The sequence below is a fragment of the Corynebacterium sp. ACRPH genome (assembly GCF_022347285.1).
Lineage (GTDB): Bacteria > Actinomycetota > Actinomycetes > Mycobacteriales > Mycobacteriaceae > Corynebacterium.
In genome coordinates this window covers 57,380-172,722 of record NZ_JAKRND010000002.1, presented here as the reverse complement: position 1 = coordinate 172,722, position 115,343 = coordinate 57,380, and the positions used below count along the sequence as shown (strand labels likewise).

97 protein-coding genes and 4 tRNA genes (2 of these 101 running past the window's edge) are annotated in these 115,343 nt (G+C 62.9%); 78 read left to right on the top strand and 23 right to left on the bottom strand.

Annotated features, from left to right (window positions below; all coding sequences use genetic code 11):
- The 3 genes in view from MHX66_RS01780 to MHX66_RS01770 are tightly spaced (each overlapping or abutting the next) and all read left to right on the top strand, a layout consistent with a single transcriptional unit that may run on beyond the window.
- Window positions 1-561, top strand: the 3' portion of a protein-coding gene (locus tag MHX66_RS01780; protein ID WP_239198991.1) for an ATP-binding cassette domain-containing protein. Its footprint begins 435 nt before the window's first position; the window shows 561 of its 996 coding nt (coding positions 436-996); its start codon lies beyond the left edge, outside the window; its stop codon occupies window positions 559-561.
- Complete coding sequence (locus MHX66_RS01775) at window positions 558-1,448, top strand: ABC transporter permease (RefSeq protein WP_239198988.1); 891 nt, start codon at window positions 558-560, stop codon at window positions 1,446-1,448. Before MHX66_RS01780 ends, MHX66_RS01775 begins: the two co-directional genes overlap by 4 nt.
- On the top strand, window positions 1,445-4,540 hold the full coding sequence (locus MHX66_RS01770) for a DUF4135 domain-containing protein (protein ID WP_239198985.1): 3,096 nt from the start codon (window positions 1,445-1,447) through the stop codon (window positions 4,538-4,540). Before MHX66_RS01775 ends, MHX66_RS01770 begins: the two co-directional genes overlap by 4 nt.
- A gap of 10 nt (window positions 4,541-4,550) precedes the next feature.
- On the opposite strand, the gene MHX66_RS01765 is transcribed toward MHX66_RS01770, so the two are convergent.
- On the bottom strand, window positions 4,551-6,728 hold the full coding sequence (locus tag MHX66_RS01765; RefSeq protein WP_239198982.1) for an acyl-CoA dehydrogenase family protein: 2,178 nt from the start codon (window positions 6,726-6,728) through the stop codon (window positions 4,551-4,553).
- A 135-nt stretch (window positions 6,729-6,863) separates the two neighbouring features.
- On the opposite strand from MHX66_RS01765, the gene MHX66_RS01760 reads away from it, so the two are divergent.
- Window positions 6,864-8,204, top strand: coding sequence for an MFS transporter (locus tag MHX66_RS01760; protein ID WP_239198979.1), 1,341 nt, complete (start codon window positions 6,864-6,866; stop codon window positions 8,202-8,204).
- Here the strand turns inward: MHX66_RS01760 and MHX66_RS01755 are convergent.
- The 3 genes from MHX66_RS01755 to MHX66_RS01745 form a co-directional block, all read right to left on the bottom strand.
- Window positions 8,201-9,493, bottom strand: a complete 1,293-nt coding sequence (locus MHX66_RS01755) for a hypothetical protein (protein WP_239198976.1) — start codon at window positions 9,491-9,493, stop codon at window positions 8,201-8,203. The genes MHX66_RS01760 and MHX66_RS01755 overlap by 4 nt on opposite strands.
- 30 nt (window positions 9,494-9,523) lie before the next feature.
- Window positions 9,524-11,104, bottom strand: a complete 1,581-nt coding sequence (locus tag MHX66_RS01750) for a M1 family metallopeptidase (RefSeq protein ID WP_239198973.1) — start codon at window positions 11,102-11,104, stop codon at window positions 9,524-9,526.
- 118 nt (window positions 11,105-11,222) lie between these two features.
- A complete protein-coding gene (locus MHX66_RS01745; protein ID WP_239198970.1) occupies window positions 11,223-12,455 on the bottom strand; it encodes an alpha/beta hydrolase family protein in 1,233 nt (410 codons plus the stop codon).
- Between the two features lie 357 nt (window positions 12,456-12,812).
- Here MHX66_RS01745 and lpdA point away from each other — a divergent pair, with 357 nt between their 5' ends.
- Together lpdA and MHX66_RS01735 are read left to right on the top strand one after the other, a co-directional pair.
- Window positions 12,813-14,243 carry a dihydrolipoyl dehydrogenase gene (lpdA, locus tag MHX66_RS01740; RefSeq protein WP_239198967.1) on the top strand — a complete coding sequence of 477 codons (1,431 nt, stop codon included), beginning with the start codon at window positions 12,813-12,815 and terminating at the stop codon, window positions 14,241-14,243.
- Between the two features lie 173 nt (window positions 14,244-14,416).
- Window positions 14,417-15,520, top strand: a complete 1,104-nt coding sequence (locus MHX66_RS01735) for a hypothetical protein (RefSeq protein ID WP_239198964.1) — start codon at window positions 14,417-14,419, stop codon at window positions 15,518-15,520.
- A 15-nt stretch (window positions 15,521-15,535) separates the two neighbouring features.
- Here MHX66_RS01735 and ramB read toward each other — a convergent pair whose 3' ends face one another.
- A complete protein-coding gene (gene ramB, locus MHX66_RS01730; protein ID WP_239198961.1) occupies window positions 15,536-17,053 on the bottom strand; it encodes an acetate metabolism transcriptional regulator RamB in 1,518 nt (505 codons plus the stop codon).
- Window positions 17,054-17,231: 178 nt separating this feature from the next.
- Window positions 17,232-18,527: an isocitrate lyase gene (aceA, locus tag MHX66_RS01725; protein ID WP_239199092.1), complete on the bottom strand. Its 1,296-nt coding sequence runs from the start codon at window positions 18,525-18,527 to the stop codon at window positions 17,232-17,234.
- 515 nt (window positions 18,528-19,042) lie between these two features.
- On the opposite strand from aceA, the gene MHX66_RS01720 reads away from it, so the two are divergent.
- The 10 genes from MHX66_RS01720 (at window position 19,043) to deoC (ending at window position 32,219) form a co-directional block, all read left to right on the top strand.
- Window positions 19,043-21,238, top strand: a complete 2,196-nt coding sequence (locus tag MHX66_RS01720; protein WP_239198958.1) for a malate synthase G — start codon at window positions 19,043-19,045, stop codon at window positions 21,236-21,238.
- A gap of 216 nt (window positions 21,239-21,454) precedes the next feature.
- A complete protein-coding gene (locus MHX66_RS01715) occupies window positions 21,455-22,213 on the top strand; it encodes an HAD family phosphatase (RefSeq protein WP_239198955.1) in 759 nt (252 codons plus the stop codon).
- A 138-nt stretch (window positions 22,214-22,351) separates the two neighbouring features.
- A complete protein-coding gene (locus MHX66_RS01710) occupies window positions 22,352-25,030 on the top strand; it encodes a glycoside hydrolase family 65 protein (protein ID WP_239198952.1) in 2,679 nt (892 codons plus the stop codon).
- A gap of 332 nt (window positions 25,031-25,362) precedes the next feature.
- A complete protein-coding gene (locus tag MHX66_RS01705; RefSeq protein WP_239198949.1) occupies window positions 25,363-26,148 on the top strand; it encodes a succinate dehydrogenase cytochrome b subunit in 786 nt (261 codons plus the stop codon).
- A gap of 33 nt (window positions 26,149-26,181) precedes the next feature.
- The gene (locus tag MHX66_RS01700; RefSeq protein ID WP_034985208.1) at window positions 26,182-28,215 is read left to right on the top strand and encodes a fumarate reductase/succinate dehydrogenase flavoprotein subunit; all 2,034 of its coding nucleotides are present in this window, start codon (window positions 26,182-26,184) and stop codon (window positions 28,213-28,215) included.
- Window positions 28,215-28,964 carry a succinate dehydrogenase/fumarate reductase iron-sulfur subunit gene (locus MHX66_RS01695; protein WP_239198946.1) on the top strand — a complete coding sequence of 250 codons (750 nt, stop codon included), beginning with the start codon at window positions 28,215-28,217 and terminating at the stop codon, window positions 28,962-28,964. Before MHX66_RS01700 ends, MHX66_RS01695 begins: the two co-directional genes overlap by 1 nt.
- A gap of 40 nt (window positions 28,965-29,004) precedes the next feature.
- On the top strand, window positions 29,005-29,325 hold the full coding sequence (locus MHX66_RS01690; protein WP_239198943.1) for a hypothetical protein: 321 nt from the start codon (window positions 29,005-29,007) through the stop codon (window positions 29,323-29,325).
- 457 nt (window positions 29,326-29,782) lie between these two features.
- Window positions 29,783-31,153, top strand: a complete 1,371-nt coding sequence (locus tag MHX66_RS01685; protein ID WP_255717074.1) for a DUF445 domain-containing protein — start codon at window positions 29,783-29,785, stop codon at window positions 31,151-31,153.
- 5 nt (window positions 31,154-31,158) lie between these two features.
- Window positions 31,159-31,473, top strand: a complete 315-nt coding sequence (locus MHX66_RS01680) for a DUF2516 family protein (protein WP_239198940.1) — start codon at window positions 31,159-31,161, stop codon at window positions 31,471-31,473.
- On the top strand, window positions 31,470-32,219 hold the full coding sequence (gene deoC, locus MHX66_RS01675; protein WP_239198937.1) for a deoxyribose-phosphate aldolase: 750 nt from the start codon (window positions 31,470-31,472) through the stop codon (window positions 32,217-32,219). Before MHX66_RS01680 ends, deoC begins: the two co-directional genes overlap by 4 nt.
- 73 nt (window positions 32,220-32,292) lie before the next feature.
- Here the strand turns inward: deoC and MHX66_RS01670 are convergent, their stop codons facing one another.
- The 3 genes from MHX66_RS01670 to MHX66_RS01660 all read right to left on the bottom strand — a co-directional run bounded on the left by MHX66_RS01670 (window position 32,293) and on the right by MHX66_RS01660 (window position 35,014).
- Entirely contained in the window at window positions 32,293-33,489 is a 1,197-nt protein-coding gene (locus MHX66_RS01670) for a DUF2993 domain-containing protein (protein ID WP_239198934.1), read from the bottom strand.
- Window positions 33,490-33,592: 103 nt separating this feature from the next.
- On the bottom strand, window positions 33,593-34,444 hold the full coding sequence (locus MHX66_RS01665; RefSeq protein WP_239198931.1) for a class I SAM-dependent methyltransferase: 852 nt from the start codon (window positions 34,442-34,444) through the stop codon (window positions 33,593-33,595).
- 72 nt (window positions 34,445-34,516) lie between these two features.
- On the bottom strand, window positions 34,517-35,014 hold the full coding sequence (locus tag MHX66_RS01660; RefSeq protein WP_005292171.1) for a DUF2505 domain-containing protein: 498 nt from the start codon (window positions 35,012-35,014) through the stop codon (window positions 34,517-34,519).
- Between the two features lie 23 nt (window positions 35,015-35,037).
- On the opposite strand from MHX66_RS01660, the gene MHX66_RS01655 reads away from it, so the two are divergent.
- Window positions 35,038-36,396, top strand: coding sequence for a UDP-N-acetylmuramate dehydrogenase (locus MHX66_RS01655; RefSeq protein WP_239198928.1), 1,359 nt, complete (start codon window positions 35,038-35,040; stop codon window positions 36,394-36,396).
- Between the two features lie 62 nt (window positions 36,397-36,458).
- Here the strand turns inward: MHX66_RS01655 and MHX66_RS01650 are convergent, their stop codons facing one another.
- The 4 genes from MHX66_RS01650 to MHX66_RS01635 form a co-directional block, all read right to left on the bottom strand.
- A complete protein-coding gene (locus tag MHX66_RS01650; RefSeq protein ID WP_239198925.1) occupies window positions 36,459-36,623 on the bottom strand; it encodes a rubredoxin in 165 nt (54 codons plus the stop codon).
- Window positions 36,624-36,690: 67 nt separating this feature from the next.
- The gene (locus MHX66_RS01645; protein WP_239198922.1) at window positions 36,691-36,993 is read right to left on the bottom strand and encodes a hypothetical protein; all 303 of its coding nucleotides are present in this window, start codon (window positions 36,991-36,993) and stop codon (window positions 36,691-36,693) included.
- Entirely contained in the window at window positions 36,990-38,234 is a 1,245-nt protein-coding gene (locus MHX66_RS01640; RefSeq protein WP_239198919.1) for an alkane 1-monooxygenase, read from the bottom strand. Before MHX66_RS01640 ends, MHX66_RS01645 begins: the two co-directional genes overlap by 4 nt.
- A gap of 263 nt (window positions 38,235-38,497) precedes the next feature.
- Window positions 38,498-40,231, bottom strand: a complete 1,734-nt coding sequence (locus MHX66_RS01635; protein WP_239198916.1) for a long-chain-fatty-acid--CoA ligase — start codon at window positions 40,229-40,231, stop codon at window positions 38,498-38,500.
- 157 nt (window positions 40,232-40,388) lie between these two features.
- Between MHX66_RS01635 and mshA the strand changes: the two genes are divergently transcribed.
- The 5 genes from mshA (at window position 40,389) to MHX66_RS01610 (ending at window position 45,368) form a co-directional block, all read left to right on the top strand.
- Window positions 40,389-41,648 (top strand): D-inositol-3-phosphate glycosyltransferase, encoded by a 1,260-nt coding sequence (mshA, locus tag MHX66_RS01630; RefSeq protein ID WP_239198913.1) that lies wholly within the window; start codon window positions 40,389-40,391, stop codon window positions 41,646-41,648.
- A 57-nt stretch (window positions 41,649-41,705) separates the two neighbouring features.
- Window positions 41,706-42,362, top strand: a complete 657-nt coding sequence (locus tag MHX66_RS01625; protein ID WP_239198910.1) for a YbjN domain-containing protein — start codon at window positions 41,706-41,708, stop codon at window positions 42,360-42,362.
- Window positions 42,363-42,429: 67 nt separating this feature from the next.
- Window positions 42,430-43,194 carry a phosphoglyceromutase gene (locus MHX66_RS01620; protein WP_239198907.1) on the top strand — a complete coding sequence of 255 codons (765 nt, stop codon included), beginning with the start codon at window positions 42,430-42,432 and terminating at the stop codon, window positions 43,192-43,194.
- 35 nt (window positions 43,195-43,229) lie between these two features.
- Window positions 43,230-44,528 (top strand): cell wall metabolism sensor histidine kinase WalK, encoded by a 1,299-nt coding sequence (locus MHX66_RS01615; RefSeq protein ID WP_239198904.1) that lies wholly within the window; start codon window positions 43,230-43,232, stop codon window positions 44,526-44,528.
- 147 nt (window positions 44,529-44,675) lie between these two features.
- Complete coding sequence (locus MHX66_RS01610) at window positions 44,676-45,368, top strand: response regulator transcription factor (RefSeq protein WP_239198901.1); 693 nt, start codon at window positions 44,676-44,678, stop codon at window positions 45,366-45,368.
- A 6-nt stretch (window positions 45,369-45,374) separates the two neighbouring features.
- Here MHX66_RS01610 and MHX66_RS01605 read toward each other — a convergent pair whose 3' ends face one another.
- Window positions 45,375-46,331, bottom strand: a complete 957-nt coding sequence (locus tag MHX66_RS01605) for a hypothetical protein (RefSeq protein ID WP_239198898.1) — start codon at window positions 46,329-46,331, stop codon at window positions 45,375-45,377.
- A gap of 33 nt (window positions 46,332-46,364) precedes the next feature.
- Between MHX66_RS01605 and MHX66_RS01600 the strand changes: the two genes are divergently transcribed.
- The 5 genes from MHX66_RS01600 (at window position 46,365) to MHX66_RS01580 (ending at window position 50,408) form a co-directional block, all read left to right on the top strand.
- On the top strand, window positions 46,365-47,300 hold the full coding sequence (locus MHX66_RS01600) for a Ppx/GppA phosphatase family protein (protein ID WP_239198895.1): 936 nt from the start codon (window positions 46,365-46,367) through the stop codon (window positions 47,298-47,300).
- 125 nt (window positions 47,301-47,425) lie between these two features.
- Entirely contained in the window at window positions 47,426-48,478 is a 1,053-nt protein-coding gene (locus tag MHX66_RS01595) for a DUF2157 domain-containing protein (RefSeq protein ID WP_239198892.1), read from the top strand.
- Window positions 48,479-48,630: 152 nt separating this feature from the next.
- Window positions 48,631-49,497 (top strand): pyrroline-5-carboxylate reductase, encoded by an 867-nt coding sequence (proC, locus tag MHX66_RS01590; protein WP_239198889.1) that lies wholly within the window; start codon window positions 48,631-48,633, stop codon window positions 49,495-49,497.
- Between the two features lie 323 nt (window positions 49,498-49,820).
- Window positions 49,821-50,021 carry a helix-turn-helix domain-containing protein gene (locus MHX66_RS01585; RefSeq protein WP_005292138.1) on the top strand — a complete coding sequence of 67 codons (201 nt, stop codon included), beginning with the start codon at window positions 49,821-49,823 and terminating at the stop codon, window positions 50,019-50,021.
- Between the two features lie 285 nt (window positions 50,022-50,306).
- Window positions 50,307-50,408: a 30S ribosomal protein bS22 gene (locus MHX66_RS01580; RefSeq protein WP_003855542.1), complete on the top strand. Its 102-nt coding sequence runs from the start codon at window positions 50,307-50,309 to the stop codon at window positions 50,406-50,408.
- Window positions 50,409-50,519: 111 nt separating this feature from the next.
- Here MHX66_RS01580 and MHX66_RS01575 read toward each other — a convergent pair whose 3' ends face one another.
- Window positions 50,520-51,776 (bottom strand): HAD-IB family hydrolase, encoded by a 1,257-nt coding sequence (locus MHX66_RS01575; protein ID WP_239198886.1) that lies wholly within the window; start codon window positions 51,774-51,776, stop codon window positions 50,520-50,522.
- An 85-nt stretch (window positions 51,777-51,861) separates the two neighbouring features.
- On the opposite strand from MHX66_RS01575, the gene MHX66_RS01570 reads away from it, so the two are divergent.
- The 23 genes from MHX66_RS01570 to MHX66_RS01460 all read left to right on the top strand — a co-directional run bounded on the left by MHX66_RS01570 (window position 51,862) and on the right by MHX66_RS01460 (window position 76,908).
- The gene (locus MHX66_RS01570) at window positions 51,862-52,149 is read left to right on the top strand and encodes a glutaredoxin family protein (RefSeq protein ID WP_239198883.1); all 288 of its coding nucleotides are present in this window, start codon (window positions 51,862-51,864) and stop codon (window positions 52,147-52,149) included.
- Between the two features lie 151 nt (window positions 52,150-52,300).
- Window positions 52,301-53,764 (top strand): glutamyl-tRNA reductase, encoded by a 1,464-nt coding sequence (locus tag MHX66_RS01565; protein WP_239198880.1) that lies wholly within the window; start codon window positions 52,301-52,303, stop codon window positions 53,762-53,764.
- An 8-nt stretch (window positions 53,765-53,772) separates the two neighbouring features.
- Window positions 53,773-54,858 (top strand): hydroxymethylbilane synthase, encoded by a 1,086-nt coding sequence (gene hemC, locus MHX66_RS01560; RefSeq protein ID WP_239198877.1) that lies wholly within the window; start codon window positions 53,773-53,775, stop codon window positions 54,856-54,858.
- A 146-nt stretch (window positions 54,859-55,004) separates the two neighbouring features.
- Window positions 55,005-56,879: a uroporphyrinogen-III synthase gene (locus MHX66_RS01555; RefSeq protein ID WP_239198874.1), complete on the top strand. Its 1,875-nt coding sequence runs from the start codon at window positions 55,005-55,007 to the stop codon at window positions 56,877-56,879.
- 35 nt (window positions 56,880-56,914) lie between these two features.
- Window positions 56,915-57,919, top strand: a complete 1,005-nt coding sequence (gene hemB, locus MHX66_RS01550; protein ID WP_239198871.1) for a porphobilinogen synthase — start codon at window positions 56,915-56,917, stop codon at window positions 57,917-57,919.
- A 68-nt stretch (window positions 57,920-57,987) separates the two neighbouring features.
- On the top strand, window positions 57,988-58,854 hold the full coding sequence (locus MHX66_RS01545) for a hypothetical protein (protein WP_239198868.1): 867 nt from the start codon (window positions 57,988-57,990) through the stop codon (window positions 58,852-58,854).
- A gap of 2 nt (window positions 58,855-58,856) precedes the next feature.
- Entirely contained in the window at window positions 58,857-59,402 is a 546-nt protein-coding gene (locus tag MHX66_RS01540; RefSeq protein ID WP_239198865.1) for a hypothetical protein, read from the top strand.
- Window positions 59,403-59,407: 5 nt separating this feature from the next.
- The gene (locus tag MHX66_RS01535; RefSeq protein WP_239198862.1) at window positions 59,408-62,179 is read left to right on the top strand and encodes a cation-translocating P-type ATPase; all 2,772 of its coding nucleotides are present in this window, start codon (window positions 59,408-59,410) and stop codon (window positions 62,177-62,179) included.
- Window positions 62,180-62,242: 63 nt separating this feature from the next.
- A complete protein-coding gene (hemL, locus tag MHX66_RS01530) occupies window positions 62,243-63,574 on the top strand; it encodes a glutamate-1-semialdehyde 2,1-aminomutase (protein ID WP_239198859.1) in 1,332 nt (443 codons plus the stop codon).
- A gap of 109 nt (window positions 63,575-63,683) precedes the next feature.
- The gene (locus MHX66_RS01525; RefSeq protein ID WP_034985255.1) at window positions 63,684-64,289 is read left to right on the top strand and encodes a histidine phosphatase family protein; all 606 of its coding nucleotides are present in this window, start codon (window positions 63,684-63,686) and stop codon (window positions 64,287-64,289) included.
- A gap of 1 nt (window position 64,290) precedes the next feature.
- Window positions 64,291-64,899, top strand: coding sequence for a TlpA disulfide reductase family protein (locus MHX66_RS01520; RefSeq protein WP_239198856.1), 609 nt, complete (start codon window positions 64,291-64,293; stop codon window positions 64,897-64,899).
- Window positions 64,900-65,697 (top strand): cytochrome c biogenesis CcdA family protein, encoded by a 798-nt coding sequence (locus tag MHX66_RS01515; RefSeq protein WP_239198853.1) that lies wholly within the window; start codon window positions 64,900-64,902, stop codon window positions 65,695-65,697.
- A gap of 92 nt (window positions 65,698-65,789) precedes the next feature.
- Window positions 65,790-67,448 (top strand): cytochrome c biogenesis protein ResB, encoded by a 1,659-nt coding sequence (locus MHX66_RS01510; protein WP_239198850.1) that lies wholly within the window; start codon window positions 65,790-65,792, stop codon window positions 67,446-67,448.
- Window positions 67,449-67,539: 91 nt separating this feature from the next.
- Window positions 67,540-68,652, top strand: a complete 1,113-nt coding sequence (gene ccsB / locus MHX66_RS01505; protein ID WP_239198847.1) for a c-type cytochrome biogenesis protein CcsB — start codon at window positions 67,540-67,542, stop codon at window positions 68,650-68,652.
- Window positions 68,653-68,700: 48 nt separating this feature from the next.
- Window positions 68,701-69,072, top strand: a complete 372-nt coding sequence (locus tag MHX66_RS01500) for a hypothetical protein (RefSeq protein WP_239198844.1) — start codon at window positions 68,701-68,703, stop codon at window positions 69,070-69,072.
- A 1-nt stretch (window position 69,073) separates the two neighbouring features.
- Window positions 69,074-70,195 carry a dTDP-glucose 4,6-dehydratase gene (gene rfbB, locus MHX66_RS01495; RefSeq protein WP_239198841.1) on the top strand — a complete coding sequence of 374 codons (1,122 nt, stop codon included), beginning with the start codon at window positions 69,074-69,076 and terminating at the stop codon, window positions 70,193-70,195.
- A gap of 114 nt (window positions 70,196-70,309) precedes the next feature.
- Window positions 70,310-71,302, top strand: a complete 993-nt coding sequence (locus tag MHX66_RS01490; RefSeq protein ID WP_239198838.1) for a siderophore ABC transporter substrate-binding protein — start codon at window positions 70,310-70,312, stop codon at window positions 71,300-71,302.
- A gap of 90 nt (window positions 71,303-71,392) precedes the next feature.
- Window positions 71,393-72,394 (top strand): ABC transporter permease, encoded by a 1,002-nt coding sequence (locus MHX66_RS01485; RefSeq protein ID WP_239198835.1) that lies wholly within the window; start codon window positions 71,393-71,395, stop codon window positions 72,392-72,394.
- Window positions 72,394-73,452 carry an iron chelate uptake ABC transporter family permease subunit gene (locus MHX66_RS01480; RefSeq protein WP_239198832.1) on the top strand — a complete coding sequence of 353 codons (1,059 nt, stop codon included), beginning with the start codon at window positions 72,394-72,396 and terminating at the stop codon, window positions 73,450-73,452. Before MHX66_RS01485 ends, MHX66_RS01480 begins: the two co-directional genes overlap by 1 nt.
- Window positions 73,449-74,216 carry an ABC transporter ATP-binding protein gene (locus tag MHX66_RS01475; RefSeq protein WP_370646246.1) on the top strand — a complete coding sequence of 256 codons (768 nt, stop codon included), beginning with the start codon at window positions 73,449-73,451 and terminating at the stop codon, window positions 74,214-74,216. Before MHX66_RS01480 ends, MHX66_RS01475 begins: the two co-directional genes overlap by 4 nt.
- A gap of 55 nt (window positions 74,217-74,271) precedes the next feature.
- The gene (locus MHX66_RS01470; RefSeq protein WP_239198829.1) at window positions 74,272-74,967 is read left to right on the top strand and encodes a dTDP-4-dehydrorhamnose 3,5-epimerase family protein; all 696 of its coding nucleotides are present in this window, start codon (window positions 74,272-74,274) and stop codon (window positions 74,965-74,967) included.
- The gene (gene rfbA / locus MHX66_RS01465; protein WP_239198826.1) at window positions 74,967-75,842 is read left to right on the top strand and encodes a glucose-1-phosphate thymidylyltransferase RfbA; all 876 of its coding nucleotides are present in this window, start codon (window positions 74,967-74,969) and stop codon (window positions 75,840-75,842) included. Before MHX66_RS01470 ends, rfbA begins: the two co-directional genes overlap by 1 nt.
- A 4-nt stretch (window positions 75,843-75,846) precedes the next feature.
- Entirely contained in the window at window positions 75,847-76,908 is a 1,062-nt protein-coding gene (locus MHX66_RS01460; protein ID WP_239198823.1) for an aminoglycoside phosphotransferase family protein, read from the top strand.
- On the opposite strand, the gene MHX66_RS01455 is transcribed toward MHX66_RS01460, so the two are convergent.
- Window positions 76,909-77,286 carry a hypothetical protein gene (locus MHX66_RS01455; RefSeq protein WP_239198820.1) on the bottom strand — a complete coding sequence of 126 codons (378 nt, stop codon included), beginning with the start codon at window positions 77,284-77,286 and terminating at the stop codon, window positions 76,909-76,911.
- Window positions 77,287-77,370: 84 nt separating this feature from the next.
- Between MHX66_RS01455 and MHX66_RS01450 the strand changes: the two genes are divergently transcribed.
- The gene (locus MHX66_RS01450; protein ID WP_239198817.1) at window positions 77,371-77,718 is read left to right on the top strand and encodes a DUF4229 domain-containing protein; all 348 of its coding nucleotides are present in this window, start codon (window positions 77,371-77,373) and stop codon (window positions 77,716-77,718) included.
- Between the two features lie 19 nt (window positions 77,719-77,737).
- Entirely contained in the window at window positions 77,738-78,448 is a 711-nt protein-coding gene (locus MHX66_RS01445) for a hypothetical protein (RefSeq protein WP_239198814.1), read from the top strand.
- Between the two features lie 59 nt (window positions 78,449-78,507).
- Here MHX66_RS01445 and MHX66_RS01440 read toward each other — a convergent pair whose 3' ends face one another.
- The 5 genes from MHX66_RS01440 to MHX66_RS01420 all read right to left on the bottom strand — a co-directional run bounded on the left by MHX66_RS01440 (window position 78,508) and on the right by MHX66_RS01420 (window position 83,538).
- Window positions 78,508-79,404, bottom strand: coding sequence for a 1,4-dihydroxy-2-naphthoate polyprenyltransferase (locus tag MHX66_RS01440; protein WP_239198811.1), 897 nt, complete (start codon window positions 79,402-79,404; stop codon window positions 78,508-78,510).
- Between the two features lie 132 nt (window positions 79,405-79,536).
- On the bottom strand, window positions 79,537-80,886 hold the full coding sequence (locus MHX66_RS01435) for an AMP-binding protein (protein ID WP_239198808.1): 1,350 nt from the start codon (window positions 80,884-80,886) through the stop codon (window positions 79,537-79,539).
- A gap of 71 nt (window positions 80,887-80,957) precedes the next feature.
- Window positions 80,958-81,314, bottom strand: coding sequence for a hypothetical protein (locus MHX66_RS01430; protein ID WP_239198805.1), 357 nt, complete (start codon window positions 81,312-81,314; stop codon window positions 80,958-80,960).
- Between the two features lie 222 nt (window positions 81,315-81,536).
- On the bottom strand, window positions 81,537-82,481 hold the full coding sequence (locus tag MHX66_RS01425; RefSeq protein WP_239198802.1) for a DoxX family protein: 945 nt from the start codon (window positions 82,479-82,481) through the stop codon (window positions 81,537-81,539).
- A 94-nt stretch (window positions 82,482-82,575) separates the two neighbouring features.
- Window positions 82,576-83,538 (bottom strand): 1,4-dihydroxy-2-naphthoyl-CoA synthase, encoded by a 963-nt coding sequence (locus MHX66_RS01420; protein WP_239198799.1) that lies wholly within the window; start codon window positions 83,536-83,538, stop codon window positions 82,576-82,578.
- Window positions 83,539-83,582: 44 nt separating this feature from the next.
- Between MHX66_RS01420 and MHX66_RS01415 the strand changes: the two genes are divergently transcribed.
- From MHX66_RS01415 to MHX66_RS01395, 5 genes are all read left to right on the top strand, one after another.
- On the top strand, window positions 83,583-84,701 hold the full coding sequence (locus MHX66_RS01415; RefSeq protein WP_239198796.1) for an o-succinylbenzoate synthase: 1,119 nt from the start codon (window positions 83,583-83,585) through the stop codon (window positions 84,699-84,701).
- An 11-nt stretch (window positions 84,702-84,712) separates the two neighbouring features.
- Window positions 84,713-86,575 (top strand): 2-succinyl-5-enolpyruvyl-6-hydroxy-3-cyclohexene-1-carboxylic-acid synthase, encoded by a 1,863-nt coding sequence (menD, locus tag MHX66_RS01410; RefSeq protein WP_239198793.1) that lies wholly within the window; start codon window positions 84,713-84,715, stop codon window positions 86,573-86,575.
- On the top strand, window positions 86,572-87,048 hold the full coding sequence (locus MHX66_RS01405) for a DUF3592 domain-containing protein (protein WP_239198790.1): 477 nt from the start codon (window positions 86,572-86,574) through the stop codon (window positions 87,046-87,048). The genes menD and MHX66_RS01405 overlap by 4 nt, the downstream gene beginning before the upstream one ends.
- Window positions 87,049-87,140: 92 nt before the next feature.
- Window positions 87,141-88,487: a glycosyltransferase family 1 protein gene (locus tag MHX66_RS01400; RefSeq protein WP_239198787.1), complete on the top strand. Its 1,347-nt coding sequence runs from the start codon at window positions 87,141-87,143 to the stop codon at window positions 88,485-88,487.
- Window positions 88,488-88,515: 28 nt separating this feature from the next.
- Window positions 88,516-89,202: a demethylmenaquinone methyltransferase gene (locus MHX66_RS01395; protein WP_070488079.1), complete on the top strand. Its 687-nt coding sequence runs from the start codon at window positions 88,516-88,518 to the stop codon at window positions 89,200-89,202.
- Between the two features lie 34 nt (window positions 89,203-89,236).
- Here the strand turns inward: MHX66_RS01395 and MHX66_RS01390 are convergent, their stop codons facing one another.
- Entirely contained in the window at window positions 89,237-90,700 is a 1,464-nt protein-coding gene (locus tag MHX66_RS01390) for an FAD-dependent oxidoreductase (RefSeq protein ID WP_239198784.1), read from the bottom strand.
- Window positions 90,701-90,876: 176 nt separating this feature from the next.
- Between MHX66_RS01390 and MHX66_RS01385 the strand changes: the two genes are divergently transcribed.
- The 16 genes from MHX66_RS01385 (at window position 90,877) to MHX66_RS01310 (ending at window position 105,253) form a co-directional block, all read left to right on the top strand.
- Entirely contained in the window at window positions 90,877-91,887 is a 1,011-nt protein-coding gene (locus MHX66_RS01385; protein ID WP_239198781.1) for a polyprenyl synthetase family protein, read from the top strand.
- Between the two features lie 123 nt (window positions 91,888-92,010).
- Window positions 92,011-92,092 (top strand) — tRNA-Tyr (locus MHX66_RS01380).
- A gap of 180 nt (window positions 92,093-92,272) precedes the next feature.
- The gene (locus tag MHX66_RS01375) at window positions 92,273-92,806 is read left to right on the top strand and encodes a type 1 glutamine amidotransferase domain-containing protein (protein ID WP_239198778.1); all 534 of its coding nucleotides are present in this window, start codon (window positions 92,273-92,275) and stop codon (window positions 92,804-92,806) included.
- Window positions 92,807-93,007: 201 nt separating this feature from the next.
- A tRNA-Thr gene (locus tag MHX66_RS01370) sits at window positions 93,008-93,080 on the top strand.
- 73 nt (window positions 93,081-93,153) lie between these two features.
- Window positions 93,154-93,230, top strand: a tRNA-Met gene (locus tag MHX66_RS01365).
- A 252-nt stretch (window positions 93,231-93,482) separates the two neighbouring features.
- Window positions 93,483-93,555: transfer RNA gene (locus MHX66_RS01360), tRNA-Trp, on the top strand.
- Window positions 93,556-93,595: 40 nt separating this feature from the next.
- On the top strand, window positions 93,596-93,940 hold the full coding sequence (gene secE / locus MHX66_RS01355; protein ID WP_034986243.1) for a preprotein translocase subunit SecE: 345 nt from the start codon (window positions 93,596-93,598) through the stop codon (window positions 93,938-93,940).
- An 85-nt stretch (window positions 93,941-94,025) separates the two neighbouring features.
- Window positions 94,026-94,976 carry a transcription termination/antitermination protein NusG gene (gene nusG, locus MHX66_RS01350; protein ID WP_239198775.1) on the top strand — a complete coding sequence of 317 codons (951 nt, stop codon included), beginning with the start codon at window positions 94,026-94,028 and terminating at the stop codon, window positions 94,974-94,976.
- A gap of 155 nt (window positions 94,977-95,131) precedes the next feature.
- Window positions 95,132-95,572, top strand: coding sequence for a 50S ribosomal protein L11 (gene rplK, locus MHX66_RS01345; protein WP_034986238.1), 441 nt, complete (start codon window positions 95,132-95,134; stop codon window positions 95,570-95,572).
- An 85-nt stretch (window positions 95,573-95,657) separates the two neighbouring features.
- A complete protein-coding gene (gene rplA / locus MHX66_RS01340) occupies window positions 95,658-96,368 on the top strand; it encodes a 50S ribosomal protein L1 (RefSeq protein WP_239198772.1) in 711 nt (236 codons plus the stop codon).
- Window positions 96,369-96,573: 205 nt separating this feature from the next.
- A complete protein-coding gene (locus tag MHX66_RS01335; protein WP_239198769.1) occupies window positions 96,574-98,346 on the top strand; it encodes a TIGR03773 family transporter-associated surface protein in 1,773 nt (590 codons plus the stop codon).
- 62 nt (window positions 98,347-98,408) lie between these two features.
- Window positions 98,409-99,914 (top strand): anchored repeat ABC transporter, substrate-binding protein, encoded by a 1,506-nt coding sequence (locus tag MHX66_RS01330; RefSeq protein ID WP_239198766.1) that lies wholly within the window; start codon window positions 98,409-98,411, stop codon window positions 99,912-99,914.
- 90 nt (window positions 99,915-100,004) lie between these two features.
- Window positions 100,005-101,060 carry a choice-of-anchor M domain-containing protein gene (locus MHX66_RS01325; RefSeq protein WP_239198763.1) on the top strand — a complete coding sequence of 352 codons (1,056 nt, stop codon included), beginning with the start codon at window positions 100,005-100,007 and terminating at the stop codon, window positions 101,058-101,060.
- A complete protein-coding gene (locus tag MHX66_RS01320; protein WP_239198760.1) occupies window positions 101,057-101,776 on the top strand; it encodes an anchored repeat-type ABC transporter ATP-binding subunit in 720 nt (239 codons plus the stop codon). Before MHX66_RS01325 ends, MHX66_RS01320 begins: the two co-directional genes overlap by 4 nt.
- Window positions 101,773-102,651: an anchored repeat-type ABC transporter permease subunit gene (locus MHX66_RS01315; protein WP_035012112.1), complete on the top strand. Its 879-nt coding sequence runs from the start codon at window positions 101,773-101,775 to the stop codon at window positions 102,649-102,651. The genes MHX66_RS01320 and MHX66_RS01315 overlap by 4 nt, the downstream gene beginning before the upstream one ends.
- A gap of 94 nt (window positions 102,652-102,745) precedes the next feature.
- On the top strand, window positions 102,746-105,253 hold the full coding sequence (locus tag MHX66_RS01310) for a choice-of-anchor M domain-containing protein (protein WP_239198757.1): 2,508 nt from the start codon (window positions 102,746-102,748) through the stop codon (window positions 105,251-105,253).
- Here the strand turns inward: MHX66_RS01310 and MHX66_RS01305 are convergent.
- Window positions 105,250-106,170 (bottom strand): triacylglycerol lipase, encoded by a 921-nt coding sequence (locus MHX66_RS01305; RefSeq protein ID WP_239198754.1) that lies wholly within the window; start codon window positions 106,168-106,170, stop codon window positions 105,250-105,252. The two genes, MHX66_RS01310 and MHX66_RS01305, sit on opposite strands and share 4 nt — an antisense overlap.
- A gap of 468 nt (window positions 106,171-106,638) precedes the next feature.
- On the opposite strand from MHX66_RS01305, the gene rplJ reads away from it, so the two are divergent.
- From rplJ to MHX66_RS01280, 5 genes are all read left to right on the top strand, one after another.
- The gene (rplJ, locus tag MHX66_RS01300; RefSeq protein WP_005292022.1) at window positions 106,639-107,154 is read left to right on the top strand and encodes a 50S ribosomal protein L10; all 516 of its coding nucleotides are present in this window, start codon (window positions 106,639-106,641) and stop codon (window positions 107,152-107,154) included.
- A 94-nt stretch (window positions 107,155-107,248) separates the two neighbouring features.
- Window positions 107,249-107,635, top strand: coding sequence for a 50S ribosomal protein L7/L12 (gene rplL, locus MHX66_RS01295; protein ID WP_011274179.1), 387 nt, complete (start codon window positions 107,249-107,251; stop codon window positions 107,633-107,635).
- A gap of 195 nt (window positions 107,636-107,830) precedes the next feature.
- Window positions 107,831-108,886 carry a DUF3068 domain-containing protein gene (locus MHX66_RS01290; RefSeq protein WP_239198751.1) on the top strand — a complete coding sequence of 352 codons (1,056 nt, stop codon included), beginning with the start codon at window positions 107,831-107,833 and terminating at the stop codon, window positions 108,884-108,886.
- A 289-nt stretch (window positions 108,887-109,175) separates the two neighbouring features.
- Window positions 109,176-112,688 (top strand): DNA-directed RNA polymerase subunit beta, encoded by a 3,513-nt coding sequence (locus MHX66_RS01285; RefSeq protein WP_239198748.1) that lies wholly within the window; start codon window positions 109,176-109,178, stop codon window positions 112,686-112,688.
- A gap of 134 nt (window positions 112,689-112,822) precedes the next feature.
- On the top strand, window positions 112,823-115,343 hold the 5' portion of the coding sequence (locus MHX66_RS01280; RefSeq protein WP_239198745.1) for a DNA-directed RNA polymerase subunit beta'. 1,451 nt of this gene lie beyond the right edge of the window; the window shows 2,521 of its 3,972 coding nt (coding positions 1-2,521); its start codon is at window positions 112,823-112,825; its stop codon lies off the right edge, out of view.

The following is a 115,343-nucleotide window of genomic DNA, read 5'->3' as shown; positions in this document are numbered from 1 at the left end:
GCTGACCAAAAGGTCGGGGAGTTCTCTCTCGGCATGCGTCAACGTTGCGGCATCGCCGTAGCAATGCTTCACGATCCTAAGGTGTTGATTCTCGACGAGCCGGTAAACGGCCTGGATCCGAACGGAATGACATGGTTGCGCGGATTTATTCGCGAGCACACCGAAAATGGCGGCACCACCCTGCTGTCCAGCCACTTCCTCTCTGATTCTGAGCGGCTCGCCGAGCACCTCGTCATTATGGGCAAAGGGGAAACCCTTTGGGAGGGGGAGCTCGATGAACTAACGCATCGGGGTACCGCGTGCACGCTGTTTCGCTCCACCGATGATGAGGCGGTTGTCGCTGAGTTGTGGCGTCACCACCAAAAACAACAAAACAAACAATCGCAGCAGTGGCTAGACCCCGTCACCGTCAACCGCGCCATTCGTGTAGCGGCGACACCGCTGGAGGTATCGGCCGCAGCCCGCTCGGTAGGAGTCGACCTGCTGCATCTCGAGGAAAACAGTGGTTCTCTCGAAGAAGAGTTCCACCGCATCACAGAAGGAGCTGTGGAATTCAAATGAGCACCCCAACGATTGATCGCACAAAACAGCAGACCAGTGGAACAAAGGCGGGAGCACCGCGCCAAACCGAACAACCAAGCGTCGTTACACGCTTCAAGCGGGCACTGCGCGCCGAACTTACCCAACTCAAGGAAGGGCGAACTGGCCATACGATCATGGCACTCGTGGCCGTTGCTTCCGTAGCCTGGTCGTGTTTCTTTACTTTCCTGATCCTGAAGTACGGCGATGGCGGGCAAACGGTGCCTTCCGCCCGGATGCCCGTAGCAGGAGTTTTCCAGGTGGGTGTCTACGGACTCCTAGTGTGGACCTGCTGGCAGTTCCTGCGGGAGGAATCCACTCGACAGTCCAAACTCAAGGCTCTGATGATGCCCACTAGGGCCTTGACCTGGGGTGCGAAGTTGTGTTGGACGATGCTGACAGCCGTGGTCGCTTTCCTAGTTACCGGAGTTCTATCGACTGTCGTCACCCTGGCCGTAACAAAGCTGATGGGGCTTGAGATTTCCGAAGTTATCGGTGCGCCCGTCGAATATGCAGCATTGGCCGCTCAGACTGTTTTGCTGGCTGTAGGCACAGTCTTCTTCGCCGCAGCGCTGTCCATTGCGATCCGCGCCATGGGCTACGCCATTGCCGTCACCCTGGGCTGGCTCATGCTTTTCGAAGGAATGATTGATGGCTCTGATCCGGCCCAGCGCGTGATGCATTCGCTGCTTCCCTTCGCCAATGGCACCCGTTCCTACGAACAGGTCGACCCCAGCCAGTTCCTATGGAGCCCTGCGTTCAGCGTGGTGTACTTCCTCGGGGTAACAGCAGGGTTGTTTATCCTGACGCTCGCCTATGCCAGCCGAAGGTCGGGTGCAGGTGCGCGTTCTAAGGAGGCGACGCCATGAGTATCGCTTTAACTAAGTCCGCAGCTATTCGGGACAAGCTCCGCAAACGCATTGTCCAGCACAGCTGGATTAGTGAAGACGAAGTGAACGTGGCTGTGCAGGCGGCACACCATGCGCTTCTTAATCGCTACCCGCGGGAGATGGTGCTGGAGCTTTCGCAGAATATCTGTGATGCCGTTGCTGACCTGCAGGATCTTCGATTTTCCGGGGAAGCCGTAGACGTCACGCAATTCTCGCAGTACATCTTCCCGGCGTTCCGCCGACTGGTTGGGATGCCTTCTGAGACCAGTTGGCCGTGCTCAGAACCCTTCAAAGATGCGGTAGTCGAACAGTGGACCCAGGAGGCCGCACGGATCGCTGGCCGCTGGCTGCAGGAACAACTCATCAGCGGTGAACGGTTGAAAGCCAACCCTGAATCCGCCGTGGCGATTCGCCTAGCCTGGGCGCTTAAGCGCACCGCGATTGCGTTCGCTGAGGCGGAGCAGCACCTGCGAGAAGACGAACTCAAGCTCCTGGCTGCGGGAGTTGTGCGTGCAAGCCACGCCGTAAAACCAAGCACCGAGCGGTTGTCGGAAGCAGTGACAGAAGTGATAGGTGGCCTTGGTGATCCCCACTGCGGGCACCACACGGTGTTGCGCATCGACTTCACAGAAGGCCGCCGCGTAATCTACCGACCTCGCGCCATGGATAGTGATGCTGCGATGATGCAGATCACCGACCGGCTGGGGTTCCCTCGTGCACCACGGTGCATAACCTCTGCAGATCACGGCTGGTCGGAGTACATCACGGACGTGGAAGAAAGCGAACGTCCGGCAGTAGCGTACTGGCACGCGGCTGGTCAGTGGCTAGCCCTTGGGCATGTCTTGGCCGGTACGGACTTCCATTTCGGCAACTTCCTGGCTGCTGAAGGGCTGCCCACCCTGATCGATATGGAAACGCTGTTTCAGCCCGAGTTGGGTCTGTGGGAAACACAGAACGAGCAGCGCTTCAACCAGACAGTCCTGCGCGTCGGGTTGCTGCCGCACCGCATCGGAAAAGGAGCGGACTCGGTGGAAACCGGGTTGATCCGCCAGCGCACGGCTAAAGGAGCGAAGTTCCCCTTTCCGGTTCCCCGCGTAACCGTAGGGAAGGATGGCAAGCGACGTTTTGAAATGGTCTCCACGATGCCTGAAGAGGATCCGGCGGGGTTGTACATGGATCGCGATGACGCCACGGTCGACGAGGTGCGGTTGGCTGTTCGCCAGGGTTTTGACGCCGGCATTCGAGCCCTCGCAGACTCCAGCGACACTGTGGAGCGGATTGTGGCCGAGCACTCCCAAATCCGGAGCCGTGTGATCCTCACTCCGACTTATCGCTACGCACATGTGCGTAACGTTGCGACGAACCCACACATTGTTGATGATCCGGAACTGGTTGCGTGGGCGAATGCCCAGATTCTCTTGTGGGGCGATAAGCAGCTGTGGGAAGCGGAGATGCGCGCATTGGCGGAAGATGATTACCCAGCCTTTAGCGTTGCCCGCGATTCCATGGAGATCAGGAGCCTGGATGGCAGTGCCCTGGGGAGCGCCCCTCTGGGCGTTGGGGACAAGGCGGAAGCCGATTCGGCGCATGCCAAAATCGTGCGCAGTCCTGCTGCGGTGGTTCAGTACAACCTGCGAGCTTTGCGAGCCAAGAGCGAAGGAGAACTAGAGCAGGCGGTGGCCGACCAGCTGAAGTGGATCGATGCTAGCTTTATCGGCCGTTACCAGCAGAATCGTTTCAACGCGCCAGAGGAATACGCAAGCACAATCGGAACTCCACTCGAGTTGCTTGAGCAGGTTGCCGACTTCCTTGTGCAGCGGGCAGGCTACAACCCGGAATCGATTTTCGGCACCGACTTCCTCGCTTCGACGGTTGGGGAGGACTTCGACCGCAATTGGCAGCCAGGTGCCAGTTCTGACCAGTTTTATGGCGGGGCAGCGGGCAGCCTTTACTTCCTTGCTTGCCTGGTCAGCGCTGCAGATCAGGGAAGAATCCCTGCCGAGACGTGCGACGTTACAGCGGTTCGAGAACTTCTGGAGCGCGCTGTGTCCAGCCTCGGTGAACAATTTGGTGGGACCGGAGGCATGCCTTTGGTCGTACCCTGGGAGCACACGCCTTCCGGATGGAGCTCGGGGACTATGGGGCAGTTGCTGGCTCTGGCGCAGTGCCGTGCCAGTGCCACGCCGCCCAGCGACGAAGCTATTCCCAACCTCATCTCCCAAGCAGCAAGAGACCTGCGAGACAACTGGGCGGGGTTGAGCGAAGAGGAGATCGCCGAGCTTACTGTGAGCGACCTGGAAGTCATCAACGGGCTGGCAGGCAACATTCGCGTCCTCAGTTGTCTTGCTGAGGTGGGAGGGAAAGAGGACTACCCCAACATCAGTTCGGCAATAGCCGCTGGCACGCAGGTATTGGAAACGTGGTTGAGCCTCCAGCCTTGGAATGACGACGACTTCTGCGGCTATGCACACGGTCTCGCGGGAATCGTGGATACCTACCTAGGCGTCGGCGGTAACCCCCATATCGCCCGCCCAGCTGTACAGCACATCGTGGATTTCTTGCAGCGGAGCGAACCCGATAGCATCGCCGCCGGTTGGTGCCACGGAGCGACGGGTTATGGGCTGCTCGCCGTAACTCTTATGCGCTCCGTGGACACTGAACTGCGCACCAGCGCTCAACAGGTGTTGCAGCTCATCGCCCCAGAGCTGTTGAAGGAGCGCGACCACTTGGGGCTATCCGCTTGTCACGGCAGCATCGGTGTACTCGAAGCAGTTGCACTGCTGGAGGAAGCTTCAGCAGATACCGGAGTGGAACTGCCCTGGGAGCCCGGTTGGCTAATGGCTGCCCAGCGCGATCTGGTTGAGAAAACTCTGCCTGCAGACATGGCAGGCGCCAACACCAAGGAGACGTTCTCGGGCTCTTTGATGTGCGGGATGGCCGGAATCGGCCAATACCTCTTGGGACTGAGCGCGGACGGCTTCGCCGACGCGCTTGGCGAAGAGGCAACTAGTGGCGTCACAAATTTCCTGGGCAGGGCACCGCGCCTCGTCGCCGCACCGTGGCACGGGTAGCCGGAACCAGCTACCCTGCCTGCCCCGCGGCCGGATCCGACTCGTACTTGGGAACCATCGCCTCGTAGCCCTCCATCAGCTTCAGGTCCGTGATGTGGTCCGGAATGCCGAAAGCGTCCACCAGCGTCTGCGACCAGGGCCCCAGGGAATCTACAAGGTCGTTCAGCGCGGCGCGGGCGGCCTTGGTGCGGGTACCCGTCAGCAGGTTTTGCTCCAGGTACCAGCTGGCGTTGTCCACGATGCAGCTGAGGAAGTACACCAGGCGCACCTGCTCCAGAACGCGCTGCGCGTTCTCTGAATCCAGCTTGGACTCGGCCTCCACGAAGGCCTCGAAGATGATGCGATCGACGTGCGCCCAGCCGACGGCCAGCAGGTGATCCTGCGCGCGATCGACTACCTTCGCCGCTTCGTCCACATCCATCTTGCGGGCGGGGCGCAGGCGGCGGGCGAGGGAGCGCATCAGGCGATCCTCCCGTTCGCTGAGCAGGTTGATCTGGTAGGCCGGGTCGAACAGCGAGGTCTCCTCGGAGTCGCTGAACGTATCCACCAGGTTCTGGATCAGCGCGTCTGCGGCGGTGCGGCGGCGCAGCAGGTTGCCGAAGCTATCCAGACCGAAGCGCACCATCTCCATCGGGTTCAGGCCGCCGAGCTCCTTGGCGAAGCCCGTCATTAGTTCCTTCGCTGCCAGCTGCATCATCACCACGTTGTCGCCCTCGAAGGTGGTGAACACATCCGAGTCCGCCTTCAGCGTGGTCAGCAGGTTCTCCGCCATGTAGCCCGCGCCGCCGCAGGCCTCGCGGGCCTCCTGGATCGTGTCGGTGGCGTGCGCGGTGTTGGCGGCTTTCAGTGCTGCGGCGTGCGCTTCAACTTCGCGCTGGTCGGCCTGCTGTTCCTTGGTGTATTCGGTCGGTTCCACGCCCCGCTGGTCCAGCTCGTGCACGCGCGCGATCAGCTTGTTCGTGGCGAACTGCAGGCCGTAGGCGCGGGCCACGCGCGGGATGAGGCGCAGGCGGTGCCAACGGTGCTCGATCAGGCGGTTTTCGGGGAGCGAATCGTCGGGAGCGAATTGACGCCGCAGGTTCGCGTACGTCACAGCAATGTCTAGCGCGGTGCGGGCGGCCGCGCCTGCGGCAGCTCCCACGGTCACGCGCCCGCGCACCAGGGCTCCGAGCATCGTGAAGAAGCGGCGGTTCGGGTTTTCGATGGGGGAGGTGTAGTTGCCGGCCTCGTCCACGTCGGCGAAGCGGTTCAGCAGTGCCTCGCGGGGTACGCGGTGGTTATCGAAGCTGATGGTGCCGTTGTCCACGCCCTTCAGCCCGCCCTTGTGGCCGTGGTCACCGATGCGCACGCCGTCGATGGGGGAGCCGTCGTCTTCGCGGATGCGCACCAGCAGGCAGTGCACGCCCTGCGATTCAGCCTGCGCGTCGTCGCCAGCTTCGGTCGCGTTCTCAGCATCGGGGACAATGAGCTGCGCAAACACTGCCGCCCAGCGGCCATCGCGCGCCGCATTGCCGATAAACCACTTCTCGGCGGAGGCGGTGGGGGAGTTGATGATGAACTCCTGCGTCTCCGCGTCGTAAGTCGCCGTGGTCTCCAGCTGCTGCACGTCGGAGCCGTGTCCGCGCTCGGTCATGGCGAAGCAGCCGAGGGCCTCGAGGTTCATCAGCTTCCCCACCATCTCCTGGTGGCGCTCGGTTCCCAGGTTGCCGACGGCGCCGCCGAACAGGCCCCACTGCACTCCGGACTTCACCATGAGCGACAGGTCGGCATGCCCTAGCATCTCGATGGAGGTCAGGCAACGGCCGGTTTCTCCCGTGCCGCCCTGGTCGGCGCGGAAGGCGTGTTTCGGCACCCCGGATTCAAGCACACGCTGCAGGTGCTCGGTGGTGCGGGCACGGGACTGCTCGAGGTCCAGGTCGGTGCGCGGCAGGATGTCTGGGTCTGCCAGCAGGCTGCGGGTTTCCTCGCGTGCTTCCGGGAAGTCGCCGTCGAGGACGGTCTGCAGCGCCTTTGCTATTGACGCCTGCGCTTCAGCGGTTGGAGCCGTGGACAAGGTCTTGGGCGCCGAGGTGGAGCGGCGGAGTTTGTTTCCAGACTTGTCAGCAATTCCATCGGCTGGGCTCGATGTGACCGAGCTATCAGTCGTTGCGGTGTTTTCGGTCGTGTTCTCGGAATTGTTTGGTGACATGAAATTAATGATACGCAAGAGTGTGATCCACAACTCGAAAATTTGCTAATAAATCTATGACTAAATCATTGGGTGGAGCGTAGTAGCTGCAGCGTTGCGTTGGTGGTCTCCTATCGGATGACTAGGCTTGCCCTTATGGCCGAGGACACATTTGACGAGAATCACCGGGAAGTGGATACGCCCGAGCAGAACGCGCAGAGCAAGCAGAATAATGCCGTGCGCAGCCGCAAGGTAGCGCCTTCCACTCGCGGAGCCAAGACCCGCGCGGAGAAGAAGTACTGGATGTTGGTTGCTTTCGCCGTGTTGGCGGTCGCCTACGCGGGCAACGAGTTCACTCCGATGATGGTCTTCTACCGAGGTGAGAACGTCTTTGGGTCTGTCTTCGTCGATGCCCTCCTGGCCTGCTACGCCGCCGGCATCGCGGCGGGCCTGCTGCTGTGCGGCCCGCTTTCGGACCGCTACGGCCGCCGTGTCGTCATGCTTCCCGCCCCGATCATCAGTCTTGTCGGTAGTGTCCTCATCGCCGTCGGTGAAATGAATGAGCCACTGATCTTCACCGGTCGTCTGCTCAGCGGATTTGCCGTCGGCATTGTGATGACCGCAGGCGGTGCATGGATCAAGGAGCTTTCCACCCCATCGTTCGACCCCAGCGCACAGGAGGGGTCTGGGGCTCGCCGCGCAACCATGTCCCTGACCTTGGGATTCGCCGTTGGTGCGGCGCTGGCGGGCGTGCTGGCGGAGTGGGGTCCCGCACCGGGCCAGACTCCCTACATCCTCAGCATCCTGCTGTGCGCCGTGTCCATGATCGGCATCCTCGGTGTGCCGGAGACCCGCCAGAACGCGCACCTCAAGATGGAGGGCTCCTTCTGGTCGGACCTCAAGGTGCCCTCCTTGCGGCACCCGCGCTTTCTCACCGCCGTGGTTCCGATCGCCCCCTGGGTCTTCGGCTGCGCCGGTGTGGCCTATGCGATCATGCCGAGCCTGGCACAGGATCAGGTTCCCTATCCCATCGCCTTCTCGGCTGGCATCACAGCCATCGCGCTGGCCTGTGGCTTTGGCATCCAGCAGGTTTCCACCAAGTACATCAACCCGAATAACTCCCAGGCCCAGCAGATCGGCCTGGTGCTGGTGATTATCGGCATGGTCGTTGCAGCTTGGACCGCTCACGTCGGCTCGCTGGCCGGAACGGTCGCAGTCGGCCTCATCCTGGGCACCGGCTATGGCGTATGCCTAATCACCGGCCTGACGGAGGTTCAGCGCATCGCCAGCGCCGACGACCTCGGCGGACTGACTGCCTTCTTCTACACGATCACCTACATCGGATTCTTCTTCCCGATGATCCTTTCGCGCCTGAAGGATTGGTTCACCTACACCGAGATGTTGGGCTTCGGTGCGGTCGTTGCCTTTATCGGTCTTATTGTGGTGACGCTGACTTCCAAGAAGTTCATTCCCACCCCGGAGCAGCAGCGGAACTAGGCTTCGGTTTTCCTTGTCTGGGCGGGGGCGTGGGCGGTGCTTTGGGCAGCAAGCGCGAGCACGCCCAGCTGCACCGCCGCACCCACACTCGGGCCGACTGCCAGCGCCCAGATGGCGCGCGTATCGGGGGAATAGTCAAGCATGAGCGCCGCCGTGGACAGGACAATCGCAATCAGCCACCCGGCCGTGTAGAGGTTGTGGCGATCCGCCGCGAGCGCTGCCGAGCCGCTGATCATTAGGATGGCCGTCGCTCCGGAGACGAGCGTGAGCCATCCGAGGGTGGCGGGGGAGGAGATCACGGCGGCGTCAAAAAATAGCCCCATCAGTGGCGCGGCGAGGAAGTAGGCGGCGATACCTCCGATGGCCGCGACGGCTCCCACCGCGGTGATGGGCAGCGCGGCGGCGCGCAGGACGCGCTCGCGGTGTTTCGTGAAGTGCACGATAAGCGCAGGCTGGAAGCGCTGGAGTGGTACTAGGATCGGCGCGCGCGTGAGCGTGATCGCGGTGATGGTGGCGGCGAGCGCACCAGGGCCGACGTCCGCGTCCGAGGTGTAGCGTAGCAGCACGCTGAAACCGGTGATCATCACGGCGTTCGCGCCCGAGGCGACCATGGCCTTGACCGTGCGCGAGAGGAACGGGCGGGTGGGCACGTCCGCCCGGTCGCGCAGGGTGGCTCTAGCAGCGGGGGAGCAGGCGAGAATCAGCAGCCAAGTGGCCGCGCCAATCACCGTGACGAACAGGTAGGCCAGCAGCTGCCAGCCCAGAGCCCACGCGACGACGGCCAGCGCCAGCCGCACCCCGGAATCGATGGCCATCAGCCAGGCGAAGCTCGGCCACGAGTGGTTGGCGGACAGCAGGCCGCAGACCGTCGCTTGGAACGTATAACAGGCCAGGCCGATGGCTATGAGCACCAGCCCCCACCCGGTCAGTCCAGGCACGAGCTGGCCGATCCACAACGGTCCAGTGACGAGCGCTATCAGACCGATAGCCAGGGCGATGTAGCTTGTCAGGGCGAACGGGCGCGGGGTGCCTGCCCGCGCAGTGTCAGCCCGCAACGTGCCAGCCTGCGCAGTGTCAGTCTGCGGGGCGCCCACCACTGCGCGCCGGGTGGAGACGGCCCGGGCGGTCTCCTGCATCAGCCCGTCCAGCACGCCCGTCATCGCGAAGAACAGCGACCAGTAGACCATGAAGTCTTCGTACCCGGCGGTGGTCAGCCCCTTATTGGCAACCCAAATCACCAGGTAACCGGCGATGGCCACGAAGACTGTGGCGAGCGATATGGCGCGCATTAGTTAACCCGTCCGACGGCCCAGAAAGGGCTAGTCATGCAGCCTCTCGCCGAGCTTGCCGAGCCGCTGTCCGACGCGCTTCAGTGCATCCACGGCACGCGCCGGCCCGGAGGCATCGACCATTTCCGCAGCAGGGCCCGCGGGCAGCTCGCGCAGTTGCTCCTCGCTGAGCTCGATGCCCTCACCGCCGGGGAATTCGGGTAGTTCTTGGTGACGCAACCAGCGGTCGAACAGACCCTGTACCTCACTTCGGGCCACACCGTTTTCCTCGGCGACGGTGTTTGCCAGGTTCTCCAGGTCGCGCGTTTCCACCAACCCCATGCGGTGCTGCGTGGTCCAGCGCTTAACCATGTCGAAGAACGCCTCGTCACCCAGCAGCACGCGTAGGGCGTGGACGGTGACGGCTCCGCGCTTGTACAGCCGGTCGTCGAACATGTCTTCGGCACCGGGGCCGATCAGCAGAATGTCCTGCGGCTTCTCCGCGAGCGCATGGTGGTGCGCCCACGCATGGTGGGCGGCGGGGATGTCTTGCGACTTTTCGAACCACAACCACTCGGAATAGCAGGCGAAGCCCTCGTTGAGCCAAATATCCCGCCACTCCACCAGGCCGACGGAGTTGCCGAACCACTGGTGGGATAGCTCGTGGGCGATCAGGCGCTCCCAGGTGTGCTTGCCGTCGGCGTGGTTGCAGCCGAACATGCTCATGCCCTGGGCTTCGAGGGGGATCTCCATATCCTCGTCCGTGACCACCACGGAGTATTCCGGAAAGGGGTAGGTGCCGAAGAGCTCCGAGTAGACCTCGACCATCTCCGTCTGCTGGCCGAAATCCTCGTTGACCAGCTCACGGACCCGCTTGGCGTGCTCCGTGCCCTCGGGGAGCCAGCCGAACACCGGGACGGTCTTGCGACCGAGCTCCGCACTGCGGAAGTCGATTCGCTTAAAGGGGCCGACGTACACCGCGGCCAGGTAGGTGGCCATGGGATAGTTGGTTTCAAACACACGAGTGGTGTTGTTGCCCTTGCTGTACTGCTCCACCAGGGTGCCGTGGGCGATGGCGGTGACGTCCCGGTGGGCGGTGATGGCTACGCGGAACATCGCCTTTTCGTCCGGCGTATCGTCGCAGGGGAACCAGCTGGGGGCGCCATTGGGTTGGCCTGCCACCAGGGCTCCGCCGTCGGTTTCCTCCCAGCCAACCTCGCCCCACTTGGAGCGCAGCGGGCGCGGGTAGCCGCCGTACTTGATGGTCAGGTCAAAGGACTGATCCTCGGCAATCTCGTCTGCGAAAGTGATCGTTAGCTTGTTGCCGTTGTGCCGGAAGCGGCGGATTTTCATCGTTCCGTTGTTGGCAGCCGCCCCGTGGCCGGTGACTTCCACGCGGTTAACGGCCAGGTTATTGGCCAGGTCCAACGTCATGGTTTTCAGCGGACGGTAGTTCTCGACCGCCAGGCGCGCCACGCCGCGCAGGCGGTTGGGTTCAACGTCGTAGTCCAACTGTAGGTCGTAGCGCAGCACGTGGAACCCGAGGTTGAAGTCCACGCCCGTGTAGGCATCCCGAGCTCCGGCGATGGGGGAGCTGCGGAATGGACGAGGCTGCTGTTGGGATTGCTTCATGTAAGGCACACTACTATCTGCATAGGACAACCCCCGCCACGGAGGTGGTCTGTGGCGGGGGAAGTGTTGTTATATCTGGTTGTGTTGCTATCTGGCGCTGTGTGAGAGCGCCTGAGAACTAGCGGGAGCCCGCGGTGGAGCCCTCCCAGAACTGCTCTGGGGAGATCGGCTTGGTCGGCACCAGCGGCGGGCGCTTGACGCCCGTGCCCAGGCCGGCAACCAGGTCGCCCCAGTAGCCGCGCAGGTCATCCTGCCAGTAGCCCCACTGGTGGGTGCCTGCCGGGCGGAAGTTGTAGTTCACCGGAATGCCCAGCGAGTTGGTCTTACGAGCCAGGTCGCGGGTGCAGGCGTTAGTGGCGCCCTCGATGACAGCGCCCTCGAAGATCACCTGAGCTGCGGAGGACAGCTGGCCGTTCACGCGCTCGGACCATGGCATGTCGTGCTCGCCGGGGAACCCGGAGCTGGTGGAGACGTAGATGTTCTTCTGGCCACGCAGCTTCTCAGCGTTGATCAGAGCATCGTTGTCGCGAGCCACCTTACCGTTGACCGGACCCCACATCTTGGTGAAGTCCGTGCCACCGCGGTTCAGAACCAGGTCGATGAACTGCGGGGTCAGGCCCGTGGTGGTTGCAGCACAGCCGGAGAAGGAACCGACCGAGTCGTAGAAGCCCGGGTGGTGCTGCGCGTACAGCAGGGAGGTGGTGCCGGTCATGGACATGCCGGCGATCGCGCGCTTGTCGTTAGCCTTCAGAGCCGGTTCGATGGCCTGTGGCAGCTCGCGAGTAAGGAAGGTCTCCCACTTCTGCGGACCCTTAATCGCTGGAGTGTTCGGCTCGGTGATCCAGTCGGTGTAGTAGGAGTATGCACCGCTCATAGGGATCACGATGTTGGCGCCAATGCCGGGGCTGACGGTGCCCTTGTTAGGGTCCTCGTTGCCGCCGTAGTAAGTGACGATGTCGGTCTGGCGGAGCCAGTTGGCGATGCCTTCGCCACCGTCCGCGCCGTTGAGCATGTACAGGGTCGGAGCGTTGTCGCGCTTTGCCTTGTCCTTCGGCTGGATGACGACCAGCGGGATGTGGCGCTTCATCGACGGGGAGTAAGCGGAGACCTCCTGCACGTTGTCGAACCCGTTGGCCCGCAGCGCGTTGATGTTCTTACGCCACGTGGTGGATTCTGCCGGCTGGTTCGGAGTCGTGGAGTTCATCTTCAGCGTTGCCGGCGCGATGCCGTCTGCCTTCTGGGCGGCGGAGACGCTAGCGGCCTGGGTAGCCGGTGCGGTGACCGCGACGGTTGCGAACGGGGCGATCGCAGCCGTGACAGCGGCGAGAGTGCGGACGATGCTTCGCTTCATAGAATTGATCCTTCTGTGGGGCACGCTGGGAAAACGTCAGTATTTCTTGCCCGGGGCGTGGGGGTCAGTCGAATGAGTGAGGGGGAGAGGTCTGCAGGGCTTTTCCGGCGGATATTCGGGGAATATTCAAGAAATCCACAGCAAATCTCTAAGGACATTGGGAACATTACCTAATCTGCGAGAATTTTGGGAACCCAAAGGAGGAAAAACTTTTTCCGTTAAACCCAAAAGCGGGGATGCGAGCTGGGGAGGCGGGTGGCGCCAATAAGAAAGAGAAAGGGCGAGACAAAGGGTGGGATCAAGAGCAAGACGAGCCCGACAAACACGAGAGACGAACATTAAGTACCCTTGGGGCTTGTGGCTAAAGAACATTTTGACGTAGTAGTACTCGGAGCAGGCCCTGGCGGATACGTGGCGGCGATTCGTGCCGCTCAGTTGGGTCTGAAGACCGCCGTTATCGAAGAGCAGTACTGGGGCGGCGTATGCCTCAACGTGGGCTGCATCCCCTCGAAGGCGCTAATCCGCAACGCCGAACTTGCGCACACCATCACCAAGGAAGCCAAGACCTACGGCATTACCGGCGACAACATCTCGATGGACTTTAAGGTTGCGCACCAGCGTTCCCGCAAGGTCTCGGGCAACATCGTCAAGGGCGTGCACTACCTGATGAAGAAGAACAAGATTCAGGAAATCCACGGCCGCGGCAACTTTGTTGACGACAAGACCATCGAGGTCTCCGACGGTGGCGACGCAGACAAGACCATCACCTTCGACAACTGCATCATCGCCACCGGTTCCGTTGTTAAGTCCCTGCCGGGCGTAGAGCTGGGCGGCAACATCGTCTCCTACGAAGAGCAGATCCTGGACGAGAACAAGCCGGACTCCATGGTCATTATCGGCGCTGGCGCCATCGGCATGGAATTCGCCTACGTGCTGTCCAACTTCGGCGTAGACATCACGGTTGTTGAGTTCATGGACCGCGTCCTGCCGAACGAGGACAAGGACGTTTCCAAGGAAATCGCTCGCGCGTACAAGAAGCTGGGCGTGACCCTGAAGACAGGTCACAAGACCACCGCCGTCCGCGACCTGGGCGAAGGCAAGGGCGTGGAGGTGGACATCGAGTCCGCCGACGGCTCCAAGACTGAGACGCTGAAGGCAGACCGCGTGATGGTCTCCATCGGCTTCGCACCCCGCGTGGAGGGCTTCGGCCTGGAGAACACCGGCGTGAAGCTGACCGAGCGCGGTGCAATCGACATCGACGACGAGATGCGCACCAGCGTTCCGCACATCTACGCCATCGGTGACGTCACCGCCAAGCTGCAGCTGGCACACGTTGCCGAAGCGCAGGGCGTGGTTGCCGCCGAGATCATCGCAGGCGAGGAGACCGAGCTGCTCGGCGACTACCAGATGATGCCGCGCGCCACCTTCTGCTTCCCGCAGGTTGCATCCTTCGGCTACACCGAGGAAGCCGCCAAGAAGCAGGCAGAGGAGGAAGGCCGCGAGGTGAAGGTCGCCACCTTCCCCTACACCGCCAACGGCAAGGCACAGGGCCTGGGTCACGCGGTGGGCTTTGTGAAGCTGGTAGCAGACGCTGAGTACGGCGAACTGCTGGGCGCCCACATGGTCGGCCCGGATGTCTCCGAACTGCTGCCGGAGCTGACCCTGGCACAGCGCTTCGACCTGACGGCCGAGGAGATCTCCCGCAACGTGCACACGCACCCGACCCTGTCGGAGGCCATGAAGGAGGCTGCCCACGGCATCGCCGGCGGCCACATGATCAACCTCTAAGAGGATTCATCGGCTCACTGGCCGGCCCGCGCCTGTACCGGAAGCTTCCCTCGGAAGGGGCGCGGGCCGGTTTTGCGTTTAACGGCCAGCATTTCCCTGTTAAGGCGCAGGTAGAGTAGGATTTCGAGCAAATCCCTCCGAATCCCTCCCCCTGCCACGATTGGTGCCCAGACTTGCCAGAGAAGATTGGCTTGCTGGCAGACCGAGGACTGCCAGCGGTGCGCGTACGCGCCATGCTCCAACAGCTAGCAAAGGCCTCGGAGAATCACGTCTCCGGAACCAAGCCCATCCTCGAATTCCGCACCGGAACGCTGCCGATGGACGAGTTCGGCAACGTCCGCCTCGCCGACACCGCCCCCGGAATCCTGCGCGACTACGGCTGGGACCGCCTGGTGTACGTCACCGACCTGCCGCTGACCACCCGCAGGCCGGTAATCAGCCAGACCGTCGAGCAGGGCAAGGCCACCATGCTGTGCCTGCCCGCCTTCGGCCTGCTGCGTGCCAAGGAGGGGCTGCGGCAGGAACTGTCACGCCTGGTCTGTGGCAAGCACGCTGGAGCCGGTCAGCGCGAAAAGGGTGTAGACGAGATCGAGGGCGGCGACGTAGAGGCCGATACCACCCGCGTACTCGAAGGCCGTGGGCGCACCCTGCGCCTGCTGCTGGGGATGATCCGCGGTAACCGCCCCGGCCAGTTGATCAAGGTGCTCTCCAGCTGCCTGGCCACGGGCGTGGCCACCGGCGGCTTCGGCATATTCTACGGTTCGGTGTGGGAGATGTCCTACCTGATTAGCCCGTGGCGGCAGATCATGATCACCATCCTTTCCATCACCCTGCTGACCTTCTGGTTGATCTACAAAAATGGCCTGTGGAACGGGGGATATAGCCGTAAGGCGGAACCGTCCGTGTTGAGCGTCGGCGCCGATGCAACCTCCACACAGGCTTCCTCCGACAGCGTCGAGTGGTGGCGCGCCCGGATGGATAACCTGGCCACCACCGGTACGGTACTGATCTCCGCGACAGGCGTGTATGCCCTGATCTACCTGACGATGCTGCTGGTCAGCGCCGCCGTTGTGCCGGTGCCCTTCTTCGAAAGCCGAGTGAACTCCACTATCACGCCGCTGGACTATTTGACACTGGCATGGTTTGCGGCGTCACTAGGTACCCTCGGCGGGGCGCTCGGCTCGAGCTTCGATACCGACGAATCGGTGCGCGAGGCCACATACAACCGCCGCGAACTGCAGCGCAGGCAGATCGTCGGGCTTTTCGACGGCGACTAGCGCTAGTAGGGCGAACTAGTAGGGCGACACACTCGAACGGTGCGGGTCGATCTCCAACGAGCGGTGGATCGGTGGGAATGCGCGCTGCGGGCAGTTATCGCGCGGGCACAGCCGGCAACCGGAGCCGATAGGCACTGCCGCGGACGTGTCCTCTAGGTCCAGCCCGTCCGAGTAGACCGTCCGGTCTGCGTGCCGCAGTTCGCAGCCCAGCCCGATGGCGAACATCTTGCCCGGCTGGCCCCAGGCCGCACGGTGGTGGTTCACGGTGCGCGCGATCCACAGGTAGGTTCTCCCGTCTGGCATCTGCGCGATCTGCCGCATGATCTTGCCGGGGTAGCTAAACGTCTCGTAGACGTTCCATAGTGGGCACGTGCCGCCGGAGTTCGACAGGTGCAGGCCCGTCGCTGACTGGCGTTTGGACATATTGCCCGCACGGTCCACTCGCACAAAGGTCCAGGGCACGCCGCGCAGGCTGGGGCGCTGCAGGCTGGAGAGGCGGTGGCAGACCGTCTCGTAACCCACGCCGTATTCGCGCATGAGGAACTCCAGGTCGTAGCGCGATTCCTCCGCGGAACTGTGGAACTGCCGGTAGGGCAATAGCAGTGCGGCGGCGTAGTAGCTGGCCAGACCGCGTCGGGCAAGAGCACGGGATTCCTCGGACTGGAAGTGCCCCAATTCCACCAGTGAGTTGATGGTCGTGCCGGCCTCCAGGAACGCCAGTTCGGTGGCCAGTCGGAACGCGATCTGTCCGGGGCGCATCTTCGACGACACGTGGAGCGTCTTTTTCTGCGGGTCGAACTTGTGCTGTGTATCGCCCAGGTCGCGCGAGTAAATCACCTGCACTCGGTGCACCTGTTGTAGCCGTTCGGCGATGATCTGTTCTGTGTGGTGTATCTGGTTCGCCCCGATGTTAATTTTGGACGCCAACTTCTCCGCCGCTACATCCAGAACATCGATGTAGTTCTGCCTGGCGTAGAAAAAGTCGCGGACTTCATCGTGCGGCATAGAGAACGCCTCTGGTCCGGAGGCCCGGCCGAAGAGTTCACCCTTGGGAGTGATGGAGAGGATGGCGGAGCCCTGCACGCGCTCCTCGGTGAGCAGCGAGAGGGTATCCGAGACATTCCGGTAGCGGGAGTGAAGGTCCACGAAGGCGCGAGCCAGGTCCGGGTGGTTCTTCACCAGCGCTGCGAGTTCGGTGACGTCCGCCGGGGTGGGGCTGATCTCCGGGTCCAGGGTGACGTCCTGGACTTCCGCCAGCAGGCGAGTGGAGTCTTGGTCGGCGAAGAAGGTTGGGTCGATGCCGAAGGCGGCGGTGATGCGCTCCAACACGGCGGCGGTCAGCGGGCGCCCGTCGTGCTCGATCTGGTTCACGTAGCTGGCGGAGAGGTCCAGGATCTCCGCGAGGCGGGCCTGGGAGATTCCGCGTTCCTTGCGTAGCTGGCGAAGGCGGGAGCCGACGAAGGGGCGCTCGGTGTTGCTTTCAGGGGCGCGTGCAGGGGTGCGTGCGGATCTGCGTTCAGTCGGTTTTCCCATGGTGTTCACCAGTATATTCGGTGGTCGTCTAGGTTCCGGTTTCAACGCAACTAACGGGCAGGCCAAACTGCCTCCAGACAGCAAAGAGCCCGGCCAGCACTTTCGTGCTGACCGGGCTCTAACAGAGTACGGGCTGCAAAGCCCGCGAGCTAGTTCCTAGCGCTTGGAAGCAAGCGGCTTAATGGAACTGGCCCTCCTCGGTGGAGCCCTTCAGGGCGGTGGTGGAGGAGTTCGGGTCAACGGTGGTGGCGATCTGGTCGAAGTAGCCAGCACCAACCTCACGCTGGTGCTTCACAGCGGTGAAGCCGCGCTCCTTGGCAGCGTCGAACTCGCGGTTCTGCAGGTCGACGAATGCGGACATCTGGTTGCGGGCGTAGCCGTAAGCCAGGTCGAACATGGAGTAGTTCAGAGCGTGGAAGCCAGCCAGGGTGATGAACTGGAACTTGAAGCCCATTGCGCCCAGCTCGTTCTGGAACTTGGCGATGGTGTCGTCGTCCAGGTGTGCAGACCAGTTGAAGGACGGGGAGCAGTTGTAAGCCAGCAGCTGGTCCGGGTGCTCTTCGCGGACTGCCTCAGCGAACTTCTTAGCCAGCTCCAGGTCCGGGGTGCCGGTCTCCATCCAGATCAGGTCAGCGTACGGAGCGTATGCCTTCGCACGGGCGATACAGGGCTCGATGCCGTTCTGCACGTTGTAGAAGCCCTCAGCGGTGCGGCCGCCGGTCAGGAACGGCTTGTCGCGGTCGTCAACGTCGGAGGTCAGCAGGGTAGCAGCCTCAGCGTCGGTACGAGCAACAACCAGGGTCGGGGTGTTGGCAACGTCCGCTGCCAGACGTGCGGAGTTCAGGGTACGGATGTGCTGCTGGGTCGGGATCAGAACCTTGCCGCCCAGGTGGCCACACTTCTTCTCGGAGGCCAGCTGGTCCTCCCAGTGGGTACCTGCAGCGCCGGCCTTGATCATGGCCTTCTGCAGCTCGTAGACGTTCAGTGCGCCACCGAAGCCAGCCTCGCCGTCGGCAACGATCGGAACCAGCCAGTTGTCAACGGAGGTGTCACCCTCAACGCGAGCGATCTCGTCTGCGCGGGACAGAGCGTTGTTGATGCGCTGAACAACGGACGGAACGGAGTTCGCCGGGTACAGGGACTGGTCGGGGTAGGTGTGGCCGGACAGGTTAGCGTCACCTGCAACCTGCCAACCGGACAGGTAAACAGCCTTCAGGCCTGCGCGGACCTGCTGAACGGCCTGGTTACCGGTCAGGGCGCCAAGGGCGTTGATGTAGGAGTCGTCACCCTTGTTGACTGCTTCCCACAGGATCTCAGCGCCGCGGCGTGCCAGGGTGTGCTCTTCAACAACGGTGCCCTGCAGCTCAGCGACCTGCTCTGCGGTGTAATCGCGCTCAACGTTAGCCCAGCGGGGGTTCTCGTCCCAGTCCTTCTGGATTTCTTCAGCGGTACGTGCCTTGCCGACGTTCGACATGTAGGGGGTCACTTCCTTACTCATTAAGGGGAGAGTTATGTCTTGGTCCCTGCCCGGGGGTTCCTGGCGGGGGGACACCGAGCCGCATATTCGAGAACCTCGACAGCACTTTCCAGTGCAGCCTAGGTGAAGTCTGCGTTCCGTGTCTCTACCTACGAGAGTACCAACCTAAATAACCACGTCAATGCCGGTCAGGCGGATATTTCTGTGTGGGGGTGGCTCCCCTTTTTGTGAATCTTGTAAAGTTTTTCTCCACACTGTTTCTAAGTGACGCCTTAACGCTTGAACGTGATGTGGCTCTCTTACTGCGCTTATAGGTGTGGTGCGCCACGGGTTGAATCGTGGCGTCAAAAAGAAAAAGAGGAACAAGCTTGCCCGATAGTCCCCGTCGGTGGGGGTGGACAAAGTGCGATCTATGACCAACTTCATACCGATCGTGAGGGAACTCACCTAGTCTTTGAGGGTAGAGACCTTTAAATAGGTAAATCGATTGATATGTGAGGAGCCACGTCACTATGACCCAGACCGAGCGCGTAACAGCCGGCGGCCTTCAGGTTGCCAAGACTCTCTATGACTTCGTTAACACTGAGGTACTTCCCGTCATCGGCAAGGATTCCGTCGAGGAGCAGGAGAAGTTCTGGGATGGCTTCGGCAAGATCGTCGAGGGGTACACCCCGCGTAACCGCGAGCTGCTGAACACTCGCGACGAGCTGCAGAAGAAGATGGACGCCTGGTACGCCGACCACAAGGGCGCCCAGGACCCGGAGGAGTACAAGGCCTTCCTGAAGGAAATCGGCTACCTGGTCGACGAGCCGGGCGACTTCGAGATTACGACCCAGAACATCGACCCGGAGGTCGGCACGACCGGCGGCCCGCAGCTGGTGGTGCCGATCCTGAACGCTCGCTTCGCGCTGAATGCAGCGAACGCTCGCTGGGGTTCCCTGTACGACGCTTTGTACGGCACCGACGCTATCTCTGAGGAGAACGGCCAGGAGAAGGGCACCGGCTACAACAAGGTCCGCGGCGACAAGGTCATCGAGTGGGGTCGCGAGTTCCTGGACCGCGTTGTACCGCTGGAGTCCGGCTCCCACAAGGACGTCACCAAGTACGCCGTCGAGTCCGGCCAGCTGACCGCCACCATCGATGGCAACGACGTGCACCTGCGCAACCCGGAGGTCTACGCGGGCTTCGGCGGTGACAAGGCCAACCCGAGTGACATCCTGCTGTACAACAACGGCCTGTACATCGACATCCAGATCGATCCGGAGTCCCCGATCGGCAAGACCGACAAGGCCGGCGTGAAGGACCTGAACCTCGAATCCGCAGTCTCCACCATCATGGACTTCGAGGACTCCGTCGCCGCCGTCGACGCAACCGACAAGACCCTGGGCTACCGCAACTGGCTCGGCCTGAACACCGGCAACCTCACCGAGGAAGTGGAGAAGGGCGGCAAGACCTTCACTCGTAAGCTCAACGAGGATCGTGTGTTTACCTCCCGTGATGGTCAGGAGCTGCGTCTGCACGGTCGTTCCCTGCTGTTTGTGCGTAACGTTGGCCACCTGATGCAGAACCCGGCGATCCTGGACCAGAATGGTGAGGAGATCTTCGAGGGCATCATGGATGCCGTCATTACTTCGGCTGCTGCGATCCCGGGTCTGGATGAGAACAACCCGCTGCGTAACTCCCGTAATGGTTCGATCTACATTGTGAAGCCGAAGCAGCACGGTCCGGACGAGGTTGCGTTCACCAACGACCTGTTCGGTGCTGTGGAGGATCTGCTGGGTCTGGAGCGCTTCACCCTGAAGGTTGGTGTGATGGATGAGGAGCGTCGTACCACCGCTAACCTGGATGCTTGCATCGCGCAGGTTAAGGAGCGTCTGGCGTTTATTAACACCGGCTTCCTGGACCGCACTGGTGACGAGATCCACACCTCCATGTTGGCTGGCCCGATGGTGCGTAAGGCGGATCTGCAGACCGCGCCGTGGAAGTTGGCTTACGAGGACAACAATGTGGATGCTGGTCTGGCGCATGGTCTGCCGGGTAAGTCGCAGATCGGTAAGGGTATGTGGGCCAAGACTGAGCTGATGGCTGACATGCTGGCCCAGAAGATCGGCCAGCCGAAGGAGGGTGCTTCCACTGCGTGGGTTCCGTCGCCGACGGGTGCGACGCTGCACGCAACTCACTACCACGAGGTGGATGTTTTCGAGGTGCAGGACAAGCTGCGTACCGAGGGCCGCCGCGAGACTCTGGGTGACATCCTGACTATCCCGGTGGCGGAGTCTGCTGATTGGTCTGCTGAGGAGATCGCCGAGGAGATTGACAACAACTCCCAGTCCATCCTGGGTTATGTGGTTCGCTGGGTGGAGCAGGGTGTTGGTTGCTCCAAGATCCCGGATATCCACGACATTGACCTGATGGAGGATCGCGCTACCTGCCGTATTAATTCCCAGCACCTGGCTAACTGGTTGAAGCACGGTGTGGTGACTGAGGAGCAGGTTCTGGAGTCTTTGCAGCGTATGGCTGCGAAGGTGGATGAGCAGAACGCTGGTGATGCGAACTACCGGAACATGGCGCCGAACTTTGATGAGTCGGTGGCTTTCCAGGCTGCGAAGGATTTGGTGTTTAAGGGTCTGGAGCAGCCGGCTGGTTACACCGAGCCGATCCTGCACGCCCGTCGTTTGGAGTTCAAGGCTAAAAACGGCATCGCCTAAAGCTTCGCGCGAGGCCAACGCTACCTAAAGCGTTTAAGGACCTAACCGCCGGTGTGAGCCCGCCTCACCCGGCGGTTTTCCTATGCCCACTTCCGTGCAGCTTCCTTGCAGCTTCCTTGCACGGACAGTTGTCCGACCCCCTGGTTAGACTGGTGGTCACGCGAACACACATGCACGACCGCACATTCACCAAGGCGCCCCGGAAGGAGCCCGACTTTGTCCGTCACCACCTTTGGCACCCCGCCCGCCCGATCTCTCTTTGATTTTGACGCCGTACTTTTCGACCTCGACGGTGTGATCACCCCGACCGCAGAGCTCCACCGTCAGGCGTGGGCACGGATGTTCAGCGCTTTCCTGGAGGCCAAGGGCGCTAAGCCCTACACCGAACAGGATTACTTCGACTACCTGGACGGCCGCCGCCGCGACGAGGGCGTGGCCGCCCTGCTGGCCAGCCGGGACATTGAGGTTCCGGAGGGCAACGCGGACGATAACGCGGATCAGGAGACGATCCACGGCCTGGGCGCCCGCAAGAACGCGGACTTCCTGAAGCTGGTGGAGGAAGGCGTGCAGGCCTACGAGGGCTCCGTGCGGCTGCTGGATGCCATCCGGGATCGCGCCGCGGCGGGGGAGAAGGCCCCGCAGATTGCGATTGTCTCCTCCTCGAAGAACGCCCGCCCGGTGCTCAAGGCGGCGGGGCTGCTCGATCGGTTTGAGGTTGTTGTGGATGGGAAGGTGGCGTCCGAAAAGAACCTGCCGGGTAAACCCGCACCAGATACGTACCTGTATGGCGCGCAGCAGCTCGGCGCCAGTGCGGAAAATGCTGTGGTGGTCGAGGATGCCACCAGTGGTGTGGCCAGCGGCAAGGCAGGCAGGTTCGGGCTGGTGATCGGCGTGGACCGTGGGGCCGGTGCGGAGGCGCTGCACGAACACGGCGCGGACATCGTGGTCGATGACCTGGCGGACCTGTTGGGTTAGAGCACGCGGCCGAGGTTAGCGAGCAGAACCTTTAGACGAACAACCGGCACAGAACTGCACAGACTTACGCAGACTGAAACAGAACTACACGAACTTACACAAAACTAGACAGAACTAGACGGAGAAACCAGAAGCACTATGGGAATCAACGCGCAACGACAGACCAAGCGCAGCCCGGAAGACCAGCGGCTGAAGGACTTCCTCGCAACCCGCCGCGAGGGAGCGGAGCCGGGGTACAAGCGCCCGGTTGACGGCGGTGACTTGCGTGCGGAGGGGTTCCGTGCCGACATGAAGCACACCGCGGTGAATCCGCTGGAGTCCGTGGATCGTGACAACAACCCGGTCGACGAGTGGGCACTGATCGAGACCCGCCCGAACTCCATGGACCTGGGGGTTTCCGAAACGCTGTTTGCGCTGTCCAACGGCTACCTGGGGCTGCGTGGCAACCCGGAGGAGGGCCGAGATTCCCACACTCACGGCACGTTCATCAACGGGGTGCACGAGACCTGGGACATTGAGCACGCGGAGGATGCCTACGGCCTGGCGCGCACGGGGCAGAGCATCGTCTCGGTGCCAGATGCCAAGGCTATGCGACTGTACATCGACGACGAGCCGCTGCGCCTGGGCAATGCGGAGGTCATGGAATACAACCGCAGCCTGGACTTCCGTGAGGGCGTGCTGCGCCGCAGCCTGGTTTGGCGCACTCCGGGCGGCAAGCACGTACGCGTGACCTCCGAGCGCATGGTGAGCTTCCAGGAGCGCCACCTGGCGCTTCAGTCCCTGGAGGTCGAGCTGCTGGACGCGCCGGCGGCCGTCGTGGTCTCCTCCCAGCTACTGAACCGCGAGGACGGCCAGGGAGAGTTCCCAGATAACAACGCCCGCGTGGCCGGCGAGGAGGGTTTCGACCCGCGCAAGGGCGAGCAGTTCCAGGATCGCGTGTTCATCCCGAAGTATCAGTCCAGCACGGAGCCGGAGCGTGCGACGCTGGGCTATCAGATCAACCACTCGGGCATGACCGTGACGGCCTCCATGGATCACATCCTGGACATCGACAACCCCTCGGATGAGACGGACACGGGTGTGGACACCGGCGTGGAGGTCTCCACGGAGGTGGAAGAGGACGTCGCTCGCGTGACGTACCACCTGAACGGCAAGAAGGGGATGAAGATGCGCCTGGAGAAGTTCACGGCGTATCACTCCTCCCGCCACGTAGCTCCGCAGGAGCTCGCGTTCCGCTGCGCACGCACCATCAACCGCGCGAAGTCGGTGGGCTTTAGCAACCTGATGGATAACCAGGCCGAGTGGCTGGCCCGCTTCTGGGAGCGCTCCGACGTGCGCATCGCCGGCCAGCCCGCGCTGCAGCAGGCAGTGCGCTGGAACATCTTCCAGCTGATCCAGGCCTCCGCCCGCGCGGAGACCAACGGCGTGCCAGCAAAGGGCATGACTGGCTCCGGCTACGGCGGCCACTACTTCTGGGACACGGAAATCTACGTGATGCCGTTCCTCTGCTACACCAACCCCAACCTGGCGCGCAACGCCCTGCGCTTCCGCTACGACATGCTGCCTGCGGCCAAGAAGCGCGCACTGGAGCTATCCCACGATGGCGCCCTGTTTCCGTGGCGCACTATCAACGGCCAGGAATCCTCGGCCTACTACGCGGCGGGTACAGCGCAGTATCATATCGATGCCGACATCGCGTTTGCGCTGATGAAGTACGTTTACGCGACTGGCGACACGGAGTTTCTGCTGCAGCAGGGCATCAGCCTGCTGGTGGAGACCGCCCGGTTCTGGATGTCCATCGGCTTCTTCAACAGCGAGCAAGACAAGTTCGAGATCCACTCTGTGACCGGCCCGGACGAGTACACAACCGTGGTGAACAACAACCTGTACACAAACGTGATGGCCCAGTACAACCTGGAGGTCGCGGCGGCGGTGGTGAGCCAGACGGAGAAGGAGCGCCCGGAGGAATACCGCAACCTGCAGAACCTGAAGCACATCACGCAGGCCGAGGTGGACCTCTGGCGCAAGGCCGCCGAGTGCATGTACATCCCGTACAACGAGGAGCTGAAGGTCAACCCCCAGGACGACCAGTTCCTGCATCGCCGCATCTGGGATCTGGACGATCCGGAGGTCGGCCCGAAGCGCCCGCTGCTTCTGCACTACCACCCGCTGACGATCTACCGCTATCAGATTTTGAAGCAGGCCGACGTGGTGCTGGCGCTGTTCCTGCAGGGGCAGCGCTTCTCCACCGAGGTCAAGCGCGCGGACTACGACTACTACGACATCCTGACTACGGGAGATTCCACCCTGTCGGCCGTCGTGCAGTCCATCATCGCCGCGGAGCTGGGCTACAAGGAGAAGGCAGAGGAGTTCTTCTACCGCGGTCTGTTCGTGGACATGGGCGACCTGCACCACAACGCCTCAGATGGCGTGCACATCGCCTCCTGCGGTGGCGCGTGGACGGCGCTGACCAACGGCTTCGGCGGCTTCCGCGATTTCTACGGGCAGTTCACCATCGATCCGCGGTTGCCGGACGAGTGGGAGTCCCTGACCTACCACATCACCCTGCACGGCGAGCGCCTGCGTGTGGAGGTTCGCCCCGGTGAGGTAGAGCTGGTGCTGGAGGAGGGCGACCGCAAGGTCGGTCCGATCTGGGTTATGGGCGAGGAGGTTGTGGTCGGCCACGAGCCCGTCGTTGTGAAGGGGGCGACGCTGCTCAGTGAACACCGCGCCGACGGGGCTGATGGGGGCGAAGCTGCCCGGGACGCAGACGGCGGTTCTAAGCATGGTTCCCCGGATCACTGGGTAAAGCTATAAAAATATATATTTTCTGACGCCTACCGCCAGCGCGCGCCGTCACCCCCGCATTCTCTGTGAGGTGGGTGGTGGGCGTGAAGAAGTTGGGGCGTGGCGTCAATAAGAAAGAAACAGGGTAACCCCCGAAAGCCGTGTGACCAGTGTGACGCTGAGCGACGACGGTCTCTTAGGGGGAATCTAACAGTACGGTCGTACCGTTATGGGTATTTTTGCAAGGCTTGTATTGCGGAAATGTTATACCCCATAACGGGGTGTAAGAGCGGGAATATGCAGGTACACGAGTAGTCCGAGGGGGCTAAAGCACATACAGTGTCTATGACACTGGAGGTGCCATGACTGTTAAATATGACGACCGTGAGGCAATCGCTCACGGAAAACTGAGAACTTCGAGCCTGCGCGAGAAGCCAGGCTTCCCTTCGTGGGCGATGAAGCTGACGATGGCCATCACGGGCATCATCTTCGCGCTGTTCGTCCTGGTTCACATGGTTGGAAACCTGAAGGTTTACATGGGGGCCGAATCCTTCAACACCTACGCTGATTTCCTGCGTGAATTCGGCTACCCGCTGCTGCCGCACGAGTCCTTCCTGTGGGTTGCTCGTATCGTGCTGCTGGTTTCCCTGATCCTGCACGTATGGTGTGCATTTGCACTGACCGGCCGTGCCCACCAGTCCCGCGGCCGTTACCGCCGTAAGGGCATGGTTGGTAGCTGGAATACCTTTACCGCCCGCAGCATGATCGTCACCGGTATCGTGCTACTGCTGTTTATCATCTTCCACATCCTGGATCTGACGATGGGCGTAAAGCCGGTCGCTTCCGAAGACTTCCAGGGCCCGACTGACGGCGCACACGCCGCCTACCAGAACCTGATTGCATCCTTTGACCGCCCGGCTGTGGCTATCTTCTACATCCTGGCGATGCTGATCCTGTTCATGCACCTGTCCCACGGCATCTGGACTGCCACCTCGGACCTGGGCATCACCGGCCACCGCACCCGCAAGGTCATGCTGTGGATCGCTTACCTGCTGCCCGCGATCGTGATGATCGGCAACATCTCCATCCCGCTGGCTGTGATGTTTGGGTTGGTTGATCAGGTCCCGTTCGTCCCGGCTGGGCAATAACGGCGAGTCTGGTTACAAGGAGAAGAGAGTTAAATGAGCGAAGTAACTAACCACCCGCACAATCAGACCGCGGACTTCGACTACGACAAGGCCGTCGCTGCTTTTACTGCGCCGGAATCCGTCGTCGAGGGCGTGACCGTCGGCAAGGTCCTGAAGGACAACGCACCCCACGTAGTCGGCCAGGACAAGCAGTGGCAGTACGCCAAGGAGCACTTCGGAATGGTGTCTCCGCTGAACCGCAACAAGTTCCGCATCCTCATCGTCGGCACCGGCCTGGCCGGTGGCGCCGCAGCCGCCGCACTCGGCGAGCTGGGCTACGACGTCAAGGTGTTCACCTACCACGACTCCCCGCGCCGCGCGCACTCCATTGCTGCGCAGGGTGGTGTGAACTCCTCCCGCGGTAAGAAGCTGGATAACGACTCCACCTACCTGCACGCCAAGGACACGGTCAAGGGTGGCGACTACCGCTGCCGCGAGAACGACTGCTGGCGCCTGGCTATGGAGTCCCCGAAGGTTATTGACCACATGAACGCTGTCGGCGCACCGTTCTCCCGCGAGTACGGCGGCACCCTGGCAACCCGTTCCTTCGGTGGCGTTCAGGTCTCTCGCACCTACTACACCCGTGGCCAAACAGGTCAGCAGCTGCAGCTGGCCACCACCTCTGCGCTGTACCGCCAGATCGGTGCTGGCCACGTGGAGATCTTCACCCACAACGACCTGGTTGACCTGATCGTCAACGACGGCCGCTGTGAGGGTGTGATCATGCGCAACCTGCTGACCGGCGAGCTGAAGGCTCACACCGGCCACGCAACCGTGCTCGCCACCGGCGGTTACGGCAACGTGTACCACATGTCCACGCTGGCCAAGAACTCCAACGCCTCGGCCATCATGCGCGCCTACGAGCTGGGTGCCTACATGGCGTCCCCGTCCTTCGTGCAGTTCCACCCGACGGGTCTGCCGGTGAACTCCACCTGGCAGTCCAAGACGATCCTGATGTCCGAGTCGCTGCGTAACGACGGCCGCATCTGGACCCCGAAGAAGAAGGGCGACGACCGCAAGCCGAACGACATCCCGGAGGACGAGCGCGACTACTTCCTGGAGCGCCGCTACCCGGCCTTCGGCAACCTGGTTCCGCGTGACATCGCTTCCCGTGCCAACGCCCAGCAGATCAACGCTGGCTACGGTGTGGGTCCGATGAAGAACTCCGTGTACTTGGATCTGGGTGACGCTATCCAGCGCCTGGGCAAGGACACGATCCGCGAGCGCTACTCCAACCTGATTCAGATGTACGAAGAGGCCATCGGTGAGTCCGCTTACGAGACCCCGATGCGCATCGCCCCGACCTGCCACTACACCATGGGTGGCCTGTGGACCGACTTCAACGAGATGACGTCCATCGACGGTCTGTTCTGCTCCGGTGAGTCCTCCTGGATGTACCACGGCGCGAACCGTCTGGGTGCTAACTCCCTGCTGTCCTCTTCCGTGGAGGGCTGGTTCACCCTGCCGTTCACCATCCCGAACTACCTGGCACCGCACCTGGGCGAGGAGATTCCGGCCGCCGATTCCCCGGCAGCTCAGGAAGCCCTGCAGCGTGCCAAGGACCGTATCGAGCGTCTGACCACCATCAAGGGCGACGACCCGCACGGCCCGGAGTACTACCACCGCCAGCTGGGCGAGATCCTGTACTTCTCCTGTGGCGTGTCCCGCAACGTGAAGGACATGAAGGACGGCATCGAGAAGATCCGCGCACTGCGCAAGGACTTCTGGGCCAACGTCCACATCCCGGGCGGTACCGAGGAAATGAACCAGACCCTAGAGTACGCAACCCGCGTTGCCGACTACCTGGATCTGGGCGAGCTGATGTGCGTGGACGCCCTGGACCGCGACGAGTCCTGTGGTGCCCACTACCGTGATGACCACCTGTCCGAAGACGGCGAGGCAGAGCGTGACGATGACAACTGGTGCTTCGTCTCCGCCTGGGAGCCGAATGGCGAGAACAAGTTCATCCGCCACTCCGAGCCCCTGTACTTCGACCGTATCCCGCTGATGACAAGGAATTACAAGTAATGAAACTGCATCTTGAAATCTGGCGTCAGGCGGGCCCGAATGCCGAAGGCCACTTCGAGTCTGTTGACGTTGACGACGCCGCAGAGCAGATGTCCATCCTGGAGCTGCTCGACCACGTAAACAACAAGTTCGTTGAGGAGGGCAAGGAGGCCTTTGCCTTCGCCTCGGACTGCCGCGAGGGTATTTGCGGTACCTGTGGCCTGATGGTTAACGACCGCCCCCACGGCCCGGATCAGAACAAGCCGGCCTGCCAGCAGCGCCTGGTCTCCTTCAACGATGGCGACACCATCAAGCTGGAGCCGCTGCGTTCCGCTGCGTACCCGGTGATCAAGGACATGGTCGTCGACCGTTCCGCACTGGACCGCGTGATGGAAAAGGGTGGCTTCGTGTCCGTCATGGCCGGCACCGCCCCGGATGCCGACTCCCTGCTGGTGAACCACTCCGACGCTGAGAAGGCGCTGGACCACGCTGCCTGCATCGGCTGTGGCGCCTGTGTTGCAGCTTGCCCGAACGGCGCAGCTCACCTGTTCACCGGCGCAAAGCTGGTGCACCTGACGCTGTCCCCGATGGGGCGTGAGGAGCGCGGCAAGCGCGCCCGCAAGATGGTTGATGAGGTCGAGGGTACTTTCGGTCCTTGCTCGCTGTACGGCGAGTGTGCTGACGTTTGCCCGGCGGGTATCCCGCTGACGGCTGTAGCAGCTATCACAAAGGAACGCACCCGTGCCGCTTTCCGCGGCAAGGATGACTAAGATCAACTCCAAGACAAGTATCAGAAAGTAGGAGAGAACCATGGCACTCAGTGAGAACCTGCACATGGAGCGTTACTACGTTGATGGCTACCAGCCGTCCAGCTTTGATGCGCCGCACTCTTCGCTGCAGCGCTCCCTCACTTGGATCGGCATGGGCTTTTGGCTGCTGCTGATGCCGGGTCTGGGTACCATCGTGTTCGGTCTGGCTACCAACATGTCCGGAACTCAGGAAAACGGCATGACGTACCTGATTATCGGCGTTGTAATGGCCGTTGTTGCAGTTGTAGCTGGCTCTGCGTGCATCCACGCAGGTCGCAAGAACTACCGCGACTACAAGGATCGTTCCGGCCGCATCATCTAGCTAGCGGTTAGTTATAGCTTCAGCTGAGGCTAGAGCTAACGGCAGGGCTTGACCTTGAGTCAGAGCTTGGGTTTGAGCCGAAGCTGAAGTCAGAGCCAAAGCGCCTCCAATTGCGCAAACCGCGCCACCACTTTCGGTGGCGCGGTTTTGCTTTGCCCGCACAGTATTGCGCCGGGGAGTGTTTCCGAAGGGTGGGATAGGGGGCTAAATGTCGGAAAAGTTGCATTTCTTTTTGCTCGACTGTCTACGGCTGGGACTGAAAACCGTCTGACCAGCGCTTTTGCATTAGTGAAAAGTGTCACTAATAACGTTTTGCAACTTTTCCGACATTTAGGTTGTTGGATAGGTTGTTGGACTTAGCGGAACACTTGCTCAGCCCTCACTGAAGCCCCGCCGAAGCCTCACCGGAGCCCTATCGAAACCCTCTTAATACCCCTTGCGGTGCCATAATTGAATAATGACTGCTAATGAGACCTCCGCCGCACGAGACCGCTCTGCACACCAGCAGACCGGGCGGCCCCAGCAGCACCACCAGTCGGCACCGCTGTCCCAGGTTCCGGGCCCCGACCCGGCCACCGAGGCGGCCCGCCGGGCGGAACTGCGCAAACACAAGGCCATCGCCACCGGCCTGCTAGTCATCGCGACCCTCATCTACGTGGCCATGCGCTGGCTCGAATACCAGGGCAACCCAGGCGCCTGGATCGGTTACGTCCGCGCGGCCAGCGAAGCCGGCATGGTCGGTGCCCTTGCCGACTGGTTCGCCGTCACTGCCCTGTTTCGCCACCCGCTGCACATCCCCATTCCGCACACAGCCATCATCAAGCGGAAGAAAGACCAGGTCGGCCACGCGCTCAGCGAGTTCGTGGGGGAGAACTTCCTCAATGCAGCCCTCATCAGCGACAAGCTCCGCAAGGCGCGAATCCCGGAGCGTGCCAGCGACTGGGTCGTCAACGACGGCGGCGCCAACCGCGTCTCGCAGGAGGTCGGCAAGATCATCGACCTCACAGTCAATGGCATCAACCCCCAGGAAGCAGAGCAAGTCCTCCGCGCCCTGGTCATCGACAAGCTCAGTGAACCCACCTGGGGCCCGCCGCTGGGCCGCGGCCTGGAGCAACTCATCGAGGAAGGCCGCACTGAACCCGCAGTCGACGCAATCGTCATCTGGATGGACGACAAGGCCCGTACTTCCGAAGACTTCGTTGTTCGCCTCATCGACGAGCGCACCCCGGCCTGGGCGCCCCGCTTCGTCCGTGAACTCGTGGGCTCCCGCGTGTACCGCGAGCTGGTGGAATTCACCGGCGATGTTCGCCGCGACCCCAACCACGATGCCCGCCGACAGCTGCGCTCGTTCATCTACCAGCTTTCGCAGGACCTCCAGCACGATGAAAAGATGATTGCCCGGGTGGAAGGCTTCAAGAATGACGTCATGACCTCCGGGCCTGTTACCGCGATGCCCGGCCGCTTGTGGGAGTCCACCCGCGCAACACTCACCTCCTGGTCCCGCGACCCAGATTCCCTGCTGCGCCGTCAGATTGCGCAATGGGTGGAGGCGTATGGGCGTCGTATCCAAGAAGAACCAGAGCTGCGCGAAGAGCTTGAACGGCGCATCGTAGGCGCGGCCAGCTACCTTGCCGATAACTACGCGGGCGAGGTCACCGGCATCATCGGCGAGACAGTCGAGCGGTGGGACGCGCAGGAGGCTTCCGACAAGATCGAGCTGATGGTGGGCAAGGACCTGCAGTTCATCCGCGTGAATGGCACGATTGTGGGCGCGTTGGCTGGCCTGGCGATTTACTCCCTGACTGAGCTGATCTTTGCGTTAGGCTGAGTGGCATGTACATGGTCTTTACGACGTTGGCTAACGTATATATGGGTATCAATTTGGCGCTGGCGGTTGCTATTTTCGTGCTGGCGGCCATCGGCTTGGCGCAGCTGGCTAGCACCCGCGACGATGCCTTTATGGTTATCGACCGCGAGAAGCAGAACTGGTTGATGCTGATGGGTGGTGCGGTGGCGCTGTCCATCCTGAGTTTCTTCATCGCAATCGAGCTGCTGTGGATCATTGCGGCGGTCATCGTCGGCATCTACTGGCAGGACGTGCGCCCCGCGATCCGCGACGTGCTGGATAACTCGGGTGGTTCCTGGTGACTTCTTTCGACCGTTCTAAGGTCTCCCGCGCGGCCGTCGCCGCCATCCTGGATGCCACGCTGCTGAAGCCCGAAGCGTCGCGCGATGACGTGGCGGCTCTGGTGCGCGAAGCCACGGAGTTGGGGTGTGGCGCGGTGTGCGTGTCGCCCTCGATGCTGCCCCTGGGGTCTGTGGTGCCTTCGGGTTCTTCGGGTACTGACGCCACGCTGCGCATCGCCACCGTAGCCGGGTTCCCTAGCGGCAAGCACGCCTCCTTGGTGAAGGCCACCGAGGCGCGTTATGCCGCGCAGTTGGGCGCCGAAGAGATTGATGTGGTGATCGACGTGGCGGCGGCCCTGGCGAAGGATCAGAATGCGCTTCTGGCGGAGCTAATTACCGTGCGAGAGGCTGTGCCGCACCCGCTGGTGCTGAAGGTGATCGTGGAGTCCGCACTGCTGGACGAGGAGCAGCTGCGCACTGCCGTGCGCGCGTGCGTGCAGGCGGGGGCGGACTACGTTAAAACCTCCACGGGCTTCCACCCGGCGGGTGGTGCGAGCGTGGAGGCTGTGAGCATCATGGCCGACGAGCTGCGCAAGCTGGGGAAGCTGGCGCCGTTCGGCATGGGGGAGGAAGAGCGCATTGCCGCGGGCCTGGTGGGGATCAAGGCCTCGGGTGGCATCCGCGATTGGGATGCGGCCCTGGCGATGATTGAGGCGGGAGCTACCCGCCTGGGGGTTTCCGCGGCAGCGAAGGTGCTGGGCGCCTAGAGCCGGTTTGCGGCCTGCGCCGTGCCGCCGTACTCCGTACTGGCGGGCTAGGTGACCGGAGCCGGGGGAGCGGCTAGGCGGCCATCTCGGAGGAACCGACCGGGCCGTCTTCCTTCCAGGGGCGGGTGAGGTCCGCGTCCTCGGTATTGCCCGAGTCACTGCCGCCGGAACCACCGGATCCGTTGCCACCGTCAGAGCCACTGCCGGAGCCGCTGCCGTCACTGGAGCCGCCGGTGGCGGAGCCCGTGTCCAGCTCGGCGAAGTTAACGTCCGTACCGTGCATGTTCACTTCCAGCCCCTCGTCGGTGACGTTGATGGATTCGAAGTCCATGCCGCCTTGGACATCAGCGGGGATGGAATCCTCCAGCTGCGACTCCATCTCCTGGGTGAAGGACTCCGGAAGATCCATACCCAGCAGGGAGACGTTCTCCATCTCCATCTTCATTTGCCCGCCCTGGATAACTGGCTTGACCTCGAAGGTCGCCAGACCGCCAGTGAGGTCGAAGCTTAGGGTCTGCTTGTCCGGGTTGGGGCGGACGTCAGTAATCTGCAGTAACCCAGCCAGCGGGTTGTCCTCATCCCCACCGCCGTCGCTGGCGCTTTCGGAGGCCTGAGCCAGCAGCATCTCCTTGGTAATGACCGTCCGCAGTCGCAGGTCGCCAACCACGGCGTCATCGGGATTGTCGGTATCCATCTGCGTGTCCCGCAGCTCCAGGTGCACCGCGGGCTCGCCGGTAACCCGAGGCTTGGACTTATCCTGCCCCTCGTAGGTGATGTCCAGCGTGGATGGAATGTCGACCGTCATCTGGGGGATCTTGCCCTGCACAATTCCCAGTAGCAATGGGGAAGCGCCCAGCGAGATCTCCGCATCCACGGGCTCGGATACACCGGATTCCTGCTGCTGTTCCCTGAAGGCACTCTGAATCTGGTCCTTCATGAACCAGCGGAGGCCGAACTCGGCGAGGAGCAGCAGCAAAACAATGACAAGCAGAAATCCGATAAGGACCTTCAGCCAAAGCTTGCTCTTCTTTGGCTGCTGCTGGAACATGTTCTGGTTCGGCTGACCATACGCGCCTGCCTGGCCGTAGGCGCCCTGCTGCCCCGGCTGGCCGTATCCACCCGGCTGCCCCTGTGGAGCGCCGTAGCCAGAGCCGTACTGGTTCGGGTTGCTGCCGCCATTGTTGCCGCTGGTGTTCCAGACAGCCGTCTGGTTCTCGTTGCCACCGGCATTGGAGGACGGATTCTGTGAAGGGTTTTGTGGGTTAGTCACCCGTATCAGTGTTCCTTATCGTCGGGGCTGTGCCAACCCGTATCTTATCCCCAGCCCACTTTTGAGCCCATAGTTAAGCCAAGAGTTGGCAGAGAACAGATAGCTAACGCACAGGCTCGTAGACTATTGACCATGGCAAGGTAATTGAATTATCCGCCAAGCGGCGGCGCGGGTTGAGCCGCGCCGCGGGAGAGTGGGCGTCACCAAGAGAACCCAAGAATTCCTGCTTAGCCGAGCGCCACCGTACCCGTGGCCCAAAGACGGCCAGGGGTGCGGCGCGTTCCCAGCTGCGGTCGAGCTCCGCGAGGACGTCGTAGATGAGGTGGCCGGGGGTGTTGCGGTGAATCAGGGTCTTCGGCAGCCGTTCGGCCAGGTCGGAGGGTTTTTCGATGTCCTGCGGGTCCCACGCGAGCGTCAGTGACTGCGGGCCGGCCTCATCCAGGAGTACCCAGCAGGAGCGGCGGCCGACCTCGTCGCAGGTGCCCTCGATAATCACTCCACCGGGGCGCAGGTTCGCACGCATCGTATCCCACGCGGCCTGCACCTGATCCACGTCGTATTGGCGCAGCACGTTAAAGGCGCGCACAACGTCCGCCTGCAGCCCCGCCAGCTCGAAGCCGCCGAGGGCGAAGTGCACGCCCTCGCGGTCGGGGAGCACGCGGGAAGGCTCGATCTCCAGGCCGGTGACCTCCACCGAGGGGGCGATGGTCCGCAGCCACCGAGCCCACTCGCAGGTGGTGGTGTGGGAGGCTCCGTAGCCGACGTCGACGGCCACGGGGTTGCGGTGTTCGTGCAGCACGGCACCCCGCAGCTGGGCCTGTACCCGCGGCTGCGCCACCAGCCAGCGGTCGGATTTGCGCAGGCGGTTGTAGCCGGTCGTTCCGCGGGTAGGGACGCCAACAGGCCCGTCCGTATTCCACGAACGGGCCTTGAGATTGTGGGCGTGGTCAGCCACGCGGGTTAACCGAGCCTTTCAGATGAGTGAGTTTGTTTCCGTTAAAGGTCCAGGCGGAGCTTATGCCGGGCTTTAGGCGTTGTCGCTGATCCACTTCTGGATCAGGGCGGCCTCGCGGGTCAAGAATTCCTCCACCCACTCGGCAACCTTCGGCTCCAGGACGGCGCCCATCATCGGGATCTTCACGTCCACGGCGCAGTCGGCCTTCAGCTCGGTGGAGTCGCCGGAGCCGTTCAGGGTGACATCTGCAGAGAAGGAAACCGGTGCGCCCTTGACCTCCGCGTTGACCTTACCGGTGGTGGTGCCGTCAGCCAGCGGGCCGAACTCGACGACGCGCTTGAGCTTCAGATCCTGGGAAACCATGCCGCGCACGGCCTCCGGCAGAGCGGACTTCGGCAGCAGCTCGAAGAGCACGGCCTCGATCGGCTCGGGGGTGAAGGAGTTTACCTCGCCTGGCTCGTCGCCGATGTTCTCGACTTCGTAGGCCCAGTAGTTTGCGGAGGAGAGTGCCTCGTAGACCTTTTCAATGGGGAAGTTAATCGTTGCAGTGTTCTCGCTGTGAGTAGTCATGCCAACAGACTACCTTTAGTGATGTGACTGATTCGACAAATAACGCACATTTCACGTCCGAAGAACGCGTACGCCGCCTTCTGGAGCGCCTCAGTGGCACCGGTGCCGACCCGGTTTCCATCCCCGGCACCCGTGTGACCAGCCGTTCCTTCGCCGAAATGACCACCCTGCGCATCGGCGCCGCACCTGCCGGGGTTGTCGAATGCTCTTCGGCGGAGGCTGTTGCCCAGGTCGTTTCTTTTCTGGACGCCCACACGCAGCCACTGCTTGTCGTCGGCGGCGGGTCGAACCTCGTGGTGGGCGAGGGGGATGCAGTATCCCAGCTGGTTGTGGTGCTGTTGAGCGCGGGCGAAGGTGACGTAGGCGATAGCGCAGACGTTGACGGTGACGGTGACGCGACAGGCGAGACAGCGGTGACGATCGACCGCGAGACCGGCGTGGTGCGAGCCTTTGCCGGAGTTGAATGGGATCAGCTGGTGGCCGCGACGGTGGAGGCTGGGCTCGGAGGGCTGGAGTGCCTGAGCGGGATCCCTGGTTCCGTGGGTGCCACGCCAGTGCAGAACGTTGGCGCGTATGGCGCGGAGGTTGCGCAGGTGCTGCGGCGCGTGCAGCTGTACGACCGCACGAGCGGGGAGCTCGAGTGGGTGGAACCGTCTGCCCTGGACTTGGGGTATCGCTACTCGAACCTGAAGTTCACCTCGCGGGCCGTGGTGACGGCCGTGGAGTTCCAGCTGACCACCGACGGGTTGAGCGTGCCGCTGCGCTTCGGCGAGCTGGCGCGGCGCTTGGGCGTGGATGCGGATGAGGCCGCCGCCGGGGAGATCCGTCGGCCCGCTGGGGACGTGCGCCAGGCCGTGCTGGAACTGCGCGCGGGCAAGGGCATGGTTCTGGATGCGGCGGACCACGATACGTGGTCGGCGGGATCCTTCTTCACAAACCCGATTGTCACCGGCGAGGAGGCGCGCGATGCGGTAGTGGCCGCTGTGCGGGAGAAGTGCGGTGAGGCCGAGGCGGAGTCGATGCCCCTGTACCCGGTGAAGGCCGGCGGTGGTGTTGGTGGCGCCGACGCTGGAACCGGCGCTGGCGCGGGTGCTGGGACTGGCACGGGCGCTGATGCTGGTGGGGCCGGTGCGGGCGAGCCGCAGTTCAAGTTCTCGGCGGCGTGGCTCATCGAGCGCGCCGGGTTTGCAAAGGGCTGGCACGTGCCGGGGAATGATCGCGCCTCCCTGTCCACCAAGCACACTCTGGCCCTGACCAACCGTGGTTCCGCGACCAGCGCGGATGTGGTGGAACTGGCGCGTGCCGTGCGCGCCGGAGTGCTTGACGCCTTCGGAGTAGTGCTGGAGCCGGAGCCGATCTGGGTCGGCGTGAGCATCGACTAGCTGGGACTAGTCGGGGCTAGCCAGGCAGCTGGAACTAGCCGGTCTCCACTGAGTAGCTGGGACTAGCCGACCAGCTCGAAATCGACCTTGTCGCGGACGCCACAGTCCGGGCAGAACCAGTCATCCGGCACCTCGGACCACGGGGTGCCGGGGTCGAAGCCCTCGGCGGGATCGCCTACGGCCTCATCGAATCGATAGTCACAGACGGGGCACTGGAAAACGGACATGGGGGAACTCCTTCGCTTGGACTGAAGTGGTTGGGGTTGGGGGCTAGGGGCGTCAATAAAAAGAACACTAAGAAGCAGCCTTGGCCGCGCGATTCTTGTCGGTGAACTTGCGCTGCTTCGGACGAGGGATTTCGTACGTCGAAGGCTGGCCGGGGCCGCGCCACAAGCCGGCGATCCCGGGGATAAGGAAGAAGAGGCTGATTACCAGCGGCCAAGGTACGACGTTGCTCAAAGCGGGCACGCCGAACAAACCCAAAACCGCGAGTAGGAGGAAGAAAGCGCCGACCGCCGTGCCCGCGCCACTAAGCACATAGTGGATGGTTGGATTGGGCGGGTTGATGGAGGTTCCGGTTGGGGCGGTCGTGCTCATCGCTGCCACCTCGCAGCCAGCTTCTCTTCCTTGCCAGGCAGGACATTCGCCTTGGAGACATCGTAGTTGTAGTGCTTCATTAGGCGACCGTCCATGACCTTGAACCACAGCGGCGGAATCGAAGCCATGGCGATCATCGTCGCATAGCCAGCCGGCAGCTCCGGAGCCTTCACATCCGAACGCAGCGACTGGTAGCGGCGCGTCGGGTTTGCGTGGTGATCCGAGTGGCGCTGAAGCTGATAGAGGAAAATATTGGTGGTCAGATTGTCGGAGTTCCAGGAATGCTCCGGGGTGCAGCGCTCGTAGCGGCCATCCGGCTGCATCTGCCGCAAGAGGCCATAGTGCTCCAGGTAATTCACGAACTCCAGCAAGGCGATGCCCAGCACGGCCTGGATCAACATCCACGGCAGAATGTAGATGCCAAAGGCGATGAACAGCCCGCCCCAGACCAGCACGGTAACCAGCCAGGCGTTCAGCACCTCATTGCTGAGGTGGAACTGGGACTTGCCCTTGCGTGCCAGGCGCTTCTTCTCGATATTCCAGGCGCGCGGGATCTGGTGGGGGATGGAGCGAACCAGGTAGGTGTAGACGTTCTCGCCCATGCGGGAGCTCACCGGGTCCTCCGGGGTGGCGACCTTCACGTGGTGGCCCTTGTTGTGCTCGATGTAGAAGTGCCCGTAGGCGGGGACAGCCAGGGTGATCTTGCCCATCCAACGCTCGAAGCTGCCCTTCTTGTGACCCAGTTCGTGGGCGGCGACGATGCCGATGCCGGAGCTCATGCCCATAGACCAGGCGAGGCCCAGGCGGTCGATCATCGACAGATCCGAGCTGGTCCACAGGTAGCAGCAGGCAATGAGGCTGGCCAGCATGATGGGGAAATAGAGGTACGTCACCACTCGGTAGTACTTGGTTTCTTCCAGCCAGGGAACGAACTCCTCCGGTACGTTCTCGCCGTCACGGCCTAGGACGACGTCGGCCAGTGGGATCAGAATAAACACTGCAATGGGGCCGGCCCACCAGGTGATATGGATCAGCAGCTCGGGGCCGTTGATGGCCTTCAGCCAGGAGACGACGCCCCACACGATCAGCGGGATAGCCGCCGGGAAGAGGCTGAAAGTCCAGGCGTACTTCTTGGAGTCCTTCCAGCCGGGCGGGCGCTTGGCCTGGGCTGCGCCGGGGGAGGTACTAGTGGAGGCGGCAGCACCTTTGGCTGAGTGCGCTGGGGTTTGCGTGGTTGTCATCGTCGACTCACCTGCATTCCTGTGCGTATCGATGGTGTGGGGATGGTATTCAGTTCGTAACTAGTTGGCGTGCGAGTGGTGCGTGGATGGTGAAGCACCCGGACCCGCACATGTGATACAGATTACATTATTGTTTTCGGAACAATATTAATTCGGGTAATTCTGGGGCCTAAAGGTGGTTTATTGGGGTGCCAAGAAAGCCGAAACCCGAGCCCGGCGTATTTGCCGAACTCGGGAAGGTCTAGAAGAAGGGAAGCGTCCGCCTATAGCATCGTCATGATCAGGTCCTTAACCTCACGGCGGCGGATCTTGCCGATCAGGTCGGCAGGCATCTCGTCGATGACGAAGTAACGGCGTGGAACCTTGTAGCGGGTCAGGCCCTCGCGAGCCCACTCGCGGATCGCCTCCTCGTTGAAGTCGGCCTCGCTCACACCGTCCGCCAGGACAACTGCGGCGACAACCTCCTCGGAGCCGTCGTCCTGCGGCAGGCCAACCACGCCGGCCTTTTGGATCTGCTCGTGCTCCTCCAGGAACTCCTCCACCTCGGCGGGGTAGACGTTGAACCCGCCGGTAATAATCATTTCCTTGATACGGGAGACGATCTTGATGAACCCGTCCGGCTCCATCACGGCCATGTCACCAGTGCAGAACCAGTCTTCGTAGAATGGCTGATCCTCATCCGGGATGTTGATGTACCCGTGGAAAACCTGGCGGCCGCGGGCTAGTAGTTCACCTGGTTCGCCGTCCGGCATGGTCTTGCTGAAGTCGTTCGGGTCGGCCACGCGCATTTCCGTATCCGGGAACGGGATGCCGATGTAGCCCGCGCGGCGCTCCGGGGTGACAGGGTTGGCCACGAGGATGGGGCCTGACTCGGTCAGGCCGTAGCCCTCCACGATCTTACCGCCGGTCTTCTTCTCCCACTCCAGGGTGGTGTGCACCGGCAGCGGCGCTGCGCCGGATAGGGCGTTGGCGATTCCGCGCAGGTCCAGGTTGTGCTCTTCGGCGGCAGCCAGGATCTTGTCGTACAGGGTCGGAACGCCCGGCATGTAGGTGGGGGTCTCGCGCTTCAGCTGGTCCACGATCAGCGGAATCTCCGGCTTCGGCAGCAGCAGCAGCTTGCCGCCGGTGGATACGGCCAGCGCGGCGGTCAGCGTCAGGCCGTAGATGTGGAACAGGGGCAGGGCGGCGAGGAACTTCTCCTGGCCGCGCTCGCCGATGCCGCTGATCCAGGACTGTCCTTGGACAACGTTGGACATGATGTTGCCGTGCGTTAGCTGCGCACCCTTCGGCTTACCGGTGGTGCCGGAGGTGAACAAGATGAACGCAGGGGAGTCCTGGTTCGTCTCCGGGCAGCTTTCGATGTCGGATCCATCGCCGCCGAACTTGGCGCTCAGCAGCTGAGAGAACGGGATGGTGCCCGGCGCCTCGCCGTGCAGCTGCTCGCGCTTTTCCTTGATTGACTTGATCGGTAGCTTCAGAGCCAGGCGCTTCACCAGTGGCATCGCGTCAATCATGTTCACGCTGACGATCTTCTCCAGCGGAGTGGTGCGTGAAAGTTCCTGGAACATGGGAGCGATCTTGTCCCAGACCACAGCAACCTTCGCTGCATGGTCCTTGCAGGGGCCCTCTAGCTCGCGGGCGGTGTACAGCGGGTTGTGCTCTGCCACAACGCCGCCCAGCTTGTGGACTGCGAAGATGGTGATCAGGTGCTGCGGGCAGTTCGGCAGGGTTACTGCCACGCGGTCGCCGGGGCGCACGCCCAGCTCGCGCAAGCCGGCGGCCACGCTCTTGACTTGCTTTAGGAAATCTCCGTAGGTCGTCGTCTGACCAAAGAAGTCCAGGATGTCGGCGCTCGAGTGTTCGGCGACAGTACGGTCGAGAAGCTTAGCCATGGTGTCGTCTTGGTACTCCAGGCTGTGCGGAGTCCACTCCGCGTAGTACTTCAGGTAAGGCTTGTCCTTCCAGGCCGTTCCCTCTGGGCGCTCGGTGTCAGTCATGTAGATCCCTTAGGTCTTTAGAAACAGTCTTCAAAACGTGATGCACGTTACTTTGGACCCTATCTAACTTTTTCGTTTTCTTTGGTGGAATTAAGCAAATTTTTTGTGGACGCCACCCGCCCCCAGCCCCGCTCTAACCTGGCTAAGCTTGGGCGGTATGCGCGTCGCTATGATCTCCATGCACACTTCTCCCCTCGAGCAGCCCGGCACGGGGGATGCCGGCGGGATGAACGTGTACGTGAAAAATATTGCTGAGCAGCTGGAACGTAGGGGCGTCAACGTCGATGTATTTACCCGAGCGACCCGGCCTTTACAGGGCGAGGTAGTCAACGTTCGCCCGGGGCTCAGGGTGATCAACTGCGTGGCTGGGCCGTACGAGGGGCTGTCCAAGGAGGAACTGCCCACGCAGCTGGCGGCGTTTACGGGCTCGATCCTGGCTTTTTGTCGGGAGGAGGGGGTGAGCTACGACCTGATCCACTCGCACTATTGGCTCTCCGGGCAGGTCGGGTGGCTGTTGCGCGACCTCTGGCAGGTGCCCTGGGTGCACACGGCGCACACGCTGGCGGCGGTGAAGAACAACTCCCTGGCCGATGGCGATTCGCGCGAGCCGGAATCGCGCCGCATCTGCGAACAACAGATCGTGGACAATGCGGATCTGCTGATCGTAAACACGGACCAGGAGGTGCAGGATCTTATTGAGGGTTATGACGCCACCACGTGCGCGATCAGAGTCGTCCCACCGGGGGCAGACGTGGATCGCTTCACGCCTGGATCGGATCGTGCGACCGAGCGTTCCCGCCGCGAACTGGGCATTCCCTTCCGTACGAAGGTCATTGGTTTCGTCGGCCGGTTGCAGCGATTGAAGGGGACGCAGGTATTGCTGCGAGCAGTGGCGGAGCTGCTGAACAGGCACCCCCAACAGCAGCTGGCTGTGGTGATCTGCGGTGGATCCTCCGGGGCAGGCGGCAATGAGCTGGAGCGACTACAGCTGCTGGCCGAGGAGCTGGGGATCAGCCGCTGCGTGCGTTTCCTTGCTCCGCGCCCGCCCGAGGAACTGGTGGGCGTGTACCGGGCGGCGGACATCGTGGCCGTGCCCAGCTACAACGAGTCCTTTGGCCTAGTGGCGCTGGAGGCGCAGGCGTGTGGCACGCCTGTCGTGGCTACGCGCACCGGCGGCCTGCCGATCGCGGTGGAGGATCAGAAGTCCGGCCTGCTGGTGGACGGCCACGATGCGGGCGACTGGGCCGATGCGCTGGGCAAGCTGGTGTTGGACGACGACCTGCGCATCGCAATGGGGGAGTATGCCCCGAGCCACGCCGCTAAGTTCTCCTGGCAGGCTTCCGCGGAAGCTCTGTACAAGCTGTACGAAGAGCTGCCGCCCGCAGGCCACCGTGGGGAGCGCCAGCCCGCGGGGTAGAACCGGGGAAATCCAAGGTGACTGCGCCGGGGCAGGCGGAAATGTAGTTTGGGGCATATGGATCGCACAAGGATTTGTGAACTTCTGGACGAAGCGGAAGTCGAGTACACCCTCCCCGAGGGGCCGGCCGGGCAAGACGGCAACATCGTGGTCGTGTTGCCCGGCGAGAAGCGCCTGAAGACAAACTGCATCTTTATCCCGCAGGACGGCATGTTTCGCGTGGAGGCTTTTGTCTGCCGCGCGGTGGAGGAAGGCCAGGAAGAGGTCTACAAGTTGCTGTTGCACGCCAACCGCCGCAGCTTCGGAGTGCACTACACACTGGACCGGAACAGCGACATCTACCTGGTCGGCCAGTTCTCGGATAACACCAGCAGCGAGGACATTCAGCGGATCCTGGGGCAGGTCCTGGAGCGGGCGGATGCGGACTTCAACCGCATCCTGGAGCGCGGCTTCGCCTCCTCCATCCGCCACGAGTGGGCATGGCGCCTGTCCCGTGGCGAACCGACTATGAACCTCGCGGCCTTCACGCACCTCAAGCCTTCCGAACAGGAGGTCCAGCTGCTGGCGCCGCCACCGGGATCCAAGTTGGCGTCCGAAGCAAAGAGCCCCAGCACCCCCGACCTAGACGGCACCAGCGACGGCACGGAACGCGATGGTGCTGACGGCAGTGAGCAAGGCGAAGCGCAAGAAACAGAAGCAGATTCGGACGAATAGGCAGAATAAGCGCGGGGGCTGCCGAATCCAGGGGCGCGCGGGCGCACATCATGGCAGAATTGGGAGTATGAGCGAGCAAAATAACTCCCACGGAAATCTGATCCTGCTGCGTCACGGCCAGAGTGAATGGAACGCTTCCAACCAGTTCACCGGCTGGGTAGACGTGCGACTGACCGACAAGGGCCGCGAGGAGGCAGTTCGCGGCGGCGAGATGATCAAGGAGGCCGGCCTGGAGCCGACCATCCTGTTCACCTCCCTGCTGCGCCGCGCCATCACCACCGCCAACATCGCCCTCGACGCGGCGGACCGTCACTGGATCCCCGTCGTGCGCGACTGGCGCCTGAACGAGCGCCACTACGGCGCGCTGCAGGGGCTGAACAAGGCAGAGACCAAGGACAAGTACGGCGAAGAGCAGTTCATGGCTTGGCGCCGTTCCTACGACACTCCGCCGCCGGCCATCGACGCTGACAACGAGTACGCGCAGACCAACGACCCGCGCTACGCCGACCTGCCCGAGATCCCGGCGACCGAGTGCCTGCTGGACGTCGTCAAGCGCTTCATCCCGTACTACGAGGAAGAGATCGAGCCGCGCGTGAAGAACGGCGAGACTGTCCTGGTTGCTGCGCACGGCAACTCCCTGCGTGCGCTGGTTAAGCACCTGGACCAAATCTCCGACGAGGACATCGCGGGCCTGAACATCCCGACCGGTATCCCGCTGGTCTACCGCATCGACGCAGACGGCAAGGTTCTGAACCCTGGCGGCAGCTACCTGGACCCGGAGGCAGCCGCCGCGGGTGCCGCAGCAGTCGCTGCACAGGGCCAGGCTAAGTAAGAGCCGGGCTAAGTCTTAGCCTTGGGATTTTTGCCTTGGGATTTCTAACCTCAGGGGTTGCCCTTGGGCTGCTCTTTGGGCTGATTGTCGGTGTGTGTCTGGGCGCATTCGGCATGTGGGCCTACCGCAAGCGGGTGAAGGCTCAGCGCAACACTCACACCCAAAGGGAGCTCGAGGGCAATCGTGTTTCCACGGTGGCGCAGGTTTTGCACTTCGCTATCCAGTCTTCGCCCGACGCGGTGGCGGTTGTGGATCGCAAACGCAACGTGGTGCTTTCCAACCCACGCGCTCACGAATTGGGTTTGGTGCACGAGCGGAACCTTAACGCCGAAGCGTGGAGGATGGTGGAGCGGGTTTTCGCCGACCAGGAGCCACGTGAGCTGAACTTCCTACCCCCGCCGAGGCGCAGCAACCGTCCGGTCATTGCAGTGGCCGGGCAGGTTCAGCTGCTCTCCCTCGCGGATGACCGCTTTGCGGTGGTGTACGCCACCGACGATTCCGAATCCGTGCGCATGGAGTCCGCCCGCCGAGACTTCGTGGCCAACGTCTCCCACGAGCTCAAAACACCGGTGGGGGCGATCTCGCTGCTGGTGGAGACCCTCATGTCGGTGCGTGACGACGAAGAAGCCGTGGAATACTTCGGCTCGAAGTTGATCGTTGAAGTGCGCCGCATGAACCAGATGATTACCGAGCTGATCAGCCTGTCGAAGCTGCAGGGTGCGGAATCGCTGCCGGACCTGGAGGTCTTGAGCATCGACAAGATCGTCGAGGACGCGATTGATCGCTGCCGACTGGCAGCCGAAGCGCGCAATATCGACCTGGTGAAAGACGAACGTTCCGGGGCGATGGTGAAGGGTGACAAGGGGCTGCTGGTCACCAGCGTGTCCAACCTTCTGACCAATGCCATCAACTATTCGCCGGAGGGCTCGCCCGTTTCTATTTCCCGCGAAGCACACGGTGATACCGTGACCATCCGCGTAACGGACCGGGGCATCGGCATCTCCCAGGATGATCAGAAACGCGTGTTCGAGAGGTTCTTCCGCGTGGATAAGGCTCGCTCGCGCGACACAGGCGGCACGGGCCTGGGGTTGGCCATCGTGAAGCATGTGATGGCCAACCACGGTGGCAGTGTTTCCCTGTGGTCCCGCCTAGGGACGGGCTCCACCTTTACTTTGGAGCTCCCACGCTTCCAGGAGGGTAAGGTTAAGGAGCTGCCGAGCGGCGAAATTCCGGTTATTCCGGATGCGCGGCGCTTGGATGTCGCGCAGGGCACAGAAGGCATAACTGGTCCATTGGGCACAGAAGGTACAGGGCCAGACATAGAGGACAAATAATGACCTTCGGGTTATCTTCCGGTAATCCCCCAGTGAACTGGGTGTCTTGAGGGTTGATACTCCCTAAAGCCTGCGGGCACGTTACGATAGTGGCGGATAGTTTTCTGTAGCTTTAAAAATTTTTCTTTGAAAGGTTATTGAGCAGCTGTGACGAGCGTTTTGATTGTCGAAGACGAGCAGTCTTTGGCGGAACCTCTGGCATTCTTGCTGAAAAAAGAAGGTTTCGAGGTCTTCATGGCCCCGGACGGTCCCACTGCGCTAGATACCTTCGCTGCGGAAGACATTGACATCATCCTGTTGGATCTGATGCTGCCCGGAATGTCCGGCACCGAGGTGTGCCGCCAGCTGCGCCAGACCTCCAGCGTGCCGGTGATTATGGTGACGGCTCGTGACAGTGAGATCGATAAGGTCGTGGGCCTCGAGCTCGGCGCCGACGATTATGTGACCAAGCCCTACTTCGCCCGCGAGCTGATCGCCCGCATCCGCGCTGTTCTGCGCCGCGGCGGTGAGGTGGAGGTCGAGGCTCCCGCCGACGACGGCCTGGTGCTGCAGGAGGATCGCGTGATGATGGACGTGGAGCGCCACATCGTCACCGTCGATGGGCAGAAGGTTCCTATGCCGCTCAAGGAATTCGATCTGCTCGAGTACCTCATGCGCAACAGCGGCCGTGTGCTGACCCGCGGCCAGCTGATCGACCGTGTATGGGGCGCCGATTATGTCGGCGATACCAAGACCCTGGACGTGCACATCAAGCGACTGCGCTCCAAAATCGAGCGCAACCCCTCTCGCCCGGAGATTCTGGTGACCGTCCGCGGCCTGGGCTACAAGTTCGAGGCCTAACCCCGCCTAAATCCCGCGTCGCCGCGCTTCGGCCGTCGCCGGGTGGATCGACAGCAGAGGAAACCCGCTGGGCGAGACCTTCGCGAGTTTTTCCCGCTCCTCGCAGTGCGCAGCCAGCACTTCGTAGGCCTCCTCGCCGATCAGCTCCGTCAGCTCTTCGCGCCCGGTGCGCCACAACGCCTCGCCGCCTGCGTGGCAGTTCGGGTCCGAGGAGCAGTACCAGTCAAAGTCCTCGCCGCCGTCGCCCCATCCGCGGCGGTTGTATTCGGTGACGGTCGTCCGCAGCATCTCCACCCCGTCGGGCCGGGTTTCCCGGTCTTCGAGTCGCTGCAGCGGCACCTGCCAGCACACTTCGGGCTTCGCCACGGTCAGTTCGACGTCGTTGCGCAGCGCCCAGGCGTGCAGTGCGCACCCGCGGCCTCCGGGGAACCCTTCGCGGTTGGCGAAGATGCACGCCCCGTTTGTGGTCACGGTCTTCAACGCGGGCTCCATCTCGCCCTCGTCGTTTTCTAGCTCGTCCCATTCGAGCCACGGTTCGATATCGTCGCCGCTTTTTTCTTGTGGACGCCCCTTCGCTTCCCATTCATCCATCTCCGCGGGGCGGTTCTGCCATTCTTCCGCCGTGAGCTTCTCCGCGACATCTCGCAGGGTCGCGCGGTCGTCTTCGTCGGTGAGAAATGCGCCGTGGGTGCAACAGCCGACGTCCGGATTCGCGGCGTCAATACCTAAACAGGCTTCCGTGCCGAACCGGCAACGGTACGTGGACAGCAACCACGTGAGATCCACCTGGACGATGTGTTCGGAATCGGCGGGGTCAATGAACTCCAGCCATTCGCGGGCATGGTCAGCGGGCATTTCGTGGCCCGCGCGGATGGATAGGTCAGCGGGTGTGCCTTCCGGATAGCCGGTGGCTAGCTCGTTGTTCGAGGTGCCCGATTCGATCTCCGCAGACGTTTCATTCACGTGTTCCACCGTAGACCCATTAGGCTAGGGTGCGTGCGATTAGGTGTGCTTGACGTAGGAAGCAATACGGTTCATCTGGTGGTCGTCGACGCACAGCGCGGTGGGCCGCCGACTCCAATGAGCAATTGGAAGACTCCCATGCGCTTGGTGGAATACCTAGATAAGAAGGGGGCCATCAACGAAAAGGGGCAGGAGAAGCTGCTCAATGGGGTGGCGCTGGCCAGGGAGATGTCGGAGCAGTTCCGTTGCGAGGGCATGCTGCCTTTTGCTACCTCTGCGCTCCGCTCGGCCGAGAATTCCGAGGAAGTGCTGGACAGGGTAGAGAATGAAACTGGCGTGCGCCTGCGGATCCTATCGGGGGACGAGGAAGCGCGGCTGACGTTCCTGGCAGTACGGCGCTGGTATGGCTGGTCCGCTGGGCGCATTTGCGACCTGGATATTGGCGGCGGCTCCTTGGAGATGTCTATTGGCATGGACGAGGATCCAGATGTCGCCTGCAGCGTGAACCTGGGTGCGGGGCGCTTGACCCGCGAATGGTTCGATACCGACCCGCCATCTAAAAAGAAGGTTGCGGAGCTGGGGGAGTTCATCGACGAAGAGTTGAATGATCCGGTGGAAAAGCTGCTGGATTCTGGCGACATTGACTTGGCGGTGGGCACTTCCAAGACCTTTAGGATGCTGGCGCGCCTGACGGGTGCGGCGCCTTCTTCGGCTGGCCCGCGAGTAAAGCGCACCTTGACCCAGGCCGGCCTGCGACAGCTGATCGCTTTTATTTCCCGCATGACTGCCGCCGATCGGGCGGAGTTGGAGGGTGTGAGTGCGGAGCGTTCGCACCAGGTCGTTGCCGGCGCGCTGGTGGCCGAGGCGGCGATGCGCAAGTTGGACATTGAGGTTTTGCACATGTGCCCGTGGGCGCTGCGCGAGGGTGTGATCTTCCGCCAGCTCGACCATAATCCGGATTTGACGTAAGTAACGCCAGTTGCTTCTGCCTATATGTAGGCGAGTAAAGTAGTGTGTTTGAAGACATATGTTTAAAGTGACGCTTGGGGGCAGTTGAGACTGCGCTGCAAGTGATCAAGTGATGGGATCAATGGATGAGTGAGAAGCTGACAGTCGCCGAACTTCTCGCCCGCAACGGGCGCGAACTAGGTTCTGCTGACACTGGCCGACGTCGACGCCGTCACCGCAACTTGGAGGAGGGCGGCGTTTCCGTTGCCGAGCTGACGGGTTCCATACCGGTAGTCCAGACCGAGGACGACGCAGCTTCGGATGAGTCCGTGGCCAAGGCCGCAGATAAGCCTGCGGCCAAGGTTGCAGATAAACCTGCGGATAAGTCCGCTCCGAAGGCTGCCGCCAAGGACACTGTGGCGGCACAGCCCGAGAAACAGGGCAAGAAGCCCCAGCCGGATCAGCGTTCCGTAAGCCGCATTCTGGAGCGCCCGGAGGAACAGACCGGCCAGCTTGCTGCTGCCAAGGAAGTCGAGGGCTCCAAGGATGTCAAGGACGTCAAGGATGCTGAGGTTGAAAAGCTGACCTTCGGCGAAGTTGCGCGTGGCAAGGTAGCCGAAAAGCCGGAGGCCAAGAAGGAGCCGTCGGTAAAACCAGAGGCTGAGAAGGCTGAGGCAAAGAAAACTGAGGCAAAGAAGACCGAGACCCAAGCCAAGAAGACAACCAAGGCAGACAAGCCAGGCAAGGCCGGGGTCGCCGCGGCAGCGGCAGCGGGCGGAGCCGGAGCAGTCGGCGCCGCTGGGGTTGCTAAGTCGACTGAGGCGGACGATGCTGACAAGGTAGGCGTCAAGTCGGAGTCGCAGGCAACCAGTGACGAGCGGGCACAATTCGCGCAGCTCGAGGAATCCCTCGAGGACGGAGAGGTTGTCGAGTACGAAGACGATACGATCTCCTGGCCCATGATGATCCTGCAAGCGATCCTGGCGATCGCCGTGGGTGTGGGCGTGTTCTTCGGCTTCAGCCTGGTGTGGGCCAAGGCCCCGGCGGTTCTGGCGCTGGTGCTGGCCATCGCAGTGACACTGCTGTTGGTCGGGTTGGTGCACGCGCTGCTGCGGCACCGCGACAAGCTGCTGATGATCCTGGCCGCCGTCGTTGGTTTGGTGCTGACGATCGGGCCACGACTAATCCAGGGGCTGTAAGAAGTCTCCTGTGACGTGAGCGGGGCGCTGGTTGGGGAACCAGCGTCCTTTGGGTTTTGTGGGGAACTAGCGAAAGTTCGGGGGAACTAGAACCTGGGGGCTAGGAACGGGCGGGGTAGCAGGAAGCCGCCAATCCTGGCACGCTGGTTTATATGACTCAAATTGGAATTATTGGCGGAGGAAACATCGGCGAAGCCCTGCTCGCCGGAATCGTTGCGGACACCGAAGGTGCCGCAGACGCAAAGAAGATCATCGTCGCGGATCCGTCGCAGGAGCGGCTGGACGAGCTGAAGGATAAGTACGGCATGGTCACCGCCCGCGAGGGACGCGAGGCCGCCGAAGGCACCGACATCCTGTTCATCTGCGTGAAGCCCAACATCGTCCCCATCGTGCTGGACGAGGTGGCCGAGGTGCTGGACAGCAACTCTCAGGACACGATTGTGGTTTCCCTGGCGGCGGGCGTGACCATCAACACCATGGAGTCCGCGCTGCCCGCAGGTACCACCGTTGTGCGCACCATGCCGAACACCCCGATGCTGGTTGGCAAGGGTGCAATCGGCATCGCCGGTGGTCGCTTTGCCGAAGAGGATCAGCTGAATACGGTGCAGGACATCATGTCCAAGGTCGGCGAGGCCGTCATCGTTAAGGAAAAGGAGCTGGACGCAGTCACGGCCGTCTCCGGTTCCGGCCCGGCATACATCTTCCTGGTCGTGGAAGCCATGATCGAATCTGCCGTACAGCTGGGGCTCGCCCGTCCGCTGGCGGAGAAGCTGGCCATCGCCAACGTGCAAGGCGCGGCCACCATGATGTCCCGAAGCCTAGCAGAGGGCGGGGATACGCCGTCCGTTCTGCGCACCAAGGTCACCAGCCCCGGAGGAACCACTGCGGCGGCTCTGCGCGAGTTGGAGGAGTCCGGCATCCGTGGAGCGTTCTTCCGTGCCATGGAGGCATGTAAGGACCGCTCCGAGGAACTGGGTGCGCCGAAGCCTGGTGCGAATGGAGCTAACGGCGATAACTAAGCGCGCCTGCGTCCGGCACGTGGACGCGCGCTCCGCCCAAATGGGGTTAATTTCTGCCCCTCTCTGAGCGACCACAGTGATCTTTTTAGACACAACGGTTTAACACAAATCACGCCTGTTCAATCCGGTCACGCTCGGTAACAGGCGTGGGCTTGTGGCACCTCGAGTTGCGTAGGCCACAAGGAGCAATCTGCCCTCAATAGTCACCCTTGTTGCACATTATTCACATGGTTCACGTTATGATGGTTCGCGAGCGATCACGTGTGAAGTCCTGCAGGAGGGGAAGCCTGCAGCGCATGAGAGCGCAAAGAAAGTGATGATCTATGGCTAACACCGAAAATGGAACATTTCTGACCGTCGCAGAGGTCGCCGATCTGATGCGCGTGTCGAAGATGACTGTTTACCGTCTCATCCACTCGGAGGAGCTGCCCGCCGTACAGGTCGGCCGCAACTTCCGCGTTCGTGGATCCGCTGTTGAGGCGTACCTCGGAGCTTCCGAGTACAACCCCGGCCAGACCGGCTAATCAGCGAGACGCAACAGTCCCCCATTTTCGGAGCCAGGTGGCCTGAGCCACCCGCCCGGTGATGGGGGATTTTTGTTTCTCCAGGGTGCTGGGGGCTAAACTGTGGAACATTCGTGTCTACGGATGTGAAGCAACTCTTGCGCGGCAGCCCATAACGGCAGCCCCTTGTGGCAGGCAGCGTGCATCCGAGGACACATCTTCTCTACCGCCGTATAAGGTCCGGCGGTGGGGGAGCAGACCTTTAACCTGAAGAGATAACTAACCGAGAGAAACGAGGCTTACCCCATGGGTTCTGTCATCAAGAAGCGCCGCAAGCGCATGTCCAAGAAGAAGCACCGCAAGATGCTGCGCCGGACCCGCGTTCAGCGTAGGAAGCTCGGTAAGTAGCCTTCCGCTGCCGCATATAGAAAGAAACCCACCGCAGGCGCCCTTCAAAAAGGGGCGTGGCCACGGTGGGTTTTTGCGTTCCCGGCGAGCTTTATCGCCGCCTGGCGAACCCTAGCGCCGCTTCAGCACCCACGTGCCCGCTCCGCCGGCCAGTCCCAGCAGGCCAGCCCCCGCCGCCAGCCGCGCCCCGCCGATGCGGCGGAGCGCGCGGCGCACCCGCCGGTAGTCGCGGATCTCCCAGCCGCGTTCCAGTGCTGCCTTGCGCAGTTTGGAATCCGGATTGATCGCCACGGCCGTGCCCACGGTGGAAAGCATCGGCAGGTCGTTCACGGAATCCGAGTATGCGGTGCAGCGCTGCAGATCCAGCCCCTCGTAGTTGGCCAGGGCGATAACGGCGTGCTTCTTCTCCTCACCGTGCAGCATGTGGCCGACCATCCGCCCGGTGAAGCGCCCGTCCTTCACCTCCGCCACGGTGCCGAGCGCGCCGGTGAATCCCAGCTCCTTGGCGATGATCTGCGCTAGTTGCACCGGCGAGGCAGTCACCAGCCACACCTGCTGGCCTGCCTGAATGTGCATGTCGGCCAGCTCCTTGGTGTCCGGGAAGATGCGCTCCGCGATCGTCGCCGCCCAGATCTCCTGGGCCATGTCGATGACCTCGGATTCCTTGCGGCCCTTCACCAGCGCCAGCGCCTGCTCCCGGCCGCTGGAAATGTCGTCCGCGCTTTCTTTGCCCAGTACCCGGAACTTCATCTGCACCCAGATAAAGCCCAGCAGCTGTCGGGCGGTGAAGAAGCGCCGTTTCGCCAGTCCGCGGGCGAAGAGCAGGATCGAGGCGCCCTTGATCAGCGTGTTATCCACGTCGAAGAACGCGCCGACTCCGGCATCCTGTGGGATCGAGGGGTCGGGGTGGTCCAGATGCCGCGGCTTTTCTGCCGACAGCCCCGCGCCCTCCAGGTTGGCCAGCCCGGTGCGCAGCTGGTCGCCCTCGATCTCGTAGCTGTGCGCCAGCTGATCCAGCTGCGCCTCGCTGAGCTCCCAGAGAGCTTGTGGAGCGCCGGTGCCGTACCCGACCTGCAGGTTTTGTGTCGTTTGGGTGGGGTGCTCGTGTTTCTTGGGTTGGGACGCCACTTTCTCCGCCGCCACACGTTCAGCATCTTTTGAGTTCTTTTTGCGCCGGGATTTGCCGAAGCGTTCCTCCCGGAACTCGCGGAGGAAGGACTGCGTCGTCAGGGACAGTGCGCGCAGGTAGCCGCGCCACTCGCTGATAATATCGCGCCATTCTGCCAGTAGACCCGCGTGCTCACCCGCATTCCGGCCAGGAGCCGGGGTGGGGTGGTTCGAAGGTTCTAGATCAGGCGCTGCATTCACACACATTAAGTTACCCCGAAAGTGCGACCAGGGCGCTGCCGAGAGCTATTAGTCCGAAGTTGTGCGGCGGGTAGCATGGAAGGCCGTGAACTCTGACAGTAATTCGCCAGCCCGGCCCGCACGAGTGCAGCTGATCAGCCGCTCGACATGTGGCTCCTGCGCCCGCGTGCACCAGCAAATACTGCCTATCGCACAGCGCTTCGGCACGACGGTGGAAGTGATCGAGCTGGATCGTGGTGGCGTCACCAAAGAAAAAGAGGAATTGGCACAAGAGTTCGGCGACCGCGTGCCCGTAGTGCTCGTCGACGACGAGGAGGTCGCATGCTGGGAAATCGACGATGACGAGCTGATCGCGGCGCTGGAGCAGGACTAGAGCACTGTATAGGCGCTATATAGCAGCCCCGCGAACTCGTTTTGGCAACGGGGTGGGTTAAGGGCTACCGTAGACACTCGTAACTACTTGGGGGGTTTAGCCCCGCACGCGGCCGTTCCCCAAGTGATCCCCGCAGGAGGCATGAAGACATATGAGTAGTAGCACCCGGACTGGTTCCGCGTCGGTGTTGCTGGTCGGACTGTCTTTCCGCTCGGCTCCGGTGACCATGCTGGAGCAGGCGACGGTCGCCGATGCGGACCTGCCGAAGATGCAGCTATCGCTGGTGGATAACGACTTGATCTCGGAATCGCTGGTGCTTTCCACCTGCAACCGCATGGAGTTCTACACGGTCGCCAACGCCTTCCACTCCGGCCTGGATCATGTGGTGGACACGATCGCGCAGTTCTCTGGGCTGGAGACGACCGAACTGGAGCCGCACCTGTACGTGCATTACGCAGACTCCGCGGCCGAGCACATGTTGAAGGTCGCCTCTGGCCTGGATTCGATGGTCATCGGCGAGCAGCAGATCATCGGTCAGCTGCGCAGCGCCTACCAGTCTGCCAACGAGACGGGCACGGTCGGGCGCACACTCCACGACCTGACGCAGCGCGCACTGCGGACGGGTAAGCGTGTGCACTCCGAAACCGCCATCGATTCGGCGGGTGCCTCCATGGTGTCTTTCGCCGTGGACCAGGCGCTGCGCTTCATGGAGCCCGCACGTGCTCTTTCTTCTGTTGTGGATGACGCCCCCTCGTCCCAACCCCTCGCCGGCCACCGCGCGCTGATTATTGGTGCGGGGGCTATGGCATCCCTGGCTTCCACCCACCTGGGCAGACTGGGTATCGACCACGTGACCGTAGCTAATCGCACGCTGTCGCGGGCGGAGAACCTGGTGAACCACGCGCGTGAGGCAGGGGTGGATGCTTCCGCCGTGCCGCTGGACGGGGTGGCAGACTGTCTGAGTGCCGTGGACATTGTGGTTTCCGCAACCGGCGCGGTGGGCAATGTGGTTACCGAGCGGGACGTACGCGCGGCCACGGGGGCAGCTGGTACGAAGGTGCTGATTGATCTTTCCATGCCTGCGGACATCGAGCGTTCCGTGGCGGACATCGACGGCGTGAAGCTGCTGAATATCGAGGAGCTCACGACGATGGCCGGCGATCGGGTGCAGGACGAAGACCCGGCACGCGAGATCGTGGCCGACGAGCTGCAGAGTTTCCTGGAGCAACAACGCGCGCAGTCCGTGGTGCCCACCGTCAAGGCCCTGCGGCAGAAGGCCGGGGAGGTCATGGCCGAAGAGCTGATGACGCTGGAGCGGCTGACCCCCGACATGTCGGAGGCCGACCGCGCGGCTGTGGTCAAGTCGATGAAGCGCGTGGTGGATAAGCTGCTGCACACCCCAACGGTGCAGGCCAAGAAGCTTTCCGCCGGCGGCCAGCAGGTCAGCTACCCGGATGCGTTGGCTGCCTTGTTCAACCTGCCCAACGGGATGGTGGATTCGGTGACCCAGCCGGGGCAGACCGACACCAGGCCGGCCCAGACCGCGGGAACCTCTGCCCGTGCCGATCAAATTCCAAGCGCTACCCGCATTGGCCAGGTAGCGAAGGAGGCTTAAGACTTTTCATGTCCGCAACGTCTAATGGCGCTAATGCCACCAACGCCGCTAACCGAGCGGCCGATGACGGCCGCACTTTCCTGATCGGCACCCGTAGGTCCGCACTGGCTACAACGCAGACCAGCCACGTACGCGCCGGGATGCAATCCGCTGGCTACGCGGCGGAGCTGCATCTGGTGCAGACCCCGGGCGATGCCTCCCAGTCGGCGCAGACCCCGGTCGCGCAGATCGGCGTGGGTGTGTTTACCGAAACGCTGCGCAAGGCCTTGGAAGCCGGCGAGTGCGACGTGGCCGTGCACTCCTTCAAGGACCTGCCGACCGCCCCGGATCCGCGTTTCCGTACTGTCGTCCCGCGCCGGGTGGACCCGCGCGAGGTACTGGTCAGCCGGGACAACCAGCCCCTGCTGGAGCTTCCGCAGGGTGCCAAGGTGGGCACGTCCGCACCGCGCCGCGTTTCCCAGATCCGCGCGGTGCGCCCGGACCTGGAGCTTATGCCGCTGCGCGGAAACATTGATACCCGCATGGGGCGGACGGAAAAGGACCTGGACGCGGTGGTTCTGGCCCGCGCGGGCCTGGAGCGCGTCGGCCAGCTGGACCGCGCCGCGGAGTCGATCGACCCGTCCACGATCATGCCCGCGCCCGCGCAAGGTGCGTTGAGCGTGGAGGTCCGTGCGGATGACGAGGCCGCCTGGCAGGCCGTCCGCCACCTGGATCACCTGCCCAGCCACATGGCCGCTGTGGCCGAGCGGGCTGTGCTTTCCACCCTGGAGGCTGGCTGCACCGCGCCGGTTGCCGCATACTCTGAGTGGGTGGAGCAGGAAGGTACAGAAGGTACTGAAGGCACAGAAGACTCTGAGCAGCGCTACGTCCTGCGCGTATTCGGAGGAGTGTTCGCCATGAATGGCTCCCGCAAGCTGGTGCGCAGCGGCGAGGCCGTCTTCGACATTCCGGATCCGACTGCGGACGAGGGATTCCCCGCTGCCGAGGAGCCCCGCTGGCGCGAGTGCATAGACGCCGCCAGAGCCATAGGCACCGACATAGGCAGAGCATTACTCGAGGACGGTGCCGCCGAGTTAGTGGTTGAGGCCGAATAGCTTTTCTTTGGGACGCCCCCTGCGGCGCCCCTCCCCTCAAACTTCACCGGCACCGTGCACGTAGCCGCCGGGGTTACACGCGCACGGCTGTCCCAAGCAGACTTTTAAGACACAATTACAGACCCGACAAGTTAGAAAGTTCCACTATGACCGATTCCGGAAATACCCAGGTAGGAGGCGCTGATTCCGCCGCAGTGGCGGCAGTCGCCGACCTGGCACCCACTGGATGCGGCCGGATCCTCTTCGTGGGCGCGGGCCCCGGAAACCCGGAGCTGCTGACCATCCGCGCGCGCGACATTCTGGAGACCACCGCCCATGCGTGGGTGGATCCGTCGGTATTGGAATCCGTGCAGAACATCATCGCCACCCGTCTGCCGGTGCCGCAGGAGAAGCTGGATGCCGCCGAGGCAGAGTGGGAGGCGAAGGTAAAGGCCGCCAAGGAGGCCGGCGCGCGTCGCCGACCGCCGCGCCCCACCCCGCCGACTGCTGCGGAGATCGTGCTGGCCGCCCCGGCGGCCACGGATCCTGAGATCGGTACAGAAGCCGGCACTGAAGACCACACAGATGCCGGCGCGGATGTCGGCGCAGAGACCTACGGCGAGCCGGTGCCGGATGCCGTCGCGCCGGATGTTCTGGCCGAGCAGATGGTCGCCTGCGCCAAGGCGGGCAACGACGTTGTCCGCCTCGTCGCCGGCAACCCACTGAGCAACCCGGCGGTCATGCACGAGCTGCAACACGTCGCAGCTAGCTCCGTGGAATTCCAGGTGATCCCCGGCATGACCGGATCCGTGGCCGTTCCCGCCTTCACCGGTATTGGCCTTGGCCCGGACGTCACCGAGGCTGATGTCCGCGGTGGCGCCGACTGGGACCAGCTGGCTGCCTCCGGGCTGCCGTTGATCCTCACCGCCGCCCCGGGTGACCTGGCGACCATCGCGCAGGAGCTGAAGGCCCGCGGCATTGCCGGGACCACTCCGGCGACCGTTACGCTGCACGGCACCACCCGTCGCCAGCGCAGCTACGATGCCACCCTGGACACACTGAAGTCCATCACCACCCAGTCCGGCCCCGCCGCCAAGGATGGCGAGCTGCCCGCCGAGCTGATCGTCACGCTGGGCTCCCAGGTGGGTAATCGCTCCAAGTACTCCTGGTGGGAAAACCGCGCCCTGTACGGCTGGACCGTGCTGGTGCCGCGCGCCAAGAACCAGGCCGGCCCCATGAGCGCCCGCCTGGCCTCGCACGGCGCTATCCCCGTGGAGGTGCCCACCATCTCCGTCGAGCCACCTCGTAGCCCCGTGCAGATGGAGCGCGCCATCAAGGGGCTGGTCGATGGCCGCTACTACTGGATCGTCTTCACCAGCGTCAACGCAGTGAAGGCCGTCTGGGAGAAGCTGCGTGAGTTCGGACTCGACGCCCGCGCCCTGGCGGGCGTGCGCGTGGCCGCCGTGGGACCGAAGACCTCCCAGGCAGTGAAGGATCTGGGAATCACCCCGGAACTGCTGCCGAAGGACGATGCGCGCAACGCCGCGGGCCTAGTGGACGTCTTCCCGCCGCACGACCCGGACCTGGACCTGGTTGACCGCGTGCTGCTGCCGCGCGCGGACATTGCCACCGACGTGCTGGTCGACGGCCTGATCGACCTGGGCTGGGATGTGGAGGACGTCGTGGCCTATCGCACCGTCCGCGCCGCCCCGCCCAGCCCGGAGATCCGCGACATGATCAAGACTGGTGGCTTCGACGCAGTCTGCTTCACCAGCTCCTCGACCGTGAAGAACCTGGTAGGCATCGCGGGCAAGCCGCATGCGCGCACCATCATCGCCTGTATTGGGCCGATGGCCGCACAGACCGCTCGCGAGCACGGCCTGCGTGTCGACGTCATGCCCGAGGCCGCTGGCGTGCCGGAGCTTGTGGACGCCCTCGCTGACCACGTGGCTGACCTGCGCGCCAAGGGACAACTTCCGCCTCCGCGGAAGCGGAGGCGGCGTCGTAAAAAGACGAGCGAGAAGAAGGACACCGGGGCCTAACAAGCCCGTCCGGGCGCGGGAGTAGCATCGTTGGCATGACTTCGAACTACACCCCGTTCCGCCGCCCCCGCCGACTCCGCACGTCCCCGCAGATGCGCAACTTCACTGCGGAGACGGACCTGAACCCCAACCGGCTGGTGTTGCCGATGTTTATCGCCGATGGGCTGGACGCCCCGCGGGACATCACCAGTTTGCCCGGCGTGCAGCAGCACACCGAGGATTCGCTGCTACGCGCGGTGGAGGAAGCCGCGAACGCAGGCGTGGGATCCATCGACCTGTTCGGAGTGCCGCTGGATGAGGACAAGGATGCGACCGGCAGCCAGTCGGTAGCCGAGAATGGCATTCTCAACCGCGGCCTGCGCGCCGTCCGCGAGCGCTTCGGCGACGACATCCTGGTGATGGCCGATACGTGCCTGGACGAGTTCACAGACCACGGTCACTGTGGCGTGCTCGCCACCGACCGCTACGGCCACCAGATCGTGGACAATGATGCCACCCTGCCGCAGTACGCGAAGATGGCGGTTGCGCAGGCCGAGGCTGGCGCGCATATCGTGAGCCCTTCCGGAATGATGGATGGGCAGATCCGGCACATCCGCGAAGCACTAGACGAGGCCGGCCACCAGGACGTATCGATCATGGCCTACTCCGCGAAGTACGCCTCCGCGTTCTTCGGCCCCTTCCGCGAGGCCGTGGGTTCCTCCCTGCAGGGCGACCGCCGCACCTACCAGCAGGACCCCCGCAACCTGCGGGAATCCATCCTGGAAACCCAGCTGGACATCGACGAGGGGGCGGACATGGTGATGGTCAAGCCCGCCATGCCCTACCTGGACGTGCTGCGTGAAGTGGCGAACATGTCCCCGGTGCCCGTGGCGGCCTACCAGGTATCCGGCGAGTACGCGATGATCTCCGCAGCCGCCCAGAACGGCTGGATCGACGAGGAAGCCGCGATCATGGAATCCATCTACGGCATCCGCCGCGCCGGGGCGGACATCATCCTCACCTACTGGGCAACCCGCGTGGCGCAGATGCTACAGGGCTAAGATGCTTAACCACCAGTAATCACAGTAGGCTAGATGGCTGTATGAACAGCACCGACAGCAGCGCACATATGAGCACACAGCAACACGATCCCCGCCTCCAGGGTGGTTCCCAGGGCGGCCCGCAACCGGGGCAGCACGGCCAGCAGCCGGGGCCACAGCGGGGCCAGCAGAACCTGCAGGGGCAGCCGGGGCCGCACGGCCCACAGGGGCCGTATGGTTCACACGGCCCGCAGCAACCCCCGAAGCCACCGAAGCCTCCGAAGGTGGGGCGCAAGGACGGCCTCGCGCCGAACCTCAAGGAGGCACCGGAAGACGTCCGCTACGGCGTATGGGCCTGGCTGGCGGTAGCCGTGCTGCAGCTGCTGGCAAGTGTGGTGCAGTTCGTGGCCAACATTGTCGACCCGCGCGCACTGACCCAGAGCAGCCAGGGCATCCTCGATAGCCAAAGCGGCATGTTCGCCAGCGTTCTTGCAGATCAGGCTGCCTCCGAGATCGCCACGCAGGTAAACATCAGCTCACTGATGTGGGGCATTATCGCCTCGGCAGCCTGTGCCTACTTGGCCTGGCGCGCAGGCCGTGGGGCTCCGTACTCCCGCCTGTTCTTGAACGTCGCCTCCGTGTTCATGATCTTCAACGCGGTGCTCATCACGTTCGCTAGCGGGCCGGACTTCATGCCCGTAGGCTTCGTGCTGCTCATCGGCATCCTGACCATTCTGTCCGGCGTATGCGCTGCGCTGGGCCTGTGGTTTATGTCCCGCCCGGAGAACCACGATTGGCTGGGCATGCCCAGCGTCAAGGAAATGGAGAAGTACTCCAAGGAGATGGAGGAGTACAAGGCGGAAACGCGGCGTCAAAAAGAAGAGCTAAAAAAACAAAAGAACAGCAACGATAGCGACCACACCGATCACACCGACCACACCTGGGGAGGGCGCTAACCATGCCCGCGATGTTTCCCTCGATGGTCCCGAGCGGCCAGGACCCGAACCGCGATGTTAAATACTGGCAGCCCGGTGATCCCACGCCGCGCCTGGTGATCATCAGCTTCGCCATGCTGGTGGTCCTGGGGCTGCTGATGATCTTTTTCGGCGTGCTGGCTCTGACGGCCTCGTGGGATCGCGAGCCGATGAACGCAGAGGAAGCCGAGCACATGGACTTCGTGCGCAACAACGTGCGGATCCTCGGCGGCATCAACGTCGTGGTCGGCGCGGTGCTGGTCTACTTCTCCCGCGGCGTGCGCGACGGCTATCGCGGCAAGCGCCGCCTGGTGCTGTGGTTCGGCGCACTGGGCATCCTGTTCATGCTGGCGGGCTGGGTTTTCGGCTTCACCGGCCCCGGCCAGGCCATCATGGCCTTGCTGTTGGCAGTCGCGCTGCTGCTGGCCTACCGTCCTGCGGTTAACCCGTTTTTTGACGCCGGGCATCGGCTCGACGGGCCTCCCATCGAAGGCGACGGCACCCTGCCGGGCGACAGCCTGCGGAGCTAGCGGAGATGACTGAGCAGGACTCAAAGATCGTCCCGGCCAGCAGCCGGGCGGCGCGAAAAGCTGCCGTGGGTGTCGACGACGTCGACGAGGCCATTCTGAAGGCTCGAGAGGCGGCGGCGAAGGCCGGCTTCGACATGGACCGCACGCCGTCCACCGAAGAGGAAGCCGACCGTGCCGCACGGGAACACTGGGGACTTGCCAGTTTCGCCTACCGCCTGGAAGGGCTGGAATCCGCGGTGGCCGCCACCACCGTGGAGGAGGAACTCAACGATATTCCGGGCGTGCAGGCCGCGGTGGTGTACTCCACCGGCATGGCGTGGATCTCCGCTGAAGATCACGTGCTGCCCGCCCAGATCCAGGAGGTGCTGGAAAAGCACAACCTGGATAGCTGGCTGACGGATTCCTCCCTGCGCCGCCGCGCCTCGCGGCTGGAGATCGAGGAAACGCGCCGCCGCATGCGGCGCCACGCCAGCGACCACCGGCGGGCATGGGCTGCGGCGGAGAGCCGCAAACGGCGCGACCGGAATAAGGTGGAGATGGATAGGTTCCGCCGCCAGAACCCCTTCGACTCCACCGAGGGCCTGCACACCGCCCGACAGCTGATTACGCGCATGCGGTTGATCGTCGCCGTGGTGCTGGGGCTGCCGGTGGTGGTTCTGCAGCTGGTGTCTGCCTGGCAGTTCGACTATTGGCAGTGGGTCTGCCTGGCGCTGGCCACCCCAGTGGTGACGTGGTGCGCGTGGCCCTTCCACCGGGCCTTTTTCGGCGGCTTAAGGCGCGGGCAATCCGCCCTGGATGGAGCCAGCTCCGTGGCGATCCTGCTGGCCTACCTGTACTCAGCCTGTACGTTGATTTTCACTTCTGCCGGCAACGTGGGGTGGCAAACCCATTTGGTGTTGTTCGCCGGAGTGTGGTCCGCGCAGGAAATTGACGGCGCGATCTTCTTTGACGTCGCCTGCGGCGGCACTATCCTGCTGCTCTTCGGCAGGCTGCTATCCCGGCGCACGGCGCTGCGTTCGAAATCGATCCTTTCTGTGCTGACCGTGCCCGCCGCCAAGGAAGTCACGGTGGTGCGCAAGACTCGTAAGTCGAAGACGGAGAAGAAGGACATTCCGATTGCGGAGATCCGCACGGGCGACGACATCATCATTCAAACCGGAATGATGGTGCCCAGCGACGGCGAAATCATCAGCGGTAAATCCCTGGTGGACATGGGGCCGGTCGGTGGCATGCACCGCACTTTCGAAGTTTCTGTCGGCGACCGCATTTATGCTGGTGCTCGCAACCATGGCGGGACTTTGAAGATGCGCGTGCACGCTACGGGATCCTCTACGCGCTTGGCCGCGATGCACCGTTGGGTGCGCGGGTCGGCGCTGGACGAGACCCGCCTGACGCAGCTGACGAACCGCACCGCCAGCCTGCTGGTGCCGTGGGCTTTCGTACTGGCGGCCGTGGACTTTATCGCCTGGCTGGCCATCACTAAGTCCGTCGATGCGGCGATGGCCACCGTCCTATCCCTACTGGCAGTCGTTGCGCCCGTCGCCTTGGCACTGTCCGCGCCGCTGGCGCTGCGCTTGGGCCTGTGGCGCGCTGCCACCTCGGGCGCCCTGCTACGCGATACGAGCACCATCCACAAGCTCGCTGAGGTGGACGCCATCATCTTCAACCGCGTGGGCACCCTCACCGACGGGCCGATGCACGTCATCGACGTCACGCCTGTCAAGGGGGAGAACCCGGACTTGATCCTGCGCGTGGCCGGCGCTCTTTCCCTGGAATCGAACCACGCCGTCTCCCAAGCACTGGTGCGCGCCGACCGGGAGGCGCGCGATAGCGGTGCAGGAGGGGAGGGGATTCCCAACTGGCTGGACGTAGGCGAGGTGAAGATTACCAAGGACGGCACCTTCGAGGGCATGGTGGAACTGCCGATGGAGGGCGAGACGCGGCACGTCAGGGCGCGCCTGTGGCGCCCGCACGATTTGGGTGAGATTCGCGACCCGCGCCTGGCCACGGCCGCTTTGAACGGCGGATCGCCCGTGATCGTCAGCTGGAAGGGCAAGGACCGCGGCGTCATCAACCTGGCCGATAGCTTCAAGGACGATGCCCCGGCCGCGATCGACCGGCTGGAGGACATGCAGCTGGAGACCTACATGCTCTCCCGCGACATCTATCCGGTGGCTCGCCGAACGGCGAACGCACTCGGCATTTCCACCGTGCTGGCCGGTATCGCGCCGAACCGTAAGGAGGCCACGGTGCGCGGCGTGCACGCCATGGGCGTGCGTGTGGCCATGGTGGGCGATAGTGATGTGTTGGGCGCACTGCGGGTCGCGGACGTGGGCATCCTCATGGCATCTTCCAACCGCATAGACCCTACCGCGGCAGAGGAGGTGGATGTGGTGATGCAGCGCGAGGACGTTGCCGCGCTGCCGGATCTGGTGAATCTGGTCCGCCATGTCCGCAACACCACTGACTGGAACGTGTGGCTGTCCTGGACGTACAACGTAGTCGGCGCGACACTGGCGGTCGTCGGTGTGCTCAATCCCCTATTGGCTACGGTATTTATGCTGCTCAGTTCCACTTTGATCGAAAGCCGGAGCGCCCGCATCTTGCACCGTAACTATGCGCGCGGCACACTGCGCCAGACCCACTCGTGGCAGGGCTGGGTGGAGCGCCGGCGGGAGATCCGCGAGTTGCGCAAGCAGGAGAAGCAGCGCGCCGAGGCGATTTCCCTGGCCCGTGCGGAGGCCGCGGACGAGGAGTATGAGCAGTCCCAGCGTTAGCCGCGCTAGGCTGGTGGGGATTGCAAGCTAACCACTAGTGAAGTGGCAGGAAGGATTCCTTTCGTGTCTGTTAATGCCGACCCTCAGCACTCAAACAACTCTTCGCACCAGGCCAGCGAGAAAGCCTTCGATCGGGCTCGCACGCTGATCCCGGGCGGGGTGAACTCCCCGGTTCGCGCGTTCGGATCTGTGGGTGGCACCCCGCCGTTTATCACCTCCGCGCAGGGTTCTACGCTGCACGACGTCGGCGGCAACTCCTACGTGGACCTGTTTTGCTCCTGGGGGCCGATGATCCACGGGCATGCGCACCCGCAGATCGTGGAGGCAGTTCGGGAGGCCGCGGGCCACGGTCTTTCCTTCGGTGCGCCGACCACGATGGAGGTTGACCTGGTGGAGGAGATCGTCCGCCGCACTTCCGTGGAGAAGGCCCGCCTGGTGAACTCCGGCACCGAGGCCACGATGTCCGCCATCCGCCTGGCTCGCGGCTACACGGGCCGCGACAAGATCCTGAAGTTCGAGGGCTGCTACCACGGTCACGTCGATTCGCTGCTGGTGGCGGCCGGTTCCGGCGTGGCTACGTTCGGCCTGCCGGATTCCCCGGGCATCACCAAGGCCGCCGCGGGCGATACCGTCGTGGTGCCCTACCGCGACGTGCAGGCCGTGGAAGATGCGTTTGCCTCCCACGCGGGCGAGATCGCCGCAATCATCGTGGAGGGTGCCGCCGGCAACATGGGCACCGTGAACCCGCATGGCTTCAACGCGGAGCTGCAGCGCATTACCCACGAAAACGGCGCCCTGCTGATCGTCGATGAGGTCATGACCGGCTTCCGCGTCAGCGAGTCCGGCTGGTACGGCAAGGACGGCGTGGCCGGCGACCTGACGACGTTCGGCAAGGTCGTCTCCGGTGGCCTGCCTGCCGCCGCTTTCGGTGGCAAGGCGGAGATCATGGATCACCTCGCGCCGGTTGGCCCGGTTTATCAGGCAGGTACTCTGTCGGGCAATCCTGTTGCCGTCGCCTCGGGCTTGGCTTCTTTGAAGTTGGCTGACGCCGCCGCGTACCAGAAGCTCGACGCGAATGCCGACGCGCTGGCAGGGATTCTGTCCGACGCTTTGACGAAGGCCTCCGTGGCTCACCACATTCAGCGTGCGGGCAGCATGGTGAGCGTGCGCTTCGCCGAGGGGGAGGGCGCGAACTTCGCAGACATGAAGGCCGCGGATACCTTCCGCTACCCGGCCTTCTTCCACGCCTTCCTGGACCACGGAGTGTTCGCCCCGCCGAGCGTATTCGAGACCTGGTTCGTCTCCACGGCACTGACCGATGCCGACTTCGAGAAGATCGCGGCGGCTGCCACCCCGGCTGCGGAGGCTGCAGCGGCGGCCACCCCTGCGGTTTAAGTTTCGCGCTGGGGTCTAATTCAAGGAATCTAAAACCCCAGTAAGAAGCACTTAAAGCAGGGTTTGCCTTACTTGGGTTGGGGTGCCGGGCACGCTAAGCTAGGTGACTATGGCAACGATCGTTCACCTTGTACGGCACGGAGAAGTGCATAACCCGGATCGCATTCTCTATGGCCGTTTGCCCGGCTATCACCTCTCCGAGCGGGGGCGGAACATGGCGCATGCCACCGCAGCGGACCTCGCTGACCACGACGTGGTGTACCTGGCGGCGTCCCCGCTGCAGCGAGCGCAGGAAACCGCCCGGCCTTTCTCCGAGAAGCTGGGGCTGGAGGTCCACACGGACGAGCGCATCATCGAGGCGGGTAACGATCTGCAGGGTCTGCACATCAAGGGCGTGCGCAGCGCGCTGTGGAACCCGAAGCGTTGGCCCATGCTGAAGAACCCCACCATCCCCAGCTGGGGCGAGCCCTACCAGGAGATCGCCGACCGGATGTGGGAGGCCGTCGACGCCGCGCGTGAAAAGGCCCGCGGGCACGAGGCCGTGCTTGTCACTCACCAGCTGCCGATCGTGATGATCCAGCGCGACGTGCAGGGCCTGCCCCTGGCTCACAACCCGGCCGACCGCCAGTGCGAGTTGGCCTCCGTTACCTCGCTGGTATTCGATGGCGGGCAGCTGACGGACATCTTCTATTCCGAGCCGGCGCAGGAGATTTAAGGTGCGCAAAAAGTTAACGGCAGCCCTTGCGGCAACTCTGCTCGCCAGCGGGGCGGCGCTCACCGCCTGCGGTGAGGAAAACACCGCGGGCAAGGACGCTGTGGCCAGCGGCGGAACGTTTGAATTCGTCGCCCCCGGCGGGCAGACCAGCATCCACTACGAACCAGAGGAGCGCAAGGAGGTCGCCGACTTCACCGGCACCAATCTGGACGGCGGCGATGACATTAACCTCTCCGACTTCGAGGGCCAGGTCGTGGTGCTAAACGCCTGGGGCCAGTGGTGCGGCCCGTGCCGTAGCGAATCCGATGACCTGCAGCGTGTTCAGGAGAAGCTGGAGAAGGACGGCGGCGGCACCATCCTGGGCATCAACGTGCGCGACAACGTTAAGGAAAAGCCGCAGGACTTCGTCAAGGACAACGGGATCACCTACCCGTCTATCTACGATCCACCGTTTAAGACCGCCCTGGCGCTTGGCGGCGTGCCGGCCTCCGTGATTCCCACCACCATCGTGTTGGATAAGCAGCACCGCCCGGCTCACATCTTCTTGAAGGAAATCACCGACAAGGAGCTGTGGGAGCAGGTCGAGCCGCTGTTGGACGAGGAAGCGTAAATGATCCTCGCGGAGTCCATCGGAGAGACTTTCGCGGATACGGCCGCAGCCGGTCCGCTACTGCTTGCGTTGCTGGTATCTGCCGCCGCGGGCCTGGTTTCCTTCGCCTCCCCGTGCGTGATTCCGCTGGTACCGGGGTATATTTCCTACCTCGCCGGAGTAGTGGGTGCGGAGACCGAGTTCACGGAACAAGGTGCGGTGGTCAAGGCAAAGCGTGGCCGGGTGGCCACCGCAGCCCTGCTGTTCGTACTGGGCTTCACCGTGGTGTTCGTGCTGGCGACGGTCACGGTCTTCGGGGTGATCAGCGCGCTGACGCCGAACCAGGACCTGCTGATGCGCATCGGTGGCGTGGTCACCATAGCCATGGGCGTGGTGTTCATGGGCTTCATTTCCCCTCTGCAGCGCGACACGCGCCTCAGTCCGAAGCGCTGGACCACCATCGCCGGGGCACCGCTGCTGGGCGGAGTGTTCGCCCTGGGCTGGACACCCTGCCTGGGTCCCACGTTGGCCTCCATCATTTCGGTATCCACCGGTACCCAGGGGATGACCGCCGCCCGCGGTGTGATCTTGATCGTCGCTTATTGTCTGGGCCTCGGGCTACCATTCATTGTCGTGGCGCTGGGGTCCTCGAAGGCGCTGACGGGTATCGGTTGGCTGCGCAAGCACTCCCGCACCATCCAGATGATCGGCGGCGCGCTGCTGATCATTGTCGGCTTGCTGCTGGTCACCGGGCAGTGGGCGGTGTTCGTGGACTATATCCGGGAGGTATTCATCTCGGATAAGACCCTGCCGATCTAAGCCGATTCGCTGCCGTCGGCTTAAGGGAAAAGGTCGCGGCTGAGAAGTGGGCGTCAATAATAACGAGAGAGCGAAAGTACGAAAGAGCAACCATGCTGAAGAAGATCCTGAGTTGGCCGAAGAAGGGCTGGCAGTGGCTCACGAAGATGAAGACTGCCCTGGTGCTGCTTTTCCTGCTGGCGCTGGCTGCGATCCCGGGCGCGCTGCTACCACAGCGGTCGCTCAATGAGGGCAAGGTTGCCGAGTATATTGACGCCAACGGGAAGACCGCCGAGGTTTTCGACAAGCTGCAGCTTTTCGACGTCTTTGGGTCCACCTGGTTTGTGGCGATCTACGTACTGCTGTTTATCTCCCTGGTCGGCTGCATCCTGCCGCGCAGTATCGACCACTACAAAGCCCTGCGTTCCTCCCCGCCGCCAGCGCCGAAGCGCCTGGACCGCATGCCCTACCACTACTCCGGAACCGTCGATGAATCGGTGGAGGACGTGCAGAAATCCCTGCGCGAGGAGTTTAAGGGCTGGAACGTCAACGAGGTCGATAAGGATGACGACCGCGCCGGGGCATGGTCCATGTCCGCGGAGAAGGGCTACCTGCGCGAGGCTGCGAACCTGATCTTCCACCTGTCTCTTGTGGGCATTCTCATCGCGGTGGCGACGGGCAAGATGCTCTACTACGAGGGCCAGGTCATCGTGGTGGCAGGGACGGATACCGAGCAGTCGCAGTTCTGCAACTCCGCGGTCTCCAACTTCGATTCCTTCCGCAACGGCCCGGTGTTCGACGGCACGGGGCTGACCCCCTTCTGCGTGAACGTCAAGGACTTCAAGGCCGACTACCTGCAGAACGGCCAGGCGGTGAGCTTCGAGTCCAACATCGACTACGCGGGTAAGGAGGATGCCTTCAAGCCGACGGATCAGTGGCAGCATAAAACGCTGAAGGTGAATCACCCGCTGCGTATCGAGGGCAACCGTGTGTACCTGCAGGGCCACGGCTATGCTCCGACGTTCACGATTGAGTGGCCGAATGGGGAGAAGCGTACCGAGACAGTGCAGTTCCGCCCGGACGATATGACGTACTTCCTGTCCTCCGGCGCGGTGCGCTGGGATCCGCCCGCGGGCATGTACCCGGATCTGCAGGAGCGTCGCAAGAACCAGATCTCCTTGCAGGGGCTGTTCGCACCATCGGCGGAGTGGACCGGGCCGAACGGCAAGATCCTTTCCTCCAACTTCCCGGCAATGCGCGATCCCGCGGTGGCTGTTGACATTTACCGTGGTGATACTGGCCTGGATGGCGGCCGCAGCCAAAACATCTTCGCGTTGGATTCGGAGGCCATGCACTCCGGCCAGATGCAGATGCTGGATCGAGTGAACCTGGAGAAGGGCGAATCCGTCACCCTGGACGATGGCACGGAAATCACCTTCGACGGTGCCAAGGAGTTTGTGAACCTGCAGATCTCCAAGGATCCGACGACTACCTGGGTGCTGGTGTTTGCCGTGCTGATGCTGGCTTCGCTCGTTGCTTCCCTGGCAGTGAAGCGCCGCCGCTTCTGGGTGCGCATTACTCCGGAGGGCGAGGGCACGCGGATCCAGATCGCCGGGCTGTCCCGTACTGACTCCGCCGGCTGGGGCCGCGAATTCAACCGCCGTGCCGAACGCGTGCTGGGGCTGGAGGAAGAGGCTCTGGACGAAGCCTATGACGTGGATTCCGACGACTGGGAGGACCACATCGATGATCACCTGGCGCCGCGGGGTTGATTTACCCCGAACGGGTGATTGTGGAAGCGCGTGAACAGGCGCTAAGCTGATATTTTGTAGCGATTTAAGACTTTCTTTAGAAGGATTTTCGATGCAGATCGATCCGCAGCTATCCGAATTCTCCGACTTGGCCTTCCGCTCCGCAGAGTCCCTGTACCTGCTGGCGCTTGCCATCTCCCTGGTGTTCTACGGGATGGTCCGCGTAGGGGCGGACCGCCGCCGTCAGCGCGCCGAGGAGCTGGAGAAGCTGCAGGCGGAGCACTCCGCACGCGCTAACTCCACCGCCAAGGTGACCGTCGGCGCAGGCGCTGCGGGCGATGCGGCCGACTCGGATGTCGCCGATGCCGGTGAGGTCACGGGCGACGACGTTGAGCCCGACTTCGCCTCCTTCGAGGCGCAGCTGCCGGAGCGTCTGCGTTCCGAGAGTATCTCCAAGACCCTGGATCGCGCCAACAAGCTCGGTGGCATCACCCAGTCCCTGGTCTGGCTGGCCATCGCAATCCACGCGGTGTTCGTGATCCTGCGTGGCCTGGCCGCCAACCGTTTCCCGTGGGGCAACCTCTTCGAATACGTCGGCGTGGTCACCCTGTTCGCCATGGTCGTCGCCGCGCTCATGATCCGCCGCAAGGCGATGCGCGTCATGTGGCCGTGGATCCTGACCCCGGTCGTTGGCCTGCTGTTCTACGCGGGAACTAAGCTATACGCGGAGACCGCCCCGGTTGTGCCGGCGCTGCAGTCTTACTGGTTCGTCATCCACGTATCCGTGGTCTCTATTGGTGCCGGCATTGGCTTGATCTCCGGCATGGCTTCCCTGATGTACCTGCTGCGCCACAAGTACCCCAAGGGTAAGGAGAAGGGCCCGCTGGGCAGCCTCGCCGCTCCGCTGCCGGACGCCACCAAGCTGGATGCGCTGGCCTACCGCACCGCCGTCTGGGCACTACCGATCTTCGGCCTGGGCATCATCTTCGGCGCCATCTGGGCGGATGCCGCTTGGGGTCGCTTCTGGGGTTGGGATCCGAAGGAGACCGTCTCCTTCATCACCTGGATCCTTTACGCCGCCTACCTGCACGCCCGCGCCACCCCGGGCTGGCGTGGCCCGAAGTCCGCGTGGATCAACGTCTTCGCCTTCGCCACGATGGTCTTCAACCTCTTCTTCATCAACATGGTGGTTTCTGGCCTGCACTCCTACGCCGGCCTGAACTAGCCTGGCGTTAGATTCTTTGTCTTGCCCTAACTGAGGAAGGATCTTCCCGTGACCGAGCACAATGCCGCTCAGCACACCTTCATTTCGGACCTCACTGCCCCGAAGGACGTCGAAGGTGGTCGTGCTGTTCCACAGGTCAAGGTTGAAGCCAATGTCGATGGTGCCCGCGTGGTGCGCCTCGCCTTCCAGTCGGGAGATGTGTTTGCAGATCACAAGGCGCCGAAGCCGATTCTGGTGATGGGGCAGCAGGGGCGCATCGAATTCACTGTCTGGCCCGGTGCTGAAGCTGAAGGTACGCCTGAGGTCGTGGAGCTAACCCCAGGTACCGCAATCCATGTACCTGCCCACCAGCTACACGCTCTGCGTAGCCTCGGCGATGCTCCGGCAATAGCTACGCTGATCCTGCTAACAGGGGAGTAATGTGAGCAGTTTTTCCACCGTCCTTGTCACCGGCGGGGCTGGCTTTATCGGCGCGAACTTCGTTCATCGCACGCTGGAGACCCGGCCGGACGTCAAGGTTCTTATTTTTGACGCCCTCACGTACGCCGCGAACCCACTGAATTTGCGCACTGACGGCGGCACCCCGCTGGAGGTTGCCTATCCGGGACGGGTGGAGTTCATCGAAGGCGACGTGGCGGATGCCTCGGCGTTCCGGGAGGCTCTCGAGCGAGCGATTACGCTTACCGAAGCCGTAGAGGATGCGGGGAACAAAGGTGCTGCCGAGTCCCAGCAGTCTGCCGCCGACCGGGTGGCGATCGTGCACTTCGCGGCGGAAAGCCACAACGATAACTCTCTGGCCACGCCCGCGATCTTCGCCCGCAGCAACGTGGAGGGCACCCTGAACGTCGCCCAGGCGGCCGCTGACCTCGGGGTGCGCCTGCACCACATATCCACCGATGAGGTCTTCGGTGACCTCGCCCTGGACGATCCGAACCGCTTCACGGTGGATACCCCGTACAACCCCTCTTCGCCCTACTCTGCATCCAAGGCGGCGGCGGATCACTTCGTCCGCGCATTTGTGCGTTCGCGGGGGTTGAAGGCCACTATCTCCAACTGCTCGAACAACTACGGCCCGCGCCAGCACCCGGAGAAGTTCATCCCCCGGCAGATTACCGGCCTGATTGAGGGGCACCGTCCCCGCCTATACGGCACGGGGGAGAACGTCCGCGACTGGATTCACGTGGATGACCACAACGATGCGGTTTGGACGATCCTGGATTCCGGCAAGCTGGGGGAGACCTACCTCATCGGCGCGGAGGGGGAGCGCTCCAACCTACAGGTCGTGCGCGATCTGCTGGGGCTCTTCGGCCGTCCGGCGGATGACTTTGTGCACGTCACCGACCGCCCCGGCCATGATCGCCGCTATGCGATTGATCCCAGCAGCATGGCCGAACTAGGGTGGCGGCCGCGCTTCACAGACTTCGCTTCCGGGCTTGCCGAGACGGTGGAATGGTACCGCCGCAATGAGAAGTGGTGGGTTGAGTCTAGGGCGGCGTCCGAAAAGAAATACAGTGCCACCGAACAAGAGATCGATCCCGTGTAGCGTCACCCGCGCGGGGGTGCCCACCCTTTTAAGCAAGGCTTGACTAACTTAGTGGACCCTATGTAAGGTTCGGCTAACCGTATGTTCAGTTAGTTTGAATTTTGTAAGGGAAAAATGGCAAAGAATCGCATCAAGCTGCTGGCCGCACTCTTGGCAGCGGGAATGTCCCTGGCCGCCTGTGGCTCCGCTGACGAGGGTGCCTCGAGCAACCAGTCCAGCGAAAGCACGATCACGATCGAGGATAACGACGGCGAACTGCAGGTGCCGAAGAACCCGAAGTCCGTGGTCGCACTGGATAACCGCAGCTTCGAGATCCTCAATGAGTGGGGAGTGGAACTTTCCGCAGCGCCGAAGAAGCTGGTCCCGGCGAGCGTCACCGATTACAAGGAAAACGAGGAAATCAAGGACCTCGGAAACCACAAGGAGCCCGACTTCGAGGCTCTGGTGGCAGCCCAGCCGGACCTGGTGATCAGCGGCCAGCGGTTCAAGGACCGCGACGAGGAGATCAAGGAACTGGTCCCGGATGCAGCCGTCGTGGAGCTGGAGCCCCGCGAAGATAAGCCGATGGACGAGGAACTGATCCGCCAGATCACCACCCTGGGCGAAATCTTCGACAAGAAGGACGAAGCCGACAAGATGGTGGAGGACTTCAACAACGCGAAGGACCGCGCGAAGGAGGCCTATGACAAGCTGGACGGCGACAAGAAGGTCATGGCCGTCAACGTCTCCGGCGGCGAAATTGGCTACGTTGCGCCGCACGTCGGTCGCGTATGGGGTCCCGTGTTCGACTGGCTGGGCATGGAACCGGCGCTGAAGGTCGACAACGCCTCCAGCAACCACGAGGGCGATGACATCTCCGTCGAGGCCATCGCAGATGCGAAGCCAGACTGGATGCTGGTGATGGACCGCGACGGTGCCATCAACGCGGACAAGCCGGATTACTCCCCGGCAGCAGACGTGATCAAGCGCTCCGATGCTCTGAAGGGCGTGCCGGCGCTGAAGGAGGATCACGTGATCGTGGCACCTCAGGATACCTACGTCAATGAGTCGATCACGACCTACACCGAGATCCTGAACTCCATGGCAGACGCCTTCGAAGGGAAGTAAGGCGCTAACGCCGCACACCTCCGTGCAGCAACACGCATTGCCGCCGTGCGGCAGCGCGCACCACCATAGAAAGTGAATTGACCAGCTGGAATGACTGCTCAGAGCACTACGTCACCCGAGGTTCGCAACGAACCTCGGGTTGCGCGTACCCGGGGAAAGCTCTTCGACTGGAAGTTCCTCGTCGCCGCAGCGATTGTGGGGGCGCTTCTCGTCGCCAGCCTGTTGATCGGCGAATACGACGTTTTCAACGCGCAAGATGGCATCGACATGTTCTCCATCACCCGCGTCCCGCGCACCATCGCATTGGTGTTGGCGGGCGCGGCGATGGCTATGTGCGGGCTGGTGATGCAGATGCTCACGCAGAACCGCTTCGTCTCACCGACCACCACCGGCACCACCGAGTGGGCGGGCCTGGGGCTGCTCTTCGTGATGGTCGTCTTCCCCGGGGCGACTGTGATGGGGCGGATGATCGGCGCCGTCGTGTTTTCTTTCGTCGGTGCGATGGTGTTTTTCTTCTTCCTACAGCGGGTATCGCTGCGCTCCTCGCTGATCGTGCCGATTGTGGGCATCATGTTGGGTGCGGTTGTCTCCGCGGTCTCCACCTTCGTCGCCCTGCAGACCGACATGCTGCAGCAGCTGGGTGTGTGGTTTGCCGGTAGCTTCACCTCCGTCTATAAGGGCCAATACGAAGTGCTGTGGGTGGTGCTGCTGGTCGTGGTGGGCGTGTTCCTGCTGGCTGACCGGCTAACCCTGGCTGGCCTGGGCGAGGACTTCGCAACGAGCGTGGGCATGAACTATCGGCGAATCGTGCTGGTGGGTACCGTGATGGTCGCCATTGCCGTGGGCGTGGTGACAGTCGTGGTCGGTAACCTGCCCTTCCTGGGGCTGATCGTGCCGAACATCGTCTCGATGATCCGCGGTGACGACCTGCGCAGTAACCTGCCGTGGGTGTGCCTGGTGGGCATCGCCACCGTCGCCGCCTGTGACCTACTGGCCCGCACACTGATCTCGCCTTTCGAGATCCCCGTTTCCGTGGTGCTGGGCATCGTCGGCGCTGTGGTCTTTGTTGTGCTGATTGTGAGGAACCGCTAATGACGAACCAAACCCTCGAGCGGCTGGTGCCGCAGCGTTTGCTCTCGGGCACGCCCGGCCGCTCCTCAGGCGCGTTCCCCACGCAGTCGATGGCGGCGAAGTACTGGCTGGTCCTGGGCATCATCGTCGTCCTGGGTGCGGCTTCCGCGGTGGGGCTGCTGGCCTATGGCAACCCGATGCCCTTCGGCACGCGCGGTTTCTGGCTGCTGGCGGAGCGCCGCATGAACGCGGTGATCGCCATCGCTATCGTCGCGGTTGCCCAGGCCGTGGCCACGGTGGCGTTCCAGACGGTGACGAATAACCGCATCATCACCCCGTCGATCATGGGGTTCGAGTCGCTGTACGTGGCCATCCACACCTCCACCGTGTTCTTTCTGGGTGGCAGCGGTCTGGTGGAGGCCCGCACCATGACCACCTACATCATCCAGCTGGTGCTCATGGTGGGCTTCGCGCTGCTGCTGTATTCCTGGCTGCTCACCGGCAAGAACGCGAATATGCACGCGATGTTGCTGGTCGGCATTGTTATCGGGGCAGGTTTGGGGTCGGTGTCTACCTTTATGCAGCGCCTATTGACGCCCAGCGATTTCGACCTGCTGACCGCCCGCCTGTTCGGGTCGGTGAATAACGCGGAGCCAGAGTACTTTCCGATCTCTATCGCGCTGGTTGCCGTGGCCGCGGGCGCGCTGCTGTTGATGTCCCGTACTCTCAACGTGTTGGCCTTGGGGCCGGATGCGACGACGAACCTGGGCATTAATCACCGGGGCAAGGCGATCGTGGTGCTCATCCTGGTCGCGGTCCTCATGGCCGTCTCCACCGCGCTGGTCGGCCCGATGGCCTTCCTGGGATTCTTGGTGGCCACGCTGGCCTATCAGTTCGCGGGCACCTCCGATCACCGCTATGTCTTCCCGATGGCCATTGCCACGGCCTTCTGCGTGCTGGCGGGCGCGTACTTCGTGATGAATCACATCTTCTACGCGCAGGGCGTAGTCTCGATCATCATTGAGCTGGTAGGCGGTACGGTGTTCCTCTACGTCATTCTCAGAAAGGGGCGACTGTGATCAAGCTGTCCGAAGTCACTAAGAAATATAGTGACGCCTCCGGCTCCGGAGCCAGCATCGGTCCGGCGAACCTGGAAATCCCCGCCGGGGGAGTGACCTCCCTGGTCGGCCCCAACGGCGCGGGCAAGTCCACTCTGCTCACCATGATGGGCAGGCTGCTGGATCTGGATGAAGGCACCATCGAGGTCGCCGGCTTTGACGTGAGCACCACAAAATCCAAGGACCTGGCGAAGGTGCTGTCGATCCTGCGGCAAGAGAACCACTTCGTCACCCGCCTGACGGTTCGCCAGCTGGTGGGGTTCGGCCGCTTCCCATACTCGAAGGGAAGGCTGACGCGGAAGGACGAGGAGATCATCTCCACCTATATCGACTTCTTCAACCTCCGCGAGCTGGAGAACCGCTACCTGGATCAGCTCTCCGGCGGGCAGCGGCAGCGCGCTTATGTGGCGATGGTGCTGTGCCAGGAGACCGACTATGTGCTGCTGGACGAGCCGCTGAACAACCTGGACATCGCCCACGCGGTGCAGATGATGAAGCATCTGCGCCGGGCGGCCTCGGAGTTCGGCCGCACCATCATTGTGGTGCTGCACGACATCAACTTCGCGGCGAAATATTCGGACAACATCTGCGCCGTCAAGGACGGGCAGATCGTGCGTTTCGGCACCCCGGAGGAGCTCATGATCGACGAGATCCTAACCGACATCTTTGACACCCCCGTGACCGTCGTCGACGGCCCCGATGGGCCCATGGCCTGCTACTTCTAAGCCCGCCGCCTAACCTTTCCGTTGGCTGTCCGGCTGCGCCGCTAAAGTAGAAACCATGAGTGAAACCACCCCGCGCACCGACGAGCTACTGGCAACCGCTGCACCGGGCAGCATTGTGGATCTTCCCATCCCTGGCGCCTGGGCTTATGTGCCGAAGGTGCATGGCGACGAGCGCGGCAGTTTCCACGAAAGCTTCAAGGCGGAGGCTTTCGGCGAGAAGCTGGGCTACCCCTTCGAGGTGGCCCAGGGGAATCTTTCACGTTCCTCCCACAACGTGGTCCGGGGCATTCACTTGGCGGATGTGCCGCCGGGGCAGGCGAAGTTCGTCAGCTGCCTTTCCGGTGCCATCACGGACGTGCTGGTGGATGTTCGAGTGGGCTCGCCGACATTTGGCCAGCACATCACCGTGGAGCTGTCTGCGGAGAATAACTTCAGCGTCTACGTGCCCCTGGGTGTGGGCCACGGGTTCCGCGCACACACCGACCAGACGACCGTGAACTACCTGGTCACCGAGGCATACAACCCGCAGAGGGAATATGGTATCGACCCGTTTGATGCGGAACTGGCTGTAGCTTGGGGCGTCACTAAGGAACAAGCCGTACTATCCACCAAGGACGATTCGGCGCCGAGCTTGAGCGAGGTGCGCGACCGCCTGCCCGAATACCGCGAGGTGCGGGCATGGGAGGCTCAGCTGCGCGCCGACTGGGCCGAGGCGCTGCAGGCCGCCGACGAGTGGGAGCAGGCCGACTGATGAAGGGCATCATTCTGGCCGGGGGAACCGGCTCGCGGCTGTGGCCGATTACGCAGGGCATTTCCAAGCAACTGGTGCCCGTGTACGACAAGCCGATGATCTACTACCCGCTGACAACTCTGATGCTGGCGGGCATCCGCGACATCCTGGTGATCACCACGGGTGCGGACGCGCAACAGTTCCGCGGGCTGCTGGGCGACGGCTCGCAGTTCGGCGTGCAGATCAGCTACGCGGTGCAGGACCAGCCGAATGGCCTGGCGGAGGCCTTCATTGTGGGCGAGGACTTCATCGGCGACGACGCGGTGGCTCTGGTGCTGGGTGACAACATCTTCTACGGCACCGGCCTGGGCACCCAGCTGCGGCGCTTCCACAACCCAGACGGAGGGGCGATCTTTGCCTACTGGGTGGCCGAACCCGAGGCATACGGAGTGGTGGAGTTCGACCGCGAGGGCACGGCCCTGAGCTTGGCGGAAAAGCCCGCGGAGCCGAAGTCCAACTATGCAGTTCCCGGACTGTACTTCTACTCCAATGACGTGGTGAAGATCGCCAAATCCCTGGAGCCCAGCGAGCGTGGAGAGCTGGAGATCACGGACATCAACCGCCGCTACCTGGCGGAGGGGCGCCTGCACGTGGAGGTGCTGCCGCGCGGTACCGCCTGGCTGGACACGGGAACGGTGGACGACCTGGCCGCCGCCGGCGACTTCGTCCGCGCCGTCGAGCAGCGGCAGGGCCTGAAGATCAGCTGCCCGGAGGAAGTCGCGTGGCGCCTGGGCTACATTGACGATGCGGAGCTGCAGGCATCTGCGTCAAAGTTGGGCAAGAGCGCCTACGGGCAGTACCTCAGCGCGCTGCTGAAGCGTGGGAAAGAGCGGTAGACAAGTGGCTATTTCGATCGAGACCATCCCGGAGATGGTGGCGCGCACCTGGCGTGACCTGGAATGGACGGGCCAGCGAGTGCCGAAGCAGGGCATTGACCACGCAGTATTGATCCTGGACGGGCTGCGCTCAAAGGAGTATGAACTCAACGACATGCTGCCTGAGTCCGTAGTGGTGCGCGTGCCTTTCGAGAAGGAATACCGGGAACAGGCGATGCTGGAATCCTCACTGATCGCGCAGCTGTTCCGCCGCACCAAAGTGCGGGTGCCGGGGACGGTGCGGCAGGCCTACGCGCGAGGGACCTTCAACACCGCCGAGCCCGTGATGCTGACCATGCAGACCGAGCTGCTGGGCGAACCGCTGACCGCTGAGCTCTGGCAGACGCTGTCCACCAGCCAGCGCGCGTGGGTGGCCGAGCAGCTGGGCAGCCTGCTGGCCACGATGCACGCCTTCGACCCGGATGTGCTGCCGATGAGCCGCGTGGATTCCTGGTGGACCGACGGCGAGGCGACCAGTGAGTTGAACCACGCGCCACGCACCCTGCCGGGCAAGCTGGAACTGATGAAGTCCCGCGCGGATACGATTCTGGCCCCGCACCTGAGCGCTGCAGAGGCGGACTTCGTGGAGCGCGTGTTTGCGCAGGTGGACGAGTTGATCTCCCGGCCGGAGCAGCAGCGCGCCCTGACCCACGGGGAGCTGCACGAGGATCACATGCTGTGGAATGCCGAAGGCGGAGTGGGCGTGATCGACTTTTCCGACATGACCGTCGGCGACCCCGCCTTGGACTATGCGCACTTCGCGGGCATCGCCCCGGAACTACCGAAGATGGTTTACGAACAGGCAATCATCCAGCACGAGCAGCGCCGCCAAGCCCCCGTTGTGCCGGGTGTGCCGCAGCCGATGCCGGGGCCGCTGTACCGCGCGCCCGATGGTGGCCGCACCTCCGAGAGCGCCGAGGATACTGGTGTGCTGCGCCGCGCGGAGGTCTACAAGGACTGGGACAACATCTTCCTGCTGATCGACCACTACCGCACGGGCCGTTCGCCGCGCATGGAGCTGCTTTAGTTAATCCCCGTCTTTCGGAGCGTCCGGACCGTCCGTGTTTTCCGGGCCATTCGGCCTCTGCTCGTCGCGGGTGTTCTCGCTGCGCTTGTCGCCGCGTGCCTCGCGTTGCTGCTGTTCGCGGAGCTCCTGGCGGCGCTTCCGCTCGGCCTCTTCCGCGTCCTTGGCCTCCTGCGCGCGCCGCTTCTTGAAACGCTCTTTTTCGATGTTCCACAGAAAGTCCGGGTCGTCGTCCGGCCCCTTGTGGCTTAGCCCTTCTTGTTTATTATTGACGCCCCTACGCCTCAACGGCGCCCCATTTCCCCAGGTCTGTGGACCGAATGCCTTCCACAGCAGCACGATGGTGACGATGATCAAGATGAGCAAAACGAGGCGACCCATGGCTTCCAGCATAGAGGATTCACCCGCGTTCACTTCCAGCCGGTGATTACCGGTTATCCAGGGGGTGAACGTAGTGTTGGGGTCGTGACTAATGATGATGTAAAGGCAAAGGACACGACGGAGGACCAGAGCCCGTCGGTCGACAAGGGCAAGGCTGTACGCGACATTGCACTGTACGGCTTCTTACGCCTGGCTTTGTTCCTAGTGCTGACGTTCATCATCCACATGGTCGTGGTGTTGCTGGGAATGGCGAACTACTTCCCACTGCTGATCAGCATGACGTTGGCGCTGATCCTGGCTCTGCCGCTGTCGATGTTCATGTTCAAGGGCCTGCGGTTGCGAGTGACCCGACAGGTGGCGGCGTGGGATGCCGATAGGCAGGCCCACAAGCAGGAGCTGCGTAACCAATTGCGCGAGCGCCTGGACGACTAAGGCGATTAAACTGACTGCCATGTATGGCAGACCCCAGGACGTTGTGGTGTGGGTGAACCCGCGAACCCAACGTGGCAAGCAGCTCGGCGGGCTGGCTATTGGCCTGCTCTTCGTTGCTCTCGCTGCGGGGTGCGTGGCCATGATGGTGGTCGAGAAGACTCTGATTCCGCTGGTAGCCCTCGCGCTGGTGGGGCTTGCGATGTTTGGCTGGTACACCAGCCAGCGACAGGCCAACGCGCGGGCTACTTCCAGTACGACGATCAACCCGGCGCTTGTCGTGGACGATTCGGGGGTAGGGGATGCAGCTATACGAATCCCGTGGAGCGACATTGTGCGGGTGAACGTGATCCGCACTCGCTATCGAAGCGTGGGGCCAGAGTCGGTGGGGCTGGGCCCCGAGCTTGCCGATAAGTGGACGCGCAGTGCCGGGGTTCTGGATGAGGAGTTTGCGCTTGAGGTGGTGCTCCGCCCTGGTAGCCCCGGTAATCCTGGTAGCCCCGGTAGTTCTGGCGTACCGACGCAGTCTGCGTTGGATGTGTATCGCATCCAATCGGTGCAGGGGGTGGCAGCAGTGCCGAGCCTGCCGCGAGGAATCTACGAGGTCGATGCGATCGGGGTGACCTTCAAGTTGGGCTCCGCTGTTCCCATGGCATGGCGGGATGGCCTGGCCCAGCAGATCGCGGACAATGTCCGCTTCCGCGGGGTGGACTTCGGCCCGGCTCCCGCGTAGCCCAAAGCTAGCTCTGTTTAGGCAAGCCGGCTCTGTTTAGGCCAGCGAGACTGCTCAGGCTAGGCCAGCAGGGCGGCGGCAAACTCCAGGACCGACCACAGCAGCATTCCGCGGCCGAGCATGCCCAGCACGGGGATCAGCGCCCGGCCCTGTGCGCCGCCGGTCACCGGGCGGGCTGCTACTACGAATAGAGGGACTGCCAGCAGGGCGATAAGCCCCCACCAGTGGCCGATGCTGATGCCGATGGTGACGATCACGGCTAGGGAAACCAGCCCCACCCACAGGCGGCGGGTGTTTGCGTCCCCCAGGCGAACGGCCAGGGTGATCTTGCCGGTGGCGGCGTCAGTAGGAATGTCCCGCAAGTTGTTGGCTAGGTTCACGGCGCTGGAGAGGCTGCCGACGGCGATGGCCAGCAGCAGGCCGCGCCAGCTTACGCTGCCGGTCTGGGTGAATTCTGTTCCCAGTACTGCGACCAGGCCGAAGAACACGAACACCGCGACCTCACCCAGCCCTCGGTAGCCGTAGGGGTTCTTGCCGCCGGTGTAGAACCATGCGCCGGCGATGCAAGCCGCGCCGACGAGAACCAGCCACCAGGCGCTCAGCAGGCTCAACGCGATGCCGGCGACCACTCCTACGCCGAAGGAGGCAAATGCCGCGTACTTGACCCTCTTCGGCTCCACGAGGCCACTGCCGGTTAGGCGCAGTGGGCCGGAGCGGTCGTCGTCCGTCCCCTTGATGCCATCGGAGTAGTCGTTGGCGTAGTTCACGCCGACGATCATCGCTAGGGCGACAACGCCGGCCAGTACGGCCCGCAGGGGGTTTGCCTCGCCCGCCAGGGTGGCCGCCGCGGTGCCAGCCAACACCGGGGCAACGGCGTTCGCCCAGGTGTGAGGGCGTGCTCCCTCCAGCCACTGGGCCGGGGTTGCGCCGGGATACTGCCTGGGGGTGGAAGTCATGGTCCGCCTTTCTTGGGGCTCGCACTGGGGAGCAGCGCCCGCGAGTATGGGGTGCCGCAAACCTCTTCAGTTTAGTCCTTGGGTGCCGGGACCCAAGCTCGTAGGTGCTGGGGTGTGTAGGTGCCGGGGCGTTTACGAGTGCGGCTGCCCGTAGAGCTCGTCCAGCATCGCGGCGGCTTGCTGCCGGTCGGTCTTGCCCGGCCCAGTGGTCGGCATCTCGCGGATAGCCCAGGCACGCCTGGGAACCAGACCTGGCCCCGCCTGCCCGCGCATTGCCTCGCGCACCAGGTCGGTCACTTCGCGGGGGTGCTCGGCCGCGCCGTTGCCAGCCTCTCGCAGTACCACCAGCGCCCCGATTGACTCGCCGAACTCCGCGTACTTGGGATCCTCCACGCCTGCCGCAAACGCAGCCTCGGCTCCTGGAATCTGCTGGCAGATGGCCTTTTCCACCTCTTCTGGGAGCACCTTGTAGCCGCCGGTGTTGATGGCCCCGTCGGCGCGCCCAAGAATCCGCAGCGTGCCGCCCGACTCTTCGCCGCCGCCTGCTAGAACGCCGCCGTCCAACACCCCGATGTCGGAAGTCACGAACTCACCCGCTACCGGAAACGCCTCCCCTGAATCCACGTTGCGGTACCCGTCCGCCACCATCGGCCCGCTGATCCGCACGCGTCCGGCGCCGCGCTCGTCCGCGCCGTCGATCCGCACCCGCGCGCCCGGCAGGGGTTGGCCGTTGTACACCATCCCGCCCGCCGTCTCGCTGGAGCCGTAGGTCAGCGCGATCTGTGTTCCTTCCTCGGCCATCGTTTCTATGACGCCCTCACGCGCTGCCGCGCCACCCACCAGCACGCAGGCGTAGCGTTTCAGTGCCTTAACGGCGGCGGGGTCTTCAGCGATTCTTTCCAGCTGTGCGGGTACGAGGGAGGTGTAGAGGTCCACGCCCGGGTAGGTTTCCGCCAATGCTTCTGTGTCTGCGATGAAGCCCGCTGCGGTGAAGCGCGCGTCGGCGTGCGGGCGCTGAGCTTGTCGGTGTTGGGCTTGCAGGTGCGCGGCGGCCAGGGGAGTGTAGCCCGCTCGCAGGCTGCGGAGCATCACCTGCAGTCCAGCGATGTGATGGGCCGGAAGTGTGAGCAGCCACGCCCCCGGCTGTGCTTGATAATGGCGCTCAATAAAGGAGGCGGTGGCGTCCGCGCTAGTGGTGAGCTGCTGCGACCCGAGCACCGCACCCTTCGGTATGCCTGTGGAACCAGAGGTGCAGGCGATGAGTGTGCCGGGCGCCACCACGTCGTCGTCTAGAGAACTCCCCGCGCGCATTTGTTTTGGCAGTTCAGGGCAAGTTTGTTCCCAATCTGCGGGGAGGGGGAGAATGGAGATTTCTCCCGCGAGCAGCCGCTTAAGAGCCTCTAGGGAGGCAGCGAAAAGCTCGGGCGAGGCCGCGCTGATGACGGTCGGCTGCAGGGGGACGAGGGAAGAGTTTCCGGTCATGCTGACCAATGTACAAGTCGGCTTGAACAGCCCGCCCCGGTCATCCTGGTTGGGTATCGAGGGGGACGAGGCTAGCTGGCTTCTAGGCCGAACTCCTGGACTCGCTTCACGGTGGACTCCAGCTCCGCCGGGCCGGGGAGGCGCTTGTGGACGGCGAGGAAGCTGGCCTGCACATCCTGGCGGGTGGCGGGAGTCTTTCCGGTGTCGATGAGGTAGGCGATGATGTCGAGGTAAGAGGGGCTGCGGGTATCCAAAGCGTTCAAGAAGGGGGTAGGGAGGTCACGGTTGGCTTCGAGGTAGATGCGGTACTCCTCGGGGAGGGGGAGCGCATCGGCGACATCGGTCGCATCGAGGGCTGCCGGATCGGGTCCCTCGGTGGTGTCGGTGGCCCAGAGCTTGGCTCGGATCTGACTAAATGGGTTGAACATGGTGCGCTCTCTCCTTCCTCAAAATCCGTGGATTTGCAATATTAAAACATAGGGTAATCAACAATTGTTGGAAAAGTCAAGCATTTTTTCTACCCACCTTATTTGGGTTTAGAGAACTCAAAAACAAAACCCCGCAGGGGAGGGTTTCTGCCCTCCTGCGGGGTAGTGGTGCTGCTAAGCGGCTCAAATACTCAGATGCAGAGCGCGGGTGGCCTGTGGCTTTTAGTCGCCACCGCCGCCATCTCCGCCGCCACCGTCTCCACCGCTGGAGCCGCTGTCCGAGCCGGAGCTGGGGAAGCCGCCAAAGCTGTTGTTGGAGGGGCCACCGCTCTGGTCGCTGTTCCACTGGGTGGTAGGGGCATCAGCGTCGCTGCCGTTCGTCATGCCCGCCGCACCAGCGCCACCGGCAACGCCAGCGGCGCCAGCACTGCCAGCGTTGTCCGTGCCACCGATGGTGTAGCCAGCGTAGCCGTCGTTTCCTCGATTGTTCCAGGGTTTACTGTTCTGGGACTTATTGCCCTGGTTGTTGCCCCAGAAGTTGGAACTCTGGTTGTTGGGGGCCTGCGCGGGCGAGCCCTGGTAATTGGAGCCCTGGAAGTTAGAGCCCTGGTTGGCGGACCCATAGCTGCCGTACGGGCTCTGCCCAGTATTCGGAGCTGCGTTCGGGGCTCCAGCCGCTCCGGCAGGCGCGGCTGCGGGAGCATAGCTACCGTTGGCCTCCTTCGCCGCTGTCTCCTTATGCTCCTTGCGTTCCTTGCGGGCACGTACGGGCGTCATAAAGAGATAGTCCAAGCTAAAGCGACCCGAGCCGGACGCAGCCAGGGCGAGGCCCGCAGCACCCAGAACCCCGACGAGCTCCCAGCCGCCGTCGGCAACGAAGACACCCTTGCCCCAGTGCGCGAAGCCGAAGGCGAAGCTCATCTGGATAAACAGCAGCGGGCCGACAACTCGAACCAGCAGGCCGAGGATCAGCAGCACGCCCGCGGCGAGCTCGAAGTAGGTGGCGATCTGCGCGGAAGCGTTCGGCCACGGCACGCTCATGGACTCGAAGGATTGTGCCGTGCCGTCGATGGTCCAGGAATCGTACTTTTGCCAACCGTGGGCGATCAACACGATGCCCACGAGGATGCGGGAAATCGTGATGCAAATATCTTTAAAAATATTCATGTCGCTAACGCTACCAACTTAGCGGTGGCATGGCCGGGCTTGTGGCAGGTCAATCTGCTACAGATAGAGGCCAGAGTGGGCCTGGTCAGCGGGCCTAGTAGTAGTACGGGAAGTCGTCCCAGTTCGGCTCGCGCTTCTCTAAGAAGGCATCCTTGCCTTCTACTGCCTCGTCGGTCATGTAGGCCAGGCGCGTAGCCTCACCTGCGAAGACCTGCTGGCCCATTAATCCGTCGTCGGTCAGGTTGAAGGCGAACTTCAGCATGCGCTGTGCTGTGGGGGACTTGGTGTTGATCTTGCGACCCCATTCGATGGCGGTGTCCTCCAGGTCCGCGTGATCCACCACACGGTTGACGGCACCCATCTGGTGCATCGTTTCAGCGTCGATGGCCTCGCCGAGAAAGAAGATCTCGCGGGCAAACTTCTGGCCCACCTGCTTGGCGAGGTATGCGGAGCCGTAGCCTGCGTCGAAGGAGCCGACGTCGGCGTCCGTCTGCTTGAACTTCGCGTGCTCGCGGGAGGCCAGGGTTAGGTCGCACACCACGTGCAGGCTGTGCCCGCCGCCAGCGGCCCAGCCGTTGACTAGGCAGATTACAACCTTCGGCATCGTGCGGATCAGGCGCTGCACCTCCAGGATGTGCAGGCGGCCGCCCTCAACCTTCGCGCGGGCCTCGTCCACCCCTTCTGCGCCAGCGGCGGCGACGTCCGAATCGTGGCTGGTTGCGTACTGATAACCGGAACGGCCACGGATGCGCTGGTCGCCGCCGGAGCAAAACGCCCAGCCGCCGTCCTTCGGGGAAGGCCCGTTGCCGGTCAACAGGATGGTGCCCACGTCCGGGGTGCGGCGCGCGTGGTCCAGTGCCCGGTACAGCTCATCGACGGTGTGCGGGCGGAAGGCATTGCGGACCTCTGGGCGGTCGAAGGCGATGCGCACGATGCCGTTGGCGCGGCCCTCGCCGACGTGACGGTGGTAGGTGATGTCCGTGAAGTTGTCTACGCCCGGCACATCGACCGGGCGCCACAGCTCGGGGTTGAAGGGGTTGTTGCTGGAATCAGTCATGCCCGCCATTCTATCGGCCGGCCGCTTTTGGCAAGGTAGGAAGCATGAACAGTTCCGCCCCGTCTTCTAACCCGTCCTTCCCGCTGCCGTCGCTCGCCGAGTTACTCGAGCGCGCCGACGTGGTTGCCCTGCCGATGCGGGTGTCCTTCCGTGGCGTGACTGTACGCGAGGCCCTTCTTATTGACGCCCCGTCCCAGTGGGCCGAGTTCGCCCCCTTCCCGGAATACGAGCCGGCCGAGGCTTCCCTGTGGCTGCGTTCGGCGATCCAGTACGGCTATGGAACTAGCCGTTCAGCCCCCGCCGACGAATGGGTTGCCGTCAACGCGACCATCCCGGCAGTGGACGTAGACGCCCAGCCGGGGATCATCGGCGAGCTCATGGAGCGTTATCCCGGCTGCACCACCGTGAAGGTCAAGGTCGCGGAGAAGAACGCCCTGGCCAACGATCCGGCCGCCAGCATGCGCCAGGACGTTCAGCGCGTCCGCGCAGTTCGGCAGTGGTATGCGGACCAGGGGATTCGTGCCCCGAAGATCCGCATGGATGCCAACGGCGGCTGGACCGTCCGGCAAGCCCTGGAGGTTGTGGAAACCCTCGCCGCCGATGGCCCGCTGGATTACGTAGAGCAGCCCTGCCGCACCGTCGCCGAACTGGCGGAGGTGCGCCAGAGCCTCATGCGGCGGGGATTGTTTGTGCGGGTTGCGGCCGACGAGGCCATTCGTAAGAGCGCGGATCCGATCACAGCGGTCAAGGAGGTTACCGACGCAGGGGCGTGTGACGTGGCCGTGCTCAAGGTGCCGCCACTCGGGGGCGTGGATCAGCTCCGCCGGGTGGCCAGCGAGGTCGCGCAACGCGGCGTGTCCATCACGGTGAGTTCGGCCCTGGATACTGCGGTTGGCCTGGGTGCCGGCCTGCAGGCCGCCGCCAGCTTGGTGCACATCGATGACGACGGCATGGTCGCCGAACCCAACGCCGCCGGGCTGGCCACCGGCACGCTTTTTGAACACGACCTCGCAGAGCGCCGAATCGTCGATGGCCGCATGCACACCGGCGCTGTAACCCCCGATGCCGACCGACTGGCGGAGTTCCGCCTTACCGGCGAGAGGCGTGATTGGTGGCTGGACCGCCTGCGTGCGGCTTATAGCTACCTGGAGGGCGGAAGGTAGATTGTGGAACTGTGACTAACGCTGATAGCTCTTCCCAGGATCCGACTCAAGGCTCTGGCACACACTCTGCTGCGCTGCCCAGCCCCGTTGCAGTACGTGCGGGTTTGGTGCTGGTTGACCAGCTGATTCGCAGCGGTGTGCGGGAGGCAGTGCTGTGCCCCGGCTCGCGGAACTCGCCGCTGAACCTGGCGTTCGTGGAAGCGGAAAGGGTCGGGCGGGTGCGCCTGCATGTCCGCACCGACGAGCGTTCGGCGGCTTTCCTGGCGCTGGGGCTGGCGAAGGTTTCGCGCAATCCGGTGCCGGTCGTCATGACTTCCGGGACGGCCGTGGCTAACTGCCTGCCGGCCATGGTGGAGGCCACGCTTTCCGGCGTGCCGCTGGTTGTGCTCTCGGCGAACCGGCCGCTCTCTATGCTGGGCTCGGGGGCGAACCAGACCATCGACCAGGCGGAGATCTTCGGCACCCATTCCGTATGCACCCTGAACACCGGCGAGCTGGCGCTGGAAGGCGCCGCTGCCGACACCACAGCGGAGATCCGCGACCTGGTGCGCAAGCTAATCGCTGCGGCAACGGACCCCATCGACGGCGGCGGAGCCCACCTGGACGTGCCGCTGCGGGAACCCCTCGTGCCGCCGACGCTGGACGAGCTTTCGCTGTGGGCCGGTGAAATTGCCGCCACTGAAGACGGCGCTGAAGATGCGGAAACGACCGAGGGCGCACAAGGCTCTCACGTGCCCGGCCAGCTCGCCCGCGGTCCCCGGAAGCTGCCCTATGGCCAGGTCGAGGTAGACCTGTCGCGCCGCACGCTCGTCATTGCGGGATCCGTCAGCGACGTCGCCTGGGCGCGCTCGATCATGGACGAACTAGCGGACGTGCCGACCATCGCGGAACCCGTAGCCCCGGCACCCGACTTCCCCGTGCACAGCGCGGCCGTAGACATGTTCAGCACCCAGGTCGTCAGCGACGGCGAACACTCGGCGGTCACCACCCCGGAACAGATCGTGGTGATCGGCCGGCCAACCCTCCACCGTGGCGTCACAAAGCTCCTGGCCAACAAGGACATCAACGTCATTGCCCTCAGCGACACCCGCAACATCACCGACGTTTTCGACAACGTCGATGAGGTCGGCAGCACCGTCCGACCGCGCGGCGAGCAGCCGGAAAGCTGGCTGCAGGTCGCCCGCGCCATCAGCGACATGGGCGTAAATCAGGTGCGCGACGGGTTGGCCGAGCACGACCCGTTCACCGCGGTGCATGCTGTGGCCGTTGTTGCGGACGCCCTGCGCGACGGGGACCTCTTGGTACTGGGGGCGTCTACGGCGGTGCGGGATGCCTCCTGCGCCGGGCTGCCTTTTGATGGGGTGCAGGCGATCGCCAACCGTGGGGCGGCGGGGATCGACGGGACCATCTCCACCGCCGTGGGCGCGGCGATGGCGCACGCCCACGCTGACCCGACTGCGATCCGCGCGCCCCGCACTATTGCCGTGATGGGGGATCTGACATTCGCCCACGACCTCGGCGGGCTGAATATCGGGCCGCTCGAACCGCGCCCCGACAACCTGCTGATCGTGCTGACCAACGATAGCGGCGGCGGGATCTTCGAAACCCTCGAGCCCGGAGCCGAGAGTTTGCGCACCTTCGCCGACGGTACCGAAGCTTTCGAGCGCGTCTTCGGCACGCCACTGGACCTGGACTTCGCGGAGCTCTGTGCAGGGTTCGGAGTGGAACACAAGCTGGCTACCAGCGTGGAGGAACTCGCTACAGCCATCGACGAGCACGCCGAAATCGGCGGAAGCGGGATCACGGTGCTGGAAGTGAAGGTGAGCAGGCGTGGGCGTCAAGAAATAGAAAAAAGAATTGCGGGCAAGCGATGAGCAGCACAACAGACCCCGCGAGGAGCGACGAGCTCACCCCGAAACAAATTCGCACGGCGCGCAGGCTGCGGCGTGCCAAGCAAACCGTTATCGCGCTGGCGGGGCTGGTAATGCTGGTGTGCGGCGGGATGATTGTGACCTCTGCGATGGATGACTTTGCGATCTCGCGAGACAAAGCCGAAGCGACGGCGGAGGTGGTCTCGGTGCAGACGCTGCGGACTACCGTGCGTTTCCGCGACGCAGAAGGTAATTTCCGGCAGCCCGAAGAGGGGCTGAAGTACCCTTCCGGCCTGGTGGAAGGGCAGAACGTGCGCGTGGAATACCAGGTCAGCGACCCCGAGAATGTGAAGGTGCAGGGGAGGGGATGGACGTTGGCTTTCCTGCCGGCGCTGTCGTCCATGGCCGTGGGGCTGGGCGTGTGCGCCATGTTGATGCTGATGATCCGCATCTGGCAGAAGAAAAATAAACTTTGAGTAATGAAAGTAACCTTCTGTTTGCCTAGACTTGTAAATGTTTTTACCCAGACGAAACGCGGGCGTGAACTGAAAAAGGGACGCTGAAGGGTATGCGAGTTGCAATTGTTGCCGAGAGCTTTCTGCCTAACGTAAACGGCGTGGTCAATTCCGTCCTCCGCGTGCTGGAGCACTTGCGTGCCAATGGGCACGAAGCGCTGGTGATCGCCCCAGGGGCAACGAATGGGCAAGAGGAAATTGCGACCTACGAGGGCTACCGCATCGCCCGCGTGCCCGCCGTGGACGTGCCGGGCATTAACTCCCTGCCGATCGGCGTGCCGATGCCGAGCGTGTACACGGAGCTGAAGAAGTTCCAGCCAGACGTGGTTCACCTGGCCAGCCCCTTCGTGCTCGGCGGCGCGGGCGCCGTGGCAGCGCGGGCACTGAAGCTGCCTTGCGTGGCTATCTTCCAGACCGACGTGGCGGGCTTCGCCAACAACTACAGGATGAAGCTCCTATCCAAGATGGCGTGGCGCTGGGTGCGCGTCATGCACAACATGTGCGCCATGACGCTTGCCCCGAGCTCCGTGACGATGCGCGAGCTGGAAGAAAACCGGGTGCGGGGCGTGGCGCACTGGGGCCGCGGCGTGGATACGGAACGCTTCCACCCCTCCAAGCGTTCCGACGAGCTGCGCCGCGAGTGGCTGCTGGAAGGCGAGAAGAAGCGTGGCAACGCTGGCGAGGCCGCCGACCTGGAGGGCCGCCGCACCATCGTCGGCTTCGTCGGCCGTCTGGCCGCCGAGAAGTCCGTGGAGCGCATGGCTGCCCTGAACGGCCGGGACGACGTGCAGCTGGTAATCGTCGGCGACGGTCCGGAGATGGAGGACCTCAAGTCCCGGATGCCCACCGCAGTATTCACCGGCGGGCTGTACGGCGAGGATCTGGCGCATGCCTTCGCCAGCCTGGACATCTTCGTGCACACCGGCCAGTACGAGACCTTCTGCCAGGCGATCCAGGAGGCCCAGGCTTCCCGCGTGGCGACCATCGGCCCGGCTGCCGGTGGCCCGATCGACCTCATCAAGCCCGGCCACAACGGCTACCTTCTGAACGTAGAGAACTTCGAGTCCGAGCTGGTCGAGGCGGTGGACACCATCCTTGCCGGGGACGTGGATACCTACCGCGACAACGCCTTCGAGGGCGTGCAGAACAAGAGCTGGTCCAGCCTGTGCGACCAGCTGCTCGGCTACTACCGCCAGGCCATCGCGCAGGGCGGCAAGGCGGCCCCGCGCAAGGGTTCGCAGCGCGACTTCACGGGTGTGCGCGAGGTGCCCCGCCCCGCAGCTGAGGAGACCACCGCGCAGGCCACCGTTGAGACTTCGGCCAAGCCAGCCCCGCAGGTCAGCGCCGAGTCCACGGCCGACTCCGCCGCGCAGGTCGGCACTGAACCCGTCGCGAAGTAAACGCAGCGCCCGCGCTAAGATGTGAGTCGTGTCTCGGGCAAGTTTGGAAAAGAAGCCGCATGAAGTCGCGTCGATGTTCGACGCGGTAGGCAAGAACTACGACCTCACCAACACGGTGTTGAGCTTCGGCCAGGATCGCTATTGGCGCATCCGCACCCGCAAGCGCCTCGACCTAAAGCCCGGCGACCTGGTGCTCGACCTCGCCGCGGGCACGGGCGTATCCACCGAAGAGTTTGCCCGCACGGGCGCCACCTGCATCGCCTGCGACTTCTCCTTCGGCATGCTCGCCGCCGGCTCCCACCGCAACGTGCCGATGGTGTGCGCGGACGGAACGAACCTGCCGTTCGCCGACGCGACCTTCGACGCGGTGACGATCAACTACGGCCTGCGCAACATTGTGGATTTCCGCGCCGGCCTGCGCGAAATGGCGCGCGTGACGAAGCCCGGCGGCAAGCTCGCCGTCGCGGAGTTCTCCACCCCCGTCATCCCGATCTTCAAGACGGTGTACAAGGAATACCTGATGCGCGCCCTGCCGAAGGTTGCGAAGGTAGTTAGCTCCAACGCGGATGCCTACGAGTACCTTGCCGAATCCATCCGCGCCTGGCCTGACCAGGAGGAACTCGCCGCGGAGATCCGCGACTGTGGTTGGCGAGAGGTCGGCTGGCAGAACCTCACCGGCGGAATCGTGGCGCTCCACAGCGCGATCCGCGACTAACTGGAACTCATCCGCGCGCGGCCAGTAGCAGCGGCTACTTCCGCGCGGCGAAGGGCTCGTCGATCGGCGCGAGGTTCACAACCCTTCCTGCACCCCGCCACAGCCTGGCCGCCACGTCGCGGTCGGCGGGGCTCACGAGGTTCCCCATCAGGCGCGTCGCCACGCCCATCACGCGGTTCGCCAGCGGCCCGCGCATGCCCAGCGGCCCGAGCGCGCTCATCAGTCCCGGCATCGTCAACACCACCGCCAGCCGCCGCGCCAGCCCGAACGCCTCGCCGTAGTGTTTCTGCAGTTGATTCGTCCATTCTGGCTCCATGCCGGCGCCGTTGTGGCCCTTTATTTTGGACGCCCACTTCTCCGGCCCGCCCCACTGATCAACCAACAACCGGACCAGCAGCTCGGCGGATTCCAAGGCGTAGTCGATGCCTTCGCCGTTCAGCGGATTGACCAGGGCGGCGGTGTCCCCGATGGCGGCCCAGTTGGGGCCGGCCACGCGGCTGACGGCTCCGCCCATCGGCAGGAGGGCGGAGGTGATGGATTCCGGCTCTCCCTCGATGGCCCATTCGTCGCTGACTTGGCGCGCGTAGTCGCGCAGCAGCTTCTTGGTGTTTACCTTGGCGGGGCGCTTGGTGGTGGCCAGCACTCCGCAGCCGAGGTTCGCTTTGCCGATGCCTTCAGCCGGGCCGCGATCCACCTCTTCGGCCGGATTGCCCAGGGGGAACACCCACCCGTAGCCCGGCTGGGCGGTTCCGGAAGCGTCGTTACGCTCCAGGTGCGAGTGAATCCACGGCTCATCGCCGAAGGGGGTGTTGATGTAACTACGGGCCGCGATGCCGTGGACCAGCCCCTTATCCCACTGCACGCCCAGCTTGCGGGCGATGCCACTGCGCACGCCCTCGGCCAGGACGAAGAAGCGCGCACGGATCTTCACGGGCGCGGATGAACCTTGCGCGCCCTCACCGGTGCGAGTGCCCGCGACCTCGCTGAGCTGTTGGGTTACTGGGTCCGGGGTGGCGTCATTAATCTTCGCTTGAATAAAACGAGCACCCGCCGCGATGGCGATTCCGGCGAGGGCGGCATCCAGGCGCGTGCGGGGGATGGCCGAGCCGCGTTGCGGGAAGTTTCCTGAAGGCCACGGCGCGGTGATGGAGCCGCCGAAGCCGTGCAGCTTGAGGCCCCGGATGTAGGGGGCGCCGTCGAGGAGGTGGAGCGCGCCCATCGACTCCAGGGAGGCGACGGCGCGTGGGGTGAGGCCATCGCCGCAGGTCTTATCGCGGCCGATAGGGAGGGGGCTGGGTGCAGTGCCCGGCACAGAACCTGCCGCAGTGCCCGGCTTAGAACCCGGCACGTCGGCCATGTCCACCATTGCGACGTCCAGGCCAGCGCGGGCGGCGTGGAAAGCGGCGGCGGCACCGGCCGGGCCTGCTCCGATGACGGCGAGATCGCACTCGATGCTGTGGGAGCCAACGGTGGAAGTTTCAGAAGCGGGGGGATTCATCGACACCCATTGTTCCACGCGGGTGGGGAAGGGCTGGCGGGGAGGTCGAGGCGTAGATCGCACGTGCGTTAAACACCGCCACGTTAATCGACTAAAGTGTCGGTAGACATGTAAAAGACCGCATGTGAAACACCGCATGCGCAGTTCAAGAGGAAAAGTCGAGGCTGACCACGGACATGCCAAGTGCCACACCCCGTAAACCGGCGCTCCCTGACGTGGGGGATGCGCAACTAAACGAGGCCTTGGGCCAGTCGATGCAGCAGGTTGAACAGCTGCTGAAGGATCGGTTGTCGGTTGGCGAATCCTTCCTCACCGACAAAATCAGCCACCTCTTCGAGGCGGGCGGCAAGCGCTTCCGCGTGATGTTCGCCCTGCTGGCGGCTCATTACGGTGAGAAGCCGACCGCGCAGGAAGTACACGAGGCAGCTGCCGTGGTGGAACTGACCCACCTGGCAACGCTGTACCACGACGACGTGATGGACGAGTCCGACCAGCGCCGTGGTGCGGAATCCGCGAACAAGCGCTGGAACAACTCCGTGGCCATTTTGGCGGGCGACTACCTGTTCGCTATCGCCAGCGACATCATGGCAACGCTTGGCACCCAGACGGTGCAGCACTTCGCGGAGACCTTCCGGGAGCTGGTGACCGGCCAGATGCGCGAAACCATCGGCGCCCGCGAGGGGGAGGACGAGATTGAGCACTACCTGACCGTCATCCAGGAGAAGACGGGCGTGCTCATCGCTTCGGCGGGCTGGCTCGGCGCACTCCACAGTGGCGCTTCCGAGGAACACCGCGAGGCACTGTTCCGCTTCGGCCGTAACGTCGGCCAGATCTTCCAGATCGTTGACGACATCATCGACATTTGGGCCGACCCGGAGGTCTCCGGCAAGCAACCTGGCACGGACTTGCGCGAGGGCGTGTTCACCCTGCCGGTTCTTTATGCAATGCAGCAGGATGACGCCACAGGGGCGCGACTGCGCGAGATTCTCACCGGGCCTGTCACAGAGGATGCCTTGGTGGACGAGGCGCTGGAGCTTATCCGTGGCTCCGAAGGTCGCGAGAAGTCCTTTGAGGTCGTGCAGCGCTACCGCCAGTACGGCGAGGATGAGCTGGCCAAGCTGCCCGAGAACCAGGTGACTCAGGCGCTGCGCCACTTGATGGACTTCGCCTTGGAGCGCCTGGGATAGCTGGCGGAGTGGCCTCGGAGCCTGCGGGGCGCGCAGGGTAGCTTCCGGAGAGCTGCTTGAGCTGGCGATTTGCATAAGTTGGGGCTACTCGTAGTAGAGTTACCAGCGCACCGAATGGTGCATGCCAGATTGCCCGAGCGGCCAAAGGGAGCGGACTGTAAATCCGCCGGCTCTGCCTTCGTTGGTTCGAATCCATCATCTGGCACAGCGCCAAATGGCAAAAACGACAACCCGGTGGTTGCTTCCCTGTGTGGGAGGTGGCCACCGGGTTTTGCTATGCCTGGCGGACGGACGGCGAGACCGGAGACCAAGGGGGAAATCGGGGTGTCGCGGACCGGGTTTTGCTGGCACCATGGGGTCGTACATCCTCTAGAAAGGAGCAAACATGGCAAAGCTAGATGGCAAGCGCATTGGTGTTCTCGCGACGAATGGTTTCGAGGACTCTGAGTTCAGCTCTCCGGTTGAGGCTGTCCGCAATGCAGGTGGCGCAGTGACTGTCCTAACCCCTGGTGGCGAGAAGATTGAGGGCAAGAACGGTTCTACCTCTGAGGCGGATGCCTCTACCGAGAGCTCTCGTGACGCTGAGTTTGACGGGATTATCCTTCCGGGTGGTACCGGAAACGCCGACCAGCTGCGCATGGACGAGGCAGCGGTCGAAATTGTGAAGAAGCATGTCGAGGCTGGAAAGCCACTGGCCGTGATTTGCCACGGGGCGTGGATTCTTACCGACGCGGACGTTCTCCGTGGCCGTACCTTGACCTCGTACCCATCGTTGAAGACTGACCTCCAGAACGCTGGGGCGAAGTGGGTAGACGAGGAGGTTCACGTGGATAACGGGTTGGTTTCTTCCCGTACTCCGGCCGATCTTGACGCGTTCAATGCGAAGTTGGTCGAGGAGTTCGCCGAGGGGCAGCACTAGAAACTCCCAGCGCGGAGCCGGGTCCCAGATGGGGCTCGGCTCCTTTCTCTTTAACTACCTAGTTTGCCGAAGGGTGAGATGCTTAAAAGCGTTCCTGAACAGCAGATTTGTGATTATCATTGAAAACTGGTTATGCTACTTCAGGCTTTGATCAACGGGCCAAAGCGGATAGCCCCGCTAGGTTTGATTGATTTAAGTTGTGCCCCCTTAGCTCAGTCGGCAGAGCGTTTCCATGGTAAGGAAAAGGTCGACGGTTCGATTCCGTCAGGGGGCTCTGTCATTTTATGCGCCCCGTCACGCGACGTTAGACACAGACCGTTGGCGGTCCGTAGCAAAGTGGCGACGATGGCGGTGTAGCTCAGCTGGTTAGAGCGCACGACTCATAATCGTGAGGTCGAGGGATCGAGTCCCTCCACCGCTACCACTTAAGAACAGAACCACCCGGTGATGTAAATCGCCGGGTGGTTTTGCTTTTGCCCCTAACCCCGCAAGCCCCAGTACCCGCGCCCTATTTGGTCGCGCGGTCGTTATCCTGCTATTGTTTTTGAACGTTGCACTGAATGTGTGGCGTGGAAGCTACAAGCTCAGCAGATGGGCACTGTATTTCCTCGCTATCAGGATGTTGCTTCACCTATGTTGATCTGGTCGCGTACACTCGTGAACCAGAACTTCGATTAGGGGCGTGGCTCAATTGGCAGAGCAGCGGTCTCCAAAACCGCAGGTTGCAGGTTCAAGTCCTGTCGCCCCTGCACGATCTTCCTTGCAGGTACCTTTAAGGAGAACTTAGACGTGAGCGACGAGAGCAAAAAGACCGCAGCCGGTAAATCCGGCAATGGCGGCAGCCTTCGTCCGTCCGGCAAGCGTCAGGTGGCCGGTCAGGCCACCACGTCCCGCGCGGTCGCGAACTCCAACTCCAAGGCTCCGGAAGTTGTAAAGACCCGCAAGAACCCCTTCAGCGCCATCGTGGATTACATCCGCGGCGTGATTGCTGAAATGGGCAAGGTTATCTGGCCCACGGGTCGCGAGATGGTGAACTACACCATCATCGTCCTGCTGTTCCTAATCTTCGTCTGCGCCCTTGTGGCCGGCACCGACTGGGCTGCCAGCTGGGGTCTGCGACAGATCATGCGCTAACTTGTGTTAAGCTAGCAAGCATCAACTTATATACCGCCTTCGCCGCCCGGCGATAGGCGGATTTTTAATGATGGAGGGTGCTTCCATGACCGAAGAGAACCAGAACAACCAGAACGGCGAGGCCGTCAGCGCAGAGAGCCTGGCTGCAGCCGCTCAAGAAGACGTACAGCAGGCCGTTGCTGAGGCACACCAGGACGTTGCGGGTGCTGAGGCTGAGGGCGTCACTAATGATGACGCCGCAGCACCAACCACCGAAGGGGCCGAAGAAACGGCGAACGCCGACGGCGCCGAAGCTTCCGAGGCTTCCGCAGCAGCCGAGGGCGGCGAGGGTGCAGAAGGCGAAGCCGAGCAGTCCGCAGAGGACGCTGCGATGGCTGCCTACAAGGCTCGCCTGCGCCAGTTCATGCGCGCGCTGAAGAAGCTGCCGGGCGAGTGGTACATCATCCAGTGCTACTCCGGCTACGAGAACAAGGTGAAGACCAACCTGGAGATGCGCGCCCAGACCCTGGGTGTGGACGAGCAGATCCACGAGGTTGTCGTGCCGATCGAGGAAGTTGTGGAGCTGCGCGACGGCAAGCGCAAGCTGGTGAAGCGCAAGCTGCTGCCGGGCTACGTGCTGGTGCGTATGTCTCTGGATGACGCCTCCTGGTCCGTTGTCCGCGATACCCCTGGCGTGACTAGCTTCGTCGGCAACGAGGGCAAGCCCACCCCGGTAAAGATCCGCGAGGTTGCGAAGTTCCTGCTGCCGCCGGAGACCGCGAAGCCGCAGGAATCCGAGGATGGCGAAGAGGCAGCTACCGGCGTGGACGTATCCGCAACGGGCGTGGCCACCCCGCCGAAGCCGGCCAGCGAGCAGGTTGTGGTGGATTACGAGGAGGGCGAGTCCGTCACCATCCTGTCTGGCCCGTTCGCTTCCGTTTCTGCAACCATCAGTGAGATCGATGCTGAGAACAACCGCCTGAAGGCCATGGTCTCCATCTTCGGCCGTGAGACCCCGGTTGAGCTGGAATTTGATCAGGTAGAGAAGCTGAACTAGAGTTATGCAGGTTGTCCGTGGGCTTATGTTCGCGGCGCGACACGCAAGTTTTTCCATTTCCGGTAGCTGGTGCAATCCCGGCATCCGGTCGATGCGATTTTCCCGTGCTTACCCGTGCTGCGGGGTCGCGTTGATAACAGAAAGTAGGTTTAAAGATGGCTAAGAAGAAGGTCACTGGCCTTATTAAGCTGCAGATCCAGGCTGGTCAGGCTACCCCGGCACCGCCGGTTGGCCCGGCTCTGGGTGCGCACGGCGTGAACATTGTTGAGTTCACCAAGGCGTACAACGCTGCTACCGAGGCTCAGCGTGGCAACATCGTTCCGGTTGAGATCACCGTCTACGAAGACCGTTCCTTCGACTTTAAGCTGAAGACCCCGCCGGCAGCGAAGCTGCTGCTGAAGGCTGCGGGCATCCAGAAGGGCTCCGGCGTTCCGCACACAGACAAGGTCGGCTCCGTTACTTGGGATCAGTGCAAGGAGATTGCAACCACCAAGAAGGAAGACCTGAACGCCAACGACGTTGAGGCTGGCGCTGCCATCATCGCCGGTACTGCTCGCTCCATGGGCATCACCGTCAAGGACGCTCCGCAGAAGTAATTCCCTAACCGGATTCACACACCGTGGTAAGGCTGCTTGCTTGGCCTGCACCACAACTCCAACGAAGCTAAAGATTGGATTCACTATGAGCAAGACCTCTAAGGCATACCGCGCGGCAGCGGAGAAGATCGACGCTGGCCGCCTGTACACCCCGCTGGCAGCTGCTAAGGCTGTCAAGGAGACCTCCTCCAAGAACTTCGACGCTACCGTCGACGTTGCTATCCGCCTGGGCGTTGACCCGCGCAAGGCTGACCAGCTGGTCCGCGGCACCGTTTCCCTGCCGAACGGCACGGGTAAGGAAGTTCGCGTTGTCGTCTTCGCCGAGGGCCCGAACGCTACCGCCGCTGAAGAGGCTGGCGCTGACGTTGTTGGCACCGCCGAGCTGATCGAGAAGATCCAGGGCGGCTGGACCGACTTCGACGCTGCGATCGCTACCCCGGATCAGATGGCCAAGGTTGGTCGTGTGGCTCGCGTCCTGGGTCCCCGTGGCCTGATGCCGAACCCGAAGACCGGCACCGTCACCACCGACGTTGCTAAGGCTGTCTCTGAGATCAAGGGCGGTAAGATCTCCTTCCGCGTGGACAAGGCTGCTAACCTGCACGCCATCCTGGGCAAGGCTTCCTTCACCGAGAAGCAGCTGGCTGAGAACTACGGCGCTCTGATCGACGAGCTGCTGCGTCTGAAGCCTTCCTCCTCCAAGGGTCGCTACTTCAAGAAGGTCACCATGTCTTCCACCAACGGTCCGGGCGTGCCGGTGGACAACACCATCGTGAAGGACTTCACCGAAGAGGCTTAAGCCTCGTTTCCTAGATTCCTTCTAGGTTTTCGCACCCTCGTTGCCTTTGGGCGGCGAGGGTGTTTTCTTTTGCCTGAGGATGGTTCGGGTGCGCCGGTGGGGTAGCGGAGAAGGGGGCGCCACACCCGTTGTTTGAAAATGGTTACCACTTCACTATAGTCCTTAATAAAAACTAGACCCATTGTGTTTTAAAGGACTTAATCTGGTGCGCACATCACCCCTCGCGGCACTCTCAGTCGCTCTTCTCGCAGGCTTCGCAGCCTTCCTCGGTATTGGTAGCCTCGGCCCGCAGTCCCTACCTGAGGCAAAGGCCGATTCTGTCACCCTGAATCAGGGCCATATTGACGCCTTCCACGTCACATCCTCAGGCAAAGGCAACCTCAAGCTCGATCTGACCGAAGATGCCACTGGTTCCCACGTGACTCACGATCCGAACAACGTCACCTTGGAGGTCGGGGCGCACGCCTACGAAGCCCGCACCGCAGAAGTGGCGGAGGTCGGGGTGCCGACCTACTTCCTGCCGCAGACCCAAGCGCAGGACCTGATTTGGCCGGGCTGGGATACTCAGGGCGTCGCACCGCACTACCAAGGCGTTAAGATCAACTTCAATCGCGTGTGCGGCCCGGGCCGAGTGTTCATGTGGAGCCAGGCGTTCGGCGGCGGCGCCACCTCGCTGCTCTCGGACGGGGTAGAGGTCAAGTCTGGCAACAGCATCAACCAGGCTAACCCCAGCCACGTCCACGCCAACTGGGGCTTCGAGCGCCCCGGCCGCTACTCCATGCAGGTGCAGGCCACCGCTGACGGTGCTGAATCAGAAGTGAAGACCTACACCTGGGTCGTCGGTAAGTCCGACCAGGATTCCAACGCCGACGAACCCGCCGAGGGGGCCACCCCGTGCGGAGGCGAAGACACAGACGCTGGCGCCGGGGCATCGGACGACTCGAACAGCGGTGGTAACGCCAGCGGCGGCGCTACCGGCGGTGGTTCCGCTGGCGCCGGCACTGGGAACAAGGCCGGTTCCGCGAGCGCCGGTGCTTCCGGCAAGGGCAAGGCCGGAATGGCAGGAAAGTCCACCTCTGCCAGCAGCACTTCCAGCTCCACCGGCTCCGCGGGCACGCAAGGCTCGGCCACGTGCCAGAAGGGCGAGCCCGCCCTCCGCCCGCAGATCAAGGACGACCGCCAGCAGCCTCCGAAGTGGACCAGCCCCAGCGCGCTGAACTTCGGCCTGGGCTCCGGAGCGAAGACGAATCTTCCGCAGCCTCTCGGCCCTGTTGGAGCCGGCACCGCCTGGATGATCGGTGCGACCCAGTCCAACGGAGTGCCGTGGGTGGGCGTAAACACCATGCACCCTGACCTGCTGGCAAATACTCAGGGGGATGTCACCTTCAAGCTGACGTCCTTCAGCGGACCGGGCAGCATGTACGTCTTCGAGCAAGGCAACCTGGGCCAGGTTGTGGGCAAGGAATGGTTCAAGGCCAGCGGCGGGAATGCATCCGGCGCCCACGTGGTGCCGCGCAACTCGCACGTGCACCCGAACTGGGTGTTCTCTAAGCCCGGCACGTACAAGGTGGGCATCACCCAGACCGCCACCACCAAGCAGGGCAAGAAGATCAGCGCGCCTGCCACCCTGACATTCACCGTCGGCGGCAGCGGCAATGCCAACAGCGGCCACTTCGATTTCGGTGCGAGTGTCACCACTGACGGCGACTGTGCCTCCGGTGCAGCTGACGGTTCCGGCGCAGCAGGTGCGGGCGGAAGCGCAGCCGGTGGGGATGCCGGCGCTGCATCCGGCGCCGACGGCTCCCTCGCCGATACCGGATCAACCTCCGCGATGTTGGCCCTGGCCATCGCGGGCGCGGGCCTGATCGCCCTCGGTGCAGGCGTGGTCTACATGTTGCGCACGAATTCTCTGTCCGTAGATTCGGTGGCGTCTCTTCGTTCGATGACGCCCCCTCGATCCCCGGGCGCTAAGTCTTAAGGATGGGGCACGCAGCTTCATCGCGGCGGGGGCTTGCCAAGTCCCTGTGCGCGAATGTCAGTATGGTGCTGCTCTCTGCGGGCTTAGCCAGCTGTGCTGCAGCTGGCGGCGCGAGCTTGCCCAGTAGGGATGACGGCATCACGGATGTCGTAGCCTCCACCCCGATCATCGCCGACCTCGCCCGCCATGTCGCGGGCGATGCCGCCCGCCTGACCGCCCTGATCCCGAACACCGCTGACCCGCACACCTACGAGCTCACCCTGCGGGACGTTCGCAACCTCGCAAACGCGGACATCGCGTTCAACAACGGGCTGCTGCTGGAGCAGCAGTCGGTGCTGCGCACCATGGATAACGGAGTGCTGCCCGGCACGGAGGTCGTGGCCCTGGCCGACGTGGCCGCCAACCAAGGCGCCACCGTCATTCCCCTGGTGGAGAACATGGCGTTAGACACCGTCTGGCTGGGTTTGCGCGCCCAGGGGATCGGCGCCCGGCACGGCGGCTCCGCGCGCTCCGAAGTGCACCTCAGCGTAACTGACGTGGAGGGTCCGGGTGATGCGGCGGCATACATCACCGGTACCTTCGGCCAGCCGGAGATCTTCTTTAACTCCCGCGATGGCTTCGATGCCACCCGCGGGTACGAGGGCGATACCGCCACGCTGCCGGTCGACGCACACACCCACATGAGCTGGTCTTTCTCCAAGCCAGGCACGTACACCCTGCACTTGAGCGCATCTCTGGTGCCGGATGAGGGCAAACCTCCAGAGCACATCGCGGACCAGACCGTGCGTTTCAATGTGGGCACGGAAGACGGGGCGTCAAGAAAGATAGACAGTGGGCACTACGACATTGCGGTGAACGCCGACGACAACAGCATCAACCTCGTCGGCGACGGTGGCACCATCGACCCCAAGAATGCCGTGGTCAGCGTGCCTAACCAGACCCTGCAGCCAATCCCGGGCGACCCTAACTTCCGCTTCCTCGGCACGGCGGGCGACGAGACCTACCTTTTGCCCCAAGCGGTGCTGGGCAAGCACGTCCACGGCGAGCTCGACCCGCACCTGTGGCACAACGCGAAGAACGCGATGGCGTATGTGAAGGTCATTCGCGACAAGCTCATCGCCGTAGATCCCAAGCACGCCGCTGATTACCAGCAGAACGCGCGAACCTACCTGGACGAGCTCGACCGCCTCGACCGGGAGATCAAGCGCCAGGTCCGCAGTATTCCCGAGGCTCGCCGGCACTTGGTGACCGCCCACGACGGCTACGCCTATTTTGCTGACGCCTACGGCCTGGACGTAGCCGGCTTTGTCACCCCGAACCCGGAGATCGAGCCGAGCACACGGGACCTTGTGAGCCTGACACGCACCCTGGAAAACCTGCAGGTTCCGGCGGTCTTCATCGAGCCGACGATGGCGGGGCGTACGCGCGAGTTACAACAGATCGCCGACCGGCTGGGCGTGAGTGTGTGCCAGATCCGCAGCGACACCCTGGACGAGGCAGCGTCGACGTACGTGGACCTGATGCGGACAAATGCCGAATCGATGGCGGACTGCCTGAGTGGCGCATAGACCAACGGCGCGCAGGAACGACAACGACGTTTCCAGAAACAAGAGAAAAACAGAACAACAGAAGAACAAAAGTAAAGGATTGAACGGAACATGCGAAACACACGGATCAGGAAGTCCGGTCTAGCTCCCACGGCCGCCGCACTGCTGGCCGGGGGAGTAGTAGTGGCGGGAGTGCCGGTGGCCCCGCCGGTCGCAGTGGCGCAGGCGCAGGAGCCAGCACAGGGCCAGGCACAAGATCCGGCGCTGCAACAAACCGTGACGGATAAGGAAGAGCACGCCCCCGCCGGTACTTCCCACGTGTTTAGCCGCGGCCACGCGGATCTCGGCATGCGCCTGGACGGCGGCAAGCTGGACGTGCAACTGCGCGACGACGCGGAGGAAAAGCCCATCTGGCGTGTGCTGGACGACGTGGTCTTCGATGTCTCCGACAAGGCCAAGCAGCAACTGCCCGCCGACGGTGGCTACGAGTTCACCGGCGCGCAGCCCGGCCAGGAGGTATGGGTCCTGCCACAGACCGAGGTGCAGGGCGTGCCGTGGTTGGGGTGGAACACGCAGTCCCCGGCGCTGATAGCCCAGGCCAATCGTGGTGTGACCATGGAGTACCTGGGCCACCAGGGGCCTGGCCAGATGAGCATGTTCTTGCAGGCCGGCGGCTTTGAACAGCCCCAGGAGCTGTGGAACTCCGCGCAGCCCACCCCGCAGGACCTGTGGGTGGATCTGAACACGCACACCCACGCCAACTGGGTATTCACCGAGCCGGGCGTGCACCGAGTGGCCATGGGGGTGCGGGTGAAGATGAAAGACGGCTCCGAGAAGATCACCACGAAGGTGCTGAACTTTGCCGTGGGCGTGGACCCTTCCGAGGCGCAGAACTCCAACTGGGAGGGTGAGCTGCCGAAGGCAGGTGCTGCCGGTTCTTCTGGTGACGCCAACAGTTCCAACCCCAACAATTCCGCCAACGCCGCAGATGCGGATGCCGACAACTCCGAGGAAGGCTCCGATGGCGGCAACTCCGCCCTGCCGTGGATCCTGGGCGGCATCGGCGTGGTGGTCGTCGCACTGCTGGCCTTCGGTTTCCTCTCCCTGCGCAAGGGAGCCAAGGAGCGCAAGCGCATCGAGGATGAACTGTGGGGTCAGCTGAAGTGACCGCACTGCAGATCGCGGATCTGGATGTCCGGTTGGCCGGTCGACAGATCCTCACCGATGTGAACCTCGAGGCGCACCCCGGGGAGCTAATCGGGCTACTAGGCCCCAACGGCGCGGGCAAGACCACCCTGATGCGCAGCATCTTGGGGCTCATCCCGCGGACCAAGGGAAGTGTCAAGGCCGCGAGCGTGGGCTATGTTCCCCAGCGCCACGAGTTCGCGTGGGACTATCCCATCGACGTTCGCCACACCGTGCTGAACGGTCGCGCGGGGCTGATTGGTCCGTTCCGTCGGTCGCGCCGGGCAGACTTTGCGGCCACTGCGCATGCGTTAAAGCGCGTGAACCTTCAGCACTTGGCGGACCGTCCCATCGGTCAGCTCTCCGGTGGGCAGCGCCAGCGCGTGCTGGTGGCGCGCGCCCTAGCTGTGGAGCCCACTTTGCTGTTGCTGGACGAGCCTTTCACTGGCATGGATTTCCCCAGTATCGAGTCTCTGGTGGAGATCCTGCAGTCTCTGGCAGCCGATGGCATGAGCATCCTGATGGTGACCCACGATCTGGCGCAGGCGGTGCACGTCTGCGATCGTGTGGTGCTGCTGAACGGTCGCGTAGTCGCCGACGGCGCCCCGGACCAGCTGCAGAACCCCGAACCGTGGATGGAGACCTTCGACGTTCGCCCGGATTCGCCACTGCTGCGGGGAGTGGGGTTGGTGCCGTGATCTCCTTCTCCCAGTTCCTCGCCGACCTGACGAATCCCGCCCTGGCCTTCCTGCCGAAGGCGCTGCTGGTGGCGGTTCTCTCCGCGCTGGTCTGTGGAGTGATCGGCACGCACGTGGTGCTGCGCGGCATGGCGTTCATCGGCGATGCGGTCGCGCATGCCGTGTTCCCGGGCTTGGCTATTGCTTTCGCCCTGCAGTTCTCGGTGATCGCCGGCGGAGCGTTGGCCGGTGCCGTGGTGGCCCTGCTGATCGCCCTGTTCTCGCAGCGCAGGCGCGTGAAAGAGGACACGATCATCGGCATCTTCTTCGCCGCCGCCTTCGCCCTGGGTCTGGTGGTGATCTCGAAGGTGCAGGGCTACACGGCCAGCCTGAATAGCTTCCTTTTCGGCTCGATCACGGGCGTATCCAATTCCGACATCATCTTCAGCGCTGTTGTCGGCGCGGTCGTGATTCTGGCCGTGGCAGCGCTGCACAAGGAGATCGTGGCGGTCTCCGTCGACCGCGAAACCGCCGCTGCCATGGGCATCCGTGTGTTGCTGATCGACGTGGTCCTTTACCTCGCCGTCACCGCCGCCGTGGTGATGTCTGTTCGCACCGTCGGCAACATTCTAGTGCTCGCACTGCTGATCACCCCGGCCGCGGCAGCGCGACTCTGGACCGACCGACTGGTCGTGATGATGAGCCTCAGCGCCGTGATAGGCATGGTCGGTTCCTTCCTCGGCGTGTACGTGTCTTGGGCGATCGATGTGCCCACGGGCGCAACCATCGTCCTGGTGCTCACCGTTGTTTTCCTCTTTTCTTTCTTTGTGGCGACGCCCATTCGCGCCGCCCGGCAATCCAACAACCCCTCACAGGTGGTAGCTACTGATGCATAAAAAAGATGAACTCTTTCAGCAGCTGGCCAAGCGGCAGCAGGCTGAGCTTAAACTGCTTAAGCAGCTCAAACACAGCCAAAACAGGGCCGATCGGATGATGTGGGCAGCCAAGTCCACCCTGGCGGTATTGGGCGTGCTGGTGTTAACCGTGGTGGCCGGCGCCTGGAATGCGGCGTCACCACTAACCAGTGATCACCGCACCGCCGAGGTGTTGCAGCGTGCGCAAGCAACACCGACAGGGCATAAGCCCGGAACGACCAGTGACGGACCAACCGTCGGCAAGGACGTGAAGAATCCGGCCACCGGAAAGACGCACGTTTGTGCGGGCAGGAAGCTGCTGTACAACGCCCACGTGGATGCGATTTACGGAACGTATAACAAGGGCAAGCCGGACGTGATGGTCGTCGATGGGCAGCAGCCCGTGCCCGCCGATGGCGTCTGTCTGCGACTGGCACCCGACGCGATCGATGGCAAGGAAGCCTCCCGCATCAAGGTGCCGAACAAGAAGGCGCTGTCCTTCCTAGGCAAGCCCGGCACGGTGCTGTGGCATGCCCCGCAGAACGCGGACTTCACTAACCAATGGCGCCCGATCTGGGCGGGCCTGGGTGCTTTTGACCCGGCACACGAGATCGAGGTGCCGAAGGATTTCGCCGAGCCAAATCTCCACTTCCATATGAAGAAGTTCTCCGGCCCCGGCGACATGGAGGTTTTCTTCCACAACTCCGGTACGCCTACCCCGGAGCGCGTGCTGTCCACCAAGGGCGGTTTGAAGGACTACGACTACGAGGTCGGCGGGCACGGACACTTCGGTTGGACCTTCTCTAAGCCGGGCCTGTATCAGCTGACGATGCAGTGGGACGTCAAGAAGAAGGACGGCTCTACCGTGAAGTCCGCAGCGCGCACCATCAACTGGCTGGTTGGTTCCGACAAGCAGGTTGGCCTGCCGGAGGGCACGACTACTGGGTTGAACGAGATCAAGAAACCGATCGCGCCGCTGGAGCCGGGCAAGCCGGGAGATCAAGATCAACCTGGAGAGCCAGAGCAGCCCGAGCAGCCCGAAGACCCCGAGCAACCTGGAGCCCCTGAGCAGCCCGAAGACCCCGAGCAGCCAGGCGAAAACGAGACGCCGGGTGACGAGGAAGATCCGAGCGATGGCACCGACAAGCCAGCGCCGACGTGCGAAGCCCCTGAGGAAATCTCCGACGACGAGGTCCGTAGCGAGGTCAACGATGCCTTCGGTGAAGGGCAGGGGACAGAGCGCGCCGTGATTCCTAAGGGCCACATGGACATGGGCGTGGGAACCTCGGACGAATCTGACGCGGATCCGCACACCTTCCTGAAGGACGGATCCGATCCCGCGAATGTGCAGGAGCGCGAGTCCGGCAGCTTCATTTTCCTAGTCAACAGTCCGAAGGCCAAGGTTGGAGTCCCGCAGGATTACCAGGAGGAACTGGGGGAGACCGCATACGCACTTCCGCAGGCACAGCAGGAGAACCCGAACGTCCCGTGGCTGGGCTTTTCCACCGAGCACCTGAACTCGGCTAAGCAGGGCGTGGACGTGACCATCAAGGACTTTGAAGGTCCCGGTCGCATGGTGACTCTGTCGGACAATGGGTTGGGTAGTGTCAGCCTGCGTCTGGATTCCGAGCACCGTGAGCACAAGGTCAGCTATGCGGTTGGAGCGCACGACCATCAGCAGTTCTTCTTCACCAAGCCGGGCGCGTACCGCGTAGTCTTCCGCTACCAGGGCACTGCTGTGGACGGCAAGAAGTTCGATAAGGAGCTAGAGACCTTCTTCGTCATCAAGGATTCGTGCGGGGACGATACGGGCAGTGGGAAGTCTGGCCTGGAGGAACTCCAGGAGTTTCAGAAGCACCTAGACAGCGAAAACGCGAAGCTCGGCAAGTACATGGACGAGATCGTCGGTGGCATCGAGGCGCTGCGCGGAAACCGCAAGGCACAGCAGAATCCTTCCACCGGGGCGGCTGGTGGTGCCGGCACCGGAGATTCCTCGGCGGCCGGCGTCGCTAGCAACAACTCTGCCGGCAAGAGTTCTGGTGCAGCACCCTCCGGTACCAGCGCCGCATCGGATAACCACGGCACGGCTAGTGGAGCCGAATCCACGGGGGCTGGTTCCAGTGGTTCTGCCGGCTCGAGTAGCTCCGACAGTTCATCTGGGTCTGCCGACGGCGCTGCGGTCGCAGACGGTGGCGAAGTAGAAGCCGAGGCCGAGGCTGTGGAAGGCGAAGCAGGCGGTGCCGGTGGCATCCATCGCATCAACGCCGCCCAAGGGCAGCAGAATGTAGACGGGGCCGCAAACACGAATGATGCGCAGAACGTAGACACTGAGAAAACCGCCGTAGAGTCCTTTATAGATTCCCTTACCGGCGGTGGCTGGACGACCGGCTTCCTACTGGGGCTCGGCCTGATGGGGCTGCTCGGCGGAGCGCTCCTCTTCTTCGTAGCGGCCCGCAACATGCAGCGTGCCCATACCCTGCAACTGCTGCAGGCCTACAGGGAAATCAGTCGCGACCGTGCTGAGCAGGCCTATGCAGAGGGCATCGCAGACGAAGAGGTTTGGGACGGTGAGGAGTCTCGCTAAGCTCGCCGCCCCGGCAGCCGGAACTCGCCCATCATAGGAAGCACCACTCCGCGCTTCAGCGGATGGGCGGCGCGGTAAGTAGCCGGGCCGTCTTCTCCCGGCTCCAGCGCCTCCAGAATCAGATCGACCACACGCGGCGAGTACAGCATCGCCAGGTGGCCGGATAGATCCAGCGGGTTGTTGTCCTGTACGCTCAGGTTGCGCACCCGCGCGCCCTCCCCGGCGACCATCACCTGCTTCAAACGAGGAGTGGCAATACCGTCGTACTTCGCGGTGATCATCGTGTAGTCCACGCCCGGGGTGGTATCCCCATCGCGGTTCAGGTGTTCACCAAACTCGCTGCCGAAGCGCTGGTCGATCGCTGCGCCACCCAGGAACTTCTCCAGGAACCCCGCGAGCTTGTTATTCGGGTCGATTTTGTCGCCCAGGGTCGAGATGCCGGACAGGGTGGTGCCGTGGTGCGCAGGGCCCACGCCCACCAGGCGATCCACCTTGTTGCGCGCCACATCCGCCCGGTCGGCGCCGCCGGAATCGGAAAGGTACAGCCGCGCCTGCGCCACGCCCTGCGAGTGGCCGACCAAGTTCACCTTCTTCGCGCCCGTGCGCTCGATCACCTCGTCGATGAAGGCCGCAACCTCCTTCTGGGAGGTGCGCAGGAAGTTGTTGGCGTACACGCCCGGGGCCTTGCCCGTGAAGGCGGAGCGGTCCTTGCCGTAATTCACGGCGAACACTGGGTGACCTGCCACAATGAGGTGCTTGGCCACGTAGTCCCACGTGTTATATGCGTTGAGCCACGTGCCGTGGATCAGCACCGTCGGTGTCTTGCCTTCTAGCGGTGTGTCGAACTTATTGACGCCCTCCGGCAGTGGATTGTCGCGTCGTAGGCTGGATAGGAACTTCGGGATGAATGCGTCCATGAACCCCAAGGCTAATCAAACTCGCAGCCCCAGTTTTGGAAACGAAATAATTTCTCGCGCAGGGTGGCGTCAGAAAGAAAAAACAGCGATTTGGAGGAAGGGGTGGCAGGGGTGTAACCTCCTTCGAGGAAGTTTGACTAGATCAACAACGAGATCAGCAACGTCAAGTTTTCACCGAAGACCGTCGGTCATCACCGTCCGCGCGAACCTTAATGGGGGAGAGTGGGCAGGAGATTGAAGGATCATCGTCATAGATGACGGCCCACGCAGGTAACACGATTAGACGTTCGGATCGGATTCCAGCCCTAGAAAGCCGGGGATCCTACGAATGCGCCTTGTGCTTCTTGCGTAAAACGCCGGAAACGCGAGGCGCTTTGTCGTTTATGTACAGTGTTGCCCTTCAACAATGATCGTCGGTGGACGTACTGCAAAAACGTACACCGTAAACATCAGGAAGGAGGCGAGAGTATGGCTAATCCGAAGAACACCGCTTCGCTGGAAGAGCTCAAGGCACGCTTCGAGCAGGCACAGTCCACTCTGTTGACCGAGTACCGTGGCCTGTCCGTGGCTGAGACCACCGAGCTGCGTCGCGCACTGGGTTCGGACGTTACCTACTCCGTCGCCAAGAACACCATGATCAAGCTGGCTGCACGCGAAGCCGGCATTGAGCTTGATGAGTCCCTGCTGACCGGTCCTACCGCAATCGCATTCGTCAACGGCGAGGCCGTGGACGCTGCGAAGGCCATGAAGGACTTCGGCAAGGATCACAAGAACTTCGTGATCAAGGGTGGCTACATGGACGGTGCCACGATTGATGCAGCTCAGGTTGAGGCAATCGCCGAGCTGGACAATCGCGAAACCACGCTGGCCAAGCTGGCCGGTGCCATGCAGGGTTCCTTGGCAAAGGCCGCAGGCCTGTTCAACGCACCAGCATCCCAGGTTGCACGCCTGGCCGCTGCACTGCAGGAGAAGAAGGAACAGTAAGTTCCCTCCGCTCATACATAAGACATAAAACAATTTGCCGGCCGGGCCGCCAACACTTTTCGGCCCACCGGCGCAACTACGAAAGGATGCCATCATGGCTAAGCTCACCAAGGACGAGCTCATCGAGGCTTTCAAGGAAATGACCCTCATCGAGCTGTCTGAGTTCGTTAAGGAATTCGAAGAGGTCTTCGACGTCACCGCTGCTGCTCCGGTTGCTGCCGTTGCTGCTGCTCCGGGCGCTGAGGGCGGCGCTGCTGCTGAGGAGAAGGACGAGTTCGACGTCGTTCTAGAGGACGCAGGCGCTAAGAAGATCGGCGTTATTAAGGTTGTCCGCGAGATCGTCTCCGGCCTGGGCCTGAAGGAGGCCAAGGAGCTGGTTGAGGGTGCTCCGAAGGCTATCCTGGAGGGTGCTTCCAAGGATGACGCTGAGGCTGCTAAGACCAAGCTGGAAGAGGCTGGCGCAAAGGTCTCCCTCAAGTAAGCTCGCCTTACTTCCTGCACTTCGGCCTAGCGCCGACTGTGCAGGCCAATCAGAGCCGCTGGCAATCACATTTCGTGATTGCCGGCGGTTTTTTGTTGTCTTGCTACGCTTAAGTGACAAATATTGAATCGTGTGCCCAGTTCTCCGGGTGCGCGGGTAGCTAAAACTGATCTAATCGCAGATGGTGGCAGAGAAGTGACGAATAAAAAGGGCTCCGGCAAAGGCCTCTACATCCTGGGTGCGCTCGGTGCGCTGATTGGCGTAGCGCTGATCACTGTGGGCGTCATGCTCCCAAAGGTTGTATCGAACGACAAGGCCGTGCCTCTAGACCTGGCCGCGACAACGCTTACCCTGAACGACCCAGCGGCGGTCATCGGCCCGAACTACCAAGGGCTGGATGGTAAAGAGGACGTGACGGCGCCGGTCAACCGTCAGTTCAAGATCACGCTCGAGGAGCCCGCCACCGATGAGGAAGCCAGCGCGCGCGTCGGCGTGACCACCGCGCGCACGGACGTGGAGGACGACCTGGAATCGCTGCTGGACGCACAAGTCTGGAGCTTTACCGTGGATCGTCGCACGGGCGAGGCGAAGGGTAATGCGAAGGTCTCGGACACGCCCGCTACCCCGGCCACCGACGGCGAGATCGCCGGTTACTGGGCCAAGTTCCCGCAGGGTACTGAGCAGCGCTCTTACGACTATTTCGATATGACGCTACGTCGCGCGCTGCCTGCGGAGTTCACCGGCACCCGCAATGTCACCACCGCTGACGGGCGCGAGCACGAGCTGTACGTCTTCCGCCAGGAGATCCAGGCAACCTCCGTGGCCAAGGAGTACGCGGGAGTGCGCAACACTATCACCGTTGAAGGGGAGGACGGCAAGCCACAGCGCGCTCAGCTGTTCCACGAAGGCTGGCGCGAGCTGGCGGTAGAGCCGAAGTCCGGCCTGCTGGTGAGCGTGGAGGAGAACGTGAAGGACACGTACCGCGACGACTCCGGTAAGGACGTGCAGAACCTGCTGCAGTTCCATGGCAAGACCCCGCAGCGAGTGACGCAGTCCATGCTGGATCAGGCCATGGAGGTCAGCGGACAGCGCCACACCGATAAATGGGGGGTTGCATTGATTGTCGCGGGTGTTATTGTGGCAGCAGCATCCGTGGTGCTGGTCCTGTGGCGGCGCGCTAAGCGTAGGGCGGAGCGCCGGAATGAGCGCCGGGCAGAGAAGCACCCTGAGAGCCCGGCTGAGGAAGCCTAGACATTCGCGCAGCGATGCTATAGGATAGTTCGTTGCGCTGGATTTGATTTGTTGAGCTATCGGCTACAACGAAACGACTACAAAGCTACGCAGAAGTGATGTGAAGACATTACACATGAAGCAGACTTTGCCAAACGAGCCAAAAAGGCCATTTGACAAGGTCGTTTAGTCGTTTCTGCGTGGGGATAGTTTGGCAGGGAAAATCCAACTAAATCGACCATCACGAGACCGTACACACACAATCACGGCCGCGCACTACAGCTCCACCACGTAGTGCCCGACCGATGTTGTGCTGGAAGGACCCATCTTGGCAGTCTCCCGCCAGACCAGCTCAGTGGCCGGAATTCCCGGAGCTCCGCAGCGACACAGCTTTGCGAAGATCGACGCTCCGATTGAGGTTCCAGGCCTTCTTGACCTCCAACGAGAGTCCTTCGCTTGGCTCGTTGGCACGCCTGAATGGCGTGCCCGCGCCCAAGCAGAGGCAGGGGAGGACGTCCGCATCATGAGCGGACTCGAGGAGATTCTCGAGGAGCTCTCTCCGATCGAGGACTACTCCGAGAACATGTCCCTCACCCTGTCCGAGCCCCGCTTCGATGACGTGAAGTCCACCATCGACGAGGCGAAGGATAAGGACATCAACTACGCGGCACCGCTGTACGTGACCGCGGAATTCACCAACTCCATGTCTGGTGAGATCAAGTCCCAGACGGTCTTCATCGGTGACTTCCCGATGATGACCGACAAGGGCACGTTCATCATCAACGGCACCGAGCGTGTCGTTGTCTCCCAGCTCGTCCGTTCCCCGGGCGTGTACTTCGACGCCTCCATCGACGCATCCACCGAGCGTCCCCTGCACTCCGTGAAGGTGATCCCCTCCCGCGGTGCATGGCTCGAGTTCGACGTGGACAAGCGCGACACCGTCGGCGTGCGCATCGACCGCAAGCGTCGCCAGCCGGTAACCGTGCTACTGAAGGCGCTGGGCCTGACCACGCAGGAGATCACCGACCGCTTCGGCTTCTCCGAGCTGATGATGTCCACCCTCGAAAAGGACGGCGTGGACAACACCGACGAGGCCCTGCTGGAGATCTACCGCAAGCAGCGCCCGGGCGAGTCCCCGACGCGCGACTCCGCGCAGGCTTTGCTGGAGAACTCCTTCTTCAAGGCGAAGCGCTACGACCTGGCCAAGGTTGGCCGCTACAAGGTCAACCGCAAGCTGGGCCTGGGTGGCGATACCGATGGCGTGATGACCCTCACGGAAGAGGACATCCTGACCACCATCGAGTACCTGGTGCGCCTGCACGCCGGTGAGAAGTCCATGACCTCCCCGGACGGCACCGAAATCCCGATCGATACCGATGACATCGACCACTTCGGCAACCGTCGTCTGCGTACCGTCGGCGAGCTGATCCAGAACCAGGTTCGCGTGGGTCTGTCCCGCATGGAGCGTGTTGTGCGCGAGCGCATGACCACCCAGGATGCGGAGTCCATCACGCCGACCTCCCTGATCAACGTTCGCCCGGTCTCCGCGGCCATCCGCGAGTTCTTCGGCACCTCCCAGCTGTCGCAGTTCCTGGACCAGAACAACTCCCTGTCCGGCCTGACCCACAAGCGCCGCCTGTCTGCGCTGGGTCCGGGCGGTCTGTCCCGTGAGCGCGCCGGCCTGGAAGTCCGCGACGTTCACCCGTCTCACTACGGCCGCATGTGCCCGATTGAGACTCCTGAGGGTCCGAACATTGGTCTGATCGGCTCCCTTTCCTCCTACGCTCGTGTGAACCCGTTCGGCTTCATCGAGACTCCGTACCGCAAGGTTGTGGACGGGCAGATCACCGACGAGGTCTACTACTTCACTGCGGACGAAGAGGACCGCCACGTGATTGCTCAGGCGAACACCCCGTTCGACGAGAATCACCGGTTCACCGAGGAGCGCATTGAGGTTCGCCTGCGCGGCGGCGACGTGGAGGTCGTCCCGTACACCGAGGTGGACTACATGGACGTGTCGCCACGACAGATGGTTTCCGTGGCAACCGCTATGATTCCGTTCCTCGAGCACGACGATGCTAACCGTGCACTGATGGGTGCCAACATGCAGCGTCAGGCTGTGCCGCTGCTGCGCTCCGAGGCCCCGTTCGTGGGCACCGGTATGGAGCTGCGCGCTGCTTATGACGCCGGCGACATGATCATCGCGCCGAAGGCTGGCGTGGTCGAGTACGTATCCGCCGACTACATCACCGTCATGGATGACGAGGGTGTGCGCGATACCTTCATGCTGCGCAAGTTCGAGCGCACCAACCAGGGCACCTGCTACAACCAGACGCCGCTGGTGGACGAGGGCGACCGCGTTGAGGCCGGCCAGGTTCTGGCCGACGGCCCGGGTACCGACAACGGTGAGATGGCACTGGGTAAGAACCTGCTGGTTGCCTTCATGCCGTGGGAAGGCCACAACTACGAGGACGCCATCATCCTGAACCAGCGCATGGTTGAGGAGGACGTTCTGACCTCGATTCACATCGAGGAGTACGAGATTGACGCCCGCGACACCAAGCTGGGCCCAGAGGAGATCACCCGCGACATTCCTAACGTGGGCGAGGACGTCCTGGCTGACCTGGACGAACGCGGTATCGTCCGCATCGGCGCGGACGTCCGCGACGGCGACATCCTGGTCGGTAAGGTCACCCCGAAGGGTGAAACCGAGCTGACTCCGGAAGAACGCCTGCTGCGCGCCATTTTCGGCGAGAAGGCCCGCGAGGTCCGCGATACCTCCATGAAGGTGCCGCACGGCGAGACCGGTAAGGTCATCGGCGTTCGCGTGTTCTCCCGTGAGGATGACGACGACCTGGCCGCAGGCGTGAACGAGATGGTTCGCGTCTACGTTGCCCAGAAGCGCAAGATCCAGGACGGCGACAAGCTCGCCGGCCGCCACGGCAACAAGGGTGTTGTCGGCAAGATCTTGCCGCAGGAGGACATGCCGTTCCTGCCGGACGGTACTCCGATCGACATCATCCTGAACACCCACGGCGTGCCACGTCGTATGAACATTGGTCAGGTCCTCGAGGTGCACCTGGGCTGGCTGGCTAAGGCCGGCTGGAAGGTCGACACTGATTCTCAGGATCCGAAGATCCAGAAGATGCTGGAGACCCTGCCGGAGGAGCTGTACGAGGTTCCGGCGGACTCCCTGACCGCTACACCGGTGTTCGACGGTGCTTCCAACGCGGAGCTGTCCGGCCTGCTGCGTTCCTCGCTGCCGAACCGCGACGGCGAGCGCCAGGTCGACGACTTCGGTAAGTCCAACCTGATTGACGGCCGCTCCGGCGAGCCCTTCCCGTACCCGGTTGCAGTGGGCTACATGTACATGCTGAAGCTGCACCACCTGGTCGACGAGAAAATCCACGCTCGCTCCACTGGTCCTTACTCCATGATTACCCAGCAGCCGCTGGGTGGTAAGGCACAGTTCGGTGGCCAGCGCTTCGGCGAGATGGAGGTGTGGGCAATGCAGGCATACGGTGCCGCCTACACCCTGCAGGAGCTCCTGACCATCAAGTCCGACGACGTGGTTGGCCGTGTGAAGGTGTACGAGGCGATCGTGAAGGGCGAGAACATCCCGGATCCTGGCATTCCGGAGTCCTTCAAGGTCCTTCTGAAGGAGCTGCAGTCGCTGTGCCTGAACGTTGAGGTTCTGGCCGCCGACGGCACCCCGATGGAGCTGTCCTCTGACGATGACGATGAGCTGGAGAACGCTAACGCAGCTCTGGGCATCAACCTGTCCCGTGACGAGCGTCCGGATGCTGACATGGATGTCAGCTAGGGCGTTGACGACCCTAAACATCTGACTTTCGTACATTCGCCGTATTTTCGGCGCCTGAGCCCGACAAACAACACAGCTTAAGGCGCCGTAACTACCCAAAGCCCTCCGGGAAGAGGAGGGGAAAGGAAGTCCACGTGCTGGACGTCAACTTTTTCGATGAGCTTCGCATCGGTCTAGCGACTGCGGACGACATCCGTCGCTGGTCCCGTGGCGAGGTCAAGAAGCCTGAAACCATTAACTACCGCACTCTGAAGCCGGAGAAGGACGGCCTGTTCTGCGAGCGCATTTTCGGCCCCACCCGCGACTGGGAGTGTGGCTGTGGCAAGTACAAGCGTGTGCGCTACAAGGGCATCATCTGTGAGCGCTGTGGCGTTGAGGTGACCAAGTCCAAGGTGCGTCGTGAGCGCATGGGCCACATCGAGCTGGCCGCTCCTGTCACCCACATTTGGTACTTCAAGGGCGTGCCTTCTCGCCTGGGCTACCTGCTGGACCTGGCTCCGAAGGATCTGGAAAAGATCATCTACTTCGCCGCCAACATCATCACCTCCGTGGACGAGGAGGGTCGCCACAACGACCAGTCCACCCTCGAGGCGGAGATGCTGCTGGAGAAGAAGGAGGTCGAGCAGGAGCGCGATGCGGAGCTGGCCGACCGTGCCAAGACTCTCGAGGACGACCTGGCCGAGCTCGAGGCAGCTGGTGCCAAGAACGATGCCAAGAAGAAGGTGCAGAACGCGGCCGACCGCGAGATGCGCCACATCCGCGAGCGCGCCGAGCGCGAGATCGACCGCCTGGACGAGATCTGGAACACCTTCGTCAAGCTGGCTCCGAAGCAGATGATTGTGGATGAGAACATCTACAACGAGCTGGTCGACCGCTACGAGGATTACTTCACCGGCGGCATGGGTGCAGAGGCCATCCAGACCCTGATCCGTAGCTTCGACCTCGAGGCCGAGGCCGAGTCCCTGCGCGAGGTCATCCGTGACGGCAAGGGTCAGAAGAAGTTGCGCGCTCTGAAGCGCCTGAAGGTTGTCGCCGCGTTCCTGCGTTCCGGCAACGACCCGGCGGGCATGGTTCTGGACTGCATCCCGGTTATCCCGCCGGAGCTGCGCCCGATGGTGCAGCTGGACGGTGGCCGCTTTGCGACCTCCGACCTGAACGACCTGTACCGTCGCGTAATCAACCGCAACAACCGCCTGAAGCGCATGCTGGACCTCGGCGCGCCCGAGATCATTGTGAACAACGAGAAGCGCATGCTGCAGGAATCCGTCGACGCGCTATTCGACAACGGTCGTCGCGGCCGTCCGGTTACCGGCCCGGGCAACCGTCCGCTGAAGTCCCTGTCTGACCTGCTGAAGGGTAAGCAAGGCCGCTTCCGCCAGAACCTGCTGGGTAAGCGTGTGGACTACTCCGGCCGTTCCGTGATTATCGTTGGTCCGCAGCTGAAGCTGCACCAGTGTGGTCTGCCGAAGCTGATGGCCCTGGAGCTGTTCAAGCCGTTCGTGATGAAGCGCCTGGTGGAGAAGTCCTACGCGCAGAACATCAAGTCCGCCAAGCGCATGGTGGAGCGCCAGCGCCCCGAGGTGTGGGACGTGCTGGAAGAGGCCATCGCCGAGCACCCGGTGATGTTGAACCGTGCACCTACCCTGCACCGCCTGGGTATTCAGGCCTTCGAGCCGATTCTGGTTGAGGGTAAGGCCATCCAGCTGCACCCGCTGGCCTGTGAGGCCTTCAACGCGGACTTCGACGGTGACCAGATGGCTGTTCACCTGCCGCTGTCCGCAGAGGCGCAGGCCGAGGCTCGCATCCTGATGCTGGCTTCCAACAACATTCTGTCCCCGGCATCCGGTAAGCCGCTGGCTATGCCGCGTCTGGACATGGTGACCGGCCTGTACTACCTGACCCTGCTGAAGAAGCCGGAGGAGTTCGGCGGCCAGGGTGCCTACGCACCGGCCACCGAGGAAGGCCCGGCGCAGGGCGTGTACTCCTCCCTGGCCGAGGCGATCATGGCTTACGACCGTGGCGTGCTGGGCCTGCAGGCTCCGATCCACGTGCGTATCAGCCACCTGCGCCCGACCGCGGAGATCGAGGCCGAGCTGTTCCCGGATGGTTGGCAGCGAGGCCAGACCTGGCTGGCGGAGACCACCCTGGGTCGCGTGCTGTTCAACGAGCTGCTGCCGTGGAACTACCCATACGTAGAGGGCGTCATGGCGAAGAAGCCACAGGCTGCCGTCATTAACGACCTCGCGGCGAAGTACCCGATGATCACCGTGGCGCAGACGGTGGACAAGCTGAAGGATGCCGGCTTCTACTGGGCAACCCGCTCCGGTGTGACCATCACCATGCACGACGTGCTGGTTCTGCCGAATAAGCAGGAAGTTCTGGATAACTACGAGGCCAAGGCCCGCGTTATCGAGAAGAAGATGGCACGCGGCAAGATCAACGAGGCCGAGCGCTACCAGTCCCTGGTTGACCTGTGGAAGGAAGCGACCGACTTCGTTGGTCAGTCCGTCGAGGACCTGTACCCGGACGACAACCCGATTCCGATGATTGTGAAGTCGGGTGCTGCCGGTAACATGCGTCAGATCTGGACCCTGGCCGGCATGAAGGGCATGGTTACGAACTCGCGCGGTGAGTACATCACCCGCCCGATTAAGA

Bases quoted from the DNA above. Each gene is read 5' to 3' on its own strand.
- MHX66_RS01775 (WP_239198988.1), top strand. From the start codon at position 558: ATGAGCACCCCAACGATTGATCGCACAAAACAGCAGACCAGTGGAACA.
- MHX66_RS01770 (WP_239198985.1), top strand. From the start codon at position 1,445: ATGAGTATCGCTTTAACTAAGTCCGCAGCTATTCGGGACAAGCTCCGC.
- MHX66_RS01765 (WP_239198982.1), bottom strand. From the start codon at position 6,728: ATGTCACCAAACAATTCCGAGAACACGACCGAAAACACCGCAACGACT.
- MHX66_RS01760 (WP_239198979.1), top strand. From the start codon at position 6,864: ATGGCCGAGGACACATTTGACGAGAATCACCGGGAAGTGGATACGCCC.
- MHX66_RS01755 (WP_239198976.1), bottom strand. From the start codon at position 9,493: ATGCGCGCCATATCGCTCGCCACAGTCTTCGTGGCCATCGCCGGTTAC.
- MHX66_RS01750 (WP_239198973.1), bottom strand. From the start codon at position 11,104: ATGAAGCAATCCCAACAGCAGCCTCGTCCATTCCGCAGCTCCCCCATC.
- MHX66_RS01745 (WP_239198970.1), bottom strand. From the start codon at position 12,455: ATGAAGCGAAGCATCGTCCGCACTCTCGCCGCTGTCACGGCTGCGATC.
- ramB (WP_239198961.1), bottom strand. From the start codon at position 17,053: ATGGGAAAACCGACTGAACGCAGATCCGCACGCACCCCTGCACGCGCC.
- aceA (WP_239199092.1), bottom strand. From the start codon at position 18,527: ATGTCGAACGTCGGCAAGGCACGTACCGCTGAAGAAATCCAGAAGGAC.
- MHX66_RS01720 (WP_239198958.1), top strand. From the start codon at position 19,043: ATGACCCAGACCGAGCGCGTAACAGCCGGCGGCCTTCAGGTTGCCAAG.
- MHX66_RS01710 (WP_239198952.1), top strand. From the start codon at position 22,352: ATGGGAATCAACGCGCAACGACAGACCAAGCGCAGCCCGGAAGACCAG.
- MHX66_RS01705 (WP_239198949.1), top strand. From the start codon at position 25,363: ATGACTGTTAAATATGACGACCGTGAGGCAATCGCTCACGGAAAACTG.
- MHX66_RS01700 (WP_034985208.1), top strand. From the start codon at position 26,182: ATGAGCGAAGTAACTAACCACCCGCACAATCAGACCGCGGACTTCGAC.
- MHX66_RS01695 (WP_239198946.1), top strand. From the start codon at position 28,215: ATGAAACTGCATCTTGAAATCTGGCGTCAGGCGGGCCCGAATGCCGAA.
- MHX66_RS01690 (WP_239198943.1), top strand. From the start codon at position 29,005: ATGGCACTCAGTGAGAACCTGCACATGGAGCGTTACTACGTTGATGGC.
- MHX66_RS01685 (WP_255717074.1), top strand. From the start codon at position 29,783: ATGACTGCTAATGAGACCTCCGCCGCACGAGACCGCTCTGCACACCAG.
- MHX66_RS01680 (WP_239198940.1), top strand. From the start codon at position 31,159: ATGTACATGGTCTTTACGACGTTGGCTAACGTATATATGGGTATCAAT.
- MHX66_RS01660 (WP_005292171.1), bottom strand. From the start codon at position 35,014: ATGACTACTCACAGCGAGAACACTGCAACGATTAACTTCCCCATTGAA.
- MHX66_RS01650 (WP_239198925.1), bottom strand. From the start codon at position 36,623: ATGTCCGTTTTCCAGTGCCCCGTCTGTGACTATCGATTCGATGAGGCC.
- MHX66_RS01645 (WP_239198922.1), bottom strand. From the start codon at position 36,993: ATGAGCACGACCGCCCCAACCGGAACCTCCATCAACCCGCCCAATCCA.
- MHX66_RS01640 (WP_239198919.1), bottom strand. From the start codon at position 38,234: ATGACAACCACGCAAACCCCAGCGCACTCAGCCAAAGGTGCTGCCGCC.
- MHX66_RS01635 (WP_239198916.1), bottom strand. From the start codon at position 40,231: ATGACTGACACCGAGCGCCCAGAGGGAACGGCCTGGAAGGACAAGCCT.
- mshA (WP_239198913.1), top strand. From the start codon at position 40,389: ATGCGCGTCGCTATGATCTCCATGCACACTTCTCCCCTCGAGCAGCCC.
- MHX66_RS01625 (WP_239198910.1), top strand. From the start codon at position 41,706: ATGGATCGCACAAGGATTTGTGAACTTCTGGACGAAGCGGAAGTCGAG.
- MHX66_RS01620 (WP_239198907.1), top strand. From the start codon at position 42,430: ATGAGCGAGCAAAATAACTCCCACGGAAATCTGATCCTGCTGCGTCAC.
- MHX66_RS01595 (WP_239198892.1), top strand. From the start codon at position 47,426: ATGAGTGAGAAGCTGACAGTCGCCGAACTTCTCGCCCGCAACGGGCGC.
- proC (WP_239198889.1), top strand. From the start codon at position 48,631: ATGACTCAAATTGGAATTATTGGCGGAGGAAACATCGGCGAAGCCCTG.
- MHX66_RS01585 (WP_005292138.1), top strand. From the start codon at position 49,821: ATGGCTAACACCGAAAATGGAACATTTCTGACCGTCGCAGAGGTCGCC.
- MHX66_RS01580 (WP_003855542.1), top strand. From the start codon at position 50,307: ATGGGTTCTGTCATCAAGAAGCGCCGCAAGCGCATGTCCAAGAAGAAG.
- MHX66_RS01565 (WP_239198880.1), top strand. From the start codon at position 52,301: ATGAGTAGTAGCACCCGGACTGGTTCCGCGTCGGTGTTGCTGGTCGGA.
- hemC (WP_239198877.1), top strand. From the start codon at position 53,773: ATGTCCGCAACGTCTAATGGCGCTAATGCCACCAACGCCGCTAACCGA.
- MHX66_RS01555 (WP_239198874.1), top strand. From the start codon at position 55,005: ATGACCGATTCCGGAAATACCCAGGTAGGAGGCGCTGATTCCGCCGCA.
- hemB (WP_239198871.1), top strand. From the start codon at position 56,915: ATGACTTCGAACTACACCCCGTTCCGCCGCCCCCGCCGACTCCGCACG.
- MHX66_RS01545 (WP_239198868.1), top strand. From the start codon at position 57,988: ATGAGCACACAGCAACACGATCCCCGCCTCCAGGGTGGTTCCCAGGGC.
- MHX66_RS01540 (WP_239198865.1), top strand. From the start codon at position 58,857: ATGCCCGCGATGTTTCCCTCGATGGTCCCGAGCGGCCAGGACCCGAAC.
- MHX66_RS01535 (WP_239198862.1), top strand. From the start codon at position 59,408: ATGACTGAGCAGGACTCAAAGATCGTCCCGGCCAGCAGCCGGGCGGCG.
- MHX66_RS01525 (WP_034985255.1), top strand. From the start codon at position 63,684: ATGGCAACGATCGTTCACCTTGTACGGCACGGAGAAGTGCATAACCCG.
- MHX66_RS01515 (WP_239198853.1), top strand. From the start codon at position 64,900: ATGATCCTCGCGGAGTCCATCGGAGAGACTTTCGCGGATACGGCCGCA.
- MHX66_RS01510 (WP_239198850.1), top strand. From the start codon at position 65,790: ATGCTGAAGAAGATCCTGAGTTGGCCGAAGAAGGGCTGGCAGTGGCTC.
- ccsB (WP_239198847.1), top strand. From the start codon at position 67,540: ATGCAGATCGATCCGCAGCTATCCGAATTCTCCGACTTGGCCTTCCGC.
- MHX66_RS01490 (WP_239198838.1), top strand. From the start codon at position 70,310: ATGGCAAAGAATCGCATCAAGCTGCTGGCCGCACTCTTGGCAGCGGGA.
- MHX66_RS01485 (WP_239198835.1), top strand. From the start codon at position 71,393: ATGACTGCTCAGAGCACTACGTCACCCGAGGTTCGCAACGAACCTCGG.
- MHX66_RS01480 (WP_239198832.1), top strand. From the start codon at position 72,394: ATGACGAACCAAACCCTCGAGCGGCTGGTGCCGCAGCGTTTGCTCTCG.
- MHX66_RS01470 (WP_239198829.1), top strand. From the start codon at position 74,272: ATGAGTGAAACCACCCCGCGCACCGACGAGCTACTGGCAACCGCTGCA.
- rfbA (WP_239198826.1), top strand. From the start codon at position 74,967: ATGAAGGGCATCATTCTGGCCGGGGGAACCGGCTCGCGGCTGTGGCCG.
- MHX66_RS01455 (WP_239198820.1), bottom strand. From the start codon at position 77,286: ATGGGTCGCCTCGTTTTGCTCATCTTGATCATCGTCACCATCGTGCTG.
- MHX66_RS01445 (WP_239198814.1), top strand. From the start codon at position 77,738: ATGTATGGCAGACCCCAGGACGTTGTGGTGTGGGTGAACCCGCGAACC.
- MHX66_RS01440 (WP_239198811.1), bottom strand. From the start codon at position 79,404: ATGACTTCCACCCCCAGGCAGTATCCCGGCGCAACCCCGGCCCAGTGG.
- MHX66_RS01435 (WP_239198808.1), bottom strand. From the start codon at position 80,886: ATGACCGGAAACTCTTCCCTCGTCCCCCTGCAGCCGACCGTCATCAGC.
- MHX66_RS01430 (WP_239198805.1), bottom strand. From the start codon at position 81,314: ATGTTCAACCCATTTAGTCAGATCCGAGCCAAGCTCTGGGCCACCGAC.
- MHX66_RS01425 (WP_239198802.1), bottom strand. From the start codon at position 82,481: ATGAATATTTTTAAAGATATTTGCATCACGATTTCCCGCATCCTCGTG.
- MHX66_RS01420 (WP_239198799.1), bottom strand. From the start codon at position 83,538: ATGACTGATTCCAGCAACAACCCCTTCAACCCCGAGCTGTGGCGCCCG.
- MHX66_RS01415 (WP_239198796.1), top strand. From the start codon at position 83,583: ATGAACAGTTCCGCCCCGTCTTCTAACCCGTCCTTCCCGCTGCCGTCG.
- MHX66_RS01405 (WP_239198790.1), top strand. From the start codon at position 86,572: ATGAGCAGCACAACAGACCCCGCGAGGAGCGACGAGCTCACCCCGAAA.
- MHX66_RS01400 (WP_239198787.1), top strand. From the start codon at position 87,141: ATGCGAGTTGCAATTGTTGCCGAGAGCTTTCTGCCTAACGTAAACGGC.
- MHX66_RS01390 (WP_239198784.1), bottom strand. From the start codon at position 90,700: ATGAATCCCCCCGCTTCTGAAACTTCCACCGTTGGCTCCCACAGCATC.
- MHX66_RS01385 (WP_239198781.1), top strand. From the start codon at position 90,877: ATGCCAAGTGCCACACCCCGTAAACCGGCGCTCCCTGACGTGGGGGAT.
- MHX66_RS01375 (WP_239198778.1), top strand. From the start codon at position 92,273: ATGGCAAAGCTAGATGGCAAGCGCATTGGTGTTCTCGCGACGAATGGT.
- nusG (WP_239198775.1), top strand. From the start codon at position 94,026: ATGACCGAAGAGAACCAGAACAACCAGAACGGCGAGGCCGTCAGCGCA.
- rplK (WP_034986238.1), top strand. From the start codon at position 95,132: ATGGCTAAGAAGAAGGTCACTGGCCTTATTAAGCTGCAGATCCAGGCT.
- rplA (WP_239198772.1), top strand. From the start codon at position 95,658: ATGAGCAAGACCTCTAAGGCATACCGCGCGGCAGCGGAGAAGATCGAC.
- MHX66_RS01330 (WP_239198766.1), top strand. From the start codon at position 98,409: ATGGTGCTGCTCTCTGCGGGCTTAGCCAGCTGTGCTGCAGCTGGCGGC.
- MHX66_RS01325 (WP_239198763.1), top strand. From the start codon at position 100,005: ATGCGAAACACACGGATCAGGAAGTCCGGTCTAGCTCCCACGGCCGCC.
- MHX66_RS01310 (WP_239198757.1), top strand. From the start codon at position 102,746: ATGATGTGGGCAGCCAAGTCCACCCTGGCGGTATTGGGCGTGCTGGTG.
- MHX66_RS01305 (WP_239198754.1), bottom strand. From the start codon at position 106,170: ATGGACGCATTCATCCCGAAGTTCCTATCCAGCCTACGACGCGACAAT.
- rplJ (WP_005292022.1), top strand. From the start codon at position 106,639: ATGGCTAATCCGAAGAACACCGCTTCGCTGGAAGAGCTCAAGGCACGC.
- rplL (WP_011274179.1), top strand. From the start codon at position 107,249: ATGGCTAAGCTCACCAAGGACGAGCTCATCGAGGCTTTCAAGGAAATG.